Genomic DNA, 108,090 nt, shown 5'->3' on the forward strand with positions numbered 1-108,090 from the left:
CTGCTGATCGCCGGCATCGTGTTCGGCTTCCTCGCGGCCAAGGTGCTGGTGCTGTGGGCGATGGCGCGCTTCATGGACATCCCGCTGGCCGAGCGCCCGATCTTCATCGTGCTGCTGGCGCAGGGCGGCGAGGTCGGCTTCGTCGTGCTGCAGACGGCGACCGGCGCCCGCGTCATCGATGGCGGCACGTCGTCCGTGCTGGTGGCCGCCATCACCCTGTCGATGCTGCTGACGCCGCTGATGCTGCTGGCCGCGGACCGCTGGGCCGCGCGGATGTCCGCCGGTTCGGCGCGCAAGCTCGACGAATTGAGCGAGCCGCAGCACGCGCCCGTCATCATCGCGGGCTTCGGCCGCTACGGCCAGATCGTCGGCCGCCTGCTCGACGCCGAGGGCATCCCGTCCACGGTGCTCGACCACGATGCCGACATGGTGGAGGCGGCGCGCGGCTTCGGCTACAAGGTGCACTACGGCGACGCCTCGCGGCTGGACCTGCTGCGCACCGCCGGCGCGGGCGCGGCCCGGGTGCTGGTGATCGCGGTGGACGACAAGGAACAGTCGCTCAAGATCGTCGACCTCGCCAGGGAACACTTCCCGCACCTCACGCTGGTGGCCCGCGCACGCGACGTGCCGCACTGGAACGCGCTGCGCGACCGCGGCGTGATGAACGTCGAACGGGAGCTCTTCGAATCCAGCCTGCGCAGCGGGCGCACCGTGCTCGAAGTGCTGGGCCAGCAGCCGCACGAGGCGCGCCGCCAGGCGATGCGCTTCCGCCGCCACAACCTCGCCCTCTTCGAGAAGATGCACCCGCTGTACAAGGACCGGGCACGGATGGTCGCCGTGGTCAAGGAAGGCCGCCAGCAGCTGGAGGAACAGATGGCGCGGGAACGCGCGGAGCGCGAGGAGCGCAGGAAGCGCGGGGAGGACCGCGCCGCCGGCTGGGAGCCCGCGCGCGGGGATTGAGCGCGGTATAAAGCGGCCTCGACACGGGCGAAACGCCGGAGGCACATGGCAGCGAAGATCCTGATGGCGGCCAGCGGCGGCATCGTGCTGCTGTTCGGCGTGATCCACCTCGCGTACACCTTCTGGGGCTCCGCCCTGCTGCCGCGCGATCCGGCGGTGATGGCGGCGATGAACGAGGTGCACATGGGCATCACGAAGGAGACGACGGTGGGCCGCGCCTGGATCGGCTTCAACGCCAGCCACAGCATCGCGCTCATCCTCTTCGGCCTGGTCTACGCCTTCCTCGCGCTCGCACACGGGAAGCTTCTCTTCGACTCCAACTTCCTGCTCACGGTGGGCTTCGCCGTGCTGGCCGCCGTGGTCGTGCTGGCGAAGCTCTACTGGTTCAGCGTCCCGCTGGCGGGCGGCACGCTGGCCCTGGCCTGCTATGTCGCCGCCGTCGTCGCAGCACGTCTCTGAGGACCCGCCCATGCAGATCGCCGCCAAGGTCGTCAATGCCCCGGGAACCCACTCCGCCGTCGTGCGTACCGGCGACAAGGCGCAGGAGCTTCCCGTCGCCGCCCGTCCGTCGGGCGGCTCCTCGGTCAACGGAGGCGAGTTCCTGATGCTCGCGCTCGCCACCTGCTACTGCAACGACCTGTACCGGGAGGCCGTGCGGCTGGGCATCGAGCTGCGGCAGGTGGAAGTGGAAGCGACGGCCACCTTCGCCGGCGTCGGCCTGGCCGCCTCCGACGTGCGCTACCGCGCGCGGGTCGACTCGCCCGCGCCGGCCGCGGCGATCGAGCGGCTCCTGCGGGAGACGGATGCCGTGGCCGAGGTGCACAACACCCTGCGTGCCGTCGTGCCGGTCCGCCTGGAGACGCCATGACCGGGCGATCCGCCCCGTGCGGGAGGGATGTCGATTCCGGGGTTGCAGCTTCGTCGTGAGGATGTGACACCCCTCGTACCGATCGAAAGGAGCCTCCCATGGCCACTGGCACCGTCCGCCTCCACCGCGTCCTGCGCGCCCCGCCGGAGCGCATCTACCGCGCCTTCCTCGAAGCCGACGCCGTCGCGCGCTGGCTGCCGCCCTTCGGCTTCACGTGCACCGTGCACCACCTGGACGCACGGGTCGGCGGCACGCACAAGATGTCGTTCCGCAACTTCTCGTCCGGCCACTCGCACTCCTTCGGCGGCGAGTACCTGGAACTGGTGCCCGGGCAGAAGATCCGCTACTCGGACCGGTTCGACGACGCGAACCTGCCCGGCAACATGACCACGACGGTCACGCTGAAGGCCGTGTCCTGCGGCACGGAGCTGTCGGTGGTGCAGGAAGGCATCCCGGACGTCATCCCCACCGAGATGTGCTACCTGGGCTGGCAGGAATCGCTGGTGATGCTGGCCAGGCTGGTCGAGCCGGACATCCCGGGCTGACGGTGTGGCCCCGGTCATCCGGCGTCTTGGCAGGGGACGGCGGCGCATCCACAATGCCGCCATCTTTCCACGGAGCCCCGTGCCTTGAAGACCCTGATGTTCTACGAACTGGCCGCCGATGGTCTGGCGAAGGTGCCCGAGCACTATCCCGCGCACGTGGCGCGCCTGCAGGAGTTCCACCGGCGCGGTGTCCTGCTGATGGCGGGCCCCTACGGCAACCCGCCGGTGGGCGCCCTGTCGGTGTTCACCACGCGCGAGGCCGCGGAGGAGTTCGCGCAGGGCGACCCTTTCGTGGTGCACCGGATCGTCGCCCACCGCACGGTCCAGGACTGGAACGAAGGGCTGGCGGGTTGAGCCTGGCCGGCCTGCCGAACCTGGGGCCGAAATCGCGCGACATGCTCGAGCGCGCGGGCATCGTGTCGGTGCCGCAGCTGCGCCGCCTCGGTGCCGTCGCCGCCTACGCGCAGGTGCAGCGTTCCGGCCAGCCGGCCAGCCTCAACCTGTTGTGGGCCCTGGAAGGTGCGCTGACCGGCACACCCTGGCAGCAGGTGGCGCGCGAGCACCGCACCAGCCTGCTGCTGGCGCTGGACGGGCACCAGTCCCGGGACCGCGCGTGAACCGCCGCGTCATGGCTCTGGCCCTGCTGCTGGCCTCCACGCCGGGCTTCCCGGCCGGCGCACAGGCCCCGGCGGCGCACGCCTGGGCGAGCAGCGTGCTGCACATCCTGCGCGCGAACATCCGGCATGCCGAGCCCCGGCCGCAAGGCGCCGAGGCGGAACTCGCCCTGCAGGTGGACGCCACGGGCAAGGTGACCCGGCACTTCCTGCACACCCGCAGCCATTCGGCGAGCTGGGACCAGGCCGTGCTCGATGCGGCGGCCCGGACCCGCCGGCTGCCGCCACCGCCCGCCGACGCGCAGAAACCGTTCCGCCTGTTGCTGGTGGTGCGCGCCGACTGAAGCACACCGTCGAAGCCTCCCCGGGCAGCGGGTGCCGCTTCTTCCCGCCTTCACCGTGCTTCCCTCCCGGCTTCACATCCCTGCGGCATGCTGGCGCCCGTCCCTCGGAAAACCATCCGCATGCCGCATCTCACTCCGCGATCCGCTTACCGGCTGGGCCTGTGCGTCGCCATCGTCACCGCGCTGGCGCTCGCCTGGCTGAGCCTGGGTGTCGGCCTCATCGGCCGGGACGGCGACCCGGCCAACATCATGTATCTCGGCGTGATCGCGATCGGCGTGGTCGCCGCCATCGCGCTCGTCGCCCGGCTCGGGCTGCCGTACAGCCCGCCGGCCGAGATCGTGCTGCTCAATGCCTTCTTCGTCGCCATGTTCTGCGCGGCCGCGTGGCTGTTCCGGCGCGCGGCGACGTGACGCGGTTCACCCGAGGAAACCGTCCCACACCAGCTTCACGCCCGTGAGCAGCATGCCGATGTGGATCAGGCGGTAGAACAGCTGCGGCCGCATCCGGCGCGCCATGCGCACGCCCACCAGCACGCCGACCGGGGCCAGCGGCAGCAACGCCAGCGAGGTCGACATGTTGCGCAGATCCAGCAGGCCGAGCCAGGCGTATGGGATCCACTTGCTCAGGTTGATGACGAAGAAGAAAACGCTCATCGTCGCCGCGAAGGTGACGGGCGCCAGCCGCAGCGGCAGCACGTAGGCGTTGATCGGCGGCCCGCCCGCGTGCGCCACGAAGCTGGTGAAGCCGGAGGTCGCGGTGAGGATGCCCCCCAGCCAGCGTGGCGGGGGTGGGCTGTCGGCCCGCGGTGGGAACAGCACGCGTTGCGCCAGGAACAGCAGCGTGAAGACGCCCACCAGCCCCGCGACCCAGCGCGGGTCCAGCAGCTTGAACGACAGCGTGCCGATGACGGTGCCGACGAGGCCGGCGGGAACGAGGAAGCGCAGCAGCTTGCCGTCGAAGTCCTTGCGGTAGGCGGCGATGCCGATCAGGTCCATGACCAGCAGGATCGGCATCAGGATGGCCGCGGCCTGGGGCACCGTGACGCTCAGCGCCATGATCGGCACGGCGAGCGAGCCGAAGCCGGAGCCGAAGCCGCTCTTGCTCAGGCCGAGCAGCAGGACGGCGGGGACGGAGACGGCGTAGAACCGCCAGTCGGTGATGAGGGGGAGGTCCAAGCCCCCGATTGTCACCCGACGCGCTGCTTCAGCGCCTGCAGCGACACCAGCAGGTCGCCGATGAACCTGGCCGTGGTTTCGTCGGTGAGCTCGCCCTGCGCGTTGAATTTCGCCTGTGCATTGCCGATGAACACCTCCGGCTTGTTGACCGTGAAGGTGTTCATGTAGACCAGGATCTTGCGCAGGTCGTACTGGCCCCGCGCGGTGCCCAGCGGCCCGCCGCTCGCGCCCATGATGGCGACGACCTTGCCGTCGAAAGGCGGCTCGGGCGGGCGCGACATCCAGTCCAGCGTGTTCTTCAGGACGCCGGGCACGGAGAAGTTGTACTCGGGCGAGACGAGCAGCAGCGCATCGGCGGCGCGCACCTGCGCCTTGAGCTCCACCACCGCGGCGGGCTCGCCCCCGGTGCGGACGTCGTCGTTGTACAGCGGGATCCTGGAGATGTCCGCGATGGTGACGGTCATGCCCGCGGGCGCGAGCTTCTGCGCGGCGCGCAGCGCCATCGTGTTGAAGGAAGCCTGGCGCAGGCTGCCGGAGATGCCGAGGACGTTCATGGTTTCTCTGCTGTGGAGGGAAAGCTTGGTTCGGACATCAGCGTTCCAGCGCGCCGCCGGCGAGCCACTGCGCGCCGCGGCGGTACAGGTCCTGCACCTGCGGACCCTTGAGCATGGGCATGTCCATCTTGACCTGGTAGCCGATGCGCGTCTGGATGTACGCGAGGTGGCGGTAGCCTTCGGGCATCTTTGCCAGGAGGTCCGTATCCAGCTTGAGTTGCGCGGTCGGGTCCACGGGGTCGATGCGGTCCTTCTCGTAGATCGGCTGGCGGTGCAGCACCTTCCAGGCGCCCTCGTGCCTGGTGACGAAGTCGTGGAAGCGGCCGGTGCACACCACGTCGCACAGCACCGGGCCTTCGGCGCCTTCCACCATGCCGCGCTGCGAGATCGTCATCTTGGTCTGCGCGATGGCGCGGTCGCCCTGCACCTCGATCGCGGAACCGCCCAGGAAGTGCAGGATGCTCACGCCCTTGTCCCAGCCTTCCCGCGTGACGCGGATGAAGTCGCGGAACGGCCCCTGGAACCAGGTGGCCATCATCACGCCGTCGGGATGCCACACGGTGGCGAAGCGCTCCCAGTCGCCGGCATCGCGCCACACCGCCCAGCGCTCGACCAGCTCGCGGATCAGGAGCTTGTCGGTCATCGCGTCGTCCATGGGGTCTCCTTCAGTGGGCCTCGAGGCCCAGGTACGCCCGCTGGATCTCCGGCCGGTCCATCAGCTCGCCGGCCAGACCCTCGGCCACGATGCGGCCTTCCTCGAGCACGTAGGCGCGCCGCGCGATCTGCATCGCCATCGCGACGTTCTGCTCCACCAGCAGGACGGAGGTGCCGCCCTCGTTGATGCCGCGGATGGCGGTGAACATGTGCTGCACCACCAGCGGCGCCAGGCCCAGCGAGGGCTCGTCCAGCAGCAGCAGCTGCGGGCGGCTCATCATCGCACGGCCGATCGCCACCATCTGCTGCTGGCCGCCGGACAACGAACCGGCGGGGTCGTGCAGCTTCTGCTGCAACGCCGGGAACAAGGTCAGGACATGCTCCAGCGTCTGCGACCGATGCGCCTTCGCCGCCGGCAGGTAGCTGCCGATCTCCAGGTTCTCCAGCACGGTCATGCCGGTGAAGAGGCGCCGGCCCTCGGGCACGATGGCGATGCCGGCGCCGCAGAAGCGGTGCGGGGCGAGCTGCGTGATCTCCTGGCCGTTGAACGCGAGGCGTCCGCCGCGCGCCCGGTGCAGCCCGGCGATGACGTTGATCAGCGTGCTCTTGCCGGCGCCGTTGGGCCCGACCACGCACACCAGTTCGCCCGGCTCCACCTTCAGCGACACGTCCCAGATCGCGGGGGCGGCGCCGTAGTTCACCTGCAGGTCGCTGACTTCAAGCATAGGCCGGCTTCCCCAGGTAGGCGTTCACCACTTCGGCGTCCTGCATCACATCGGTGGCGGCGCCCTGCGCGATCAGCTTGCCGTGGTTCAGCACCACGATGCGGTCGGTCAGCGCCATCACCGCGCGCATCACGTGCTCCACGAACACGATGGTCGACCCCTGGTCCCGGATGCGGCGGATCAGCTCGATGGCCTCGTTGATCTCGCTGGGCGTCAGGCCGGACAGCACTTCGTCCAGCAGCACCAGGCGCGGCCGCGCGGCGAGCGCGCGGGCCAGCTCCAGGAACTTGCGCTGGTGCAGGTTGATGTCGTCGGGCAGCGCATGGGCGCGGTCTTGCAGGCCGGTGAACTCCAGCCACTTCCAGGCCTCGCGCGTGGCCTCCTCGCGCCCCAGCGAGGCGCCGCCGAACATCGCCACCATCGACACGTTCTGCAGCACCGTCATGTGCTTGAAGGGCCGGGGGATCTGGTAGGTGCGGGCGATGCCGGCACGCGCGATGCGGTGGGCCGGCAGGCCGGTGAGCGCCTGCCCGTCGAACAGCACTTCGCCGCCGGAGAGCGGATAGTGGCCGCTGACCACGTTGATGAAGGTGGACTTGCCCGAGCCGTTGGGCCCCAGCAGGCCGAGGATCTCGCCCTGGCGCACCTGCAGCGTGACCTGGTCCAGCGCCTGCACGCCCTTGAACGCCTTCGACAGGCCGCGGACTTCGAGCAGCGGCTTGCCGGCCACGACGGCGGGCGCCTGGCGTCCGGGCGCCTGGGCCGGCGGCGGCTCCGCGGCCGGTGCGGCATGCGCCGCCTGCCGCGCGCCCTCCGCGGCCACCGGCCTCTTCTTCCACCGCTTCAGGATCGCCCCCAGGATGCCGTCGGGCATGAAAAGGATCACCACCACGAGAATCGCGCCCACCGCCGCCTTGCCCGCGACCGCGTGGTCGCCGGCGGTGAAGGTGTAGAGCAGCCCGGTGATCGCCGCGGCGCCGACGATCGGCCCCGCCCAGTGGCGCGTGCCGCCCAGCACGCTCATGAGCACCACGGTCAGCGGCACCGTGATGTTGAAGGTCTCGCCCGCCGTCACGTACTGCACGAACAGCGCGTGGATGCCGCCGGCCAGCCCGGCCAGCGCGCACGAGATCGCGAACGCCACGAGCTTGTAGCGGAAGGTCGGCACGCCCATCACCTCGGCGACGTCCTCGTCGTCGTGGATGGCGAAGAGGCCGATGCCCAGCTTGGACGCGTACACGCGATAGGCGATCAGCGCGGTCGCCACCGCCGCCATCAGGATCATCAGGTACAGCGACGACGCGGGCGACGGTCCGAGCTTCGGCGTCTCCACCGCGTTCAGGTAGACCCCCGGCCCGCCGTCGACCGGCGAGTTCAGGATCACCGTCGCCACGACGAAGGTGACGGCCAGCGTGAGCAGCGCGAACAGTTCGCCGCGCACCGACTTCACGCGGAACACGACGAAGCCGAGCCCCACGCCCAGCAGCGCCGGCAGCAGCGCGGCGAAGGGCAGCGTGGCGAGGAACGGCCAGTCCAGCTTGCCGGCCAGCGCCGCCGTCGTGTACATGCCGATGCCGAAGAAGGCGCCGTGGCCGAACGAGAAGTAGCCCGAATAGCCGGACAGGATGTTCCACGACAGCGCGAGCACCGCCCAGTGGCACACCAGGTAGAGGATGGATTCGTAGAACTGCGGCAGGCCCAGCCAGGGCAGCGCCGCCAGCACCACGCCCACGCCGAGGATCGCCGCGATGGTCCTGTTCATGCGCCGGCCCTCGCGGGTCGGAAGAGGAGCATCACGATCAGCAGCGAGAAGGACACGATCGGCGCCCACGAGGGCGAAGCGACGGCCATGGTGATGGCCTCGCTGACGCCGATGATCACGCCGGCCACCAGCGGCCCGAGGGCGCTGCCCAGGCCCCCCAGCATCACCGCCGCGAACACCACGCCGACCCAGGCGAAGATCTGCGAAGGCGCCAGGGTGAACATCAGCGCGAGGCAGACGCCGGCCACGCCCGCCAGCGCCGCGCACGCGCCGGCCAGGTACAGCGACAGCGAGCGCGCGTTCACGCCGAAGGCGGCTGCGATCGGGCCGTCCTCCGCCATGGCCCGCAGCGCCTTGCCCAGGTCCGTGTAGCGCATCGCGGCCCAGACGCCGAATGCGATGGCCAGCGACAGCACCAGCGTCACCAGCTCCGGCACCGGGACGTACAGCGTGCCGATGGTGAACTTCATCTGGTTGTAGCCGGACTCCAGCCGGCGGTAGTCCGCCGTCCAGATGCCCTGGATGCCGCTTTCGATCACCACGGTGATGCCGAAGGTGACCAGCAGCGAACTGAAGGGCGAGATCGCGAAACGCGAAAGCACCCACTGCATTCCGACGCCGACCAGGAAGAACAGCGGCGGCACGATCAGGAGCGCGAACAGCGGGTCCATGTGCCACACGGTGGCCATCTGGTAGCTCAGGTAGCCGCCCAGGAAGACCAGCCCGAAGTGCGACAGGTTGATCTGGCGCAGCAATCCCCACGTGAGGCCGAGCCCCAGGCCGATCAGCCCGTAGAGGCTGCCGATGAAGATGCCCGAGAGGATGGACTGCGCCAGCAGGTTGAAGCTGGGAAGCGTCATTGCGCCCCTTCGCCGGTCAGCGCATCTGGAAGCGCGCGCCCGGGGCCGCGGCGGCCTCCGGCCACACCACCTTCCACGCGCCGCCCTGCACCTGCTTGATCTTCATCAGGTCGTCGCCGTAGTTGCCGGGGCCGTCGAAGCGCAGCCGCCCCTGGATGGTGTCCACGCGGCTCTTCTTCAGCCACTCGGCGATCTTCTTGTCGTCGAGGCTGTTCGCGCCGCGCACGCCGGCTTCGAGGATCTGCCAGGCGGAGAACGAGGCCGCGGCCTGCACTTCCACCGTGGTGTCCGGGAGGCCTGCCGCCTTGGCGCGCTCGTTGAAAATGGCGACGAACTCGGCGGCCGTGCCCTGGTTGGTGAAGGGCGGGTGCTCCTCGAAGATCGTCAGCGCCAGCGCCTTGTCGCCGTCGGGCGACTTGGTCATGGGGCCGGGCGCCGGGTACAGGTGGAAGTGGATCGGCGGCACGTAGTCGATCTTCTTCATCGCATCCAGCAGCATGTTGCCTTCCAGCGCGATGTCGCCGATCCACACCATGTCCGGCTTCGCATCCTTCACCCGCGCGGCGATCGGGCCGAAGTCGCGGTTGCCGAAGTCCCACTCGAGGAACAGCACCTCCTGCAGGCCGCGCTTCTTGGCGACCTCGCGGCCGCCCAGCGACATGAAGTGGATCGACGGGAACTTGCTGGTGACGATCGCGATGGTCTTGGGCGGCTTGCGCGAGGCGGCAAGCATGTCGAACAGCGTGTTCGACACGGTGGTCTGCGGCGTCGGGCCCAGAGACCAGGCCGGGAACTGCATGTCGTACTTGGCCAGCGACGGGATGCCGAAGGTGTGGTGCACCAGCACCTTGTTGTAGCGCTGCGCCACGCCCATGGCCGACAGGATGGCGCCGGTGGCGTACGGGCCCATCAGCAGGTCGACCTTGTCGCTGGTGACCAGCTGCTCGTACAGCGTGCGCGCCAGGTCCGGCTTGGACTGGTCGTCCTTCACGATCCACTGCACCTGGCGGCCCAGCAGGCCACCGCGCTTGTTCAGGTGCTCCACGTAGATCTCGCCCACCAGCTTGTGGGTGAGTGCCGTGGCCGACAGCGGGCCGGTCAGGGCCAGCGTGCTGCCGATGCGGATCGGCTGGCCGGCGGCGGGCTGCGCCAGCACGGGCAGCGCGAGGGCGGCCCCGGCGGCGCCGGAAGCCTGGAGGATGCGGCGGCGGTTGAAAGTCATGGCTTGTCTCCTGGTCGTTGGTCTGCGGTCGAACTCAATCCACTTGCGCGCCCGAGCGCCTGACCAGCTCGGACCATTTCGCGATCTCGCTGCGGCCGAAGGCCGTGAGCTCCTCGCCGCGCAGCACGGGCACTTCCAGGCCCTGCGCGGCCAGCTTGGCCTTGACCTCGGGGTGGGCGACCGCCTGCGCGACGGCATCGCGCAGCTTCGCGAGCACCGGGGCCGGCGTGGCCGCGGGCGCGTACAACATGAACCAGGCGACGAGGTCGAAGTCGCCGCCGCCCTGTTCGGCGATCGTGGGCACCTCGGGCGCGGCGGCGCTGCGCTTCGCGCTCGACACGCCCAGCGCGCGCAGCTTGCCGGCCTTGACCTGCGGCATCACCGCGGCCGGGTGGTAGAACATGAAATGCGCCTGGCCGGACATCACGTCGGACATCGCCAGGCCGCCTTCCTTGTAGGGCACGTGCACCATCTCGCCGCCCAGGCGCGCCTTCAGCAGTTCGCCGGCGAGATGGCCGGACGTGCCGTTGCCCGCCGATGCGAAGCTCACGCCGGGTGCCTTCGCGGCGGCCGCCTTCAGGTCGGCCAGCGACTTGAAGGGCGAGTTCGCGCCGACCACCAGCAGCGTGGGCGTGTAGCCGGCGAAGCCGATGGGGGCGAAGTCCTTCTGCGCGTCGTAGGGCATGCGGCGGTACAGGCCGGGGTTGATCGCATGCGTGCCGACGGTCCCCATGACGAGCGTGTAGCCGTCGGGTGCCGCCTTCGCCACCAGGTCGGTGCCGATGTTGCCGCCGGCGCCCGACTTGTTCTCCACCACGATCGCCTGGCCCAGCGGCCGGGCCAGCGCCTCCGCATAGACGCGCGCGATGATGTCGGTGGTGGTGCCGGGACCGAAGGGCACCACCAGCCGGATCGGGCGGTTGGGGTAGTCCTGCGCGGCCGCGGCGAACGGTGCGGCGACGGCAAGGGCGGCCAGCGAGGCCAGGAGGTTGCGGCGGGTGCTCACTGGCTCGTCTCCTTCTTCGCGGCACCGGCGCGCGGCTTCCAGCCGTGCGCCAGTTCGTCGTTGTGTTCGCCCAGCACGGGCGGGGCGGTCACTTCCAGCGGTCGCTGGCCGTCGTACGAGACCGGCGAGCGCACGGTGCGGAAGGTGCCGACGACGGGATGCTCGGTTTCCACGAACAGCTGCAGGTGCTGCGCCTGCGGATCGTCCGGCACCTCCGCCGTGGTGTACATGGGGGAATACGGCACGTCCTGCGCCTCGAGCCGGCGGCACCACTCCGCCCGGTCGTGCGCGCGGAAGATCGGCTGGAGCACCTGGATCAGGTCTTCCTGGTGGTCGATGCGGCCCTGGCGGCTGGCGAAGCGCGGGTCCTGGAACAGGTCCGGCTTCTCCATGGCGTCGGCGAGCCCCTGCCAGAACTTCTCGGGCGAGGACATGTGCAGCGCGATCCACTTGCCGTCCCTGCACTCCAGCACGTACGACTGGGACACGCTGGGCCGGCTGAACGGGCCCATCACCTCGTTGGCCGAGAACAGGTGCTGGAAGGCGTCGAGGTTGAAGTGCGTCATGGCCTCGAACATCGACAGGTCCACCTTGCGGGCGGTGCCGCGCTTCTCGCGGTCGTACAGCGCGCCCAGGATGCCGTAGGCCGCGTAGAAGCCGGTCACCAGGTCGGCGATCGCCGGGCCGACCACGCGGGGGTTGGCGGGGTTGACCAGCAGGCGCAGGTAACCGCTGGCCGCCTGCGCGACGCTGTCGTAGGTCGGGCGGTGCGCGGCGGGGCCGGTCGCACCGAAGCCGCTGATGGCGCAGTAGATCAGCTTGTCGTTCAGGCCGGAGAGCCGCTCGAAGCCGGTGCCGATCTGCTCGGCGAAGCCGGGACGGAAGTTCTGGATGTAGACGTCCGCCTCCTTCACCAGGACATCGAACTTCTCCAGGTCGGCGGGCTGCTTGGTGTTGAGCGTGATGCTGCGCTTGTTGCGGTTGACGGTCTGGTAGTGCGGCGAGTAGAGCCCGCCCTTGAAGGCGCGGAAGGGGTCGCCCGTGCCGGGCAGTTCCACCTTGACGACGTCGGCGCCCAGGTCGGCCAGCAGCATGGAGGCCGCAGGCCCGGTGATGAAGGTGCCGTGCTCCAGCACGCGCACGCCGTCCAGGACCTTGATCACCGGCCACCCTCCGCCGGCTGGCCGCCGGTGTACTCGTACTCGCGCGTCGCCTGGTACGACAGCGCGAAGCCGATGGGGTCGGTGAGTTCCTCGTTCAGGTGCGCGATCAGGCTCGCCGTGCGCGCCAGCATCGGCACGCCGCGCAGCGCGGCGACCGGGTAGCCGACGCCGAGCAGCACCGCGGGGATCGCCCCGGAGACGTTCAGCTTGAGGTCCTTGCCGACCACTTCGGGAATGACCTCCTCGACCACCTTCGCGATCTCGACGAAGCGCTGGCCGCCGCCGGCCTGCTGCGAGACCTGGAACAGCGCGTCCACGCGCGGATCCCGCCGCTTGTGTTCCGGGTGGCCGTAGCCGGCGATCGCCTGCTTGCGTTCGCGCCTGCCCGCCACGATGGCCTTGGCCGCGGCGCGCAGGTCGCCGTTGCGCCGGCCGGCTTCCTCGTCGATCTCCACGTACAGCCGCCCCGCCGTCTCGGACGCGCCCAGGATCACCGAGCCGGACCCGAGCAGTCCCGCCGCGACCGCGCCCTGCATCGCATCCGGCGCGGCCGCCAGCGTCATGCGCGCGGCCTGGACGCTGGGCACCAGGCCATGCTCGGCGATCGCCACCAGCGTCGCGTTGAGCACCTGGCTCGCCGCCGCATCGGGCTTGCGCCCGGTGAGCAGCAGGAAGAAGTAGTCGCCGAAGTTCACCTGCCCGATCAGGTCGCGCGCGAGGTCGTTGCCGCGCACGACGATGGTGTCCTCGTCCGAGGTGCAGATGCCCGAGCGCGGCACCGTGGCCTTGCCGATTTTCAAGTGGGTCTCCCTGGGGAATTGCGGTGGCGCTCAGCGCGCCGAGGGCACCAGGCGGAAGTCGTACTTCGCGGTGTAGAAGGGCTTGTCCATGGTCCGGCCGTCCGGTGCCTGGCCCGGCGGGTGCTTCGGGAAGTCGACGACCAGGCTGTTGCGCACGCCGAAGACGGCGTCCGAGTCGAGGTAGGGGCTGTCCTTGACGAAGATGTGCGTCACCAGCCGCTCGTGCCCGGGCGCCTGCAGCATCATGTGCATGTGGCCGGGCCGGTTCAGGTGCCTTCCCATCTTCGCCAGCATGGTGCCGACGGGGCCGTCGCCCGGCACGGGATAGAACGTCGGCTTGATCGACCAGAAGCGGTAGTTGCCGTCCCGGTCGGTGCGGAACTGGGCGCGCAGGCTCATGCTGTCGCCCTTCTGCATGTCGTAGAAGCCGTCGTGGTCGCCCGACCAGACGTCCAGTTCGCAGTCCGCGATGGGCTTGCCGGCGGTGTCGGTCACGCGCCCGTGGTACAGCGTCGGTTCGCCGTGGCCTTCGCCGATGTCGTCGCCGAGCTCCCGCTTCGGCGCGCCGGGCCAGAAGAACGGGCCCTGCACCGTGGCCTCGGTCGGCTTGTCCCCCGGCCGGTCCGCCAGCGCCTTCGCGCCGCGCGCCTGGTCGAGCGCCACGACCAGCATCGACAGGCCCAGCGTGTCCGACAGCAGGATGAACTCCTGCCGCTTCTCGTCGCACTTCTGGCCGGTGGCGGTGAGGAACTGGAGGCCGGCCATCCACTCGTCCGGCGTCAGGTCGACCTCGCGGGCGAAGGCGTGCACGTGCTTCACCAGCGCCGTCATCACCTGCTTGAACCGCGCGTCCTTGCAGTCGCCCATGCGTGCGATCACCGCCTCGGCGAAGTCGCTCACTTCCAGTTGCGCCATGCTTGTCTCCTTGCGTCTCCGGCCGGAGTCTAGGCAGCGGCCACCAGTCCGCAAAGTGATGAATTTCAACCGTTATGATCGATGCCATCGATCGCAATACGGGGGAACCCGGGCATGGAACTGCGGCACCTGCGCTACTTCGACGCGGTGGCGGAAACGCTGAACTTCACACGCGCCGCCGAGCGGCTGCACGTGACGCAATCCACCCTGTCGCACCAGGTGCGGCAGCTGGAGGAGGAACTGGGCACCGCCCTGTTCGACCGTTCCGGCAAGCAGGTGCGCCTGACCGAAGCCGGCGAGGTGCTGCGCAGCCACATGACGCCGGCCATGCAGCAGATCGACCTGGGCCTGCAGGCGTTGCGCAGCCCGGGCGAGGCGATCACCGGCAGCATCCGGCTGGGCACCACGCCGAGCTTCAACACGCAGATGGTGCCGACCTGCGTGGCGACGCTGCTCAAGTCCTACCCCGGCCTGCAGGTGACGGTGGAGGAACTGGCGGCGGGGCAGATCCTCAAGCGCCTGCGCTCGGGACACCTGGACATGGCGGTGTCCTATCCGCCCGGCGAAGGCAGCGACCTCTGGTTCGAGCCGCTCTACAACGAGGAGCTGCGCCTGGTCGTCGCGCGCGAGCATCCGCTGGCGCGCCGGCGCAAGGTGCGGATGGTGGAGCTGCACAACCTGCGCATGGTGCTGCTGCCCGCGCAGTTCCTCACGCGCAAGCTGCTGGACGACTGCTTCGCCGCTTCGGGCGCGCGGCCGGTGGTCGTCGCGCAGCTCAATTCCGTGTCGCCGATGATCGAGCTGATCCGGCAGACCGACCTGGCCGGGATCATCCCGGAGAGCGCCGTCGGCCAGCGCGAAGGCCTGCGCGTGATCCCGCTGGAGGATCCGACGCCGATCCGCACGCCGGGCATGCTGTGGCCGAAAGGCGCGTCGCGTTCGCCGGTGCTGAAGCACTTCGCCGAGATCATCCGGCGCGCGGCCGGCGAGGCGGCGTAGCGCCGCACCGAAAGCGTGCGCCGGGCCCGGCATGGAACCTGCTGAGGCCTGCGCATGCAAAAACGCCACTTCACCCTGGGCTTCGCCCTCGCCGCCCTGTTCGCCGCCGCCGGCGCGCAGGCCCAGTCCGCCCTGGACGACGTCCTGAAGTCCAAAACGATCCGCATCGCGGTGCCCACCGACTTCCCCCCTTATGGCTTCGTCGGCACGGACCTGAAGCCGCAAGGCCTGGACATCGAGATGGCGCAGTACATCGCGGCCAAGCTGGGCGTGAAGGCCGAACTGGTGCCGGTGACCACCGGCAACCGCATCCCCTACCTGCAGACGCGCAAGGCCGACCTGGTGATCTCCACGCTGGGCAAGAACCCGGACCGCGAGAAGGTCATCGACTTCACCGTCGCCTACTCGCCGTTCTTCATCGCGGTGTTCGCCGCGAAGACGCTGCCGGTGAAGGCGCCGGCCGACCTGGCCGGCAAGTCGATCTCGGTCACGCGCGGCTCGGTCGACGACATGGAGCTGACCAAGGTCGCGCCCGCCGCCGCCGAACTGCGCCGCTTCGAGGACAACAACGCCACCGTCTCGGCCTACGTCGCTGGCCAGGTGCAACTGCTCGCCACGAGCGCGCAGGTCGCCGCCGCCATGTCGCAGAAGAACCCGCAGCTGGGCACCGAGCTGAAGTTCGTGCTGAAGAACTCGCCCAACTACATCGGCGTCGGCAAGGGCGAAGACAAGCTGCGCACGCGCGTCAACGAGATCCTGATGGAAGCGCGCCGCAGCGGCGAGATCGACCGGATGTCGGTGAAGTGGCTGGGCAGCCCCGCCGGGGAGCTGCCGAACTGAGATGCGTGTCACCCTCGACTTCGCGGCGGTCCTGTCGCAGTGGCCGCTGCTGGTCAAGGGCGCGGTCTGGACCCTGGCCCTCACCGCCATCAGCGCGGTGCTCGGCGTCGCCATCGGCGTGGCCTGCGCCTGGGCCCGCACGCACGGCGCGCCGTGGCTGCGCGCCATCGTGGCCGCGTACGTGGAACTGGTGCGCAACACGCCCTTCATCGTGCAGCTGTTCTTCGTCTTCTTCGGGCTGCCGGCCCTGGGCCTGAAGCTGTCGCCCGAAGCGGCGTCGGTGATCGCGATGGTGGTGAACCTCGGGGCCTATGCCACCGAGATCGTCCGCGCCGGCGTGGCCGCGACGCCGCGCGGGCAGCTGGAAGCGGCGGCGAGCCTGGCGTTGGCGCCGCGGCAGATCTTCCTGCGCGTGGTGCTGCCGCCGGCGCTGCGCAAGGTGTGGCCCGCCCTCGTCAGCCAGGTCGTGATCGTGATGCTCGGCTCCGCGGTCTGCGGCCAGATCTCCACCGAGGAACTGAGCTACGCCGCCAACCTGATCCAGAGCCGCAACTTCCGGTCCTTCGAAGCCTTCATCGTCGCCACCGCGCTGTACCTGGCGCTGGCCGTGCTCACGCGCCAGCTGCTGCAGTGGCTCGGCCCGCGTTTCCTGTTCGGGCGCTGAGATGGTCGACTTCTCGCTCTGGGACGTGGTGCGCAACCTGCTGCTGGCGGCGCGCTGGACCGTCGCGCTGTCGCTGATCGCCTTCGTCGGCGGCGGCGTGGTCGGCCTGCTGCTGCTGGTCGCGCGCCTGTCGCCCTCGCGCCCCGCGCGGCTGGCCGTCGCCGGCTACGTGCAACTGTTCCAGGGCACGCCGCTGCTGATGCAGCTGTTCCTGGCCTACTTCGGTTTCGCGCTGTTCGGCTTCGACACCTCCGCCTGGACCGCCGCCGCGGTGGCGCTCACGCTTTACACCAGCGCCTTCCTGGCCGAGATCTGGCGCGGCTGCGTCGAATCGGTGCCGCGCGGACAGTGGGAGGCGGCGCGCAGCCTCGCGATGAACTTCGGCGAGCAGCTGCGCCACGTGGTCCTGCCGCAGGCGCTGCGCATCGCGGTGCCCCCTACCGTCGGCTTCCTGGTGCAGGTGGTCAAGGGCACGGCGCTCGCCAGCGTGATCGGCTTCGTGGAGTTGACCAAGGCCGGCACCATGATCACCAACGCCACCTTCAAGCCCTTCCTCGTCTACGGCTGCGTCGCGCTGCTGTACTTCGCCCTGTGCTTCCCGGTCAGCCTGTATGCCCGCCGCCTCGAGAGACAACTCCATGCCGCCCATCGTTGACATCCGCGCGCTGCGCAAGTCCTTCGGCGCCAACGAGGTCCTGAAGGGCATCGACCTGGCGGTGCAGCCGGGCGAGGTGCTCGCCATCATCGGCAGGAGCGGCTCGGGCAAGAGCACGCTCCTGCGCTGCGTCAACGGGCTGGAGACCTTCCAGGAGGGCGCGCTGTCGGTGGCGGGCCAGCCGCTGCGGCATGGCGACGCCGGCGCGATGCGCGCGCTGCGGCAGCAGGTCGGCATGATCTTCCAGGGCTTCAACCTGTTCCCGCACCTGAGCGTGGGGCGCAACGTGATGCTGGCGCCCACGCTGGTGAAGAAGAAGGCCAAGGCGGCCGCCGCGGAGCAGGCGCGCGCGCTGCTGGAGCGCGTCGGCCTCGCCGAGAAGTTCGACGCCATGCCCGACCAGCTCTCCGGCGGGCAGCAGCAGCGCGTGGCGATCGCCCGCGCGCTGGCCATGGAGCCGGCGGTGCTCCTGTGCGACGAGATCACCAGCGCGCTCGATCCCGAGTTGGTGGGCGAAGTGCTGCAGGTCGTCGAGTCCCTCGCCGCCGACGGCATGACGCTGCTGATGGTGACGCACGAGATGGGTTTCGCGCGCAAGGTCAGCGACCGCATCGTCTTCATGCACCAGGGCCGGGTGCACGAAACCGGCGCGCCGCAGGATCTGTTCGGCAGCCCGGCGACGCCGGAGCTCAGGACCTTCCTGGCGTCGCTGCACTGAGCGCGGGGCGCTTCGCGCGCTCCAGCACCGCGCGCGTGTCGCGCATCGGCGGCGCGCCGAACATGCGCGCATAGTCGCGCGTGAACTGCGGCACGCTCTGGTAGCCCACCTCGAAGGCCGCCGTGCTGGCGGCCAGCCCCTGGTCCCGCATCAGCCGCCGCGCCTCGACCAGCCGCAGCTGCTTCTGGAACTGCAGCGGCGTGAGCGAGGTGAGCGCCTTGAAGTGGCGGTGGAAGGCAGTCAGGCTCATGCGCGCCGCCGCCGCCAGCTGCTCCACCGGCAGGTCGGTCCGGTACTCCGAGCGCAGCAGCCGCAAGGCCTCGCCGAGGCGGCGGGCGTGACCGCCGGGTGCGGCCATGCCGCGCAGCACTTCGCCATGACGGCCCGCCAGCAGCCAGTAGTGCAGCTCGCGCGAGATGCCGGGATGCAGCAGGTGCGCGGCTTCGGGGCGGTCCAGCAGCTGCACGAGGCGTGCCGCGCAATCGAGCACCGCGGCATCCGCGAGCTCCACGTGCACCTGGCTGCCGCCGCGCGGCGCGGGGGGGGCCGGCAACTCCGCGCACAGCTCGGCGAGCAGCCCCTGGTCGAACTCCACCGCCACCGCGCAGTAGGGCTCGGCGGCGCTGGCGCGGACGATGCGGCCGGTGACGGGCACGTCGGCGGTGACGACCACCGATTCGCCGGCTTGGACCTGCCGCACTTCGCCGCCCACGGTCAGCTGCTTGGCGCCTTGCAGGATCAGGCAAACGAGCGGCCGGTACACCGAATGCAGCGGTCCGGACGGCGCATGCACGCACATCATCCGCAGGCCCGGGAGCGGCGTCGCCGCCAGCCCGTCGCTTGTCGCATGCGACGCGGTGTAGGCCAGCACGGCGGAACGGAGGGTCTGCATGGCGGGCAGCTTAGCAAGGCACCGGGCCTTGCGCACCGGCCGCGGCAGGATCAGGCAAGTTTCCGGCGCTCGCGGGCAAGCCACGGCCGCGGCCCCTCCCTATCGTCCATGGACCCATCCACAGACAGGAGAGTCCCATGAACGAACGCATCCCCATGTCCCGCCGCGCCGTCCTGGCCGCCACCGCCGCCGCGGCCGGCGCCGCAGCCCTCCCCACCGCCGCGCAACCGGCACCCACGACCCGCCATCGCGTCGCGATCGTCACCGGCTCGTCGCGCGGCATCGGCGCCGCCACCGCGAAGCGGCTGGCGCGCGACGGCCATGCCGTCACCGTCAACTGCGTGGCCAACCGCGAACTCGCCGCGGGCGTGGTGCGCGACATCGAGCGGGCCGGCGGCCGCGCGATCTGGGTCCAGGCGGACGTGAGCGACCCGCGCGCGGTGCAGCGCCTGTTCGACGAGAACGAGCGCGCCTTCGGCGGAGTCGACGTCGTGGTGAGCAACGCCGGCGTGATGCGCCTGGCGCCCTTCCGGGACATGAGCGACGAGGACTTCGCGCGCATGATGGACGTCAACCAGAAGGGCAGCTTCCAGGTGCTGCGCGAGGCGGCGCGGCGCGTGCGCGACGGCGGCCGCATCGTCACGCTGTCGTCCAGCATCACGCAGCTGCGCACCGGCACCTACGGGCCGTACGCGGCGACGAAGGCCGCGCAGGAGATCTACGCCGCCATCCTCGCCAAGGAGCTGGAAGGTCGGATGGTCTCCGTCAACGCGCTCGCGCCGGGCGTGGTGAACACGACGCTGTTCACCGACGGCAAGACGCCGCAGCAGATCGCCGGCTTCGCGCAGCGCACGCCGCACAAGCGGCTGGGCGAGCCGGGCGACATCGCGGACGTGATCGCCGGCCTGTGCAGCCGCGACGGCGCCTGGATCAACGGCCAGACGGTCTTCGCCAACGGCGGCATCGTCTGACGCGTCGGCCTCGCCGTCAGGCCGGCGCGGACTGCGCCTGCAGCGTCGCGGCGAGCTGGCGCGCGGCCTTGGCGCTGGCGTTCCGGCCGGCGATGGCCAGCGCGGGCTTGCGCGCCAGCATGCCTTCGAACACCGCCCGCACCTCGTCGGCCCGCAGGCTCTCGATCAGCGACAGCGTCTCCTGCGGCGGTGCCACGGCGCCGTCGACGAACAACTCCTCCACCGCCCGCTCCAGCGTCGCGTAGCTGCGCTCCAGGCCGCGCACGCGCGACACCATCAGCTGGTTCTTCGCGCGCTCCAGGTGGACGGGCGCGATGGCCTGCGCGTGCTCGCGCAGCAGCGTGCCGGTCGCGGCCAGCACCTGCTCCAGCTTGTCGGGCGCCGTGGTGGCGTGCAGCAGGAAGTCGTTCCAGGCCGCGCCGTGCTCCATCGACGACCCGACGCTGTAAGCCAGGCCCAGCCGCTCGCGCACGGTGTCGGTCAGCGGCGCGGACATGCCGCCGCCGAACAGCATGGCGGCCGCCGACGCGGCGATGCGCCAGCGCGGGTCGCGCAGTTCGCCGGGCTGCGCCGGCCCCAGCGGCCAGGCGACGTTCAGGAACACCTGCGAGACCTGGCCGAAGCGCCGGCCGAGCGCACCCGACACCGGCCGCGGAGGCAGCGGCGCGTCCTCGCCGTCCGCGGCGGGCTGCGTGCGCATGCCCGCGAACAAGGCCTCCGCACGGGCGAAGAACGCCTCGGGGTCGATGTCGCCCGCGGCCGCCACGATCGTCTTGCCGGCCACATAATGGCTGCGCACGTGCGCCACCAGGTCGTCGCGGGTGAAGCGCGCGATGTTCTCCACCGTGCCGATCACCGGCATGCCCAGGGGGGCGTCGCCCCACAGCGCGCGGTCCAGCAGCGTGCTGGCGCTCTCTTCCGGGTCCTCGTCGTACTCGATGGCCTCCTGGCGGATCACCTCCAGCTCGCGCGCGAGCTCGTCCTCGGGGAACACGCTGTTCAGGACGATGTCCGCCACCATCTCCAGGAAGGCGTCCGCATGCCGGCCCAGGCCGCTCATGAAGTAGCCGGTGGTGTCCTTGCTGGTGAACGCGTTGACGTCGGCACCCAGCCGCTCCGCATCCAGGTTGATGGCCTGGACGTCCCGCGTGGCCGTGCCCTTGAAGGCCATGTGCTCCAGCACGTGGCTGATGCCGTTGCTTTCCGGGCTCTCGTCGCGCGAACCCACGCGCAGGAACACGCCCACGCTGGCACTGCGCAGGTGCGGCAGGCGCACGGCCAGCAGGCGGACGCCATTGGGCAGGGTTCGGACGAGAGGGGCGGGCGGGGTCGGCGGGTGCATGGTGGGCGCTCAGGATACCGCGCGGCCGCGCCGGACCGGGGCACCCGTAACACCTGTGCCGCTCCCGTTCAAGACCGCGACCCGCGCCACTGTCCCAATCCGGGGATGACTTCCTCCGACATCGCCTCCACCTCCGCCGGCCTGGCCTTCGGGCACAGCCGGGTGGCACGCTGGGCCGCCGCCGGCCTCCGCGCTGCCCACGGCCTGGCCCCCGACCTCGCCGCGCGCCTGGCCGTCCACCTCTTCTTCACGCCCTTCCCGACCAAGCTCTCCACCCGGCGCCGGGTGCCGCCGGCGTGGCGGGCCGAACGGCTCTCCACGGGACAGGAAGGCTTCGTACTGCTGCGCCACCGGCCCACCGAACAGGCGGACCTGCGGCGGCCGCGCGTGCTGCTCGTGCACGGCTGGGCCGGCGACGCGCTGCAGATGCGGCCGCTGGGCGAGGCCGTGGCCGCCGCCGGCTTCGAGCCCGTGCTGATGGACCTGCCGGCGCACGGGCGCAGCACCGGCTGGCGCTGCACCATGCCGCAGATCGTGCGCGGGCTGTTCGAGGCGCAGGCCCGCTGCGGCCCCTTCGACGCCATCGTCGCGCACTCCATGGGCGCGGTGGCGGGCCTGCATGCGATGGCGCACGGCCTGGCCGCCGGCCGCATGGTGGCGCTGGCGGCGTCGTCGCCGCCGGCCGCGGTGCTGCAATGGTTCGGCGATGCCTTCGGACTCGCGCCGGGCCTGCTGGCCCGCATGCGGCAGCGCATCGAAGAGCGCGAGCGGATGGCGCTGGAGCAGTTCGGGCCCGACTTGCTGGGCGCGCGCGTGCAGGTCCCGGTGCTGCTGGTGCACGACCGCGGCGACCGCATGGCGCCGGTGACGAACTCCACTGCGCTGGCGAACGCCCTGCCCGCGGCCACCCTGCGCATCACCGAGGGCCTGTCGCACCGGCGCATCCTGGCCGATGCGCAGGTGGTCGAATGGACGCTGTCCCACCTGGCCGGCCGCGAGGGAAGCGATGGCCGCGCCGATTGAAACCTACCGCGGCTTCGTCTACCCTTGGTGCATCGACCACATGGGGCACCTCAACGTGCAGTCGTACGTCGCGCGTTTCGACGAGGCCTCCTGGCACTTCCTGGCGGCGCTGGGCCTCACGCCCGCCTTCCTCGCGGCGCAGGACCGCGGCCTGGTGGCGCTGGACCAGCGCATCCAGTACCGGCGCGAGGTGCACGCGGGGTCGCTCCTGGCGGTCTCCACCGGGCTGCGGGAAGCCGGCGCCAAGACCCTGCGCTACCAGCATCGCATGCGCAACTGCGAAGCCGAAGGCGAGGTCGCCACGATGGACCTGCTGGTCGGCTACCTCGACAAGTCGTCGCGACGCCTCGTGCCGCTGCCCGAGGCCGTGCTGGCGACGGCGCGCGACTGGCTCGCCGACCCGCCCGGGCCCGCGCCATGACAGCCGCAACGCCGCCGCTGGTGGCCGCGCTCGGCTGGCTGCCGACGGCCGGTCCGCGCGGGCAACCGCAACTGGCCCTGCCCACCGACCTGTACATGGTGACGCTGCATTGCGGCGAAGACGCGCGGGGCGGCGCGGCACCCGGCATGGAGCTGGCCGTGACCCTGCTGCGCACCCGGCCGGAGCGCTTCCGCTCCCGCAGCGCCGGCACGCTGGCTTTCGCGCTGCTCACGCCGGCGGGCCTGCTGGCTTTCCTGCGCGCGCCGCTGGAGGGACTGGCCGACCGGCGCCTGCCCCTGGCGGCGTTCTGCAGCGCGGACGAGTTGCGGCGGCTGCGCGACGCGCTGCTGGCCTCTCCGGACCCTGCCTTGCGCATGCAGCTGTTCGCCGGCTGGATCGAGCGACGTGTCGCGCAGCGCCATCGCTACGGTGTCGCGCAGCAACGGCTGGCCGAAGCCGCCGCGCTGATCCAGGACCTGCAGGGACCGCTCGACCTGGCGGGGGTGCGGCGCGAGCTGCGGGTCTCGCCGCGGCAACTCGAACGCGACTTCCGCGCCTGGCTCGGGGTGTCGCCCGCCACCTATGCGCGCACCGTCCGCTTCCAGCGCGCCGCGTGGCTGCTCGCCGGCGGCGGCGCGCTCGCCGACACCGCCGCGGCGCTGGCCTTCGCCGACCAGCCGCACCTCACGCGCACCATCCGCCAATTGAGCTCGCTCACCCCTCGTGCGTTCGCGCGCGCCGCGGCCTCGTGCCGCACGCCCGGATCGCGCCTCCTCGCGGGGCGCGTCATCGTCGTGGACGCCGACTGAACGCGTTGCGTGCCGGCGGCACGCGGACCGTGGCTCAGGCGCGCGTCCTACGCCATGACCGGCCTGCCGGAGGACCCCGGACGCCTTGCCGCCCCGAACAATGCGTTCACTTTGGCAACAGGGCGGCGCCGACGCGCAGTCCGCACACACGGGGGTCCACCATGGCCGACGAAGCAGACATCGCATTCGATTCCGAGCAGCGTCACCTGTCGCACGCCCTGGCCGCGCAGCGCCGCCGCGGCACCGTGCTCCAGCCGATCGGCAGCTGCCACCACTGCGGCAACGCGGACGCCATCGGCCAGCGCCTGTTCTGCGACAGCGACTGCGCCGCCGACTGGGAATACGAGGACGGATTGCGGCGCCGCCTCGGGTTGGCGCCGACGCGTCACTAGCCGCGCGTCCAGCCTCCGCCGCGCACCAGTTCCAGCACCGCGTCGGCGAAGACGCGCGGCGCCTCCTGCGGCATGTTGTGCCCCACGCCCGGCACGATGCGATGCGAGCGCGGCCCCTTGAAACGATGGGCATGCGCGGCCGCCGGTGCCGGCCCCCGCACGCCGTCGTCCTCGCCGTCGAACGTGATCGCCGGCACCGCGATCGCCGGCTGCAGCGCCAGCCGCGCCTCGATCGCCGCGTATGCCGGGTCGCCCGGCACCAGCCCGAAGCGATGCCGATAGGACTGGATCACCACCTCCACGAAATCCGGGTTGTCGAACGCCTCGGCCGAGCGCGCGAACGTCGCCTCGTCGAAGTTCCACGTCGGTGACCACAGGCGCCACAACAGGCGCGTGAAGGCGCGGCGGTCCTTCGCCAGCCCCGCGCGCCCCCGTTCGGAGTGGAAGTAGTACTGGTACCAGAGGCGGTGCTCGTTCTCCGGCGTGTCCGGCTCCATGCCGCGCGCGATGTCCTGGATGTTGTAGTTGTTGTACGAGACCAGGCCCGCGCAACGGTCCGGCCACAGGGCCGCCACCACGCAGGCGGCGCGCCCGCCCCAGTCATAGCCGGCCAGCACGGCCCGTTCGACCTGCAGCGCGTCCATCAGCGCCAGCAGGTCGGCGCCCAGCGCCGCCTGCTCACCGGAGCGCGGCGTGTCGGCGCGCAGGAAGCGGGTCGGGCCGAAGCCGCGCAGGAAGGGAACGATCACGCGGCAGCCCGCATCGGCCAGCAGCGGCGCGACGTCCGCGTACGCATGGATGTCGTAGGGGAAGCCGTGCAGCAGGAACACGGGCGGGCCGTGCTCCGGCCCGCAGCCGTGCCAGGCCACGTCGAGGATGCCCGCGGGAGTGTGGCGCAGGGGATGCAGCGTTCGCATGGCGGCAGCTTGCCACAGCGCGTCGCCTGTTGTGGGCCTGCATCAATGTCAAACGCGGTTACCGGAATGACCGCTCCGCCCCGACCAGCGGCGTTTCCGGGGCCTGCGCGGTGTTGCGCGATCCGCATTCTCCTTAGTTCTCCCACGGATGAGCATGGTTCACTCGCGGCACGGGAACACGGCAGCAAGCCGGCGAAGGAGGGAGCGATGGGAGCGATGCGACACACCGTGCGCACTGGAAGGAAGCTGGCCCTGGCGGCCGCGCTGGTCACCGCCTGCGGGGCGGCCAGCGCGCAGTCGGGCGAAGAGAAGGCCAGGAACGCCGCCATCGCGGACGGCCTGTCCACGCTCATGGGACTGGCCGCCGGTGGCGTCGAGGCGAACCCGATCGGGCCGGTGCTGGCCATCGGGATGAAGGCGGTGGCGTTGCGCTATGCGGAGACGCTGCCCGACACCGAACGCCCCGCGGTGTACGCGGCGGCCACGGCCATGTGGGGCGGCGCGGCGGCCAACAACGTGTGCGTGACCGCCGCCCTGCTCACCGGCGGCTCGTTCGCGCCGGCCTGCCTGGCGCTCGGCGCGGTGTGGGCCATGAAGACCTGGAAGGACACGGAGCACGAGCGCCTGTTCTGGGAAGGCTGCGCGATGCTGCGGCAATACGCCGGCGAGCCCGCGCTGCAGTGCATCTACACGCCGCCGGGGACCGTGATGGTCTACGAGATCCCGGCCGAGCCGCCGGCGCAGCCGGTCGCCCGGCTCGAGATCGACCCGGAAGACGACTGAACCCGTTCAGACCAGGCGCTGGACCGGCCTCCTGCGCCAGACGCCGAAGTAGTAGGCGCACTGCAGGAGGGCGCCGCAGCCGTAGGTGACGAGGTAGGTCACCCACAGCCAGCGGACGCCCAGGGTGCGGTCGACGAGCCAGCCGACCGGGAACTGCAGCAGCGCGATGCAGCCCAGCGAGATGAACATGGGCACGCGCACCGTGCCGGCGGCGCGCATCACGCCGCTGAAGACGCTGCCGACGCCGAGGATCAGGCTGCCCCACACGGCGATGCGCAGCAGCTGCGTGCCGAGTTCGACGACGGCCGGATCGCGGGTGAACAGGCGCACCGCGGACGGCGCGGCCACCGCCAGCACCACGGCGATCGAGCCCGTGAGCACCACGTTCAGCGCCAGCCCGACGCGCGCCACCTGGTGCACCTGCCCGGCGCGGCCGGCGCCGATGGCCTGGGCCGCGAACACCGAAGCCGCGATCGCGATGGAGAAGGCCGGGAACTGGACGTAGGCGACCACCTGCCCCACCGCACCCCAGGCCGCCACCGCCGATGCACCGTGGGCGTTGACCAGGGAGAGCAGGCCCAGGTCGGCCAGCGAGCCCGTGACGAAGAACAGTCCGGTCGGGATCCCCAGCCGCGCCACGTTGCGCAGCAGGTCCGGCCGCCAGCGCAGCAGCCCGCGCAGGCCGGCCGGCGCGAGCAGGTGCGCGCGGCGGGTGAGCCGCCAGCCGAGCCAACCCAGGGACAGGGCGGTGGCGGCCAGCGTCGCCCAGGCCGCGCTCGCCACGCCGAGCCCGGCGGAAATGAGCGCCGGCGTCAGCACGAAGGACGCCGCGCAGGTGACCACCAGCACGCCGAGCGGCGTGAGCGTGTCGCCCAGCCCGCGCAGCAGCGCTGCCGACAGCATGGAGACGAACAGCACGGGCAGCGCGAGGAACATGACGCGCCCATAGGTCACCGCCTCGGCGACGATCTCGCGCGGCGTGCCCATGCCCTCCAGGATCCAGGGCACCGCGACCACGCCCAGCGCGCCGACCGCCGCGCCCAGCGCGGCGCCGCCCAGCAGCACCGTCCCCGCGATCTCGCGCACGCGCTCCGGCTGCTTGCCGCCCCAGGCCTGGCCCACCAGCACCGACGCGCCGGTGCCCAGGCCGATCACGAAGGCGAAGAAGAACATGAGCAGCGGGAAGAAGGCGACCGCGGCGGCGAGCGCCCGCGGCCCGAGCATCTGCCCGAGGAACACGCTGTTGAAGGTGCCGGAAAGCGCCTGCAGCACGTTGGTGAGCACCAGCGGGCCGAGGAACAGGACGAAGGGGCGCCACAGCGGCGCCGGGCCGTCCGGCAGGACGACGGCTTGCGAGGTCATGGCGCGATGGTAGTCGCGCGGCTTTCAGTGGGCGAGGCCCATCGCCCGCGTGATCTTCTCGCCCGAGGCGCGCAGCTTGCGCAGGTCGGCGGAGAGATCGCCGGCCAGCAGCTGCCCCGAACGCTTCTTCCAGCGGCCTGCCACCATCACGCTGTCGATGTTGGCCAGCGACGCCTGGAACACGACGCTGCTCACCGGGTCGTGCACCGGCTGCATGTTCAGGTCGCTCGCCCGCACCAGCACCAGGTCGGCCTGCTTGCCGGGCGCCAGCGATCCGATGCGGTCCTGCATCTGCAGCATGCGGGCGCCTTCCACGGTCACCCACGAAAGCGCCTCGCGCGCCGTGATCGTGGACGTGGGCGGAATGGTGCCGTGCTGCTCGCGGTGCGCCACGTTGTCCAGGCTGCGCTGGATGCCCAGCGCGATGCGCGCCTGCGTGAGCATGTCGCCGGAGAGCACGCTTTCCAGGTCGACGCCGAGCGAGGGCGCGCGGCCGAACTGGCGGAGGCGGCCCGTCAGCGGATGGCCGTGGCCCTGCGACATCTCGCTTTCGGCCGCCGCCGAAAAGCTCATGCCCAGCGCGCAGAAGCGCTCCAGCTGCGCGTCGGTGAGCGCATGGCCGTGCACGATGTTGATGTTCGGGCCGAGCAGGCCGGCCGCCTCCAGCTTCGCCCAGCCATCGGGCGTGCGGGCCGGGCCGCCGCCCTGGTGCAGCGACGCGATCAGGCCCAGCTCGCGCGCCATGCGGAAGTCGTGCAGGGCGACGTCGAGCGTGGCGTAGTGCGGCCCGAGGACGGCCGCCTGGATCGACAGGAGCGGCTGGCCCTGGTGCGCCCGCAGCAGGCGCTCCACTTCCCGGCGCGGATGCGGCACCTCCCAGAACGGCACCTGCCCCGGCTTCGGGTCGGGCTTGGGCGTGCCGTGGAAGAAGGCCGCGCGGATGCCGGTGGAGAGCAGGCCCTCGATCGCCGCGTCGTTGTGTTCCGGCGTGGGGTTGTTGTGGCACCAGTCCGCCAGCGTGGTGGTGCCGCAGTTCAGCTGGTTGAGCGCGCCCATGCGCGTGGCGATGAAGAGATCGTCGGCGGCGAACGCCGTGGCCAGGCCCGCGTGCATCTTCTGGAAGTACTCGAGCAAGGTCCAGTTCGCCGCCACGCCGCGCAGCGCGGTCTGCCAGGTGTGCATGTGGGCGTTGACCAGGCCGGGGAGCGCGATGCAGCCGGTCGCATCCACGACCTCCGCGTCGTCGGCGGAGAGCGCCGGCGCGATCGCGGCGATGCGATCCCCCTCCACCAGCAGGTCGCCTTGCGGCAGTTCGCCTTGCGGCTCCATGGTGACGATGGCGGCGTTCCGGATCAGCGTGCGGGCCATGTTCAGTCCTCCACCGTGTAGTCGACCTGGTGCCGCGCGATGCGCAGGTCGCCCAGTTCCTGCTTCACCCGCAGGTGCTCCGGATGCGTGCCGTAGGCGTCCAGCGCCGCCTGCGACGCGAACTCGCTGAACAGCACGACGTCGCACGCGTAGTCGGCGCGGCTGGTGTCCACGCCGATCTCCAGCCGCAGCAGCCCGGGGATGCGGCCGCGCAGGGATTCGAAGCTGTGGCGCAGGCGCGCGATGCTGGCGTCCTTCTCCGCACGCGTGGCGCCGCGCACGTCCCACATCACCAGGTGGCGGATCAAGGCGCGTCCTTCGCCGGGTTCAGCACGAAGTCGTACTCCACCAGGTAGTGGCCTTCCGGCTGCTTCTTCCACGCGGCCACCAGCGACTGGCGCACGCCGAACACGGCATCGGAATCGAGCCAGGGGTCGCCGTCGCGGAACACGTGCGTGGTCAGCGTCTCGTAGCCCGGGGCCCGGATCATGAAGTGCAGGTGCGCCGGCCGCCAGGGATGGCGCTTCGTGGCGCGCAGCATCTCGCCCACCGGGCCGTCGTCAGGGATCGGGTAGGCCTCGGCCAGGATGGAGCGGAAGTGGTACGCCCCGCGGCTGTCGGCGTGCAGCACGCCGCGCGCCTGGTGCGCCGCCAGCCCCTCGCGCTGCACGTCGTACTTGCCTTCGGCGTCGGCCTGCCACACGTGCAGCTCCGCGCCCGGCACCGGCTCGCCGTCGCGCCCGCGCACCGTCCCGCGCACCACGCACGGCACGCCCGCGGCGCCCTGCGCAACGTCCTCGCCGAGGTCGAAATGCGGCGCCCCTTCGACGTAGAACGGACCGAACACCGTGGCCTCGGTGCAGCCGGCCGGCTTGTCGTTGTTCATCGCGACGGTCAGCATCGACAGCCCCAGCGTGTCCGACAGCAGGATGAACTCCTGCCGCTGCGCGTCGGTGATGTGGCCGATGCGGGTGAGGAATTCGATGCCGCGGAACCATTCGCCTTCGGTCAGCTTCACCTCGCGCGCGAAGCTGTGGAGGTGCTGCACCAGGCTGGTCATGATCTCCTTCAGGCGCGCATCCGGCGTGTCGGCGAAGCGCGCCAGCACGGCCTGGGTGATGTTGTCCTGGGTCAGGTTGCGCATGCGGTCTCCTGGGGCCACTCTAGGGGGCGTCCATAATTTGCCGCAAGGGCGCGGCGACAAATGAGTTTTCCGCCGTGTGCAAGAAAAGCTGCAGGAGACTCGCAGGGTGGATCGCTGGACCGAAATGGCGTTGTTCGTGCAGGTGGCCGAAACCGGCAGCCTGAGCCGCGCCGCGGAGGAGCTGGGCGTGTCGAACGCGGCGGCCAGCCGCCACCTGTCGGCGCTGGAGGAGCGGCTGGGGGCGCGCCTGGTCGAACGCAACACGCGCCGCCTCTACCTGACAGAGACCGGCCAGGAGTTCCTGCGCCGCAGCAAGGCACTGCTGGCGGAGCTGCACGACGCCGAATCGGCGGTGAACGCCTCCACGCAGAACCCCACCGGCACGCTGCGGGTGAGCGCGTCGCTGTCCTTCGCCATGCACCACATCGCGCCGCTGCTGCCGGAGTACACGCGGCGCTACCCCCAGGTGACGGTGCATGTGGAGACGGCCAACCGCTACCTCGACCTGATCGACAACAACATCGACGTGGCGATCCGCACGCGCGAGGCGGAGCCGGACTCCAACATCACCGTGCGACGGCTGGCCGAGACGCGGCGCATCCTCGCGGCCTCGCCCGGCTACCTGGGCCGCGCCGGCACGCCGAAATCGCTGGAAGACCTGGCGCAGCACGCGCTGCTGGTCTACACCTACGCCAACAACCCGCACGAGCTGCGCTTCACGCGCGACGGGCAGGCGACGACCGTCGCGATCAAGGGCGTGCTGGAATCGAACGACGGCCAGGTGCTGCGCGCCGCCGCGCTGGAAGGCCTGGGCATCCTGGTGCAGCCCACCTACATCCTCTACGACGACATCGTGGCCGGCCGGCTGGTGCCGGTGCTCGACGCCTGGGACCTGCCGCGCCTGACCGTCAACCTGGCCTATCCCAGCCGCAAGCACCTGACGGCCAAGGTGCGCACCTTCATCGACTTCCTCGCCGAACACTTCGACCGCATGGAATACGAGCGCAAATGGACGGCGCGCTTCAGCTTCTGACCCGCCATGAACCCTCTTGATTGCGACGTGCTGGTGGCCGGCGGCGGCCCGTGCGGCCTGGTGCTGGCCAACGAGCTGGGCCGGCGCGGCATCCGCACGCTGCTCGTCGATCCCAAGCCCTCCACCGCCTTCAACCCGCAGGCCAATGCGACGCAGGCCCGCACCATGGAGCACTTCCGCAGGCTGGGCTTCGCCGATGAAGTGAGGGCGCTCGGGTTGCCGCCCGACCACCCGACCGACATCGCCTACTTCACCCGCTACACCGGCCACGAGCTCGCACGGCTGTCGCTGCCCACCGCCGCGGAAGCCGTGCGCCAGGTGCGCGCCATGGGCGGCTCGTGGAGTGCCGCGGAACTGCCGCACCGCGTCTCGCAGAAGTTCGTCGAGGCCGTGCTGCGCCGGCATGCCGAGGCGCATCCAGGCAACGACGTGCGCTACGGCTGGAAGCTGGTCGATTTCCACGACGCCGGCACGCACGTGGACGCCACCGTGCAGCCCGTCGACGGCGGCGCGCCGCAAGCCGTGCAGGCGCGGTACCTGGTCGGCGCCGACGGCCCGCGCAGCCTCGTGCGCGGCAAGCTGGGCATCGTCTGGGGCGGTGCCAGCGGCGTGCGGCGCGACTTCATGGGCGGCCAGATGTTCGCGGTGTACCTGCGCGCGCCGGGCTTCTACGAAGTGCTCCCGCACGCGCGCGCCTGGATGTACGTGTCGGTGAATGCGCAGCGGCGCGCCTTCATGGCTTCGGTCGACGGCCGCAGCGAGTTCGCCTTCCACGCCGCCGTGCACGAAGGCGAGGACGCGGAGGCGTGGACGGAGGCCGACGCGCGCCGCGTGTTCGCCGAAGCCCTCGGCCGCGAACTGCCGGTCGAGGTGCTGTCCTGCGGCACCTGGACCGCCGGCCATTCGCTGGTCGCGCAGTCCATGCAGCGCGGCCGCGTGTTCATCGGCGGCGACGCGGCGCACCTCTTCACGCCGACCGGCGGGCTGGGCTACAACACCGCGGTGGAAGATGCGGTGAACCTCGGATGGAAACTGGCCGCCGCCGTGCGCGGCACCGCCGGGCCCGGCCTGCTGCCATCCTACGAGCGCGAGCGCCGGCCGCTCGCGCTGCGCAACACCGCGTATGCGCGGCACTTCGCCGATTCGGTCGGACTGTTCCAGGCCCGCGCGGAACTGGAGGAAGACAGCGCCGCGGGAGCGGCCGCGCGCGCCGACGCGGCACGCCACCTGGAGGCGCACGTGCGGATGGAGTTCAACATCCCGGGCGTCACCTTCGGCGGCCGCTACGACGGCTCGCCGCTGATCGTGCCGGACGGCAGCACGCCGCCGCCGGACACGGCCAACGCCTACGTGCCGACGGCCTGTCCCGGCGGCCGTCCGCCGCACGCGTGGCTGGAGGACGGTCGTTCGCTGTTCGACACCTTCCACGCCGAGTGGACGCTGCTGGCGCTGGGGCCGCAGCCGCCGGCGACCGCATCCTTCGAGGCGGCGGCCGGCGAGCTGGGGCTCGACCTGCGCGTGGTGCGCCACGCCGACCCCGCGCTGCGCGCACTCTACGAGGCGCCGCTCGCGCTGGTGCGGCCGGACCAGATCGTTGCCTGGCGCGGCGCCGAGGCATCCCTGGCCGCCGCCGTGCTGCGCCAGGCGAGCGGGCACGCATGACGCCGCGAAACGCAGCGCACGTGGCGATCGTCGGCGGCGGCCCGGCGGGCCTGATGGCCGCCGAAGTGCTGTCCGAAGCCGGCGTCGCGGTCGACCTCTACGACAGCATGCCTTCGGTGGGACGCAAGTTCCTGCTGGCCGGGCGCGGCGGGCTGAACCTGACGCACTCCGAGGAAGGCGAGGACTTCCTGCGGCGCTATGGCGACCGCAGCGAGGCACTGCGCACCGCCATCGCCGGCTTCGACAGCGTGGCCGTGCGGCAGTGGGCGGAAGGCCTGGGCATCCCGACTTTCGTCGGCACCTCGGGCCGCGTCTTCCCGCAGGACATGAAGGCCGCGCCGCTGCTGCGCGCCTGGCTGCACCGCCTGCGCGCACGCGGAGTGCGCATCCATGTGCGGCACCGCTTCACCGGCTGGACGCCGGAGGGCGCGTTGCGCTTCCAGGCGCCCACGGGTGAAACGAACGTCACCGCGGACGCCACCGTGCTCGCCCTGGGCGGCGGCAGCTGGCCGCGCCTCGGCTCCGACGGCGCCTGGCTGCCATGGCTTGCCGGGAAGGGCGTCGCGGTGGCGCCGCTGCAGCCTTCGAACTGCGGCTTCGACGTGGCGCCCACCGCACCCGGCCGCACCGGCTGGAGCGAACACCTGCGGCAGCGCTTCGCCGGCCAGCCCGTGAAGCCGGTCGCGGCCCGCTTCACCGACGCCGCCGGGCGCGAGCACCGGCAGCAGGGCGAGTTCGTGCTGACCGACACCGGCATCGAAGGCAGCCTGGTGTACGCGTTCAGCGCGCATTTGCGCGACCGCATCGCCGGCCAGGGGTCCGCGACCTGGCAGGTCGACCTGCTGCCGCAGCACACCCCGGCGCAGGTGCTGGCCGAGGTGGCGCGGCCACGCGGGCCGCGCAGCCTGTCGACCCACCTGAAAAGCCGGCTGGGCCTGCAGGGGCTGAAGATGGCCTTGTTGCACGAGGTGCTCACCCCGCAGCAACTGGAAGACCCCGTTCAGCTGGCCGCCGCGATCCAGGCCCTGCCGATCGTCCTGGCGCGCCCGCGTCCGATGGCGGAGGCCATCAGCACCGCCGGCGGGGTCCGTTTCGACGCCCTGGACCGGGGCCAGATGCTGACCGCCCTGCCCGGCACCTTCTGCGCCGGCGAGATGCTGGACTGGGAGGCGCCCACCGGCGGTTACCTGCTGACCGCCTGCATGGCGACCGGCCGCACGGCTGCCGCGGGGGTCTTGTCCTGGCTGGCCGGGCGGGAACCGGGCCACAGTGGATAATCACGGGTTCTCCCACCCACCGAGTACCACCAGCCATGGGCAACAAGATCGTCACCGAAGCGGACCGCAAGGCCACCCCGCGCGCCAAAGCCCCCAAGGGCGTCACCCTGACCGCCGGCCACGGCCAGAAGGTCAGCCTGGAGCGCGGCTCGCACACCCGCAGCAAGAAGAACCCGGGCAAGCGCCCGCACAAGGGCGGCTGATCCGCCGGAGACCCGCCGACCGCCGCCTCCGGGCGGCGTTTCGCTTTCAGGACCTGTCCGCACCGTGCTGAGACTCACCGAACTGCGCCTGCCGCTGGACCACGCGGAGGACGCCCTGCGTCCCGCCGTGCTGCGCAAGCTCGGCATCGCGGACGCGGACCTGCTGTCCTTCACCGTCTTCCGCCGCGCCTACGACGCGCGCAAGAAGACCGCCATCCTGCTGATCTACACGGTGGATTGCGAGGTGCGCGACGAGGCCGCGGTGCTGGCCGCGAAGCAGGGCGACCCGCACGTGCGGCCGGCGCCCGACATGACGTACCGGTTCGCGGGCCACGCGCCGGCCGATTTCTTTGCCGGCGAGCGCCCGCGCCCGGTGGTCGTCGGGTTCGGTCCCTGCGGCATCTTCGCCGCGCTGGTGCTGGCGCAGATGGGCCTGCGCCCCATCGTGCTGGAGCGCGGCAAGGAAGTGCGGCAGCGCACGCAGGACACCTGGGGCCTGTGGCGGCGCGGCGTGCTGGACCCGACCTCGAACGTGCAGTTCGGCGAAGGCGGTGCCGGCACCTTCAGCGACGGCAAGCTGTGGAGCCAGATCAGCGACCCGCGCCACCTCACGCGCAAGGTGCTCACCGAATTCGTGAAGGCGGGCGCGCCGGAGGAGATCCTCTTCGTCAGCAAGCCCCACATCGGCACCTTCCGCCTGGTGAGCATGGTGGAGAAGATCCGCGCCGACATCGTGGCGCTGGGCGGCGAGATCCGCTTCGGCCAGCAGGTGGCGGACGTGCTGATCGAGGGCACGGGGGAAGACAAGCAGATCCGCGGCGTGACGCTGGCCTCCGGCGAGCAGCTGCGCGCCGACCATGTGGTGGTGGCGCTGGGCCACAGCGCGCGCGACACCTTCCAGATGCTGCACGCGCGCGGCGTCTACATGGAGGCCAAGCCGTTCTCGGTCGGGTTCCGCATCGAACATCCGCAGGGCGTGATCGACCGCGCGCGCTTCGGCCCGAACGCGGGCAACCCAGTCCTCGGTGCGGCCGACTACAAGCTGGTGCACCACGCGAAGAACGGCCGCGGCGTCTACAGTTTCTGCATGTGCCCCGGCGGCACGGTGGTGGCGGCGACGTCGGAACCCGAGCGCGTGGTCACCAATGGCATGAGCCAGTACTCGCGCAACGAACGCAACGCGAACGCCGGCATCGTCGTCGGCATCGACCCGCAGGACTACCGGCAGGACGGCCGCGGGGACGGGCCGGTCAGCCCGCTCGACGGCATGCAGTTCCAGCGGTTCTGGGAATCGCGCGCGTACGAACTCGGCGAAGGCGGCTACGTGGCGCCCGGCCAGCTCGTGGGCGACTTCCTGAAGAAGCAGCGCAGCACCGCGCTGGGCGGCGTGCTGCCGTCGTACAAGCCGGGCGTGAAGATGACGGACTTCCAGCAGCGGGGCCGCGAGGTGCTGCCGCCCTACGTGCTGGAGGCCATCCGCGAGGCCCTGCCCGCGTTCGAGCGGCAGATCCAGGGCTTCGCCATGCCCGACGCGGTGCTCACCGGCGTGGAGACGCGCACCTCGTCGCCGCTGCGCATCACGCGCAACCGCCAGCACCAGAGCCTGAACGTGCGTGGCTTGTATCCCGCAGGCGAAGGCGCGGGCTACGCCGGCGGGATCATGTCGGCGGGCGTCGACGGGATCGAGGTGGCCGAATCGGTCGGCCGGGCGATGCTGGGTGCCTAGGCCGCAGCGGGCCGCACACCGTCGAACGCATCCTGCAGCAGCTGCCGGATCGCCGCCTTTTCCAGCGGCCGCGGGTTCGGATACTGGTTCTGCAGCGCGATCTCGCAGGCCCGGTCCAGGTCGCCTTCCTTCATGCCGATGTCGCGCAGGGCGACCGGTGCGCCGTTGTCCTTCGCCAGGTCGTACACGGCCTGCGCCGCGTCCTTGCCCTTGAGCGCGCGCTGGATGCGGTTCATGGCACGCGGCGCGGCTGCCGCGTTGTACGCCAACGCATGCGGCAGGACGACGGTGTGCGTCTCCGCGTGCGGCAGGTTGAAGCTGCCGCCCAGCGTGTGGCACAGCTTGTGGTGCAGCGCCATGCCGACGTTGCCCAGCACGATGCCGCACAGCCAGGCGCCATACAAGGCGTCGCCACGCGCTTCGACGTCCGCCGGGTTGGCGCGGATCCGCGGCAGCGCACGGCCGAGGGCGCCGATGCCCTCCTCCGCCATCAGGTCCATCACCGGGTTCGCCTCCACCGAGTACAGGCCCTCGGCCGCATGCGCGATGGCATTGAGACCGCTGGTGACGCTGAGGCCGACGGGCAGCGTCAGGGTGAGTTCCGGGTCGTAGATCACCGTGCGCGGCAACACCTTCGCATCGCGGCCGGTCTTCTTCATCCCGGCCTCGGTGATGCCGTAGATGGGCGTCATCTCGCTGCCGGCATAAGTGGTGGGGATGGCGAGGATCGGCAGGCCCGAGTCGAGCGCGATCGCCTTGCCCAGCCCCGTGGTGGAGCCGCCGCCGACGGCGACCGCGCAGTCCGCGCCGAGCGTGCGGGCGACCTCACGCGCTTCGCGAGCGGTCTCGATGGGCACGTGCATCACCGCACGGTCGAAGATGCCGGCGGCGCGGTCGCCGAGCAGGTCCGCGACGTGTTCGGCCGACGCGCGCTGCTCCGGCGTGGACAGGACGAGGGCGCGGCGCGCGCCCAGCGCCTGGATCTCGCGGCCCAGTTGCGACAGCGTGCCCGGGCCGAAGACGACGCGGCCCGGCTGTCCGCTATAGACGAAAGCTCTCACGGTGCCCCCTCCTGCATGCGCTCGCCCGTACTTTAGGCGCTGGCACGCCGGAGGTCAGCCCGGCAGGGAGAATTCTGTTTTGCGGGGGGCGGAAGTCGGAGGCGATCGCGGGTCCAGGGCGAGGTTGGGGGCCGGGGGCCCGCCCTCCGGTCCAGGCTCGCGCAATTCGCGGCCATGGAGAGCGAGAGCCTCCAATGCGGACGAGCGGTCAGGTGCACCAGGTATCAGGTAGCGCGAATCGTCCCTGCGGTCGGACCCCCAACCCCCAACCTCATCACGCCGTCGTTCGGGGCGGAGCGGAAATGTCGAGGGTTCGAGCGCCGTTGGCCTGGACCGGAGAGCGGGTGCCCGGACCCCCGTCCCGCCCTGTCACTCGCAGCGACCGCGAAGCGGCCCTAGCCCTCGCCCCTCACTCCCAGTAGCCGACCGCCACGTAGGCGTCCTGTCCCGGCACGCGGCGCGCCATGAGGCGGCCGTTGTCGATCTTCTTGGTGCTGGGATTCGCCCAGCGGTATTCGACGAGCGACTCGCCGGAAGCCTTCACGTTGGCGATCGTCTCCTGCACGAACGGCTTGCCGGAGGCATCGCGCGCCTCGATCATCGCCTTGCCGGCGAGGCGCGGGTTGTCGGCGTGCGCAAGCAGCGTGCCGCCTTCGAAGTTGACCAGCACCACATAGGCGTTGCCACGTTTCCACTTGCCACCGGCATTGAATTCGGTGGCTGCGGCGGCGAGGCCCTTGCTCACGACGGTGGCGTGGGCGTCGGCCAGCATGGCTTTCGCTTCGGCCGTGTCGGCTGCGGCGACGGCGGCGGATGCGGACAGGACGACCGCGGCTGCGGCCCGGATCAGGTGCTTCATGGTTCCCTCCAACGACTTTTCGTGCGGCCGGCGGTGACGGCCGCGGCTCTCGGAAGGAATGTATCTCGATGTAAACAAACGCCGCGTGAACAAAGTGGCACCGGCGACGGTTCCGTGCCGCCTTTACCGTGCGGCCGTCACTGCGGCTTGAGGTTCGCTGCCTTCGCGATCTGCGCCGCCGAGTCGATCTCGGCGCGGATGTACGCGTTGAAGGCCGCCGGCTCCATCAGGAAGGGGTCGGCCCCCAGCTTCACCAGCCGTTCCTTCACTTCGGGCGACGCGAGCGCCTTGGCCGCTTCTTCGTGCAGGCGCTTCACCATCGCGGGCGGCGTTGCCGCGGGCACGATCATGCCGACCCAGAAGGTGTAGTCGGACCCCGGCACGCCCGCTTCGACGGTCGTCGGCACGTCGGGCAGGGCGGGCGAGCGCTGCGCCGTGCTGACGGCCAGCGCCTGCAGCTTGCCGTCCTTGATCAGCGGCAAGGCCGACGACAGCGGCGCGAAGAAGAAGTCGTTGCGGCCGCCGATGACGTCGGTGATCGCTTCCGGCGTGCCCTTGAAGGGGACATGCTGCGCGTCCACGCCGGCGCGCAGCCGGAACTTCTCGGCGTTCATGTGCGTCGCGCTGCCGAGGCCGGCCGACGCGAAGTTCAGCTGGCCGGGGCGTGCCTTCGCGGCCGCGACGAGGTCGGCGACGCTCTTCCAGCCGCGCGCGGGCGACACCACCAGCACGTTGGGCAGCGCGGCGAGCGGCGTGACGCCCGTGAGGTCCTTGAGCGTGTCGTAGGGCAGGTTCGGGTAGATCGCCGGGTTGAGCGCGTGCCCGGACGAGTGGATCAGGATCGTGTGGCCGTCCGCCTCGCCGCGCGCCACCTGTGCCGCGCCGATGGTGCCACCGGCGCCCGGCCGGTTCTCCACCACCACCGGCTGGCCCAGGCCGCGGGCCATGGCTTCGCCGACCGTGCGCGCGATGATGTCCGTGCCGCTGCCGGCGGTGAAGGGCACCACCAGCTTGACCGGCTTGTTGGGGAAGGCCGCCTGGGCCAGGGCGCCGCCGGCCAGCAGGGCCGCCGCGAGGGTGGCGAGGATCCGTTTCATGCCTTGTCTCCTTGGGGTGGGAAAGGATGCGGACGGTGTCGCGGCTCAGGACTGCAGGCCGTCGTCCACCTTCACGTTCTCGGGCTTCAGCTCGAGCCCCGCGTCCTTCGCGGTCTCGGCCAGCAGCACGGCGAAGTCGATGTCCTCGTAGCCCCGGCCCACCATGCGCGCGACGGACTCGCGCGTGGCGGCGGCGGCCGGCATGGCGACGCCGTGCGCCTTGGCCGCACCCATGCCGAGGTCCATGTCCTTGAGCAGCAGCCTGGGCGTGAAGGTGACCTGCTCGAAGGTGAGGTTGGTCAGCACCGGCGTCTTGTAGCGGGTGTACATGGAGCCCAGCACCGAGTCGTTGATGCTCTCCAGGAACACGTGGCGCGGGATGCCGGCTTTCTCCGCCAGCACCGTGATCTCGCACAGGTTCTGGATCACCACGCCGAACATCGTGTTGTGGGCGATCTTCCAGATGCGGGCCAGTTCGCCCTCGCCCACCCACATGGCCTTGCGGCCCATGGCCGCGAGGTAGGGTTGTGCCCGCTCGTACAGGGCCTTCGGGCCGGACGCGACGATCAGCAGCTTGCCGGCTTTCGCGACCTTCGCGTTGCCGGACACGGGGGCGCACAGGTAGGCAACACCGAGGCCCTCGAGCCGCGCGCGGATCTCCGCCGAACCTTCCTGCGAGATCGAGGAGCTGTCGACCACCACGCGCGGCTGCGTGGAGCCGGTGACCAGGCCGGCTTCACCGAACAGCACCTCCTTGAGGTCGTCGGTGGTGGACACCATGGTGAAGACCACCTCGCAGGCGGCGAGCTCGGTCTTCGCGCCGGCGATCGTCGCACCGTACTCCACCAGCGGCTCCGCCTTGCTGCGCGTGCGGTTCCAGACCGTCACCCCATGCCCGGCCTGCAGCAGCCGCTTGACCATCGCCTCGCCCATGCGGCCGAGGCCGATCCATCCGATCCGGTTCGCCATTCCTTGTCCTCCGATGACAGGCCTGGCGCAGTGTCCGGCGGCCGGCGCAAGGCGGCAAGCCGGCCGGCTGGAATTCACTTTTCCGGCGCTTGCAACGGGAGCGCCCCCCGCCCCGGCCCTCCCCCGGAGGGGGAGGGAGAAATGCAGGTCAGACGCGTTCGAGGATCACGGCGATGCCCTGGCCGACGCCGATGCACATGGTGCACAGCGCATAGCGGCCGCCGCCGGCGTGCAGCTGGTTGACGGCGGTGGTGGCCAGGCGCGCGCCCGAGGCGCCGAGCGGGTGGCCCAGGGCGATGGCGCCGCCGTTCGGGTTGACGCGGGCGTCGTCGTCCTTCAGCCCCAGCAGGCGCAGCACGGCCAGGCCCTGCGCCGCGAACGCCTCGTTCAGTTCGATGACGTCGATCTGCTCCAGCTTCAGCCCGGTCAGGGCCAGCACCTTCTGCGTGGCCGGCGCCGGGCCGATGCCCATCACGCGCGGCGCGACGCCGGCGGTGGCCATGCCGACCACGCGCGCACGCGGCGTGAGCCCGTTCTTCGCGGCGGTGGCCTCGTCGGCCAGCAGCAGCGCGCAGGCGCCGTCGTTCACGCCGCTGGCGTTGCCGGCCGTGACCGTGCCGTCGGGTTTCACGACGCCCTTGAGCTTGGCCAGCGCCTCCAGCGAGGTCTCGCGCGGATGTTCGTCCTGCTTCACCACGAGGGCCTCACCCTTGCGCTGGGGAATCGTCACCGGCGTGATCTCGGCGTCGAAGAAGCCGCGCTTCTGCGCCGCCACGGCCTTGAGCTGCGAGGCCAGCGCCATGCGGTCCTGCGCCTCGCGCTCGATCTTGTAGTCGACCGCCACGTTCTCCGCCGTTTCCGGCATGGCATCGACGCCGTACATCTCCTTCATCAGCTTGTTGACGAAGCGCCAGCCGATGGTGGTGTCGTACACGGCGTTGGTGCGGCTGAAGGCGGACTCGGCCTTGGGCATGACGAAGGGCGCGCGGCTCATGCTTTCCACGCCGCCCGCGATCATCAGCGTCGCTTCGCCGGACTTGATCGCCCGCGCCGCGCTGCCGACGGCGTCGAGGCCCGAGCCGCACAGGCGGTTGATGGTGGCGCCCGGCACGTCGATCGGCAGCCCGGCCAGCAGCGACGCCATGTGCGCGACGTTGCGGTTGTCCTCGCCGGCCTGGTTCGCGCAGCCGTAGAAGACGTCCGTCACGGCCTGCCAGTCGACCTTGGGGTTGCGCGCCATCAGCGCCTTGAGCGGGATCGCGCCGAGGTCGTCGGTGCGCACCGAGGAAAGGGCGCCGCCGTAGCGGCCGAAGGGCGTGCGGATGGCATCGCAGATGAAGGCTTGGCGGGTCATGTGGGGGCTCCGGTGGGGTTCAGGCCGCGAGCGGCAGGCCGATGAGTTGTTCGAGTTCCGCGCGGGAAAGGCCGTCGACGGCGTCGACGAGCTTCAGCCCTTGCGGCGTGCATTCCAGCGTACACAAGTCGGTGTAGATGCGCTTCACGCAGGCGACACCGGTGAGCGGATACGTGCAGCGTTCCACCACCTTGCTTTCGCCCTGCCGGGTGAGCAGGTCCATCATCACCCAGGTCTGCTTGGCGCCGATGGCGAGATCCATGGCGCCCCCGACGGCGGGGATGGCGCCCGGTTCGCCGGTGCTCCAGTTGGCGAGATCGCCGGTGGCGGACACCTGGAAGGCGCCCAGCACGCAGATGTCGAGGTGGCCGCCGCGCATCATCGCGAAGGAGTCGGCGTGGTGGAAGTAGGCGCCGCCCGGCAGCAGCGTCACGGGCTGCTTGCCTGCGTTGATCAGGTCGTAGTCTTCCCGGCCTTCGGCGGGGGCGGGCCCCATGCCGAGGATGCCGTTCTCGCTTTGCAGGATCACTTCGCGGCCGGCGGGGATGTGGTTGGCAACCGTCGTCGGCATGCCGATGCCGAGGTTGACGTAGGCGCCGTCGTGGATGTCCTGCGCCACGCGCGCGGCGAGCTGGTCCTTGGTGCGTCGGGTGTACGGCATCACGCGGCCTTCCGGAACCCGCCGGCTTGCGTGGCGACGCGTGGGATCTTCACGATCCTGCTGACGTAGATGCCGGGCGTGACCACCGCTTCGGGGTCGAGCTCGCCCAGTTCCTTGATGTCGTACACGGTGGCGACCGTGTGCTTCGCCGCCGTGGCCATCACCGGCCCGAAGTTGCGCGCGGCCTTGCGGTAGACCAGGTTGCCCCAGCGGTCGCCGGCTTCGGCCTTGATCAGCGCGACGTCACCGTGGATCGGGTACTCCAGCACGTAGGGCTTGCCGTCGATCACGCGGGTCTCCTTTCCCTTGGCGAGTTCGGTGCCGTGGGCGGTGGGGCAGAAGAAGGCGCCGATGCCCGCACCGGCCGCGCGCATGCGCTCGGCGAGGTTGCCCTGCGGCACGAGCTCCAGCTCCAGCTTGCCGCTGCGGTAGAGCGCGTCGAACACATGGCTGTCCACCTGGCGAGGGAAGCTGCAGATGATCTTGCGCACGCGGCCGGCCTGCAACAGCGCGGCGAGGCCGTGGTCGGCGTTGCCCGCGTTGTTGTTCACGACGGTCAGGTCCTTCGCCCCCTGTTCGATCAACCCATCAATGAGCTCGCCCGGGATGCCCGAGGTGCCGAAGCCGCCGATCAGGACGGTGCTGCCGTCCCGGACTCCGGCCAGCGCCTCCGCGATGGAGGCGGCGATCTTGTTGACCATGCGCGATCCTTCTGTTCGTATGTCGAACAAGTGTTCGTATAATGAATTCTACATGCCCACCTCCCACCCCACCGACCTGCGCCCCGGCGACGCCTACGTGCAGTCGTTCGCGCGCGGCCTGGAGGTGATCCGATCCTTCAGCGCGGCGGCCCCGCGCCAGACGCTCACCGAGGTCGCCACGCGCACGGGGCTCACGCGCGCCGGCGCGCGGCGCATCCTGCTGACCCTGCAGTCGCTCGGCTACGTGCAGAGCGACGGCAAGCTGTTCGCGCTGACGCCGCGCATCCTGGACCTGGGTTTCGCCTACCTCTCCTCGATGCCGATGTGGAACGTGGCCGAGCCGCTGATGGAAGCCCTGGTGGAGGAGGTGAAGGAATCGTGTTCCGCCGCGGTGCTGGAGGGCGGCGACATCGTCTACGTGCTGCGCGTGTCCACGCGCAAGATCATGCGCAACACGCTGGGCATCGGCTCGCGCCTGCCGGCCTGGTGCACGTCGATGGGCCGCATGCTGCTGGCGGGCCTGCCGGACGACGAGGTGCGCGCCTTGCTGCACGCAACGCCGCTAGAGGCGCGCACGCGGCACACCCTGACCGACGTCGACGCGGTGCTGGCGAAGGTGCAGCAGGCCCGGCGCCAGGGCTGGTGCCTGGTGAACCAGGAGCTGGAGGAAGGCCTGGTGTCCATGGCGGCGCCGGTCACGGACCGTGCGGGCCGCACCATCGCGGCGATCAACATCAGTGGGCAGGTGAACCGGACGTCGGCGCGGGTGATGCAGGACACGATGCTCGCGCCGCTGCGCGAGGCCGCGCGGGCGATCTCGCAGCGGGTGGTGGGGGCATAAGCCCTGAACGCCCTGGATCCCCGCCCGCGCGGGGATGACGAGATTCAACCCAGGTCGCGCAGCCTCTTGTCCTGCCGCTGCACGAGGAAGCGGATGTCGTCGAGGTCCTGCGCCGACAGCTTGGGCCCCGGCTTGCGGACCATGGCCGAAGCGATGACGCCGCGCTCCTTGAACAGGTGCTTGCGCACGGCCAGGCCCACGCCGGCCTGCTGCTCGTAGCGCGCCAGCGGCAGGTAGGCGTCGAACAGGTCGTGCGCGCGGTCGCGCTCGCCGCGCGCATGCGCCGCCACCACGTCGACCATCATCTCCGGATACGCGAAGCCCGTCATCGCGCCGTCGGCGCCGCGCGTCAGCTCCTCCGGCAGGAACAGGCCGCCGCCATTGCCGGTGAGGATGGAGACGCGCTGCAGCTCGCCCTTGTCGCTGGCCGCGCGGATCGCCGACAGCTTGGCGAGCCCCGGCCAGTCCTCGTGCTTGAGCATCACGCAGGTCGGCGCGTTCTTCAGGATGCGCAGGATGACGCCCGGCGACATCTGCACGCCGGTGGACACCGGATGGTCCTGCAGCACCCACGGCACCTGCGGCCCCACGGTCTCGCTCACCATGTCGAAGTACGCGACGATCTGGTCGTCGGTGCGCACGGTCGGCGGCGGCGCCACCATCACGCCGGCGGCGCCGAGGTCCATCACCGCGCGCGTGAGCTCGCCCATCGGCGCGAAGCCGGGGGCCGAGGCACCGACGACCACCGGCACGCGGCCGTTGACGCGTGCCAGAACCTGCCGCACGAAGGTCCGCGATTCCTCGGCCGTGAGCTTGGTCGCCTCGCCCATGATGCCGAGCACGGTGAGGCCGGTGACGCCTTTCTCCAGGCAGAAATCCACCATGCGGTCGGTGCTGGCGAGGTCCAGCGCGCCGCTGTCGGTGAACGGGGTGACGGTGATGAGGTAGACGCCCTTGGCGTTTCGGTCGAGTGTGTTCATGGGGAGCTCCGGAGTGCGTCGTCCCCGTGGCGGCGGGGACCCAGGGCGCCCTGGATTCCCGCCTGCGCGGGAATGACGGGATGGTCTACGCGGTTTGCGGCTGGGGGCGCATGTACTGTACGGCGAGGACGGCGACGACGACGGCGATGCCGGCGACGTCGGCGATCCAGCTCGGATAGGCCAGCGCGAAGCCGGCCGCGATGAGGAGCCAGCGCTCCGCCACGTTCGTCCTGCGCAGGGCCCAGCCCTGGAAGCCGGCGGCCAGCGCCGCGATGCCGATGGCGGCCGTGACGGACACCTCCGCGATGGACCACCAGTTCGCCGTCGCCAGGGCCTTGGTCGACCCCATCAGCAGCAGGCCCTGCCCGCTGGATTCCAGCACGAACATGAAGGGCAGCAGGAAGGCCGGCATCACGTACTTCCAGCATTGCAGCGTGGTCTTGTACGGATCGCCGCCGGTGATGGCCGCCGCCGCGAAGGGCGAAAGCGCCGTCGGCGGCGACACCTCGGACAGCACCGCGTAGTAGAAGATGAACATGTGCGCGGCGTACTCGGGCACGCCCAGCTTGATCAGCGCCGGCGCGGCGATCACCGCGCAGATGATGTAGGAGGCCGTCACCGGCACGGCCAGCCCGACGATCCACACCACCAGCGCAGTGAAGACGGCGGTGAGCAGCAGCGAGCCGCCGGCGTAGTCGATCACGATCGAGCTGAACTTCAGGCCCAGGCCCGTCAGCGTGACCACGCCGACGATGATGCCGGCGCCGGCGCAGGTCGCCGCGACGTTCAGCACGCCGATCGACCCGCCTTCGAGCGCCTTCACCAGCGGCCACTGGCCGATGCGGCGCAGCGCCTCGCCGCGGAAGAAGTCGTAGGGGACCAGCGCCGTGTCGCGGCGCAGCAGGCTGGTGGCGAGCGATGCCACCGTCGCCCAGAACACCGACATCACGGGCGAGAAGCCCACCAGCATGAAGACGACGATGGAGATGAGCGAGAGGAAGTGGAACCAGTACCTGCGCGTGAGGTTCCACACCGAATCGACCTTCTCGAACACCGCCTCGTGCATGCCGTACTTGCGCGCGTCGATCTCCACCATGAGGAACAGCGCGAAGTAGAAGAGGACGGTCGGGATCACCGCCATCAGCAGCACGTCGAGGTACGAGATCTTCAGGAACTCGGCGATCAGGAAGGCGGCGGCGCCCAGCACCGGCGGCGAGATGATCGCGCCCAGGCCGCCGGCCGAGAGCAGCCCGCCCGCGGCGTTGCGCTCGTAGCCCACCTTCTGCAGCATGGGATAGGCGACGGAGCCGAGCGTGACCGTCGTCGCGACGCCGGAGCCCGACGGCCCGCCCAGCAGGAAGGAGGCGAGCACCACCGTGCGGCCCGCGCCCGTCGGCTTGCCTCCCATCGCGGAGAACGAGAAGTCCAGGTAGAACTTGCCGGCGCCCGAGTACTGCAGGAACGCGCCGAAGATGGTGAACAGGATGATGAGCGTGGAAGACACGTCCAGCGCCACGCCGAAGATGCCTTCGAGCGTCATGTACATCACGCCGACCAGGCGGCCCACCTCGTAGCCCTTGTGCGTCCAGGGCGCGGGCAGCCAGGGGCCGGCGAGCGCGTAGGCGATGAACAGGCTGCACACGAACGGCATGATCCAGCCCGAGGTGCGGCGCATCGCCTCCAGCACCAGGCCGACCAGCACGATGCCGAAGAAGATGTCCCAGGGCAGCGGCGTGGTGTTGCGGTCGGTGAGGTCGTCGCCGCCCTGGATCAGGTAGGACGTGACGGCGACGGCCAGCGCCACCATCGCCCAGTCCCACCACATCACGCGGTGGCGGAAGCGCCGCGCCACCGGGAACACCAGGAAGCACAGCGCGAGCACGAAGGCCAGGTGCGTGGAGCGCAGCGTCTGCGCCGGCACGATCCCGTAGGCGGAGTAGAGATGCCAGCCGGACATCACGACCGCCAGCGCCGTCACCAGCGCCGCCAGCCAGCCCTTCAGCCTGTTGGCGGCGCCCTCCTCCTGCTCGATGTACTCCTCGGCCTTCTGCAGCGCCGCCGCGTCGATGTCGGCGCTCAGCTGCGCGCGCTCCGCCTGGTGGTCAGACATGCGGCCGTCAATTCAGCTTGATGCCCTTTTCCGCGAAGTACTTGACGGCACCCGGGTGCCACGGGATCGGCGAGGCGTCCTTCTTCTGGTTCTCGTACCTGAAGTTCTCGGCTTCCTTGTGCACCGCGACCATGTCCGGCTTCTTGTCGAAGATCGTCTTGACGATGTTGTAGGCCGTCTTCTCGTCCATGTTCTGGTGCGCGACCAGGATGTTCATGACGGTGGCCTGCTTGTTGTCGCCGTCCATGCCCTTGTAGATGTCCTTGCCGATCGTGTCCTGCACGTACAGGTTGCCGTACTTCTTGTTCATGGCGGGCACCAGCTCGGCATGGTCGATCATCTTGATCTTGGTGCCGGGCGTGTTCGCCAGGTCGGACACCGCCGCCGTCGGCAGGCCGCCCACCCAGAAGAAGGCGTCGATCTTGCCGTCCTTCAGCGCATTCACGGACTCCGCGACGCTCAGGCGCTCGCGCTTCATGTCCTTGTCCTTGTCCAGGCCGGCCGCCTCGATCAGGCGGAACGCCATGACTTCGGTGGCGCTGCCGGGCGAGCCGGTGGAGACGCGCTTGCCCTTCAGGTCGGCGAACTTCGCGACGCCCTTGCCCTCGATGCTCACCAGGTGCATGCGGTTCGGGTACAGGACCATCAGCGTGCGCACCGGGACCTTGTTGCCCTTGAACTTGTCCTCGCCCTCGTACGCGTCCAGCGCGGCGTCGCTCATGCTGAAGCCCACGTAGGGCTTGCCGGTTCCGATCAGCTTGAGGTTGTCGACCGAGCCGCCCGTGACCTCCGCCGTGGCCGACATGCCGGGCACGTGCTTGGACAGCACGGCCGCGAGGCCGCCGCCCATGGGGTAGTACACGCCCCCGGTGCCGCCGGTGGCGATGGAGATGTTCTGCGCCTGCGCGGCGGCGGCGAGGCCGAGGCCGGCCGCGAGGGCGAGCAGGACGGTGCGGATGGATTTCATGCGTGTCTCCGAAGTAGAAAGCACTCACCCGGCACGATGGGCCGGGGCCGGGTCATTCTGGCAGTGGGTCCGGTCCCCGCCGCTAGGGCTTTCCAGCACTCCGGGAAAAGGTGGCGTGCTAACCTGAACGGCATGTTCAACCCGTCCCAGGAAGACGTGCGCCGCTTCTTCTGCAGCGTGCACGCCAAGGCCCGCGCCGGGCAGGTGCTCGATGCGCTGGAGACGCTGGCCAGCGGCTGGCTGCGGGAGCACCCGGAGTACGACCCCGAACTGGCGGACGCCGAAGCCGCCGTGGCCCGCGTCTACGACGGCTCGGACGGCAGCAGCAACCCGTTCCTGCATCTCTCCATGCACCTGTCGATCAGCGAGCAGTGTTCCATCGACCAGCCGCGCGGCATCCGCCAGGCCGTGGAACTGCTGGCCGCGCGCCGCAACTCGCTGCACGACGCGCACCACGAGGCGATGGAGTGCCTGGGCCAGATGCTGTGGGAAAGCCAGCGCGCCGGCCGGCCGCCCGACGGGCAGGCGTACGTGGAGTGCGTGCAGCGGCGGGCGACGAAGTAGCGCAGTCTCGTCATCCCCGCGAAGGCGGGGATCCAGGGCGCCCCCAAGAAAAAAGCGGCCCGCGGGCCGCTTTCCTGGAAGCTCTGGGTTCCCGCCTTCGCGGGAATGACGGCCCTTTACCGGAACCGCGGCTCCGGCTTGATCGTCAGCTCGCTGTCGAGGCCGGCCATGTAGTTGGCCAGCGCCTTCAGTTCGGCGTTGGAGTACTGCTTGGCGATCGCGCCCATCACGCCGTTGTTGCGGCCGACGGCGGGGTTGTTCTCGGTCTTGTACGCCTTCAGCGCGACGAACAGGTAGTCGGCGTGCTGGCCGGCGATCTTCGGGTAGCTGGGGTCGATCGGCTTGGCGAAGTTGGCGCCGTGGCAGGAAGCGCAGGCGGCCTTCTGCAGCAGCGCGGTGACCTGCGCATTCGGCTCCTTCGAGGGCTTGTCGGCGACCTGCTTGCCGGCGCCGTGCGACTCGTACCAGGCGGCGATGTCGGTGATGTCCTGGTCGGTCAGCGATTCGGCGATGCCACGCATCGTGGGGTGCTTGCGGTCGCCCGTCTTGTACGCGTTCAGCGCCGCGGCGATGTACTTGGCGCTCTGGCCGGAGATCTTGGGGACCTTGTAGACCTCGGGGAAGCTCGCCTGGTAGCCGACGATGCCGTGGCAGCCGATGCACATGGCGGCCTTGGCTTCGATCGACTTGGCGCCGGCGGGCGCCGGGCGCTTGGCGGAAGCGGCGGCGGCTTCAGGCGTGCCGGCGGCCGGCGCGGCAGCGGCGGGCGCCTGGGCCGCGGGGGCCGAGGCGGCGGGGGTTTGCGCCTGGGCCAGACCGGTCGCACAAGCGACAGAGAGGGCGAAAAGCGTCGACAGCAACTTGTTCATTTTGCGCGCACAATCTGACGAGGTCAGTTTCTTTCGATCAACCGGCGATTATAGGGGGCCCGCCCCCGCGCCCCATCCCACCCCCTCCTCCCATGAAGTTCCAAGGCTCCCAGAACTACGTCGCCACGCAGGACCTGATGCTGGCGGTCAACGCCGCCATCACGCTCAAGCGCCCGCTGCTGGTCAAGGGAGAGCCCGGCACCGGCAAGACGATGCTGGCCGAGGAGGTGGCGGAGGCGCTGCACATGCCGCTGCTGCAGTGGCACATCAAGTCGACCACGAAGGCCCAGCAGGGCCTGTACGAGTACGACGCGGTCAGCCGGCTGCGCGACTCGCAGCTGGGCGACGAGAAGGTCAAGGACATCCACAACTACATCGTCAAGGGCGTGCTGTGGCAAGCCTTCACGGCGGACCAGCCGGTGGCGCTGCTGATCGACGAGATCGACAAGGCCGACATCGAATTCCCCAACGACCTGCTGCGCGAGCTGGACCGGATGGAGTTCTACGTCTACGAGACGCGCGAGCTGGTCCGCGCGAAGCACCGGCCGCTGGTGTTCATCACCTCGAACAACGAGAAGGAGCTGCCCGACGCCTTCCTGCGCCGCTGCTTCTTCCACTACATCAAGTTCCCGGACGCCGACACGATGAAGCAGATCGTGGACGTGCACTTCCCCGGCCTCAAGAAGGAACTGCTGGGCGCCGCCCTCAAGACCTTCTATGACGTGCGCAACCTGCCCGGCCTGAAGAAGAAGCCCAGCACCTCCGAACTGCTCGACTGGCTGAAGCTGCTGGTGGCCGAGGACATCCCGATCGACGCGCTGCAAAGCAAGGACGACAAGGTCGCCGTGCCGCCGCTGGTGGGCGCCCTGCTGAAGAACGAACAGGACGTGACCCTGTTCGAGAAGCTCGTGTTCATGCAGCGGCACAACCGCTGACGCGGCCGTGGACAAGATGCTGGCCGAAGGACTCACCGACGCGGCGGGCTTCGTCGCCGGCGGCCTGCTGGGTTTCGCGCTCGGTCGCGTGCTCGGCTGGGACATCTTCGCCACGGGCGGCGCCGCCATCGCCGGGATCGTCTTGTGCGGGCTGGGCGGCGGCGCCGGCGTGCACCTCGCGCGCCGCTGGCGCGCCCGCCGCCAGGGAGCCAAGTGATGCGCAAGCCCGAACCCATCGTCCTGCAATCCGCCGCCGTGCGCCTGGAGCCCATCACCTCCGACCACGCGGCTGCGCTGGAAGGCGCGGCCCGCGACGGCGAGCTGTGGAACCTGCGCATCACGTCGGTGCCGGCGCCGGGCGAAACCGTGGCGTACATCGAGACCGCGCTGCGCGGCCAGGCGGACGGCCACATGCTGCCCTTCGTGGCGGTCGATACCGCATCCGGCCGCGTGATCGGCACCACCCGGTACCACGACATCGTGCCGGCCGTGGAGCGCCTGGAGATCGGCTACACCTGGTACGGCAGGAGCTGGCAGCGCACGCACGTCAACACCACCTGCAAGCTGATGCTGATGACGCACGCCTTCGAGGTGCTGGGCGCGAAGCTGGTGGGCTGGCGCACCGACAACTACAACTTCGCCTCGCAGCGCGCGATCGAGCGCCTCGGCGCCCGCAAGGATGGCGTGCTGCGGCACCACGCTCTGCGCCGCGACGGCACGGTGCGTGACACCGTGATGTACAGCCTGGCGGCGGGCGAATGGCCGGAGGTCAAGGCGCATTTGCAGGACCAGCTCGCCAAGCCGCGCGCGTAGGGGAGATCGCCGTGCTGATCGATTTCTTCTACACCCTGCGCAGCGCCAAGCTGCCGGTCTCGGTCAAGGAATACCTCGTCCTGCTCGAAGCGCTGAAGGAAGGCGTCGTCGGCCCGGAGAGCGACGGCGCGTACAGCCTGGACGACTTCTATTACCTCGCCCGCACGGCGCTGGTGAAGGACGAGAAGCACTACGACAAGTTCGACCGCGCCTTCGCGGCGTACTTCAAGGGCGTGGAGCTGCTGGCCGACTTCACCAAGGACGTCCCGCTGGAGTGGCTGCGCAAGAACCTGGAACTCGAGCTCTCGCCGGAGGAGAAGGCGAAGATCGAGAAGATGGGCTGGGACGAGCTGATGGAGACGCTGAAGAAGCGCTTCGAGGAGCAGAAGGAACGCCACGAGGGCGGCAGCAAGATGATCGGCACCGGCGGCACCTCGCCCTTCGGCGCCTACGGCTTCAATCCCCAGGGCATCCGCATCGGCCAGGACAAGTCGCGCAACAAGAGCGCGGTGAAGGTGTGGGACCAGCGCGCCTACAAGGACTACGACGACAGCCAGGAACTCGGCACGCGCAACATCAAGATCGCGCTGCGCCGGCTGCGCAAGTTCGCGCGCGAGGGCGCGGAAGAGGAACTGGACCTCGACGACACCATCAAGTCGACGGCCGCCAACGCCGGCTGGCTGGACATCAAGATGGTGCCGGAACGGCACAACAACGTGAAGGTGCTGCTGCTGATGGACGTGGGCGGCACGATGGACGAGCACATCCACCGCGTCGAGGAAATGTTCTCCGCGGCCAAGGCGGAGTTCAAGCACCTGGAGTTCTACTACTTCCACAACTGCGTCTACGACTTCATGTGGAAGAACAACCGGCGGCGCTTCAGCGAGAAGTTCCCAACCTGGGACATCATCCGCAAGTACAACAAGGACTACAAGCTGATCTTCGTGGGCGACGCGACGATGAGCCCGTACGAGATCCTGCAGCCGGGCGGCAGCGTCGAATACAACAACGAGGAAGCCGGCGCCGAGTGGATCCAGCGCCTGACCAACGCCTTCCCGAAGTTCGTCTGGATCAACCCCGAGCCCCAGGGCGTCTGGCAGTACCGCCAGAGCATCTCGGTGATCCAGCAGCTGATGAACCAGCGGATGTACCCGCTGACGATCAAGGGCCTCGAAGAGGCGATGCGGCTGTTGGTGAAGTAGTCAGCGGCGCAGCGTGTCCACCGCCTCGCGCAGGTCGTGCGCCCAGCGCCTGCGGTCGCGGCCTTCCGCATGCTGCGGCGTCCCGAAACGCACGTGCGCCACGAACGGCCGCCCCGCCAGGGTGCGCCACAACGATCCCACCAGCGTGTCGTCGCCCAGGTACAGCGGCCCTTCGCTGTCGCGCCCCGTGCGGCGGTCCGCATAGCGGATCCCGACGGGTTGCGCCGGCGCATCGGCCGAGATGGCCGCCTGGATCAGGTTGCCGTGGAAGGGCAGCAGCTCGCGCCCGTCCGCGGTCGTCCCCTCGGGGAACACGGCGACGATCTCGCCCTCGGCGAGGCTCTGCGCCATGTGGTGCACGACGCGCATCGCGTCGCGGCGCTTCTCCCGCTCGATGTAGAGCGTGCCGCCGCCGGTCGCCAGCGTGCCGATCAGGGGCCAGTGACGCACGTCCGCCTTCGACACGAAGCGGCAATGGCGCGCCGCGTGCATCACCAGGATGTCCAGCCACGACAGGTGGTTGGCGACCAGCAGCATCGGGCCGTGCGCCGGGGCGTGGCCCTGCACGTGCAGCGGGATGCCGAGGATGCGCAGCATGCGCTGCGACCAGGCCTGCACCGTCGCTTCGCGCCGCTGCGGGCTCCAGCGCGGGAACAGCAGCCGGATGGTGAGCCACCCTGCGAGGACGTGCACCAGCGTGCGCAGCAGTCGCCAGGCGGCGCGCAGGTGCCTCACACCGCGCCGGCCCGGGCCCAGTTCTCGTAGGCGACCGTGCCGCCGACGATGGTGCAACGCACGCGCCCGGGGAGTTCGTGCCCCGCGAAGGGCGTGTTGCGGCCCTGGCTGCGCAGCCCTTCGGGCGTGACCGTCCAGGACTCCCGCAGGTCGAAGATGCAGACGTCGGCGACGCCGCCGTCCACCAGCTGGCCCGCGCTCGCCTGCAGCGTGCCCAGCGACGCACCCAGCACGCGGGCGGGCTCGTGCGTCAGCACGGAAAGCGCGCGCACCAGGCCCACGCCCTCTTCCTGCCCCCACTTCAGCGCCAGCCCCAGCAGCAGTTCCAGCCCGGTGGCGCCGGGTTCCGCTTCGGCGAAAGGCAGTGTCTTGGCGTCCTCGTCCACCGGCGTGTGGTCGGAGACGAGCGCGTCGATGGTGCCGTCGGCCAGCGCCTCGCGCAGGGCATCGCGATCGCGCTGCTGGCGCAGCGGCGGCGACAGGCGCATGCGGCTGTCGAAGTAGCCGATGTCCACGTCCGTGAGGTGCAGCGAGTTGATGCTGACGTCGCAGGTGACCGGCAGGCCTTCGGCCTTGGCGGCACGCACCAGCGCCACGCCGGCCGCGCTGCTGATGCGGCACAGGTGCACCCGCGCGCCGGTCACGCGCACCAGCTCCAGGATCACCTGCAGGGCGATCGTCTCGGCGGCCACGGGAATGCCGGAGAGGCCCAGGCGCGTCGCCAGCGGGCCGCTCGCGGCGACGCCCTTGCCCAGGTGGTATTCCTGCGGGCGCAGCCACACGGTGTAGCCGTAGGTGCTGGCGTATTGCAGCGCACGCTGCAGCACCTGCGTGTTCTGCAGCGGCACCTCGGCCTGGCTGAAGCCCACGCAGCCCGACTCGGTGAGTTCGGCCATCTCCGTCAGCACTTCACCGGCCAGCCCGCGCGTGAGCGCGCCCAGCGGGAAGACGCGCGCCTGGTGCAGCTTCTCGGCGCGGAACTTCAGCATGTCCACCAGGCCGGGCTCGTCGAGCACCGGGTCGGTGTCGGGCGGGCAGACCACGCTGGTCACGCCGCCGGCCACCGCGGCGGCCATCTCGGACTCCAGCATGCCTTCGTGTTCGTGGCCCGGCTCGCGCAGGCGCACGGCCAGGTCGACCAGGCCCGGCGCGACGATGCAGCCGCCCGCGTCGAGGGTACGGTTGGGGGCGAAGCCGGCCGGGACCGTGCCGACGCCGATCACGCGGCCGGCTGCGATGGCGACGTCGGCGATCTCGTCGAAGTTGCGCGCGGGGTCGACCACGCGGCCGTTGCGGACCAGGATCTTCATGCGCCCACCCCCGTGTGGCCGGCGACGATGCCCATCACCGCCATCCGCACCGCGATGCCGAAGGTCACCTGCGGCAGGATCACGCTCTGCTTGCCGTCGACCACCGCGGAGTCGATCTCCACGCCGCGGTTGATCGGCCCCGGGTGCATCACGATGCAGTCCGGCTTGGCCAGCGTCAGGCGCTCCGGCGTGAGGCCGTAGCGCTTGAAGAACTCCTGCGACGAGGGCAGCAGCGCGCCGCTCATGCGCTCGTTCTGCAGCCGCAGCATGATGATGACGTCGCAGCCCCGGATGCCCTCTTCCAGCGAGTGGAAGACGCGCACGCCCATGTCCTTCATGTCGCCCGGCACCAGCGTCTTGGGCCCGACCACGCGGACCTCGGCGCAGCCCAGCGTGGTGAGCGCATGGATGTCCGAGCGGGCCACGCGCGAGTGCAGCACGTCGCCCACGATCGCCACCGTGAGGTTGCTGAAGTCCTTCTTGTAGTGGCGGATGGTGTACATGTCCAGCAACCCCTGGGTGGGGTGGGCATGGCGGCCGTCGCCGGCGTTCACCACGTGCACGTGCGGCGCGACGTGCTTGGCGATCAGGTAGGGTGCACCCGATTCGCTGTGCCGCACCACGAAGATGTCGGCGGCCATCGCGGACAGGTTGGCGATGGTGTCCAGCAGCGACTCGCCCTTGCTCGCCGACGAGCGCGCGATGTCGAGGTTGATCACGTCGGCCGACAGCCGCGTGGCGGCGATCTCGAAGGTGGTGCGGGTGCGCGTGCTGTTCTCGAAGAACAGGTTGAACACGCTCTTGCCGCGCAGCAGCGGCACCTTCTTCACCTCGCGGTCGCTGACGCTCACGAAGTTGGACGCGGTGTCGAGGATGTGCGTCAGGATGTCCTTCGGCAGGCCCTCGATGGAGAGCAGGTGGACCAGCTCGCCGTTCTTGTTCAGTTGCGGGTTGCGTTTGTAGAGCATGTTCGGGTCAGTGGCGCTCCACCTTGAAACTGAAGCGGCCTGCGGGGTCGCGCGCGAGTTCCAGCGACTGGTCGTCCGGCAGCGACACGCGCGCGGCGGCGTAATCCGCCTGCACCGGCAGTTCGCGGCCGCCGCGGTCCACCAGCACCGCCAGTTGCACCGCCGCCGGCCGGCCGTAGTCAAAGAGTTCGTTGAGCACGGCGCGGATGGTGCGCCCGGTGTACAGCACGTCGTCCAGGATCAGGATGTGCGCGCCGTTCACGTCGAAGTCCAGCTTCGTCTGCGCGCTGGCGGCCAGGCCGCGGCTGGCGTAGTCGTCGCGGTGCATCGCCGAGGAGATCACGCCCGGTTCGCCCTGCAGCCCCAGGTCCTGGTGCAGGCGCTCGGCCAGCCAGGCGCCGCCGGAGGTCACGCCCACCAGCCGGGTGCCGGGGCGCTGCAACTGCTGCACGCCCCGCGCAAGCTCGCGGTACAGGGCCTCGGCGTCGAGGGTCAGCGCTCCGGGGGCGGATGTCAAGGAAGGCTCCTTAAGAACTGTTCGAGGATGACGCAGGCCGCGCCGGCGTCGGCGTCGCGCGCGCCGGAGGCCAGCGCCTCGGTGGTGCTGTAGCGCTCGTCCACCTCGTACACCGGCTTGCCGCAGCGGGCACGCAGCTGCCGCGCGAACTTGCGCGCGCGGGCCGTATTGTCGTGGCTGGCGCCGTCGGGGTGGAAGGGGACGCCGACGACCAGCGCGTCGGGCTGCCATTCGCGCACCCGCTTTTCCGCTTCGGCCAGCCGGGCGTCGCTCGCCTCGGCCCGGATGGTCGACTGCCCCATGGCGCTGCGCAGCATCCGGTTGCCCACCGCCACGCCGGTGCGCTTGGCGCCGAAATCGAATGCGAGGAAGGTCTGGAACTGCGGGGGGACGTCGGGCGGCGCGGCGCTCACGCGTGCCCCGCGCCCGGCGACAGCATCCAGGACTGCAGGCCCAGCAGGCCGAGGGCCTTCTCGTAGCGTTCCTCGATCGGGGTGTCGAAGATGACCTTCGGGTCGGCGTCGACCGTGAGCCAGCTGTTTTCGGCCAGCTCGGACTCCAGCTGACCCTCGCCCCAGGCCGAATAACCCAGGGTGACCAGCACCTTGCGCGGGCCGGCGCCGGTGGCGATGGCCTCCAGGACGTCCTTGGACGTGGTCATCTCCAGCCCGCCGGGAATGGTCATCGTCGAGGCATAGACGGATTCGCTGGCGTCGCCGCCTTCGGCGTGGACCGCCTCGTGCAGGACGAAGCCGCGTTCGGTCTGCACCGGGCCGCCCTGCAGCACCGGGGTGCGGGCCAGTTCCTCGCGCCCGAGCGGCAGGTCGACCTTCTCCATCAGGTTGCGCAGGTTGATGTCGGTCGGCTTGTTGATCACCAGGCCCAGCGCGCCGCGCGGGCTGTGTTCGCACAGGTACACCACGGAGCGCGCGAACGACGCGTCCTGCAGCCCGGGCATGGCGATCAGGAAGTGGTGCGTCAGGTTCATCGAGTCGGGCTGGTCCGCCATGGGTTAGATTTTAAGTGGATGGAGAACACCTATGCATCGGCACTGATGTGGTTCCGCCGCGACCTGCGGGTGCAGGACAACGCGGCGCTCTACCACGCCCTGAAATCCGCGGGGCGGGTGCACTGCGCCTTCGTCTTCGACACGGCCATCCTCCAGGGGCTGCCGCGCCAGGACCGGCGGGTGGAGTTCATCCGGGATTCGGTGGCCGAACTCGACGCGGCGCTGCGGGCGCTCGGCGGCGGCTGCATCGCCGTCCATGGGGATGCGGCCGACGAGCTGCCCCGGCTGGCGGCGCGGCTGGGCGTCCAGGCGGTGTTCGCCAACCACGACCATGAGCCCGCTGCCTTGCAGCGGGATGCGCTGGTGCGCGAGCGGCTGGCGGCGGCGGGCATCGCGCTGCACACCTCCAAGGACCAGGTCATCTTCGAGCGCGACGAGGTCCTGACGCAGGCCGGCAAGGCTTATTCGGTGTTCACGCCCTACAGCCGCGCGTGGCTGGCGAAACTGGACGGCTTCTACCTGAAGCCCTACCCGGTGGAGCGCTACGCCGGGCACCTGGCGCCGGCGACCGGCGCGGTGCCGGACCTGGAGGCCCTCGGCTTCACCCGCACCAACCTGCGGGACATCGGCATCGTGCCGGGCGCGCGGGCGGCGGAAGCCCTGCTGCAGGACTTCCGCGGCCGCATGGCGCGCTATGGCGAGCTGCGCGACCTGCCGGCGGCAAAGGGGCCGAGCTACCTGAGCGTGCACCTGCGCTTCGGCACGGTCTCGATCCGCCGGCTCGCCGCGCTGGCCCATGCCGACGCGAGCGACGGCGCGGCCACCTGGCTGAAGGAACTCGCCTGGCGCGACTTCTACTTCCAGGTCCTCGCGAACTTCCCGCGGGTGGGCCGCGGCGAAAGCTTCAAGCCCGAGTACGACCGGATCGCCTGGGAGGAAGGGCCGGAAGCGGACGCGCAGTTCGCCGCGTGGTGCGACGGCCGCACCGGCTACCCGCTGGTGGATGCGGCCATGCTGCAATTGAACCGCACCGGCTACATGCACAACCGCCTGCGGATGGTGACGGCCAGCTTCCTGTGCAAGGACCTGGGGATCGACTGGCGGCGCGGCGAGCGCTACTTCGCCCGTCAGTTGAACGACTACGAGCTGGCCTCCAACAATGGCGGCTGGCAATGGGCGAGTTCTTCCGGCTGCGACGCCCAGCCCTACTTCCGCATCTTCAACCCGGTGAGCCAGGGCGAGCGCTTCGACCCGGAAGGGCGCTTCGTCGCGCGCTACCTGCCGCAACTGGCCAAGCTGCCGCGCGCGGTGCTGCACGCTCCCTGGACCGCGAAACCCGCCGACCTGGCGGCCGCGGGCCTGGTGCTGGGACGCGACTACCCGCTGCCGATCGTGGACCACGCGCAGGCGCGCGAGGCGACGCTGCGGCGCTATGCCGTGGTGAAGGGCGCGCCATAATGGCGCCCTCGCCGCCGTAGTTCAATGGATAGAACGAGCGCCTCCTAAGCGCTAGATGCAGGTTCGATTCCTGCCGGGGGCGCCAGCCGGCGCGCAGCGGGCCGGCCCCCCGCTTCATCCGCGGCCCCCAGTGCGGCATGGAGCGCCGACCGCCAGGCCTCCCAGGCCGCAGGATCGTGCAGCGCGTCACCCGGAATGTGCCCTTGGAGCGCAAGCCATGCTGCCGCTTCCAGCGCATAGGCGGAGGCGAGGGAGGGGATGGAGGGCGCAGGCACGGTCGGACATTAGCGGCCGGCGCGAAGCTCGTCCGTGCGGCAACGCACATGGGAGGCGGGCTTTCGCCTCATGACCGTGGGGACAACTCCGTGGGCTGGCGTACCGACGCGAAGTCGCGGGGCGGGCATCCTGCCGGATTGGACCGTTCCCACAACCAACTGATCGCCGGCCTCGGCGCGAGGGCCGGCAAGCGCCTGGTCGCCGCCGGGGAAAGCACGCCGCTCGGCCTGGCGGCCGTCCTGGCCGAGGCGGGTGCACCGGTGCGCCACGTCTACTTTCCCATGCAGGGGTTCATCTCGCTGGTGGCGGTCGCCAGTGAGGGCCCGGCCGTCGAAGTGGGGATGATCGGTGCCGAAGGCATGTTCGGCGCTTCGCTTGCCCTGGGCGTTCCCACGCACCCGGTGCGGGCGATCGTGCAGGGATCGGGCCACGCATGGCGCATCCCGGCGCCCGCGTTCCGGCGGGAGATGGCGTGCAATCCGGGCTTGCACCGGGCCGTCTGCCGCTACCTCTACGTGCTGCTGGTCCAGCAGGCGCGTTCCGCCGTCTGCCTGCGCTTCCACCCGATCGCACAACGGTTGGCAAGGTGGCTGCTCATGACCGGCGACAGGGCCGGTTCCGCGCGATTCCACCTCACGCAGGAGTTCCTGGCGTACATGATCGGCGTGCGCCGCGAAGGCATCACGCTGGCGGCCGGAGCCCTGCAAAGGCAGGGGCTGATCGCCTACCGCCGCGGCGAGGTGCACATCCTCGACCGCGCCGGCCTGGAGGCCGCCGCGTGCAGCTGCTATGCCGCCGACCGGGCGACCCACGCCGATGTCCTCGGTTGACCGGCGCGCAAGCGCGCGCAAGGCCGCTCAGGTGGCCAGCGTCACCGGCAGCAGGCGGTCATATTCCTTTTTCACCACGGCGTAGCACTCGCAAGTCCGACGCTCGAGACCGGGTCGGTCCAGCACGGCGATGTTGCCTCGCGCATAGCGGATCAGGCCGGCGGCCTGCAGCTTGAGCGCAGCCTCCGTCACGCCTTCCCTCCGGACGCCCAGCATGTTCGCGATCAATTCCTGCGTCATGCGCAGCTCGCTGCCCGGCAGGCGGTCGAGGCTGAGGAGCAGCCAGCGGCAAAGCTGCTGGTCGAGCGAATGGTGGCGGTTGCACACGGCCGTCTGCGCCATCTGCGTGATGAGGGCCTGCGTGTAGCGCAGCAGGAGATGGAGCACCGGGCCGGCCCGGTTGAATTCGGCCTTCATCGCCTGCGCCTCGAGACGGAAGCCCCGCCCCGCGCTCTGGACCACTGCCCGGCTCGGCGTTGTCTCGCCACCCATGAACAGCGAGACGCCCACCAGGCCCTCGTTGCCCACCACGGCGATCTCGGCCGAGGCGCCGTTCTCCATCACGTACAGGAGGGAGACGATGGCATCGACCGGGAAGTAAACGTGGGCGAGCGGGACGCCGGATTCGTACAGCACGCGGCCGAGCGGCAGGTCGACCTCCTCGAGCAGCGGGGACCAGCGCTCCCATTCCGCCGACGGCAGCGAGGCCAGCAGGCGGTTCCGCCGCGGATCGAGCAAGGCGGCCATGTTGTCCCGAAGTGAGCTGCCCCAGTATAGGCGGCGCACGCTGCCTCTGTGTGCCATCGCACAGAGCGCCGCCCGGCGGGAGGAGCGGTCGGAACGTCCGCGTTGCATGCCCTCGGTGCGCTACCGCACGGACTGCAGGCGTCGGTTCGCGCATGCTCGTAGCCCTCATGCACCAGTTCCTGATCCACAACCGGAACGAACTGATCGCGCGCTGCAAGCACAAGGTGGCGCAACGTCCGCGGCGTTCCGCCACGGCCGAACAACTGGAGCACGGCATCCCCCTTTTCCTGGACCAGCTGACCCGGACGCTGGGCGCGGAGGAGGAAGGGCTCGCGGCCGAAAGCACCCGGATCTCCGGTGCCTCGGGCGGCGACCCGCGCGCTCTCGGAGATCGGCGTCAGTGCAGCGGCCCACGGCAAGGAGCTGCTGGAGCTGGGCTTCACCGTGGACCAGGTCGTCCATGACTACGGCGACCTGTGCCAGGCGATCACCGATCTCGCCTTCGAACGCGACGCGGTCTTTCCGACCGCGGAGTTCCGCACGCTCAACCGGTGCCTGGACAACGCCATTGCCGACGCGGTCACCGAATTCAGCCGGCTGCGCGAGCTCGGCGTCATCATGGACCAGCACGCGGCGGCCAACGAACGCCTGGGGTTCCTCGTCCACGAGCTGCGCAACGCGCTCGGCACCGCCACCCTCGCCGTCGGCGCGCTGGAGCTGAGCGGCATGCCCATCACCGGCGCAACCGGCGCGTTGCTCAAGCGCAGCTTGCTCTCGCTGCAGGGGCTCATCGAGCGTTCCCTGGAGGATGTCCGCAGGAGCGCGGTCGTGGAACAACCCGTCTTCGATGTCGCCGGCTTCATCGAGGACGCCCGCGGCGAAGCGCAGCTTGCGGCCGGCGTGCACTGCCAGCTGGACGTCCCGGCGGTCGATCCCTCCCTCGGCATCCGCGGCGACCGGGAACTCCTCCTCGCCGCCCTCGGCAACCTGATGCAGAACGCCTTGAAGTTCACGCAGGCAGGGACAACGGTCAGGCTGCATGCCTACGCATCACCCCGGCACATCCAAATCGACGTTGCCGACCACTGCGGCGGACTGGCGCGCGGGAGCGCGGAAGAGATGTTCATGCCCTTCAGGCAGCGCAGCAGCGAAAATCAGGACTCGGCCTGGGCCTGACGATCGCGCGGCAGAGCGTCGAAGCGGCTTCCGGCACATTGAGCGTGCGGAATGTGCCCGGTGTCGGCTGCGTGTTCTCGATGCGCTTGCCACGTCACGTCCTCCCGCCACCGGAGAACATCCCGTGCTAGGGCCCCGGCGGCCCTGCGGCGCCAGCCCGCTCAGATTCCCAATTCGAGGGCCCGCACGGCCACGAAGGTGCACACGGACGCAAGGAAAAGCAGCCACGGCCCGGGTGTCGCATCCAGGCGCGGGAAGAACAGCAGGACGGTGATCCGCCGCGACAGCTCGCTGTCGCGGCCCTCGCGGGGAGTGTCCATCCGGCCGCCGGTGTAGGCGGTTTGGCGGGGCGCGAAGAGTCGCTGCATGGCTGAGGCTGGATGCTGGAGGTTGTCTCCAAGGTACGCAAGGGCCGGCCCGGTGGATGTAGGCTGCCGGCGACAGGCTGCGTCTCCAGGCGGACAGACGGTCGTAGTCGTGGAACCGGTCAACGAAAGTGTGCGAGAAAGTGCGCCAGGTCGGCCAGCTCGGCATCTTTCATCCCGAGCAGCACGGCGGACATCATCGTGTCGCGGCCGGGCTCCGGCCGGTCGCGGAATTGCTTCAGCGACTGCATCAGGAAAGGCTCCGGCTGGCCGGCCAGGCGCGGGATCTGCTGCCGCCCGGCGTAGTCGGCGTTGTGGCAACTGGCGCAGAGCGCCTTCGCGGCGAGCGCCTGTCCGCGCTGGAAGGCGTCCTGCCGCGCCTGGCCCTTCTCGGCCGGCTGCGCCTTCTGCGCCGAGAAGTAGCCGGCCATCTGCACGATCTCCTCGTCCTTCACGCCGTCGAGCACGCCCTTCATCTCCGGCACGACGCGCATGCCGTCGCGGATCAGCACCAGCTGGTTCTCCAGGAAGATGCGCGGCTGCCCGGCCAGCGACGGCGTGGTCGGCACCTGCGAATTGCCCTGCGGTCCATGGCAGGCCATGCACAGCTGGATGCGCGGGCTCGGCGCTTCCGGGGCGGCTTGCGGGTGGGCGAGACCCGCGCAGAGGGAAAGGATGGCCGCGCCCGCGGCAGCCCGCCAGGGCCGCCGTCCTGCATCACCCGCCATACGAGATCCGGTAGATCGCACCCATCTGCTCGTCCGACAGCAGCAGCGAACCGTCCGGCATCTGCAGCATGTAGACCGGCCGGCCCCAGAAGCTGTCGGTGGCGGTGTCGAGGAAGCCCGTGACGAAGGGCGTGACCTGCGGATTGCGGCCATTGGCGTCGGTGCGCACGGCGACCACGTCGTAGCCGAACTTCTTGGTGCGGTTCCACGAACCCTTGCGGGCCACCAGCAGCACGTTGCGGTACTCGGCCGGGAACATGGTGCCGGTGTAGAAGTGCACGCCCATCGCCGCCGCATGCGGGCCCATGGTCGCCACCGGCAGCGTCACGCCGCCGCACGGGCGGTCGCGCCGGATGTCGCGGTCGGCGACGCCGTTGGCATGGCAGTACGGGAAGCCGAAGTCCTCGCCGGCCCGCGTCATGCGATTGAGCTCGTCTTCCGGCGAATCGTCGCCCATCCAGTCGCGGCCATGGTCGGTGAACCACATCTCGCGCGTGACGGGGTGCCACGTGAAGCCCTGGGTGTTGCGCACGCCGCGCGCCACGACTTCCATGCCGGTGCCGTCGGCGTTGTAGCGGCGGATCTGCGCATACGCGTCGCCGGGCAGGCAGATGTTGCACGGTGCGCCGAACGGCACGTACAGCTTGCCGTCCGGCCCGAAGGCGATGTATTTCCAGTTGTGGTGCTGCTCCGGCGGCAGCGCGAAACGGGCCGTCAGGTCGGTCGGCTGCACGTTCGGGTTGGCGTCGATGCCCTCGTAGCGCAGCACCTTGTCGATGGAAGCGACGTAGAGCGAGCCATTGTGGTAGGTGACGGCGGGCTGCGTGAGGCGGTCCACCAGCACGCGGCTGGTGCGTTCGCGCCCGTTGTCGGTGATCTCGTAGACGCGGCCGATGCCGCGCGTGCCGGCATAGATGCGGCCATTGCCGGCGCGGGACATCGCGCGCACGCCGGGCATGCCGCTCGCCCACAGCTCGACGCGGAAACCGGGGGGCACGCGCAGGTTGCGCACGGGGATTTCGGTGGCAGGCACCGCGATGTTGCGCGCCGCATGCGGGGCCAGCGGCGACGCCGCCTGGTCGGGCGTGCGGCCCTGCTGCCAGGCGGGAACGTTGGCCGGCACGGGCATCGCGGCCGCGGAGACGGTGGGCTGCGGCGGCGTCTGCGCGCAACCGGCGACGACGAGGGCGAGCGCCGCGGAAGCAAGGCGGATCTTCATGTCTCTTCTCCTGTTCTGGGGGGACCGGCGCCGATGCTAAGTCGCTCAGGCACCGCGCGACAAAGGGGTTTCCCTGCGCAGGCGAAGGGCGCAAGCAACTTGCTGACGCGCCTCTCGGATTTCTCCTACAGACAGTGGTCCGGCTTGCGCGAAGCTGCTGCGACGCACCATTGCACCGCGTTACACGCGTGACCCGCACCTTGCAATGCGCGTCACGGCGATGTCATGGCACGGTCCTAGCATGGAGAACACCAGGCACCCGAAAGACGTCTGCAGCAACCCCCAAGGAAAGGCTCCCCATGACATCCGCCGACTTCCGGATCGAAAGCAGCCAACCCATGGCCGGTCGCTTCTGGCCGGGTGCGGGCGAACGCGCCTTTTCCGTCAGGGACCGCGCGCTTGCCGTGAGCCTGGCGGCGAAGAGCTTCCGCAGCGGCGGCGAAATCCGCGTGGTGCACGTGCCCACGGGCGAGGTCGTCTTCCGCAAGCCGCCCGAGCGCAGCCACGCCGGCGACGATCTCTGATCAGCCTGCCTGCGCCATCGGCGCCACGGGCGGCACCTGCGCGGGCTGCACCGCGGGAGCGCGCAACGTGCGACTGAGCAGGATCACCGGGACCAGCCCGACGAGCACCAGCGCGAGCGAGGGCAGCGCGGCTTCGCCCAGGCGCTCGTCGCGGGCGAGCTGGTAGGCCACCACGGCCAGCGTGTCGCTGTTGAAAGGCCGCAGCACCAGCGTGGCGGGCAGCTCCTTCATCACGTCGACGAAAACGAGCAGGCCGGCGGCGGCCGCGGAGCGCTTGAGCAGGGGCCAGTGCACGCGCGCCAGCAGCGCGGCGCCGCCGGTGCCCAGCATGCGCGCGGAGTCGTCGAGGCTGGCCGGGATGCGCGCATAGCCGCTCTGCACCGATTGGAGCGCCACGGAGACGAAGCGCACCAGGTAGGCCCACACGATCCCCAGGATGGTGGCCGTCATCCAGTAGCCGACGCCGCTGGCCGGCCAGGCCGCCTGCAGCCAGCCGACCGGCAGCAGCAGCCCGACCACGAGCACGGCGCCCGGCACGGCATAGCCGAGTCCCGCGAGCTGCACCACGCCGCGCGTGAGGCCGCCCGGCGCGCGGCGCAAGCGGTAGGCGAGCAGCACGGCGATGGCGACGGCGAGCGCGGCGCTGATGAACCCGAGCCGCAGGCTGTTGAAGCTCCATTCGACGAAACGGTCCCAGGGCAGCACCGACCAGTCCGCCGCCAGCGGACGCAGCATGAAGACCAGCGGCAGCACGAATCCCAGCAGCACGGGCGCCAGGCACACCCCCCAGGCCGCGGCACACGCGCCGCCGCGCAAGCGCGCCGGTTGCGCTTCGGTGCCGCCGCGCGCCCGTCCGCCGGCGAAACGCAGACGCTTCTGCGCCCGCGTTTCCAGCGCCAGCAGCACCGCGACGACGAACAGCAGCAGCGTGGCGAGCTGCGCCGCCGCGATGCGGTTGTCCATGGCCAGCCAGGCCTTGTAGATGCCGGTGCTGAAGGTCTGGATGCCGAAATAGCTGGCCACGCCGAAGTCCGCCAGCGTTTCCATCAGCGCCAGGGCGACGCCCGCCGTGATCGCGGGTCGGGCGAGCGGCAGCGCGACACGGCGGATGCGGCCCGCCAGGGGCGCGCCGAGCAGGCGGGCGGCTTCCATCAGCTGCGCCGCACGTTCGGCCAGCGCGGTCCGCACCAGCAGATAGACATAAGGGTAGAGGGAGACCACGAACACGAGCACGGCGCCGGGCAGGCTGCGGATCTCGGGGAAGACGCGGCCTTCCAGCCCCAAGGTGGCGCGGATCCAGGACTGGAAAGGGCCGCTGAACTGCAGGAAGTCCGTGTACGCATACGCGACGACATACGCCGGCATCGCCAGCGGCAGGAGCAAGGCCCATTCGAAAGTGCGGCGGCCCGGGAAGTCGAACAGGGTCACGGCGGCGGCCGCCGCCGTGCCGACCAGCGCGGCACCGATGCCCACCGAGATGCACAGCAGCAGGCTGGTGAGGGCGTAGTCCGGCAGCACGGTGGACGCCATTTCCCGCAGGATCTGGCCGCTGGCGGCGTTCCACGAGAACCACGAGCCCAGGATGGCGAGCACCGGCAGCACCAGCAGGCCGGCCACGAGCAGCAGGGGCAGGTCCTTCAGCCGGCGCAGCGGCATGGAAGGGGCGGGGTCGGGCTGGTCATGACATGGATCACGTGAATGAGAATTGTATGCATCTAGAATCCACCTCATGCACCTCGAGCTGCGCCAGCTCTCCGTCCACTACCCCGGCCGCCCCCGCGCCGCGGTGGACGACGTGTCGCTGGGCTTGGCCGCCGGCGAGATCGGCGTGCTGATCGGCCCGTCGGGCTGCGGCAAGACGACCTTGCTGCGCGCCGTGGCCGGGCTGGAGCCGGCGAGTGCCGGCGAGATCCTGGTGTCCGGGCAGGCGGTGGAAGGCCGCGGCGTGCACGTGCCGCCCGAGCGCCGCCAGATCGGCATGGTGTTCCAGGATTACGCCCTGTTCCCGCATCTGGACGTCGCCCGCAACGTGGCCTTCGGGCTGGAGCGCAGGCTGCCGGGCGCCGATCGCACCCGCCGCGTGGCGGAAGTGCTGGAGCTCGTGGGTCTGGCCGGCACCGAGAAGCGCATGCCGCACGAGCTGTCCGGCGGCCAGCAGCAGCGCGTGGCGCTGGCCCGCGCGCTGGCGCCGCGGCCGCAGCTGCTGCTGCTGGACGAGCCCTTCTCCAACCTCGACGTCGACCTGCGCGAGCGGCTCGCGCACGAGATCCGCGGCATCCTCAAGGCGGCGCAGGCCACGGCCCTGTTCGTCACGCACGACCAGCTGGAAGCGTTCGCGATCGGCGACGTGATCGGCGTGATGCACGAGGGCCACCTGCACCAGTGGGACGACGCATACACGCTGTACCACCGGCCGGCCACGCGCTTCGTCGCCGACTTCATCGGCCATGGGGTGTTCGCCCCGGCCACGCTGCGCCGCATCGGCAACAACGTCGTGGTGCACACCGCGCTGGGGGCGCTCACCGACGGCTCCGAATGCCCGCTGCCCAGCGCGTTCAGCTCGGCGCAGTGCGAAGTGCTGCTGCGCGCCGACGACATCATCCACGACGACGATGCGCCGGTGAAGGCGGAGATCCTGCGCAAGGCCTTCCGCGGCTCGGAGTTCCTCTACACGCTGCGCCTGAAGACCGGCGAAACGCTGCTGGCGCACGTGCCCAGCCACCACGACCACCGCATCGGCGAATGGATCGGCATCCGCGCGCAGGTCGACCACGTGGTCACCTTCCAGCGCGAAGGCGGCGCCGCGGCGGCGCCGATGGCGTCCTTCCCGGTCTGATCTCCCCACGCCGGGGAGGGTCGCGCTCGACGGTCGCCGCGTTCGCGGGATGTACTCCGGAAGGAGCCCGCCATGGACCAGACCGCCGCCTCGCCTGCCACCGCCCCCGCCGCCTTCAACCGCCTGCTGGCCGAAGGCCTCGCCGCCAGCCAGGCCGGCCGGCGCGAAGCCGCGCTCGACCTGTTCGCGCGGGCCGGCGCCGCCGATCCTTCGTCGGGCGTGCCGCACTTCCTGATCGCCTCGGAACATGCCGGTGCCGGCGACCTCCCGGCCGCCGAGCAGGCCTACGCGCAGGCCGTGCTGCTGGCCCCGCAGTTCAGCCTGGCGCGCTACCAGCTCGGGCTGCTGCAGTTCAGCACGCAGCGCGTGCCGTCGGCCCTGCGGACCTGGGAGCCCTTGCTGGCGCTCCCCGACGACGACGCCCTGCCGCATTTCGTTCGCGGCTTCGCCGCACTGGCGCAGGATGCCCTCGACGACGCGCTGCGGCACTTCCGCGCCGGGCTGTCGCTCGGAACGGACAGCGCGACGTTGCGCGGTGACGTGCTGCAGATGGTGGCGGCGGTGGAACGCTTGCAGGAACCGGGGCGCGAGGGCGCGCGCTAGGCGTCGGCGTCCCAGTCCGCCGGCTTGCCGGCCGGCGTCAGCGGCAGCGCCGGCCCCATGCGAATGGCCTTCGGGCGCTCCGGCGCGGCAAGCTCCCGCGCGACCCACTCGTGCAGCGACGGCAGGAGGCCGGCGTCCGCCCCGGGCTTCGGGACGACGAAGGCCTTCAGGCGCGTCCCTTCGTCGGGACGCATCAGGCGCACCGCCGCATCCTGCACCCGCGGATGGCGCAGCAGCACCTCGCGCACGCGCGAGGGGAAGACGTTGATCCCGCCGACCTGCACCGCGGCGTCGTGCCGTGCGCCGACCAGGAAGGCCCGGTCGCCGACCGGCACGATCGCGTCCTGCAGCGGGTGGCGCGCTTCGCTGCCGTCCGGCAAGGTGCGCACGGCTTCCCCGCCGTCGAAGCGCCAGTGGGGAAGCGGCACGTACGGCCGGCGCGCGGCGGACCGCGTGGCCAGGCCGCCGGTTTCCGTGGATCCGTAGACCTGGACGAGCCGCTGCAGCCCGTGCGCCACCAGCAGGTCGGCGAGGTCGTCCGGGCAAGGCGCGGTGGACGTGACCCCGACCACCCCGGGCGGCAGGCGCGGGACGGTCTGCGCCACGGCACGCCACCAGCCGGGATGCGCCACGACCAGGTCGCCGTCCTGCGCGCCGCGCGCGAGCCAGGCCGGCGAGCTGGCGCGCAGGTCGAACACGTCTTCGGCGCACAGGCCCAGGTCGTGCGGCAGCAGCACGGTGAACAGGAAGCCGTAGATGTGGTGGGAGGGCACGGCGCACAGCACGCGCCGCCGGCCGGGCAGCAGGGTGGCCAGGTGCGCGGTTTCCTGGAGCAGGGTCGCCAGCGCGTGCGGACACGCCTTCGGCGCGCCCGTGCTGCCGCTGGTGCGGAAGGACAGCCGCTCGCTGAAGCGCGCGAGGCCTTCCCCGGCGATCGCCACCCAGTCGTCGACCGTGCGGCGCGCCAGCAGGTAGTCCTCGATGCCCGACTCGTGCAGGTGCAGCGCCTCGGCCAGCGCGACCGCCATGTCCATCAGCTCCAGCGAATCGGCGCCGAGGTCGGCGTCCAGCCGGGCGTCGTCGTGCCACTGCGACGGCGGCGGCACCGGCGTGCCACGCCGCTGGCGCGCCATCTCGGCGGCGAGCAGGTCGACGACAAAGCGGCGCAGCACGCCGCGGGGCAGCCACCAGGCGCGCATCAGAGGCGCTTGACGAAGATCCAGTAGCTGTCGTCCGCGATCGCCTTCTTCATGTGGATCTTCACCTTGGTCGGCGCCATGTTGTGGTCGAAGGTGTACTCGAACATGGTGTTCAGGTTGCCCTCGCGCACGCCCTTGTCGAACACGCCCTTGAACGCCGGGGTGCTGGTGCAGGGCGCGACGTCGCGGAAGAAGTTGCGTCCGATCACGTCCTTGGCGACGCGGCCCGTGATGCCGGCTTCGGCGGCGTTGTACTGGAGGATCGTGCCGCGGCCGTCGAGCTGCACGGCGCCGAAAGCCAGCTGGTCCACCTCGCGGGCGGAAAGCTTCGCCAGCACGTTGTCGATGTCGTCCTTGCCGAAGCCGACGATGTTGAGGCCTGCCATGCTCGTCTCCGTGTGGTAGTACAAGCTGTGCAGTTTATACAAATCGCAACAATTTGTCAGGAGCGGGCTCTGAGCCCCGGCGTCAGAACCGCTCTTCCGGCCCCAGGTAGCGCCATTGGCCCAGGGGCAGGTTGCCCAACGTGACGCGCCCGATCCGCACGCGCTTGAGCCCCACCACCTTCAGCCCGACGAGTTCGCACATGCGGCGGATCTGGCGCTTCTTGCCCTCCGTCAGCACGAAGCGCAGCTGCTCGGGGTTCTGCCAGTCCACGCGCGCGGGCTTCAACGGCTGGCCGTCGAGCGCCAGGCCGTGGCGCAGGCGCGGGAGTTGCGCTGTCGGGAAGGCGGCCTGCACATTCGCCGTCACGGTTCCGAAGGCGACGCGCACCAGGTACTCCTTCTCCACGCCCGAGTCCTCCCCGATCAACTGGCGCGCGACGCGCCCGTCCTGCGTGAGGACCAGCAGCCCGGTGGAGTCGATGTCCAGCCGGCCCGCCGGCGCCAGCCCCTTCAGCTGCGCCGGCGCGAAGCGGTGCGGCGACCGGTCCTCCTTCCAGCGGTTGCGGCCCTGCACCAGCACCACCGCCGGCTCGTGGCCGTCTTCGGCCTGGCCGCTCACATAGCCGATCGGCTTGTGCAGGAGGATGGTGACCTGCTCGCGCTGCTGGCCGCGCGCCCTCGGGTCGATCTCGATGCGCGCGCCGGGCCCGACCTGCAGGCCCATGACCGCGACCGTTCCGTCCACGCGCACCCAGCCGCGCGCGATCCAGTCGTCGGCCTCGCGGCGGGAACACAGGCCGAGTTCGGCCATGCGCTTGTTCAGTCGGGTGGTGCCGGTGCCGGCGCTGGGTTCAGGCATGGGTGCGGTCGCGGAAGGAGGTGGAGCGCAGCGCCTGCAGGTCGAGCACCCGCACGCCGCCGTATTCGATGTGGATCATGCCCTGCTCCTGCAGGGACGCGAGCGCCTCGTTGACGCGCTGGCGCGAGAGGCCCACCAGGTAGGCCAGCTCCTGCTGCGTGATGCGCAGGACCTCGCCGACGCCGGGGAACAGCACCGGGTTGAACAGCGCCGCGAGGTTGCGCGCCACGCGCAGGTCCGGGTTGTTCATGCGGTCGATCTCGCGCGCGGCGATGAACTGCGCGAGCCGCTCGTTCAGCTGGTTCATCACGAAACGGTTGAAGCCGATCGAGTGGTCCAGCAGCCAGTGGAAGGTGTCGGCGGGCAGCCCGGCGACGACGCTGCGGCGCAGCGCCTGGATGTCGTAGCGGTAGGTCTCGCGCTTGAGCACGGTGCCCTCGCCGAACCAGCCGCCCGGCGGCAAGCCGCTGAAGGTGATGGTGCGGCCCTGCGCGTTGTCGGTGCTCATCTTGAGCAGGCCTTCGACGACGCCGAACCAGTAGGTGACGGGGCGGCCCACGCGGCAAAGGTAGTCGCCCGGCAAGGCGTCGCCGACCTTGATGCTCTCCACCGCCTTCGCGCGCTCGTGCGGCTGCAGCACGGCCAGCCACGGGATGCCGGCAAGCTCCGCCGGCGTCGCTTCGCGGCGGCGCTGGTGCAGGGTGGGTTCGTTCGGCATGGCAAGGAGTGATCGCGACAACGAAGGACCGCAGGGCAGCCCCTATGAGGATTATCCCTAGGAATGTCGTCGCAAAGACAGATTGGCGTCAAACGCGAGCCTACATTGCGCCAGACCAAGGAAGGACGCCATGGAGACCACGTTCCCCCGGCTGCTCTTGCAGCACGCGGCGCAACGGCCGCAAGCGCCGGCGATGCGCGAGAAGGAATACGGCATCTGGCAGCCGCTCACGTGGGCGGAACTCGCCACGATGGTGGAGCACCTCGCCTGCGGACTGCACCAGGCGGGACTCGCGCGCGGCGAGCACATGGTGGTGGTGGGCGCCAACCGCCCGCGCCTGTACGCGATGATGCTGGCGGCCCAATCGCTCGGCGCGATCCCGGTGCCGCTGTACCAGGACGCGGTGGCCGCCGAGTGCGTCTTCCCGATCAACAACGCCGAAGTGCGCTTCGCGCTGGCCGAAGACCAGGAGCAGGTCGACAAGCTGCTGGAAGTGCGCGCGCAGTGCCCGCAGGTCGGCACCATCTACTACGACGATCCGCGCGGGCTGCGCAACTATGCCGAGGCCGGGCTGCATTCGGTCGACGCGCTGCTGCACGCCGGTGCGCAGCTCGCGCAGGCGCAGCCGGGGCTGTTCCGCGCGCAGGTCGACGCCGGCCGGCCCGACGACGTCGCGTCGATGTTCTTCACCTCCGGCACCACCGGCCAGGCCAAGGGCGTGGTGCACACGCACCGCACGCTGCTGGACCGCGCGCAGGCCGGCGCCGAGTTCGACAAGCTCACCGAACACGAGGAAGTGCTGGCCTACATGCCACCGGCGTGGGTGGGGCAGAACATCTTCAGCTACGCGCAGTGGCTGGCCTGCGGCTACGTGGTGAACTGCCCCGAGTCGGCCGGCACGGTGATGATCGACCTGAAGGAGATCGGGCCGACCTACTACTTCGCGCCGCCGCGGATCTTCGAAGGCCTGCTCACCAGCGTGATGATCCGCATGGAGGACGCCGGCGCGATCAAGCGCAGGATGTTCCATGCGTTCATGGACGTGGCCCGCCGCGTCGGTCCGGCGCTGCGCGACGGCCAGGCGGTCGGCGCGCTCGACCGCCTGCTGTACGCGCTGGGCAACGTGCTGGTCTACGGGCCGCTGCGCAACAACCTGGGCATGTCGCGCGTGCGCGTGGCGTACACGGCGGGCGAGGCGATCGGTCCCGACCTGTTCACGTTCTACCGCTCCATCGGCGTCAATCTGAAGCAGCTGTATGGCAGCACCGAGACGGCCGTGTTCGTCTGCATGCAGCCGGACAACCAGGTGCACGCGGACACCGTCGGCATCCCGTGCCGCGGCGTCGAGATCCGGCTGGAGGCGTCCGGCGAGATCCTGGTGCGCTCGCCCGGCCTGCTGAAGGAGTACTACAAGAACCCGCAGGCGACGGCCGAGGTGAAGGATGCCGAGGGCTGGTACCACACGGGCGACGCCGGCTTCCTCGACGCGCGCGGCCACCTGAAGATCATCGACCGCGCCAAGGACGTCGGGCGCCTGGACGACGGCTCGATGTTCGCGCCGAAGTACATCGAGAACAAGCTGAAGTTCTTCCCGCACATCAAGGAGGCGGTCGCCGTGGGTGACGGCCGCCGGATGGTGTGCGTGATGGTCAACATCGACTTCGACGCGGTCGGCAACTGGGCCGAGCGCCGCAACCTGCCGTATGCCGGCTACACCGACCTGGCGCAGAAAGCCGAGGTCTACGCGCTGGTGCAGGACTGCATCGAGAAGGTGAACGCGGACCTGGCGGCGGACGAGAAGCTCGCGGGCAGCCAGATCCACCGCTTCCTGGTGCTGCACAAGGAACTGGACGCCGACGACGGCGAACTCACGCGCACCAACAAGGTCCGCCGCGGCTTCATCGCCGAGAAGTACCAGGTGCTCGTGGACGCGCTGTACGGCGGGAAGACGGAGCAGTACATCGAGACGCAGGTGAAGTTCGAAGACGGCCGCACCGGCAGCGTGAGCGCCACGCTGAAGATCGCCGACGCGCGCACCTTCCCTCCCCTGAGAGCGGCGGCATGAAGATCATGAGAGAACCCGACGGCTTCGGCGCCGGCCCCTCCCCTTCGACGCCCGGCACCGGGCGGCGGTTCGGCGACGTCATCCTGGACGTGAAGAACATCTCGCTGGCCTTCGGCGGCGTGAAGGCGCTGACCGACATCTCCTTCGACGTGCGCGAGCACGAGGTGCGGGCCATCATCGGCCCCAACGGCGCCGGCAAGAGCTCCATGCTCAACTGCATCAACGGCGTCTACCAGCCGCAGCACGGCAGCATCACCTTCCGCGGCAGGACCTTCGACCACATGAGGAGCCGGCAGGTGGCGGAGATGGGCATCGCCCGCACCTTCCAGAACCTCGCGCTGTTCAAGGGCATGAGCGTGCTCGACAACATCATGACGGGCCGCAACCTGCGCATCCGGAGCAACCTGTTCCTGCAGGCGCTGCGCATCGGCCCGGCGGAGCGCGAGGAGATCCGGCACCGCGAGGCGGTGGAGCGGATCATCGACTTCCTGGAGATCCAGGCCTTCCGCAAGACGCCGGTGGGCCAGCTGCCCTACGGCCTGCAGAAGCGCGTGGACCTGGCCCGGGCACTGGCGATGGAGCCGCAGGTGCTGCTGCTCGACGAGCCGATGGCGGGCATGAACGTGGAGGAAAAGCAGGACATGTGCCGCTTCATCCTGGACGTGAACGACGAATTCGGCACCACGGTCGTCCTGATCGAGCACGACATGGGCGTCGTGATGGACATCTCCGACCGCGTCGTGGTGCTGGACTACGGCAAGAAGATCGGCGACGGCGTGCCGGAAGAGGTGCGCGCCAACCCCGAAGTCATCAAAGCCTATCTCGGAACGAGCCACTGACATGGGATTCTTCCTCGAAACCCTCCTGGGCGGCCTCATGGCCGGCATGCTGTATTCGCTGGTGGCGCTCGGCTTCGTGTTGATCTTCAAGGCCTCCGGCGTCTTCAACTTCGCGCAGGGCGCGATGGTGCTGTTCGCCGCCTTGGCGATGGCGCGCTTTTCCGAATGGATCCCGGCCTGGACCGGCATCGCGAACCCGGTGTTCGCCAACGTCGTCGCCTTCCTGATCGCCGGCGTGCTGATGTTCGTGGTCGCGTGGGTCGTGGAGTTCCTGGTGCTGCGCCACCTGGTGAACCAGGAGGGCGCCACGCTGCTGATGGCGACCCTCGGCATCACCTACTTCCTCGAAGGCCTGGGCCAGACGCTCTTCGGCAGCAGCATCTACAAGATCGACATCGGCATGCCGAAGGACCCGGTGATCGCCTTCGAATCGGTGTTCGAAGGCGGCGTGCTGGTGAACCGCGAGGACCTGATCGCGGCGCTGATCGCCGCGGCGCTCGTGGCCCTGCTGAGCGTCTTCTTCCAGAAGACCGCCACCGGCCGCGCCCTGCGCGCGGTCGCCGACGACCACCAGGCCGCGCAGTCCATCGGCATCCCGCTGAACCGCATCTGGGTGATCGTGTGGTCCGTCGCCGGCGTCGTGGCGCTGGTGGCGGGAATGATCTGGGGCAGCAAGCTGGGCGTGCAGTTCTCCCTGGCCACCGTCGCCTTGCGCGCGCTGCCGGTGGTGATCCTCGGCGGCCTGACCTCGGTGCCCGGCGCCATCATCGGCGGGCTGATCATCGGCGTCGGCGAGAAGCTGTCCGAGGTCTACCTCGGGCCGATGGTCGGCGGCGGCATCGAGATCTGGTTCGCCTACGTGCTGGCACTCGCCTTCCTGCTGTTCCGGCCGCAAGGGCTGTTCGGCGAGAAGATCATCGATCGCGTGTAAGGAACCACACCATGCTTTACCGCGAGAACGGCCAGTTCAAGACCAGCTACCGCGCCGACCAGCAGATCTTCCCGATCGTGCAGGACCGCTGGGCCATCGCCCTGCTGGTGGCCGCCGCCTTCGTGCTCGTGCCCCTGGTCGCCAGCGACTACATGTTCCGGGCCATCCTGATCCCGTTCCTGATCATGGCGCTCGCCGCGCTGGGCGTGAACATCCTGGTCGGCTACTGCGGGCAGATCTCGCTGGGCTCCGGCGCCTTCATGGCCGTGGGTGCCTACGGCGCCTACAACTTCTTCGTGCGCGTCCCGGACATGCCGCTGGTGCCGGCCATCCTGCTGGGCGGCCTGTGCGCCACCGCGTTCGGCATCCTGTTCGGGCTGCCGAGCCTGCGGGTGCGCGGCCTGTACCTCGCCGTGGCCACGCTGGCGGCGCAGTTCTTCTCCGACTGGATGTTCCTGCGCATCAAGTGGCTGACCAACAACTCCGAATCCGGCTCCGTGTCGGTCTCGGGGCTGCAGGTGTTCGGCGCGCCGATCGCCAGCCCGGAAAGCGTCTACTGGTTCTGCCTCGCCTTCCTGGTCGTGATCGCCCTGCTGGCCAAGAACCTGGTGCGCAGCGCGATCGGCCGGGAATGGATGGCGATCCGTGACATGGACGTCGCCGCGGCCGTGATCGGCATCCGGCCGATGTACGCCAAGCTGACCGCCTTCGCGGTGAGTTCCTTCATCGTCGGCGTGGCAGGTGCGCTCTGGGCCTTCGTCTACCTCGGGACGTGGGAACCCGCCGCCTTCTCGGTGGAAGTCTCGTTCCGGCTGCTGTTCATGGTGATCATCGGCGGCCTCGGCTCCATCTCGGGTGCGTTCTTCGGCGCCGGCTTCATCGTGGTGCTGCCGATCTTCCTGAACCAGTTCCTGCCCGCCTTCGCCTCGCTGTTCGGAATCACCATCTCCACGGCGACCGTCTCGCACACCGAGCTGATGATCTTCGGCGCGCTGATCGTGTGGTTCCTGATCGTGGAACCGCACGGGCTCGCCCGCCTCTGGGCCACCGGCAAGCAGAAGCTGCGGCTGTGGCCGTTCCCGCATTGATTCCCGTGAGCACTTTCAACGAAGGAGACAAGCCATGAAGTTTCGATCCGCCATCCTGGCCGCGCTGATGAGCGTGGCCGCCGCCGGCGCCTTCGCGCAGGCCAGGGAGCAGTTCTTCCCGCTGCTGTCCTACCGCACGGGCCCGTACGCGCCGAACGGCACGCCGTGGGCCAACGGCAAGCAGGACTACATCAAGATGATCAACGCGCGCGACGGGGGCGTCAACGGCGTGAAGCTCACGTTCGAGGAGTGCGAGACGGGCTACGCCACCGACCGCGGCGTGGAGTGCTACGAGCGCCTGAAGAGCCGTCCCGGCGTGACGCTGTTCGACCCGCAGGCCACCGGCATCACCTTCGCGCTGACCGAGAAGGTCGCCAACGACAAGATCCCGCTGATCACCCTGGGCTATGGCCTGTCGGTGGCGCAGGACGGCATGGCCTTCAAGTGGAACTTCCCGCTGATGGGAAGCTACTGGACGGGCGCCGACATCATCCTGCAGCACCTGGCGAAGAAGGAAGGCGGCTGGGACAAGCTCAAGGGCAAGAAGATCGCGCTGGTCTACCACGACTCCCCGTTCGGCAAGGAGCCGATCCCGCTGCTGGAGGAGCGCGCGCGCATGCACGGCTTCCAGCTGAACCTGGTGCCCGTGACGGCGCCCGGCGTGGAGCAGAAGGCCGCCTGGCTGCAGGTGCGCCAGACCCGTCCCGACTACGTGATGCTGTGGGGCTGGGGCGTGATGAACTCCACCGCGCTGAAGGAAGCCCAGGCCACGGGCTACCCGCGGGACAAGATGTACGGCGTGTGGTGGTCGGGCGCGGAACCGGACGTGAAGGACGTGGGTGAAGGCGCCAAGGGCTACAACGCGCTGGCGCTGAACACCTCCGGCCAGGAGCCCAAGGTGATCCAGGACATCCTGAAGCACGTGCACGGCAAGGGCCAGGGCACCGGTCCGAAGGACGAAGTGGGCTCCGTGCTCTACACGCGCGGCCTGATCATCCAGATGCTGGGCGTGGAAGCGGTGCGCCGCGCGCAGGAGCGCTTCGGCAAGGGCAAGGTCATGACCAGCGAGCAGGTGCGCTGGGGCCTGGAGAACCTGGCCCTGGACCAGAAGCGCCTGGACGCGCTGGGCTTCGCCGGCGTGCTGCGCCCGATCAGCACCTCCTGCCAGGACCACATGGGTTCCACCTGGGCGCGCATCCACACCTGGGACGGCAAGAAGTGGAACTTCAGCAGCGACTGGTACCAGGCCGACGAGCAGATCATCAAGCCGATGGTGAAGGCCGGCGCGGACAAGTACCTGGCCGACAAGAAGATGCAGCGGCGCGCGGTCGCGGACTGCCAGTCCTGATCGGGCTTTCTCCCTCCCCCTCTGGGGGAGGGCTGGGGTGGGGGCGCTCGGCGCGCACCTTGACCGGAGAGCGCCCCCATCCCAGCCTTCCCCCGGAGGGGGAAGGGGCCAAACCGAAGACATTCCATGGAACCACGCAACATCGTCTTGAACGTCAACGGCATCGAGGTCATCTACAACCACGTGATCCTGGTGCTCAAGGGCGTGTCGCTGCAGGTGCCCGAAGGCGGCATCGTGGCGCTGCTCGGCGGCAACGGCGCGGGCAAGACGACCACCTTGCGCGCGGTCTCGAACCTGCTGCGCGGCGAGCGCGGCGCCGTCACCAAGGGCTCCATCGAGCTGCGCGGCGAACGCATCGAGAACCTCACGCCGGCGGACCTGGTGCAGCGCGGCGTGGTGCAGGTGATGGAAGGCCGGCACTGCTTCGCCCACCTCACGATCGAGGAGAACCTGCTGACGGGTTCCTACACGCGCAAGAGCAAGGCCGAGATCGCCGCGAACCTGGAGAAGGTCTACGCCTACTTCCCGCGCCTGAAGCAGCGCCGCACCTCGCAGGCGGCCTACACCTCCGGCGGCGAGCAGCAGATGTGCGCGATCGGCCGCGCGCTGATGGCCAACCCCTCCATGGTCCTGCTGGACGAGCCCTCGATGGGCCTCGCGCCGCAGATCGTGGAGGAGGTGTTCGAGATCGTGAAGGACCTCAACGCCAAGGAGAAGGTCACCTTCCTGCTGGCGGAGCAGAACACGAACATGGCCCTGAAGTACGCGGACTACGGCTACATCCTCGAGAGCGGGCGCATCGTGATGGACGGCCCGGCCGGCGAGCTCGCGAACAACGAGGACGTCAAGGAGTTCTACCTGGGCGTCGGCGGCGGCGAGCGCAAGAGCTTCCGCGACGTCAAGAGCTACAAGCGCCGCAAGCGCTGGCTGGCGTGAGATTGGCTCCCCCCCGAAGCGCCTGCGGCGCCTCCCCCTCGAGGGGGCGCCGCCAGCGGCCCGGCAAAGCCGGTTCCGCGGCGGTACTGGAAGGAACCCACCGGGAACAACAAGCATGAGTGAGCATTACGACAGCCTCGAAACCCGCAACCCCGCCGATCGCGAGGCGCAGCTGATGGCGGCGCTGCCGGCGCAGGTGGCGCACGCGCAGCAGGCCACGCGCGCCTTCGCCGAACTGCTGCAGGGCGTGGATGCGGGCCGGGTGCGCTCGCGGGAAGCGCTGGCGAAGCTGCCCGTGATCCGCAAGCACGAACTGCTGGAGCGGCAGAAGGCGCAGCGCGCGGGCGACCCCTTCGGCGGCTTTTCCGCGCTGGTGCGCGGGCCGGCCATGCCGCGCATCTTCGCGTCGCCCGGCCCGATCTACGAACCGGACGGCAGCACGCGCGACTACTGGCGCATCGGCCGCGCGATGTTCGCGGCCGGCTTCCGCAGCGGCGACCTGGTGCACAACGCCTTCAGCTACCACATGACGCCAGGCGCCTTCCTGATGGAGTCGGGCGCGCACGCGGTGGGCTGCACGGTGTTTCCCGCGGGTGTCGGCCAGACCGAGCAGCAGCTGCAGGCCATCGCCGAACTGCGGCCCGAGGCCTACGCCGGCACCCCCAGCTTCCTGCGCATCCTGGTGGAGAAGGCGCAGGAGACGGGCAGCGACATCTCCAGCCTGAAGAAGGGGCTGGTCGGGGGCGAGGCCTTCCCGCCGAGCCTGCGCGACTGGTTCGCGGAACGCGGCCTGGAGGTCTACCAGAGCTATGCGACGGCCGACCTCGGCCTCATCGCCTACGAGACCTCCTCCCGCGAAGGCATGGTGGTCGACGAGGGCGTCGTCGTCGAGATCGTGCGTCCCGGCACCGGCGACCCCGTGGCGCCCGGCGAAGTCGGCGAGGTGGTCGTCACCACGCTCACGCCCGGGTACCCGCTGGTGCGCTTCGGGACCGGCGACCTGTCGGCCGTGCTGCCCGGCGCCGACCCCACGGGGCGGACCAACATGCGCATCAAGGGCTGGCTCGGGCGCGCCGACCAGACGACCAAGATCCGCGGGATGTTCGTGCATCCCGGCCAGGTCGCCGACATCGCCCGCCGTTTCCCCGAGATCGTCAAGGCGCGCCTGGTGGTCACCGGCGAGATGGCCAACGACGTCATGACGCTGAAGGTGGAAGCCGCCTCGCCGCCGCAGGGGCTGGAATCACGCATCGGCGAGGCCGTGCGCGACGTCACGAAGCTGCGCGCCGACGTGCAGCTGGTGCAGCCCGGCTCGCTGCCCAATGACGGCAAGGTGATCGAGGACGCCCGCAGCTACAAGTGAAGCGCCGGTAAAGCCCGGCGGTGGCTGACGGCCCGGCCTGCGAAAAACGTCCTCATTCCTGACGCACGTCAGTCCTAAGTACTTGCCGCGATGCGGCGGGACAGGCCTTGTGCCTATGATCCCGCCGTCATTCACCGGGAGCCCCCAATGAAGAAGCTGTTCCAGTCCCTGTTGCCCGTCGCCCTCGCCGCCGCCGCCTTCTCGGCCGGCGCGCAGGACTTTCCCGGCAGCAAGCCCATCACCCTGATCGTGCCCTTCTCCGCCGGCGGCCCGACCGACCGCGTCGCGCGCGACCTGGCGGAAGCCCTGCGCAAGCCCCTGGGCAACGTCACCATCGTGGTGGACAACGCCGCCGGCGCCGGCGGTTCGATCGGCGCCAACAAGGTCGCCAAGGCGTCCAACGACGGCCACACCCTGCTGGTCCACCACATCGGCATGGCCACCATGCCCACGCTGGTGCGCAACATCCCGTTCAACGTCGAGAACGACTTCGAGTACGTCGGCATGATCAACGACGTGCCGATGACGGTGATCGGCAAGCCCACGCTGCCCGCCAACAACTACAAGGAGATGGTCGCCTGGGTGAACCAGAACAAGGGCAAGATCAACCTGGGCAACGCCGGCATCGGCTCGGCCTCGCACCTGTGCGGCATGCTGTTCCAGCAGGCGCTGGGCGTGGAGATGACCGCCGTGCCGTACAAGGGCACGGGCCCGGCCATGACCGACCTGATGGGCGGCCAGATCGACCTGATGTGCGACCAGACCACCAACACCACCTCGCAGATCGAAGGCAAGAAGGTCAAGGCGTTCGCCGTCACCTCGCCGCAGCGCCTGACGACCGCCGCCCTGAAGGACCTGCCGACGATGCAGGAGATGGGCGCGAAGGGCTTCAACGTCAGCATCTTCCACGGCCTCTACGCGCCCAAGGGCACGCCCGCGCCGGTGCTCAAGAAGCTGAACGACGCCCTCAAGGTGGCCCTGAAGGACCCCGACTTCGTGAAGAAGCAGGAAGGCCTGGGCGCGGTGGTCGTCACCGACAACCGCGTGAACCCCGCCGAGCACAAGAAGTTCGTGCAGGCCGAGATCGCCAAGTGGAGCCCCGCCATCAAGGCCGCGGGCGTCTACGTGGACTGACGCGGCTTTCGCCTGCGTGACAGGAGCCGCCCGCCCGGGCGGCTTTTTTCTGCGCGGGGTGGCATCATCCCCGCGCACCGAGAACACAAGGAGACCTCCCGTGAGCCGTACCGCTTCCGCATCCCGCCGCCGCCTGCTCGGCGCCGCCGCCCTCGCCTCCGTGCTGCCCGCCGGCGCCTTCGCGCAGGGCGCCTGGCCGGCCAAGCCGGTGCGCATCGTCGTGCCTTTCGCCGCCGGCGGCACCACCGACATCCTTGCCCGTGCCGTGGCGCAGGAACTGACCCGGACCCTGGGGCAGTCCTTCGTGGTGGACAACCGCGCCGGCGCCGGCGGCAACATCGGCGCCGACCTGGTGGCGAAGGCCGCGCCCGATGGCTACACGCTGCTGATGGGAACCGTCGGCACGCAGTCGATCAACAAGTGGCTGTACGCGCGCATGCCCTTCGACCCCCAGAAGGACTTCCAGCCGATCACCCTGGTGGCCGGCGTGCCCAACGTGATGGTGGTGAACACCGAGAAGGCGGCGGCACGCAACATCAACACCGTCGCGGACTTCATCCGGCATGCCAAGGCGAACCCCGGCAAGCTGAACATGGCTTCCAGCGGCAACGGCACGTCGATCCACCTGGCCGGCGAGCTGTTCAAGTCGATGACGGGCGTCTACATGACCCACTTCCCGTTCGGCGGTTCCAACCCCGCGCTGCTCAGCCTGCTGGCCGGCGACATGGACGTGATGTTCGACAACCTCCCGTCCGCGATGCCGCACATCAAGTCGGGACGGTTGAAGGCCCTGGCGGTGACCAGCGCGCAGCGCTCGGCCGCGCTGCCGGACGTGCCGACGGTGGAGGAAGCCGGCGGCCCTTCGCTCAAGGGCTTCGAGGCGAGTTCCTGGTTCGGCCTGCTCGCACCGGCCGGCACGCCGATGGACATCGTCAATCGCGTGCAGCAGGAAACCGCGAAGGCGCTGGCCACCCCGGCGATGAAGGAGCGGCTGCAGGCGCAGGGCGCCATCCCCAGCGGCAACACGCCGGCGCAGTTCGCGCAGCAGATCGACCGGGAGCTGAAGAAGTGGCAGCCGGTCGTGAAAGCGTCGGGCGCGAAGGTGGATTGAAGGCCGGGGCTACACGCCCCAGACGATCTCTTTTCCTGCCGCGCTGCACCGCTTGAGCATGTCCATGAACGGCACGGCGCGCTGCCGCAGCGATACGGCGTCAAACTTCGGCGGCACCTGGCCCTTGGCCCTGGCTTCGTCGATCGCCGCCTGGTGCTCGGCCTCCTCGCGCGCGATCGCGCCTTCCAGCGCCTGCAGCGCCGCCGGCATCTCCTCGGCGAGGATGATCCCCTTCGGGCCCGCGTCCTTGCCGATGATTTCCAGCACCCGCCGGCCGTTCGGCTCCAGCATGATCAGGTCGCCGGCCGCCTTGGATTTGAACTTGTAGAGCATGGACCCCAGTATCAGCGATAGATGTAATCGCGGGTGAACGGGTACGCCGACTGGCCGCCGCGCAGCGTGCCGGTGTTCATGTGGCCGTCCGGCCGGGTCGCCAGGATCTGGTGCAGCGCGATCCAGCCCCGCTCGAAGGTCATCGCGCAGCCCGCCAGGTAGAGGCGATAGGCGCGCAACACGGTGCCGGCGCCGTCCTCGCCGTGCGTCTTCACCAGCACCTCGCGCGCCTCGTCCAGCCGCTCCTCCAGTGCATCGGACCAGGCCCAGAGCGTGCGCGCGTAATGGGGGCGCAGGTTCTCGACGTCAACCATCTCCAGCCCGCCCACGGCCATGTCGCGCAGGACCAGGCTGGTGTGCAGCAGCTCGCCGCCGGGGAAGATGTACTTGCCGATGAAGTCGCCCATGCCGGCGCCCAGCTGGCCCGGCTCGACGCTGCCGGCCGTGATGCCATGGTTCATCACCAGCCCGCCCGGCTTCAGCAGGCGGTGGATCTTGCCGAAGTAGGCGGGCATGTTGGCGAGGCCGACGTGTTCGAACATGCCGACCGACGCGATCTTGTCGAAGGGCTGGTCCTCCGGCAGGTCGCGGTAGTCGACCAGCAGCATCTTGACGCGGTCCTGCAGGCCCTTGTCCTGGATCAGCCGGTTGACGTGTGCGTGCTGGTTGCGCGACAGGGTGATGCCGGTGCCGTGCACGCCGTAGTGTTCCGCCGCCCACAGGAGCAGCCCGCCCCAGCCCGCGCCGATGTCCAGGAAGCGCTCGCCCTCGCGCAGCATCAGCTTGCGGCAGATGTGGTCCAGCTTGGCCTCCTGCGCCTGCGCCAGCGACATGCCGGCGTCGCGGTAGTAGGCGCAGGAATAGACGCGGCGCGGGTCCAGCCACAGCGCATAGAAGTCGTCGGAGACGTCGTAGTGGAAGCGGATCTGCTCGGCGTCCTTCTGCGGCGTGTGCGACGCGATCGACTTGGCGCGCCGCAGCACTTGCGTCCACCAGCTCGTGTCGCTGGCCACCGGGCTGCCGGGCAGCAGCGCCGCGGCCGCGGCCATCACGTCGCGCATGCGGCCCTCGATCTCCACCCGCTTCTCGACGTAGTCCTCGGCGATCCGGCCGATCTGGCCGGCCGCGAAGGTGGCGAGGCCGGACCAGTCCTGGAACGCCAGCCGCACCGGCGCGTCGGCCGGGCCGAGGCGGCGCCCCCGCGGCAGTCCGATCGCCACCGGCACGGGCAGCGCGGCAAGTTGCGTCTCGAGCTTCTGGAGGAGGGGTTCCATGCCGCAAATTCTGAGCACGGGGGAACGCCCCCGTCAACAGCAGGGCTTGTAGGACGCTGGCTCATCCTTTTCGCCCCGCCAGGGTGCCTGCCATTGCCGGCGCATTTGTTCAGGCCTAAACTATTTAGACTGCACAGAAAGGACCCCCATGGACATGGAAGCGCGCGCGCACAGCGAGCACCCGGAGGCGCTGCGCCTCTGGCTGCGGCTGCTGACGTGCACCCAGCTGGTGGAAAAGCAGGTGCGGACGCTGCTGCGGGAGCGGTTCGACACGACGCTGCCCCGCTTCGACCTGATGGCGCAGCTGGAGCGCGCGCCCGACGGCCTCAAGATGAACGAGCTGTCGCGCCGCATGATGGTGACCGGGGGCAACGTCACCGGCATCACCGACCAGCTGGTGGCCGAAGGCCTGGTGGAACGGATCGACGTCGAAGGGGACCGCCGCGCCTACCGCGTGCGGCTCACGGCCAAGGGCCGCAAGCAGTTCAACGAGATGGCACGCCAGCACGAGGACTGGATCGTCGAGGCCTTCTCCGGCCTGACCGACCGGGACATGGCCTCCCTGCACAAGCTGCTGGGCAAGGTGAAGGACCGCGCCACCGGACGCGAGGAGGCTTCCGCATGACATCCGCACAGACCGACCGCTTCGTGCACGACCGCCTGCCGCCGCGCGCGCAATGGCCGCAACTGCGCTACGACCTGCCGGAGCTGCAGCTGCCCGACCGATGCAACCTGGTCGAGGAACTGCTGGACCGCGCGCCGCAGAAGGGCTGGGGCGACCGCCCGCTGCTGCGCTCGCCGAAGATCACCCTGAGTTACGCCGACGTGCGCGACCGCGTCGACCGCATCTGCCGCGTGCTGGTCGAAGACCTGGGCCTGGTCCCCGGCAACCGCGTGCTGCTGCGCGGCGGCAACTCCATCGGCATGGCGCTCGCCTGGCTGGCCGTGGTCAAGGCCGGCGGCGTGGCGGTGGCGACCATGCCGCTGCTGCGCGCCCGCGAGCTCGGCGACATCATCGACAAGGCGCAGCCCACGCTGGCCTTGTGCGACATCAAGCTGCTGGAGGAGCTGGAGCTCGCCCGCCAGCAGCGGCCGGTGCTGGCAACGGTGGTGCCGTTCAATGCGCCGAACGAGCCGGGTTCGCTGGCCGTGCGGGCCGCCGCGAAGGACGGCGGGTTCGCCGCCTGCCCCACCGCGGCCGACGACATCTCGATGCTGGCATTCACCTCCGGCACCACCGGCAAGCCGAAGGCGGCGATCCACACGCACCGCGACGTGCTGGCGGCCTGCGAGGCCTGGCCGCGGCACGTGCTGCGCGCCACCCCCGACGACATCGTGGTGGGCAGCCCGCCGCTCGCCTTCACCTTCGGCCTCGGCGGCCTGCTGGTGTTCCCGATGTGGGCCGGCGCGTCCGTGTACTTCCCGGACGGCCCCTACACGCCCGAGTCGCTGGTGCGCACGATCAACGAGGTCGGCGCGACCATCTGCTACACCGCGCCGACCTTCTACCGCCAGGCCGCGCCGTTCGCGCGCGAACTCGGCGTCGGCAGCCTGCGCATCTCGGTCAGCGCGGGCGAAGGCCTGCCGGACGCGACCCGGCAGCTGTGGAAACAGGCGAGCGGCCTCGAGATGCTGGACGGCATCGGCGCCACCGAGATGTTCCACATCTTCATCTCATCCGGCGGCGACGACGTGCGCCGCGGCGCGATCGGCAAGGTCGTGCCCGGCTACACCGCGAAGGTGGTGGACGAAGACGGCCGCGAGGTGCCGCGCGGGACCATCGGCAAGCTGGCCGTGGTCGGCCCCACCGGCTGCAAGTACCTGGAGGACCCGCGGCAGGCGAACTACGTGAAGGACGGCTGGAACCACCCGGGCGACGCCTTCCTGCAGGACGCCGACGGCTACTTCTTCTACCAGGCGCGCGCCGACGACATGATCATCTCCGCCGGCTACAACATCGGCGGGCCGGAGGTGGAGGATGCGCTCCTGAAGCATCCGGCGGTGGCGGAGTGCGGCGTGATCGGCAAGGCCGACGAGGAGCGCGGCATGATCGTCAAGGCGTTCTGCGTGCTCAAGCCCGGCCACGCCGGCGACGCGCAGATGGTTCGCACCTTGCAGGACCACGTGAAGTCGACGATCGCGCCCTACAAGTACCCGCGCGAGATCGAGTTCGTGCCGGCGCTGCCGCGCACCGAGACGGGCAAGCTGCAGCGCTTCAAGCTGCGGCAGCCGTAGGCGGGCGCGCCGCTCAGCCGCCGAGTTCGCGGACGCGGTCCGAGTTCGTCGTGCTGCGGGCGCCCTTCAGGTGCATCTCGACGTCGGCGGCCTTGTCGCCCACGGCCTCGATGGCCTCGCGCAGCTGTCCCGGCGTGGCGTCGAGCTTCTTCGCCCAGCGCTCCAGCGCCTGTTCGTCCTGCTCGATGCGGTCCGGCTGCACGCCCGGCTGAGTCTGCTGCATGGGGTCTCCTTCGCTGCGGTGATGCTGCGAACCTAACTTGCCCGCGCCCGGGCGGCTGTAGGCCTGCGCCGCAGCCGCGCCGCACGGCCGGGCACCCGTATGATCCGGCCCATGCCGGCTTATGCATTCGAGGCGCTGGACGCCGAAGGCGCGACGCAGAAGGGCGTGATCGAGGCCGACACGGCCAAGGCCGCGCGCGGCCTGCTGCGCGGCCGTTCCCTGGTGCCGCTGGAGGTGCGGGCCGTGTCTTCCGGCGAATCGCCCGGCAGCGCCGCGAACCCCGTCCTGTTCCGCCGCGCGGTCTTCAACGCCACCAACCTGGCGATCTGGACGCGCCAGCTGGCGGGCCTGGTCGGCTCCGGCCTGACGCTGGAACGTGCCCTGACCGCCCTGGCCGAGGAGGCCGACAACGAGCAGCAGAACCACCTGATCGCCGCGCTGCGCGCCGAGGTCAATGCGGGCTCCTCGTTCGGCAAGGCGCTCTCCCGGTTCCCGCGCGAGTTCTCCGACATCTACGTCGCCGTGGTGAGCGCCGGCGAGCAGAGCGGCCACCTCGGGGCCGTGCTCGAGCGGCTGGCCGACGACCTGGAAGAACGCCAGGCGCTGAACGCGAAGCTGCTGGCGGCCACGCTGTACCCGGCGATCGTCACCGTCGCCGCCATCGTGATCGTGCTGCTGCTCATGACCTACGTCGTGCCGCAGGTGGCGAACGTCTTCGCCGGCACCAAGCGCGCGCTGCCGATGCTGACCGTGGTCATGCTGGGCCTCAGCAACTTCCTGCGCAGCTGGGGCATTCCCCTGCTGGTCGCGCTCGGGCTGGCCTTCGCGGCCCTGCGCTTCTCGCTGCGCAATCCGGCCTTCCGCGAGCGCTTCGATGCGCGCTGGCTCACCCTGCCCCTCATCGGCCGGCTCTCGCGCGGCTACAACGCGGCGCGCTTCGCCGGCACGCTGGCCATGCTGGCCGGCGCCGGCGTGCCGATCCTGAAGGCGCTGCAAGCGGCGGCCGAGACCCTGGGCAACCGCGCCATGCGGGCCGACGCCCTGGACATGCTGGTGCTGGTGCGCGAAGGTGCCCCGCTCGCGTCCGCCCTGGCGCAAAAGAAGCGCTTTCCGGGCCTGCTCGGCATGTTCGCGCGGCTGGGCGAACAGACCGGCCAGCTGGCGGCCATGCTGCAGCGGGCGGCGAACCAGCTCTCCGCCGAAGTGCAGCGCCGCGCCCTGCAGTTCGCGACCCTGCTGGAGCCGCTGCTGATCGTCGGCATGGGGCTGGTGGTGATGCTGATCGTGCTGGCGGTGCTACTGCCCATCATCCAGCTCAACCAGTGGGTACGATAGGCGCATGAGCGTCTCCCTCGAAGACAAGCTGGTCGTCGCGATCTCCTCGCGGGCGCTGTTCGACTTCGAGGAAGAGAACCGCGTGTTCGAGGCCGGCGACCCGGCCGCCTACATGCAGCTGCAGCTGCAGCGCCTGGACCAGCCGGCCCGGCCCGGCATCGCCTTCTCGCTGATCCGCAAGCTGCTGGCGTTCAACGACACCTCGTCGCAGCGCGTCGAGGTCGTGGTGCTGTCACGCAACGACCCCGTGTCGGGCATGCGCGTGTTCCGCTCGGCCAAGGCCAACGCGATCCACCTGCAGCGCGGCGTGTTCACGCAGGGGCGCTCGCCCTTCGGGTACCTGCGGCCGCTGCGCGCGCACCTGTTCCTGTCGACGAACGCGGAGGATGTCCGTGGCGCCCTGGCCGCCGGCTTTCCCGCGGCGCGCGTGCTGACCGAGTCGGTGCTGGCCAGCGTCAACTACCCGAACGAGGTGCGCATCGCCTTCGACGGCGATGCCGTGCTGTTCTCCGACGAGGCCGAGCGCGTGTTCCAGGACCAGGGGCTCGAGGCCTTCCAGCAACATGAGCTGTCGAAGGCGGCGCAGCCGCTGCCCGGCGGCCCCTTCAAGCCGCTGCTGTCCGCCTTGCACCGGCTGCAGCGGGCGGGCAATTCGCAGATGCGCATCCGCACGGCCCTGGTCACCGCCCGCAGCGCACCGGCCCATGAACGCGCGATCCGCACGCTGATGGACTGGAACATCCACGTCGACGAAGCCATGTTCCTCGGCGGCCTGCCCAAGGGCGAGTTCCTGCGCGAGTTCGAACCCGACTTCTTCTTCGACGACCAGACCCGCCACGTCGCGCATGCGGCGCTGCACGTGCCGGCCGGCCACGTCGCCGCGGGCGTCGCCAACTCCGTCGCCTGACGGCGCCGGTTTCGCACGCGCACAGTGCGCGGAAGCTGACAAGCCCCGGCCACCCCGGCCGGCCAAGATGGCTCCATGGCGCAAGCACAAACCCGGAGCCAGACGCAAGGCGAAGAACTCGCCAATGCCCTGAGCCATGGCTTCGGGGCCGTCCTCGCCGCGGTGTTCAGCCCGCAGATGATCACCCGCGCCCTCGAGGCCGGGACGGTGCATGCGGCGGCGGCCGCGGTGTTCTGCGTCTCGATGATCCTGCTGTTCTCGGTCTCCGCCGCCTACCACTGGGCACCCACCGGACCGCTGAAGGACATGCTGCGGCGCTTCGACCACGCGGCCATCTTCCTGTTCATCGCGGGCTCGTACACGCCGTTCATGCTCGGCACCGTGGCGCAGCACGGCGGCCGCTGGGTCCTCGCGATCGTCTGGGTGGTCGCGGCGTTCGGCATGGTGGCGAAGTGCGTCAACCGCCTCACGCACCCGATCCTGTCGACATCGCTCTACCTGGCGCTCGGCTGGATCTCGGTGGTCATCCTGAAGCCCCTGATCGTCCACACCCCGCCGACCGGCGTCATCCTGCTGGTCGCGGGCGGCGTGCTGTACACGCTGGGGGCGATTGTCTTCCACCTCGACGACCGCTACCGCTATGCGCACTTCGTCTGGCACCTGCTGGTGCTGAGCGCCAGCGCCTGCCACTTCGTCGCGGTGCTGAACTACGCGGTGATCTGACGCTCCCCGCGTTCGATCGGATCGCTTCCGAGCTTATCCCGATAAGTTACTGAGAACTCTGTCGTTCCCTTGCCGGCGGTGCGCTTCCAGAATCGCGCCACCACCACACAGGGGCCACGATGTCCATCCTGCTTCTCGCCGGCAGCCCGTCGGAGCGTTCGCGCTCCGCCGCCCTGCTCGACGCCGTGCACCAGCGGCTGCGCCACCGCGCGCCGGACGTCGAGCGCCTGCACGTGCGCGAGTTGTCGCCGCAAGCGCTGCTGCTCGGCGACGGCGCGCACCGCAGCATCGCCGCGGCCACCGACCAGGTCGATCGCGCGCGCGCCGTCGTCATCGCCACGCCGGTCTACAAGGCGGCCTACAGCGGCGTGCTCAAGGTGTTCCTCGACCTGCTGCCGCAGACCGCGCTGCGCGGCAAGGTCATCCTGCCGCTGGCCACCGGCGGCAGCGCGCACCACATGCTCGCGCTCGACTACGCGCTGCGACCCGTGCTGCAATCGCTGTCCGCCCGGCACATCCTGCCCGGGGTCTACGCGACCGATGCGCAGGTGACGCTCACGCCGGAAGGCGCGCACCACCTCACGACCGACATCGCGGACCGTCTCGACGACGCCGTCACGACGCTGCTGGCGGAGACGCAACGGCACGCGCCCACGCCCGCGTTCGAAGCCATCGCCTTCGCGGACGTGCGATGTAGCGTCTGAACGCTTTCCTCCCTTCGCTCTCTCCCCGTTCCACCACCACCGCCCCGGCGGCAGGGCGCAGCCTTGCCTGCGCGGCTTCGAGAAAGACAAAGACATGAGTGCATCCTGGTCCATCCGCCGCCGCGCCCTGCTCGCCGGCGCGGCGCTCGCCTCCATCGTCCCGGCGCACGCGCAGGTTCCGCGCGGCGAACTGCGCATCGGCTTCCAGAAGGGCGCCAGCCTGCTGCTGCTGCAGAAGGCGCAGGGCAGCATCGAGAAGAAGCTCGCGCCCCTGGGCTTCGGCGTGAAGTGGGTCGAGTTCCCGGCCGGCCCGCAATTGCTGGAAGGCCTGAACGTCGGTGCCGTCGACATCGGCTTCGTCGGCGAGGCGCCGCCGATCTTCGCGCAGGCGGCCGGCGCCCTCTTCTATTACATCGGCCACGACCCGGCGGCTCCGCAGGCGGAGGCCGTGCTGGTCCCACGCGACTCTCCGATCCGCAGCGTCGCCGACCTCAAGGGCCGCAAGGTCGCATTGAACAAGGGCAGCAACGTGCACTACCTGCTCGTCAAGCTGGTGGAGAAGCACGGTCTGCGCTGGAGCGACATCTCGCCCGTCTACCTGCCGCCGGCGGACGCACGCGCCGCCTTCGAGAGCCGCAACGTGGATGCCTGGGTGATCTGGGATCCGTTCCTGGCCGCCGCGGAGAAGCAGACCGGGGCGCGAGTGCTGGCGGACGCGACCGGCGTCGCCAGCAACCACCAGTTCTATCTCGGTGCCCGCGGATTCGTGGAGAAGAACGGCCCGGTCATCCGCGCCGTGTTCGACGACGCCGGGGAAAAGGGGCGCTGGCTGAAGAACAACCTGCGCGCGGCCGCCGAGCAGATCGCGCCGCTGCAGGGACTGCCCGTGGACGTGGTGGAGAGCAGCCTGCGCCGCTACCAGTTCGACGTGCGGCCGCTGTCCGACGCGGTGCTGGCGGAGCAGCAGCGCATCGCCGACACCTTTCACCAGCTCGGGCTGATCCCGCGGCGCGTGGTGGTGAAGGAAGCCACGTGGAAGGCGGTGTGAGCATGGCTGCACGAACTTCCTCCGAACGCCGCGCCGTGCTGAAGCTGCTGGCCGGTGCCACCGCCGCCTGGGGACTCCCCGCGGCCGCCCGCGGGGCACCCGCCCAGCTGCGCATCGGCTACCAGAAGTCGGCCGTGAACCTGGTGATCCTGAAGCAGCAGGGCGCGCTGGAGAAGCGCTTCGCCGACACCCGCGTGCAGTGGATCGAGTTCCCCGCCGGCCCGCAGTTGCTCGAGGCGCTGGCCGCGGGCAGCCTGGAGTTCGGCCTGACCGGCGATTCGCCGCCGGTGTTCGCGCAGGCGGCGGGCAAGGACCTCCTGTATGTCGGTGCCGAGCCGCCGAAACCCGACAGCTCCGCCATCCTCGTGCTGCCGGATTCCCCGCTGCGCACGCTGGCCGACCTGAAGGGCCGCCGCATCGCGCTGCAGAAGGGCTCCTCGGCGCACTACCTGCTCGTGCGTGCGGTCGACAAGGCCGGCCTGCAGTGGTCCGACATCCAGCCGATCTACCTCGCGCCGGCCGATGCGCGCGCCGCCTTCGAACGGCGCAGCGTGGATGCATGGGCGATCTGGGACCCGTTCTATGCGGCGGTGCAGCTGGCGTTGAAGCCGCGCGCGCTGTCGACGGGGCGCGAGCTGTCCAGCAACAACACCTTCTACCTTGCATCGCGGCCGTTCGCCACGCAGCACCCCGACGCGCTTGCCGTGCTGTTCGAGGAACTCACCCGCGCCGACCGCTTCGCCCAGGACCAGCGTCCGGCCGCGATCAAGCTGGTGGCGGGTTTCAGCGGCCTCGACGCCGGCGTGGTGAGCCTGTTCATCCAGCGCCGGCCGGTGTCCCCCGTGGGTCCGCTGACCCCGGCGATCGCGGCCGACCAGCAGCGCGTGGCCGACGCGTTCCACCGCCTCGGCCTCATCCCGAAACCCGTGCGCGTCGCCGACATCGTGTGGCGCCCCGACACCGCGAAATGACAAGGAACCCCGCATGCAGATCTTCTGGTTCATCCCCACGCACGGCGACAGCCGCTACCTCGGAACGAGCGAGGGCGCGCGCCACCTGGACCACGCGTACCTGAAGCAGGTCGCGCAGGCCGCCGACAACCTCGGTTACGAAGGCGTGCTGATCCCCACCGGCCGCTCCTGCGAGGACCCCTGGGTGGTCGCCGCGAGCCTGATCCCGGTCACGCAGCGCCTGAAGTTCCTGGTGGCGGTGCGACCGGGACTGCACCAGCCCAGCCTGGCCGCACGGATGGCCGCGACCTTCGACCGCCTCTCCGGCGGGCGGCTGCTGATCAACCTGGTCACCGGCGGCGACCAGGCCGAACTCGAAGGCGACGGCGTCTTCCTCGACCATGCCGCGCGCTACGAGCAGTCCGCGGAGTTCATCCGCATCTGGCGCGAAGTGCTGGCGCGCAGCCACACGGGCGGGTCCTTCGATTTCGAGGGACAGCACCTGGCCGTGCGCGGGGCGAAGCTGCTGTTCCCGCCGTTGCAGCAGCCGCACCCGCCGGTGTACTTCGGCGGCTCCTCGGAAGCGGCACATGAACTCGCGGCCGAACAGGTCGAGACCTACCTCACCTGGGGCGAGCCCCCGGCCGACGTGGCGCGCAAGGTCGCCGACGTGCGGGCGCGCGCCGCCAAGCGCGGGCGCACCGTGCGCTTCGGCATCCGCCTGCACGTCATCGTGCGCGAGACGGAGGACGCTGCTTGGCAGGCCGCAGAGGACCTGATCAGCCGGCTCGACGACGCCACCGTCGTCCGCGCCCAGGCCGCGTTCGCCCGCATGGACTCGGAAGGGCAGCGCCGCATGGCGGCGCTGCACGCCGGCGGGCGCAAACGTTCGCGCGCCGACCTGGAGATCAGCCCGAACCTGTGGGCGGGCGTCGGCCTGGTGCGCGGTGGCGCGGGAACGGCGCTGGTCGGCGACCCCAAGACGGTGGCCACGCGCATCGAGGAGTACGCGGCCCTGGGCCTGGACACCTTCGTGTTCTCCGGCTATCCGCACCTCGAAGAGGCATACCGCTTCGCCGAGCTCGTCTTCCCGCTGCTGCCGCGCGAAGTGCGCGAACGGCTGCCGGGCCACGCGGTGGGCGGCCCGTCCGGCGAGACGGTCGCCAACAGCTACGTGCCGCGCGCGTCGCAGAGCTGAGGAGGCCGCATGCAAGTCCCTGAAATCCAGACCACCGCGGTCGCCGCAGGCGGCGGCTGGGCGGCACTGGACGCGCCGTCCGCTTCGGCAGCGCCCACCGGGCCGTCGCGCCTGCGGGCGGTCGGGCACGCCTTGCTGCAACGGCTGCTGCCGTGGATCGTCCCGGTGGCGCTGCTCGTGGCGTGGCAGCTGGCATCGAGCTTCGGCTGGCTGTCCACGCGGGTGCTGCCGGCGCCTTCCGAGGTGCTGCGCGCCGGGCTGGCGCTGGCCCAGTCGGGCGAACTCTGGACGCACGTGCGGGTGAGCGCGGGCCGCGCCTTCCTCGGGCTGGCGAGCGGCGGCGGACTGGGCCTGCTGCTCGGGCTGCTCACGGGTTCGCTGCGGCTGGCCGAGACGCTGCTGGACTCCAGCTTCCAGATGCTGCGCAACATCCCGGCGCTGGCGCTGATCCCGCTGGTGATCCTCTGGTTCGGCATCGACGAGACGGCCAAGCTGTTCCTGATCTCGGTGTCGGTGTTCTTCCCGATCTACCTGAACACCTTCCATGGCATCCGCAACGTGGACCCGGGACTGATCGAGATGGGCCGCACCTACGGCCTGTCGCGCCGGCAGTTGTACCTGCAGGTGATCCTGCCGGGCGCGCTGTCGTCCATCCTGGTCGGCCTGCGCTTCTCGCTCGGGCTGATGTGGGTGATCCTGATCGTGGCCGAGACCATTTCGGCTCAGGCCGGCATCGGCTACCTGACCATGAACGCGCGCGAGTTCCTGCAGACCGACGTGGTGCTCGTGGGCATCCTGCTCTACGCGGTGCTCGGCAAGCTCGCGGACCTCCTCGCGCGCGGCCTGGAGCAATGGTGGCTGCGCTGGCATCCCGGCTACCAGAAGGGCTGACCCGATGACCGCCTCTGCTTCCCCTACCGGCGTCCGGCTCGAAGCCCGCCGCCTGTCGAAGAGTTTCGGCCCGCGCCCCGTCCTGCGCGACACCGAACTGGTGATCGAACCCGGCGAGTTCGTGGCCATCGTCGGCCGCAGCGGCTGCGGCAAGAGCACGCTGCTGCGGCTCGTCGCCGGGTTGGAGTCCCCGACCACGGGCGAACTGCGGGCCGACGGGCTGACGGTGGCCGGCTTGCGCAACGACACCCGCATCATGTTCCAGGACGCCCGGCTGCTGCCCTGGCGGCGCGTGATCGACAACGTGGCCCTGGGCCTGCCCCAGGCGCAACGCGACGGGGCGCGCGAGGTGCTGGCGCAGGTGGGGCTGGCGGACCGCGCCGGCGACTGGCCGGCCCGCCTGTCCGGCGGCCAACGGCAGCGCGTGTCGCTCGCCCGCGCGCTGGTGCACCACCCGCGCCTGCTGCTGCTGGACGAGCCCCTTGGCGCGCTCGATGCCCTGACGCGCATCGAGATGCACCGGCTGATCGAATCGCTTTGGCTGCGCCATGGCTTCACGGCGCTGCTGGTGACGCACGACGTCCAGGAGGCGGTGGCGCTGGCCGACCGCGTGGTGCTGATCGAGGACGGCCGCATCGCACTGGACGAGCGGGTCGACCTGCCGCGCCCGCGCGTGCACGACGCCGCCTTCGCCGCCCTGGAGCGCCGCATCCTCGACCGGGTGCTGCGCAACCCGGGCAGCGAGCCGCCACCTTCTTCCGTCTGGAACGACCCGTCGGCGCACGCGCTGCGCTGGGCCGTCTGATCCCTTCGCCGTATTCTTCCACCACAGGAGCTTCCATGCCGATCCAGGCCATCAACGTCCGCAACCAGTTCAAGGGCCACATCAAGGAGATCCTGCGCGGCGACGTGCTGTCCGAAGTGGACGTGCAGACCCCGTGGGGCATCGTGACCTCGGTCATCACCACCCGGTCCGTCGACGAACTGCAGCTCAAGCCCGGTTCCGAGGTCGTCGCGCTCGTGAAATCCACGGAGGTTTCGCTGGCCAAGCTCTGACGCGACGGGCGCCGACCTGTCCGGCGCCACCGCCGGACGGCGGCCGACGCCGGTCACGCCGCGCTCCTACGGCCGAGCCGCCTGGGAAGGCTCATGCTTGCGGCACACCATGAGACTCCGCGCCCGCAACCGCATCGCCCTCGACTGTGAAGAGGCTTGTCCCGTCGTCGCCATGCTGCGCCCGCGCAGCGGCTCGCAGCAATGGGTGGTGGCCGAGCGCTACGCCATCGAGCCGTGGCTGGCGCCCACCGAATACGTGGACGCCTTCGGCAACCTGTGCCAGCGCTTCACGCTGCCGCGCGGCAAGAGCGTGATCACCGCCGAGCACGAGGTCGAGGTGGCCGAGCAGATCGACGTGGACACGCGGGCCGCGCTGGTGCCGGCCGGCCAGCTGCCGGACGAGACGCTGCAGTACATGCTGCAAAGCCGCTACTGCCCGAGCGACATGATGTGCGAGCGGGCCGAGCGCATCGTCAAGGGCTGCGCGCCCGGCTATGCGCAGGCCCAGCGCATCGCCGAATGGATCCGCGAGAACATCGAATACAAGTACGGCGTCAGCGAGTCCAGCACCGGCGCGCTGGAGACGCTGAAGCACAAGGCGGGCGTCTGCCGCGACTTCTCGCACGTGGGCATCGCGCTGTGCCGCAGCCTGCTGATGCCGGCGCGCTTCGTCGTGGGTTACCTCCACCAGCTGGACCCCATGGACATGCACGCCTGGTACGAGGTCTTCCTCGGCGGCCGCTGGTTCGCCTTCGACGCCACGCAGGCGGAGCCGCGCGGCGGGCGCATCGTGGTGGCTTACGGGCGCGATGCGGCCGACGTGGCCTTCCTCTCCAACTACGGCCCGCTGGAGATCACCGACATGGACGTGTCGGTGCAGCAGGTCTAGCGCCGCCGCTTCAGAAAGCGTGGGCCTCGGCCACGCGCGCCACCTCCTCCAAGGCCGGTCGCAACGCGTCGAGCGCGACGGAACCGAGCGCCAGGCGCAGCGCGTGCGGTGCGCGGCGCGCCGCCGAGAAGGGCTCCGCCGTGGACACCGAGATGCCTTGGCGCAGCAATACCGCGGCGACCGCATCCGCGCGGGCTTCGTCCGGCAAGGGCAGCCAGGTGAAGTAGGAGGCCGGGTGGGCGATGCGTTCGAATCTCGCGAGGACGTCGGCTGCGACGGCCTGCCGCGCGGTGGCGTCGCGGCGCTTGGCGGCTTCGAGGCGGGCGACGGTTCCGTCGGCGATCCAGCCGCAGGCGATGGCCGTCATCAGCGCCGGCGTGTTCCAGGTGGTGGCGCGGATCGCCCGCTCGATCCCGGGCACCCACTCCGCCGGCGCGGCCAGGAAGCCGACCCGCAAGCCGGTCGCCACGCTCTTGGAGAACCCCGAGACGTAGACCGTGCATTCCGGCGCCAGGCTGGCGAGCGGCGGCGGTGCATCCGCCGCCAGGAAGGCGTAGGCCGCATCCTCGACGACGACGAGCCCGTGGCGGCGCGCGACGGCAACCAGCGCCTTGCGGCAGCGGGTGCCCATCACCCAGCCGAGCGGGTTGTGCAATGTCGGCATGGTGTACAGCGCCCGCACGCGGCGGCGCTTGCACAGGGCCGTCAAGGCATCGGGGTCCGGTCCCTCGCCCGCGGCCGGCAGCGCGACGAGCTCCAGCCGCTGCGCTCCGGCCAGCACCTTGAAGCCGGGATAGGTCAGCGCATCGCAGGCGACGACGTCGCCCGGCTGGAGCAAGGCCATGGCCGTGACGGCCAGCCCGTGCTGCGCGCCGTCCACCAGCAGCACCTGCTCGGCGGGGATGGCCAGGCCGCGGCGCGCCACGTGGCGGGCGACGATGGCGCGTTCGTGCGCGCGCCCCCCGTGCGGCTGGTAGCGCAGCAGCGGCTCGAGGTCACCGGAGGCCGCCAGGGTGCGCAGTGCCGCCCGCAGCATGTCGGCCTGGCCGGGGACGGCGGGATAGTTGAAGTTCAGGTCGACGACACCGGCGGGAACCGCCGGCTGGTCGATCCCGTGCCCGTGCGGCAGCGAGGTGTCGCGCACGTAGGTGCCGCGGCCCGTTTCGCCGCTCGCCAGCCCCATGGCGCACAGTTCCGCATAGATCCGGGTGGCGGTCACGAGGGCCACGCCTTCGCGCGCCGCCAGCGCACGGTGCGTGGGCAGGCGCGTGCCGGGCGGCAGGCGGCCGCCGCGGATCTCCGCGGCGAGGCGATCGACGACCTGCTTGTAGCGTGGTTCGGGCATGCCGCAGTGTATCCATGACAATCATTTGATCGTATTGGATGCGGCACCTACGATGGCGGACCATTCACCGGGACGACCCATGCACATCGCCATCCTCACCTTCGAAGGCTTCAACGAACTCGATTCGCTGATCGCCCTGGGCATCCTCCACCGCGTGAAGAAGCCGGGCTGGCGCGTCTCCATCGCCTCGCCGACCGCCAGGGTGAGGTCCATGAACGGCGTCGCGCTGGAGGCGCAGGCCACGCTGCAGGACGCCAGCGCGGCGGACGCCGTGATCGTGGGCAGCGGCATGCAGACGCGCGAGGTGGTCGCCGACCCGGCCCTGATGGCGCAGCTGCGGCTGGACCCTGCGCGGCAGTTGCTCGGCGCGCAATGCTCGGGCACGCTGGTGCTGGCCAGGCTCGGCCTGCTGCAGGACGTGCCGGCCTGCACCGACCTGACGACGAAGCCGTGGGTCGAGGCGGCCGGTGTCGAGATCCTCAACCAGCCCTTCTTTGCCCGCGGCAACGTCGCCACGGCCGGTGGTTGCCTGGCCTCGCAATACCTGGCGGCCTGGGTGATCGCGCGGCTGGAAGGCGTGGCCGCGGCCGAGGCGGCGATGCACTACGTCGCGCCGGTCGGCGAAAAGGAAGAGTACGTCGCGCGCATGCTGGCCAACGTGGCGCCCTTCGTGGAAGGCGTGTTCGCGCCGGCGTGACACCCGCTCACCGGCCGGATGCCTGATACTTTCGCGCTCACCCGCAAGGGGCCCACTTCCAAGGAGCAGAGCATGGAAACGCAGGAGTTGCATCGCGGCCGCCTGATCGACCACGTCCAGCTGGTCGTGCGCGACGTCGCCGCCTCGCAGAAGTTCTATGAAGCGGTGTTCGCCGTCCTCGATGTGCCCATGGGCGGCACGGGCGAGGGCTATTTCTGGGCCGACGAACTGTTCGTCTCGTCGAAGGAAAGCCCCGCCGCGCAGGGCGTGCTGACCGGCCGCCACCACCTGGCCTTCCAGGCGAAGGACCGGGCCGCGGTCGAGGCGTTCCACAAGGCGGCCCTCGGTGCGGGCGGCAAGGACAACGGCGCGCCGGGCGAACGGCCCTACCACCCGGGGTACTACGCCGCCTTCGTGCTGGACCCGGACGGCAACAACATCGAGGCCGTGTTCCACGGCGAGGCGAAGCGCAGCGCGCCCTCCGTGAAGATCACGTTCTGATCTTCAGCGGGGCCCGCGGGCCTCGCGCCGCGCGATCCAGATCGTGGCCGCGCAGATCACGACGCCGCCCACCAGGGTGGAGTTGCTGGGCATGTCGCCAAACGCGAGCCAGCCGATCAGCGTCGCCCATACCAGGTCGAGGAACTTCACCGACTGCGTCGCCGAGATGTCGGCGGCGGCATAGCTGCGCGTGAGGCAGTAGTGCCCGGCGCTGCCCAGGATGCCGCACAGCAGGAACAGCACCCACTGGCCGGGGCCCGGCATCTGCCAGTGCAGCAGCGCCAGCGGCAGGCTGAAGAGCGTGACGGTGATCGACTGCCACACCACGATCACCGCGGCGCGCTCGTAGCGCGTGAGCGCCTTGGTGATCAGGAAGGAAGCGGCGAACACCGGCGCGCTCGCCAGCATCACCAGGTTGTAGACGCCGCCGCCGCCCGAGAGCTTGGGGCCGACCACGATCAGCACGCCGCCGAAGCCGATGGCCGCGGCCAGCCAGCGTTCCCAGCGCATCGGCTCCTTGAACACCAGCACGGCGCCGAGCATGATGAAGATCGGGCCCGTGAAGCCGATGGCGGTGGTGTCCGCCAGCGTGATGTGCGGCACCGCGATGAACCAGAGGCACAGGCCGGCCGTATGCACGGCGCCGCGGGTGAACTGGCCGCCGATGTTGCGCGGGCGGTAGGCGGCCAGGCCGCTGCGCAGCACCAGCGGCAGCATCACGCCCAGGCCGAGCAGGTAGCGCAGGAACTGGGTCTGGAACGGGTCCAGCACCATCGACAGCCCGCGCATGATGGAGTTCAGCACCACGAACAGCAGGCCGGCCGACATGGACCACAGCAAGGCCTGCGTGGCCGTGTCGAGGCGCGACATGCGCCACTGCGCCACCTGCGCGCGGCGCGCGAGGAAGTGGCGCTTGCGCGGGCTGGCGGGCGGGCTCATGGACATCGACCCATCCACTATAGGCGCAGCCCGCGCCCTCGCCGCGCGTGCTTGCTGACGCCTGTGTGACCTGTGCGACGTGCAAGGGCATTTCTCACGGCTTACGATGCGGGGGTCTTCAGGGCGGGGTGGAATTCCCCACCGGCGGTAGGCGGCGCAAGCCGCGAGCCCGCGAGCGCCGGCGGTTCCGCAAGGAATCGCCGGGTCAGCAGACCGAGTCGAATGCTCGGGCCGACGGTCACAGTCCGGATGAAAGAAGATCCGCGTCCACTCCCGGGTGGAGGCGGTGTGTCCGTGCGTGCCGCGAGGCCCGCGCGGGCGTTCTTGCCTTGGAGCGTTTTTGTTCAACCAACAGGAGCGTTCTATGTCCCTTGCCATCCTTCCCGAAGCCGGCGCGCTCGCGCTGAGCCCCATCGACGAAGTCCTCGCCGCGGTTGCCGCCGGCCGGCCCGTCCTCGTGCTGGACGACGCCGACCGCGAGAACGAGGCCGACCTCATCGTCGCGGCCGACCGCGTCACCACGGCGACGATGGCCATGCTGATCCGCGAAGGCAGCGGCATCGTCTGCCTGTGCATCCGCCCCGACCGCGCCAGCGCGCTCAAGCTGCGCCCCATGGTGGAAGTGAACCGTTCGCGTTACGCCACCGCGTTCACGCAGTCGATCGAGGCGGCGCACGGCATCAGCACCGGCGTGTCGGCGGCCGACCGCGTGCAGACCATCCGCTGCGCGCTGCGCTCGACGCTGGAACGCAGCGAGATCGTGAGCCCGGGACACGTGTTCCCGCTGGTGGCCCGCGCAGGCGGCGTGCTGGAGCGGCAAGGGCACACCGAGGCCGCGGTGGACCTGGCCGAACTCGCAGGGTGCGATCCGTCCGGCGTGCTGTGCGAACTGATGACGCCCGACGGCGAGATGGCGCGCGGGGCGCAGGTCGCGGCATTCGCGGCACGGCATGGCTTGCCGGTCACGACCGTCGACGCCGTCCGGAGCCACCGGGCGGCCGCGAAGGCGGTCAAGGGAACTGGAGAAGGTACGCGGTACTGAATCCGGTGGGAGGCGGCGCCGGCCCGAAGCGGGCGCCGTGGAGCCGCGCGATCTTCTCCACCACCTGGTGCCCGAGCCCGAGGCCGAGCGCGACGCCGCCCGGCGCGTTACCGCCCCGCCCGCCGGTGTCGCACACGAGCACCGATCGCGCCTCGGGATCGACGCGGACCTCGATGAGGGCGCCGGGCGGCGTATGCGCCAGGGCGTTCTCCACCAGGTTGCGCAGGGCCAGTTGCAGCAGCACCGCGTAGCCCCGCTGGTACAGCGGGCCGCTCGCGACGAGCCCGAGCTCGTGCCCGGTGCGTCCGGCGGCCGTCGCATGCTGGGCCAGCACTTCCTGCGCCAGCGCCACCAGCTCCACCTGCTGCGCGGGCTCGCTCACGACCGTGCGGTCCGCGCGCGCCAGGGCGAGCAGGTGGTTCAGCACCTCGCCGGCGCGCAGCGCATCGGCTTCCAGCCGCGCCAGCGCCCCTTCCCGCTGCGGTCCCTCCGGCGCTTCGCGGGCGGCGCGGGCCTGCAGCTGCAGCGATGCCAGCGGTGTGCGCAGTTCGTGGGCCAGCTCCCCCGCCAGGGTGCGTTCGCGCGCCAGCGCCGCCTGGAAGCGCTCGGCCAGCGTGTCGATGGCCGCGGCGATGGCCGCGAACTCCTCATGGCGGCGCGCCGGCGGCAGCGGCCGCGGCTGCTGCACGTCCAGCGCGTGGACCTCCCGCGTGAGCAGGTACAGCGGCCGCAGGCCGCGGCGGATCGCCAGCGCCAGCACCAGCGCGATCACCGGCAGCACCCACAGCCCGGGTTCGATGATCTGCCCGGCGATGTCGTCGGCGAGCTCGTCGCGCTCCTGCACCGACAGCAGCACCATGACCTTGTGCGCACGCGCGGCGTCCCAGCGGGAGAAGGTGCGCCATTCGCGCGCCGGCGTGCCGAGCCGCAGCGTCTGGAAGCCTTCGGCGCCCGTGAACGGGGGCACGGGCGCATCGCCCGTGCGGGTGACGAGCCCGCCCTGGCGGTCCCAGATGGCCACGCTGAGCGACTGCTGGTAGTCGTGGGCCTTCAGGGGCAGCGTGCCGGGCGGCGCGCCACCCGCGCCGGCCGCGCCGAAGCGGCCCGTGGTGCCGTAGGCCACCAGCAGCGCCGCAGTGCTCGCCAGATGCCCGTCGGTCAGCTCGTCGGCCTCGTGCTGGCCGGTCTTCCAGCCGACCGCGATGAAGCTGGCCCAGACCAGGACCAGCGCGCCCAGGGTCCAGGCGGTCAGGTCGCGCGTGAGCGAGCGCGTCATGCGGCGCCCGGGACCGGCACGAAGTAGCCCACGCCCCGCATGGTGCGGATCACGCCCTCCCCCAGCTTGCGGCGCAGGTGGTGCACATGGACCTCGATCGCGTTGCTGTCCAGGGTGGTCTCGAAGTTGTACAGCCTCGCCTCGATCTGCGGGCGCGTCAGCACGCGCGGGCTCGCTTCCAGCAGGGCGAGCAGGACCGCGAATTCGCGGGAGGACAGTTCCACCGGCCGGCCCCCGCGCAGCACGGTGCGCGCCGAGGGATCGACTTCCAGTTCTCCCCACGCGAGCACCGGGTGCGCCCGCCCGGCCGCCCGGCGGCGCAGCGCCCGCATCCGGGCCCCGAGTTCGTCCAGGTCGAAGGGCTTGGTGACATAGTCGTCGGCGCCGAGGTCCAGGCCCTGCACCCGCGAAGCGACCTCGTCGCGCGCGGTCATGATCAACGCGGGCGTGCGCGCGTCGGGCAGGGAACCGGCCGGTGAACGCCGCAGCCGCCGCAGCAGCTCGGTGCCGTCCCCATCGGGCAGGCCGAGGTCCAGCAGGACGAGGTCGAAGGGTTCTGCGCGCAGCGCGGCCCAGGCCGGCTCCAGGCGGGACACCCAGTCCACCGCCCAGCCCTGCTGCTCGAGGTGGGCCCGCAGCCCCGACGCAATCCCCTCGTCGTCTTCCACCAGAAGGACCCGCATGCGGGGGATTGTCACCTCGCCGCTTAAGAAAACCTTAAGCCGGCCGACGGAACCTCGCCGCCCATGCCTCGTTCCTTCGCCAGCCCCGACGGGCGCCCGCTGCTGCTGGCCACGGCCCTCCTGCTCGCCACGGCCATCGCCTGGGATGCGGCCGGCCTGGACGTCGCGCTGGCGCACCTGGCCGGCGACCGGCAAGGCTTCGCATTGCGGCGTGCATGGTTGCTCTCCGACGTGCTGCACGACGGGGCGCGCCGCCTGGCCTGGCTCGGCGTCCTCGTCCTCTGCACGGCCGTCGGCTGGCCGTGGGGGCCGCTGCGCAGGATCCCGCGCGGGCGCCGGCTGCAGTGGGCGCTCAGCGCCCTGGCCGGCGCGGGGCTCGTGACGCTGCTGAAGTGGGCCAGCGCCACCAGCTGCCCCTGGGACCTGCAGGACTTCGGCGGCATCGCCCGCCACGTGTCGCACTGGAGCACCGCGGCCGACGGCGGCCCCGGGCGCTGCTTTCCCGGCGGCCACGCCAGCAGCGGCTTCGCCTTCGTTGGCGGCTACTTCGCGCTCGTGCGCACCCACCCGGCCGCGGCGAGGTGGGTGCTGGCCGCTTCGACGGCTGCAGGACTCGTGCTGGGACTGTCGCAGCAATGGCGCGGGGCGCACTTCATGAGCCACACCTTGTGGACGGCATGGATCTGCTGGGCCACCGCCCTCGTCCTCGACGTCGCGGTTCCGTGGGAGCGCCTGCCATGACGCGCCGGCAGGTTCCCGAGGGGTGGATCATCCTCGGCGTGAGCAGCTGGCTGGCAGCCGCGGGCAACTGGCCGCTGTGGCGGGAGCTGCACGTGCTCGGCCTGCTGGAGAAACCGGCCGGATGGGCCCTGGGGGCGGTCGCGGGAGGAATGGTCCTGCTGCTGCTCACTGCGCTGCTGGGCATGCTCGCCTGGCCCCGCGTGCTCCGGCCCGCCGCGGCGCTGCTCCTGGTGGCAGCGGCTGCAGGTGCGCACTTCATGGGCAGCTATGGAGTGGTCATCGACAAGGGCATGTTGCTCAACGTGTTGCAGACCGACCGGCACGAGGCCGCCGACCTCGTCGGTCCTGCGTTCGCGCTGTCCGCGGGGTTGCTGGCCGGCGTGCCGCTGCTGCTGCTGGCGCGATGCCGCAGCCGCCCGGTGGGCTGGCGTGCCGCGGCCCGTCGCAACCTGGGGATCGTGGCTGGATCGCTCGCGCTGGTGGTGCTGCTGGCGCTGGCCGGCTTCCAGCCGCTCGCGTCCGCGATGCGCAACCACAAGCACCTGCGCTACATGGTGAACCCGCTGAACACCGTGTATGCGCTGGGGGCGCTGGCGGCCCGGCCATTGCGGCAGGTGCCCCAGCCGCTGCTCGCGACCGGGCTGGACGCCCACGTGCCGCCCCGCGGCGACCGGCCGCCCCTGTTGCTGCTGGTGGTCGGCGAGACGGGGCGCAGCGACCACTTCGCGCTCAATGGCTACGGCCGTGACACCACGCCGGAACTGCGGCGCGAGGGCGTCGCCAGCTTCCGGGACGCCTGGTCCTGCGGCACGAGCACCGCTGCGTCGCTGCCCTGCATGTTCTCGCCCCTGGGGCGCGCCACCTTCGAGGCGCGCACGCGCGACACGGAAGGCCTGCTGGACGTGCTGCAGCACGCGGGCATGGCCGTGCTCTGGATCGACAACCAGTCGGGTTGCAAGGGGGTGTGCGACCGCGTGCCTTCCGTCCATCTCGCCCGTGCGCAAGACCCCGCGCTGTGCGCCGGCGGCCAGTGCCTGGACGGCATCCTGCTGCAGGGCCTGGACCGGCGGCTGGCGGAGATGCCGGCGCAGCAGCGCGCCAGGGGCGTGGTGCTGGTGCTCCACCAGATCGGCAGCCACGGGCCGGCTTACCACGCGCGTTCGCCGGCAGCCTTCAAGCGCTTCCAGCCGGAATGCACGGCAGCCAACCTGCAGGAGTGCAGCCGGCAGGAGGTCGTGAACGCCTACGACAACTCCATCGCCTACACCGACCATGTCCTGGCTTCGGCCATCCGCTGGCTGCGCGCGGTGGAGCCGCAATGGGACACCGGCCTCCTCTACGTCTCGGACCACGGCGAATCGCTCGGCGAGAACAATCTCTATCTCCATGGCCTGCCGTACGGCATCGCGCCGGACGTGCAGAAGCACGTGCCCTGGATCACCTGGCTGTCCACGGGACTGCAGGCACGGACGGGCGTGGAGCTCGAATGCCTGCGCCAGGGCGAGGTCCGGCTCACGCATGACCACCTGTTCCACTCCGTGCTGGGACTGATGCAGGTGGAGACCAGCGCCTACCGGGTCTCGCAGGATGCGTATGCCCGCTGCGCGGGCCGCAATGCGCCGGTCCTCCCCTGACCGGGGCGTGCACGCGCCGTCATGCGTCGGGGAACGCGTCGAGGAATGCGGAAGCGAACGCGGGCGAACCGCCGAGGGTGAGGGCCAGCGCCACGCGCGCCGTCACGGGACCTGGCAACCGGACCCCGCCGAGGGCAGCGTCATAGGCGATCACCAGCGGCTCTCCATCGGCGCCGGTGAGCTGGAGTGCATAGTCCCACTCGCCTCCATCGGCATCCGGCAGCCCGAAGGCGCGATGCGCCCAGCGCAGCACGGCCTCGACCTCCGCGACCAGCGCGGGCAGCCGCTCCGGCAGCACGGAGGCCAGCGCGTCGAAGCTGCAGTGTCCCGAGTCTTCGTCGCTGCTGTCGAAGAGCAGGTAGTCCAGGCGCATGGCCCGAGGATGCACCATCCGCGCTCGATAATCCGCTTTTCCCTTCCTCCGGATTCCGACATGACCCCGATCCCGCGCCGCGCCTTCCTCGCCGCCGGTGCCGCCGCCGCGCTGCCGGCCTTCGCGCAGCAGCCCTATCCTTCCAAGCCGGTGCGCATCGTCGTGCCCTACCCGCCGGGAGGCGTCAGCGACGCCGTGGCGCGCGCCCTCGGCGAGAAGCTGGCCGCGCAGATGGGCCAGCCCTTCGTGATCGACAACAAGGCCGGCGCCAGCGGCACCATCGGCGTCGACGCCGTGGCCAAGTCCGCGCCCGACGGCCACACACTGGCCTTCACCGCCATCAGCCCGCTGGTGCTCAGCCCGCACCTGGGCAAGGTGCCCTATGACCCGGCGACGCAGGTCACGCCGGTGGTGAGCGTGATGTACTCGCCCGTGCTGCTGCTCGCCACGCCGGCGCTGGCCGCGCGCGATTTCCGCGAACTCCTCGAGATGGCGAAGGCCAAGCCGCGCGCGGTGCGCTGGGCCACCTCCGGGTCCGCCTCGCTCGGCCACCTGATGCTGGAGCAGCTGCAGGAGCAGGCCCGTGTCGAGATGGTGCACTTCCCGTACAAGGGCGGCGGCCAGCAGATGACCGACGCGCTGAGCGGGCAGTTCGAGGTCCTCTCGACCAACGCAGGGCCCGCCGTCAGCGAGCACATCAAGGCCGGCAAGCTGCGGCCCCTGGCGGTCGGCGCGCCGAAGCGGCTGGAGTCGCTGCCGAACGTGCCGACGCTGGCGGAGCTGGGCTACGCGGGCGCGAACCTCTCTTCGCAGTTCGGCATCGTCGCACCCGGCGGCCTGCCCCGGCCGACCCTCGAAAAGATCAACGCGCAGGTGAATGCCGTGCTGCAGATGCCCGACATCCGCAGCCGCCTGGTGGCCACGGACAACGTGCCCACCGGCGGCAGCGCCGAAGCATTCGCGAAGCAGATCGCGGCGGAGTCGGCGGCGAACCTGCGGATCATCCGCGCCGTCGGCATCAAGGTGGATTGAAGGGTCGGGCTGCGGTCACCATGCGCCTCGCCTACGTCCCCGTCGAGGAAGCCATCGCCCGCCCCGGCCTGCGCATGGTCGTCGTGGGGGACATTCCCAGCCCATGGTCCGAGGCGGCGAAGGGCATCCTCCACGTCAAGGGCATCCCGTGGACGCCGGTGCGGCTCGCGTACGACAGCAAGGCGCTGAAAGAATGGACCGGCCAGCGCAGCGGCCCCGTCGCGATGTACGAGGACGAGCCGCCGCGCGCCGGCTGGGCCGAGATCCTGCTGCTGGCGGAGCGGCTCGCGCCTGCGATCCCGCTGCTGCCCGCTGACGCGGCCGACCGCGCGCTCGTCTTCGGGCTGGCGCACGAGATGCTGGGGGAGCAGGGGCTGGGCTGGACGCGCCGGCTGCAGCTGGTGGAAGCGGGCCTGCGCGGCGCCGGCGGCTTCCCGCCGGAGGTGGCGGCGTACATCGGCCGCAAGTACGGATGGCGCGCGCAGCCGGCGGACGCGCTCACCCGGCGCATCGTCGAAGTGCTGCAGATGCTGGCGGCGCGCCTGAAGGCGCAGCACGCAGCGGGCAGCCCGTACTACGTCGGCGACGCGCTCACCGCGGCGGACATCTACGGCGCGACCGTGCTGGCGCTGCTGCGTCCGCTGCCCGAGGAAAGCTGCCGCATGGACCCGGCCACGCGCGCGGTGTTCGAATACGTGGAACCCGACACCGATGCGGCGCTGGACGACGTCCTGCTGCGGCACCGCGACATGATGTACCAGCGGCACCTGGCCTTCCCCCTTTCGCTCTGACACGCGGCGCGGCGCTGCGGCTACAGTGGCCGCATGCCCGCGATCGAGATCCGCCCTGCCCGCGCCGGCGATGCCGCGCTGATCCTGCGCTTCATCCGCGAGCTCGCCGCCTACGAACGCGCGGAGCACGAGGTGGTCGCCACCGAGTCCGACATCCGCGCGGCGCTGTCCGGCGACGGCCCCGCGCGGGGGCTGGTCTGCAGCGTGGACGGCGAGGAGGCGGGCTTTGCGCTGTACTTCTTCAACTACTCCACCTGGCAAGGCCGCAAGGGCCTCTACCTGGAGGACCTGTACCTCACCCCCGCGCACCGCAAGGTGGGCGCCGGCAAGGCGCTGCTGCAGCACCTGGCGCGCATCGCGGTGGCCGAGGGCTGCGGACGCTTCGAATGGAGCGTGCTCGACTGGAACGAGCCGGCGCTGCAGTTCTACCGCTCCATCGGCGCCTGGCCCATGGATGAGTGGGTGCGCTACCGCCTGGCCGGCCCGGCGCTCGCCGCGTTCGCGGGCAGTGGGGATACCTAGCCGCGCGCCACCACGCTCGCCCTGCCCTTGCATACACTGGCCGCGCACTGCCGGAGACGCACATGAAAGCCAACACCATCCTCGACACCGTGGGGCGCACCCCGCACATCCGCATCCAGCGCCTGTTCGGCGACGCGCACCAGGTCTGGGTCAAGTCCGAGCGCGCGAACCCCGGCGGCTCGATCAAGGACCGCATCGCGGTCGCCATGGTCGAGGACGCGGAGCGCAGCGGGCGTCTGAAGCCCGGCGGCACCATCATCGAGCCGACCTCGGGCAATACCGGCATCGGGCTGGCGATGGTCGCCGCCGTCAAGGGCTACAAGCTCGTGCTCGTGATGCCCGACAGCATGTCGGTGGAGCGGCGCCGGCTGATGCTGGCGTACGGCGCCACCTTCGACCTCACACCGCGCGAGAAGGGCATGAAGGGCTCGATCGCGCGGGCGCAGGAGCTCGCCGCCCAGATCCCCGGCGCCTGGATCCCGCAGCAGTTCGAGAACGGCGCGAACGTGGCAGTGCACGAACGCACGACGGCGCGCGAGATCCTGGAGGACTTCCCGGAAGGCCTCGACTACCTGATCACGGGCGTGGGCACCGGCGGGCACATCACGGCGTGCGCGAAGGTGCTCAAGCCGAAGTGGCCGCAGCTGAAGGTCTTTGCCGTGGAGCCGGTCGCATCGCCGGTGCTCTCCGGCGGCCAGCCCTCGCCGCACCCGATCCAGGGCATAGGCGCGGGCTTCATCCCGAAGATCATGGACACCTCGCTGCTCGACGGCGTGATCCAGGTGGACGCCGAGCCGGCGCGCGAGATGGCACGGCGTGCCGCGCGCGAGGAAGGCCTGCTGGTCGGGATCTCGTCGGGCGCGACGCTCGCGGCCATCGCGCAGAAGCTCAAGGAGCTGCCCGCGGGGGCGCGGGTGCTCGGCTTCAACTACGACACCGGCGAGCGTTACCTGTCGGTCGAGGGCCTGTTCCCGAACGCTTGAGGGTCAGGTGGTCTTGACCACGTAACGGCCCCGCACCTGTCCGGCCATCAGCTTCTGCGCGGCTTCCACGGCCTGCGACAACGGGATCTCGGTGGTCATCGCCTCCAGCAGCTGCGGGTCGAGGTCGCGTGCCAGGCGCGACCACGCCTGCTCGCGCAGCGCCATGGGCGCCATCACGCTGTCGACGCCCAGCAGCGCGATGCCGCGCAGGATGAAGGGCGCGACGGTCGCCGGGAAATCCAGGCCCTGCGCGAGGCCGCAGGCCGCGATCGCACCGCCGTAGCGCGTCTGCGCGCAGGCGTTGGCCAGCGTGTGGCTGCCCACCGCGTCGACCACCGCGCTCCAGCGCTCCTTCTGCAGTGGCTTGCCGGGCGCGGCGAGTTCGGCGCGGTCGATCACGTTCGCGGCGCCGAGTTGCTTCAGGTAGTCCGCTTCGGCCGTCTTGCCGGTGGCGGCCACCACGCGGTGCCCCAGCTTCGCCAGCAATGCCACCGCCACGGAGCCGACGCCGCCGGTGGCTCCAGTCACCAGGACCTCGCCATCGCCGGACCGCACGCCGTGGCGTTCGAGCGCCAGCACGCACAGCATCGCCGTGTAGCCGGCGGTCCCGATCGCCATCGCCTGCCGCGCGCTGAAGGCCTGCGGCCGCCGCAGCAGCCACTCACCCTTCAGTCGCGCCTTTCCGGCGAGGCATCCCTTGTGTGTCTCGCCCACGCCGAAGCCATTGAGCACGACCGCATCGCCCGTCTTCCAGAGCGGTGAGCTGCTTTCCAGCACGGTGCCGGAGCCGTCGATGCCCGCCACCATCGGCCAGCTGCGCACCACGGGCGACTTGTTGGTGATGGCCAGGCCATCCTTGTAGTTGAGGGTGGAGTACTCCACCGCCACCGTGACGTCGCCTTCGGGAAGGAAGGCCTCGTCCACATCGCGCACCGCCGCCGTGAAGGCGGGCTCCTTCTCGAGCACCAGGGCCTGGAACATCGCGTGTCTCCTTCGTCTTGCTATGCGGCCTGCCGCCGCAGCACCTTCACCAGCTGGCTGCTGGTGTTGCGCAGGCGTTGCGCCAGCAGCTGCGTGAGCTTCACCAGCAGCTTGGCGCCCACTTCGGGCCGCACCTGCACCAGCCGCGCCACCG

General features: G+C 70.4%; 120 protein-coding genes, 1 tRNA gene, 1 pseudogene and 1 riboswitch (2 of these 123 running past the window's edge). Of the genes and pseudogenes, 68 read left to right on the top strand and 54 right to left on the bottom strand.

The window, feature by feature from the left end; genetic code table 11:
• The 8 genes from kefC to IM787_RS03395 all read left to right on the top strand — a co-directional run.
• Positions 1 to 960, top strand: partial view of a glutathione-regulated potassium-efflux system protein KefC gene (gene kefC, locus IM787_RS03360; RefSeq protein ID WP_193675209.1) — the 3' portion only. Its footprint begins 885 nt before the window's first position; only the last 960 of its 1,845 coding nucleotides appear in the window; its start codon lies beyond the left edge, outside the window; its stop codon occupies positions 958 to 960.
• 45 nt (positions 961 to 1,005) lie between these two features.
• Entirely contained in the window at positions 1,006 to 1,419 is a 414-nt protein-coding gene (locus IM787_RS03365) for an LIC_13387 family protein (protein ID WP_193675210.1), read from the top strand.
• Positions 1,420 to 1,429: 10 nt separating this feature from the next.
• A complete protein-coding gene (locus IM787_RS03370; protein WP_193675211.1) occupies positions 1,430 to 1,828 on the top strand; it encodes an OsmC family protein in 399 nt (132 codons plus the stop codon).
• A gap of 98 nt (positions 1,829 to 1,926) precedes the next feature.
• A complete protein-coding gene (locus IM787_RS03375; RefSeq protein ID WP_193675212.1) occupies positions 1,927 to 2,373 on the top strand; it encodes an SRPBCC family protein in 447 nt (148 codons plus the stop codon).
• Positions 2,374 to 2,457: 84 nt separating this feature from the next.
• Positions 2,458 to 2,727 (top strand): YciI family protein, encoded by a 270-nt coding sequence (locus tag IM787_RS03380; protein WP_193675213.1) that lies wholly within the window; start codon positions 2,458 to 2,460, stop codon positions 2,725 to 2,727.
• Positions 2,724 to 2,990, top strand: coding sequence for a TfoX/Sxy family protein (locus IM787_RS03385; RefSeq protein WP_193675214.1), 267 nt, complete (start codon positions 2,724 to 2,726; stop codon positions 2,988 to 2,990). Before IM787_RS03380 ends, IM787_RS03385 begins: the two co-directional genes overlap by 4 nt.
• The gene (locus IM787_RS03390; RefSeq protein ID WP_193675215.1) at positions 2,987 to 3,331 is read left to right on the top strand and encodes a TonB family protein; all 345 of its coding nucleotides are present in this window, start codon (positions 2,987 to 2,989) and stop codon (positions 3,329 to 3,331) included. Before IM787_RS03385 ends, IM787_RS03390 begins: the two co-directional genes overlap by 4 nt.
• 120 nt (positions 3,332 to 3,451) lie before the next feature.
• On the top strand, positions 3,452 to 3,742 hold the full coding sequence (locus IM787_RS03395) for a hypothetical protein (RefSeq protein ID WP_193675216.1): 291 nt from the start codon (positions 3,452 to 3,454) through the stop codon (positions 3,740 to 3,742).
• A 6-nt stretch (positions 3,743 to 3,748) separates the two neighbouring features.
• Here IM787_RS03395 and IM787_RS03400 read toward each other — a convergent pair whose 3' ends face one another.
• Genes IM787_RS03400 through IM787_RS03450 form a run of 11 tightly spaced genes read right to left on the bottom strand, consistent with a single transcriptional unit; the run spans position 3,749 to position 14,168 of the window.
• A complete protein-coding gene (locus tag IM787_RS03400) occupies positions 3,749 to 4,507 on the bottom strand; it encodes a sulfite exporter TauE/SafE family protein (RefSeq protein WP_193675217.1) in 759 nt (252 codons plus the stop codon).
• Positions 4,508 to 4,518: 11 nt separating this feature from the next.
• Positions 4,519 to 5,061: an NADPH-dependent FMN reductase gene (locus IM787_RS03405; protein WP_193675218.1), complete on the bottom strand. Its 543-nt coding sequence runs from the start codon at positions 5,059 to 5,061 to the stop codon at positions 4,519 to 4,521.
• Positions 5,062 to 5,098: 37 nt separating this feature from the next.
• Positions 5,099 to 5,716, bottom strand: coding sequence for a nuclear transport factor 2 family protein (locus IM787_RS03410; RefSeq protein WP_193675219.1), 618 nt, complete (start codon positions 5,714 to 5,716; stop codon positions 5,099 to 5,101).
• 10 nt (positions 5,717 to 5,726) lie between these two features.
• Entirely contained in the window at positions 5,727 to 6,440 is a 714-nt protein-coding gene (locus IM787_RS03415; RefSeq protein ID WP_193675220.1) for an ABC transporter ATP-binding protein, read from the bottom strand.
• Positions 6,433 to 8,202 (bottom strand): branched-chain amino acid ABC transporter ATP-binding protein/permease, encoded by a 1,770-nt coding sequence (locus tag IM787_RS03420; protein ID WP_193675221.1) that lies wholly within the window; start codon positions 8,200 to 8,202, stop codon positions 6,433 to 6,435. The genes IM787_RS03415 and IM787_RS03420 overlap by 8 nt, the downstream gene beginning before the upstream one ends.
• Entirely contained in the window at positions 8,199 to 9,062 is an 864-nt protein-coding gene (locus IM787_RS03425) for a branched-chain amino acid ABC transporter permease (protein WP_193675222.1), read from the bottom strand. The genes IM787_RS03420 and IM787_RS03425 overlap by 4 nt, the downstream gene beginning before the upstream one ends.
• A 16-nt stretch (positions 9,063 to 9,078) precedes the next feature.
• Complete coding sequence (locus IM787_RS03430; RefSeq protein WP_193675223.1) at positions 9,079 to 10,284, bottom strand: amino acid ABC transporter substrate-binding protein; 1,206 nt, start codon at positions 10,282 to 10,284, stop codon at positions 9,079 to 9,081.
• Positions 10,285 to 10,318: 34 nt separating this feature from the next.
• Entirely contained in the window at positions 10,319 to 11,290 is a 972-nt protein-coding gene (locus IM787_RS03435) for a Bug family tripartite tricarboxylate transporter substrate binding protein (protein WP_193675224.1), read from the bottom strand.
• A complete protein-coding gene (locus IM787_RS03440) occupies positions 11,287 to 12,453 on the bottom strand; it encodes a CaiB/BaiF CoA transferase family protein (RefSeq protein ID WP_193675225.1) in 1,167 nt (388 codons plus the stop codon). Before IM787_RS03440 ends, IM787_RS03435 begins: the two co-directional genes overlap by 4 nt.
• Entirely contained in the window at positions 12,450 to 13,253 is an 804-nt protein-coding gene (locus tag IM787_RS03445; RefSeq protein WP_193675226.1) for a citryl-CoA lyase, read from the bottom strand. Before IM787_RS03445 ends, IM787_RS03440 begins: the two co-directional genes overlap by 4 nt.
• A 30-nt stretch (positions 13,254 to 13,283) precedes the next feature.
• Positions 13,284 to 14,168, bottom strand: a complete 885-nt coding sequence (locus IM787_RS03450; RefSeq protein WP_193675227.1) for a dioxygenase family protein — start codon at positions 14,166 to 14,168, stop codon at positions 13,284 to 13,286.
• A 114-nt stretch (positions 14,169 to 14,282) separates the two neighbouring features.
• On the opposite strand from IM787_RS03450, the gene IM787_RS03455 reads away from it, so the two are divergent.
• The 5 genes from IM787_RS03455 to IM787_RS03475 are packed head-to-tail and all read left to right on the top strand — an operon-like array spanning position 14,283 to position 18,044.
• A complete protein-coding gene (locus IM787_RS03455; protein ID WP_193675228.1) occupies positions 14,283 to 15,167 on the top strand; it encodes a LysR substrate-binding domain-containing protein in 885 nt (294 codons plus the stop codon).
• 54 nt (positions 15,168 to 15,221) lie between these two features.
• Entirely contained in the window at positions 15,222 to 16,007 is a 786-nt protein-coding gene (locus IM787_RS03460) for a transporter substrate-binding domain-containing protein (protein ID WP_193675229.1), read from the top strand.
• Position 16,008: 1 nt separating this feature from the next.
• Complete coding sequence (locus IM787_RS03465) at positions 16,009 to 16,671, top strand: amino acid ABC transporter permease (RefSeq protein ID WP_193675230.1); 663 nt, start codon at positions 16,009 to 16,011, stop codon at positions 16,669 to 16,671.
• A gap of 1 nt (position 16,672) precedes the next feature.
• The gene (locus IM787_RS03470) at positions 16,673 to 17,326 is read left to right on the top strand and encodes an amino acid ABC transporter permease (protein ID WP_193675231.1); all 654 of its coding nucleotides are present in this window, start codon (positions 16,673 to 16,675) and stop codon (positions 17,324 to 17,326) included.
• Positions 17,310 to 18,044, top strand: a complete 735-nt coding sequence (locus IM787_RS03475; RefSeq protein ID WP_193675232.1) for an amino acid ABC transporter ATP-binding protein — start codon at positions 17,310 to 17,312, stop codon at positions 18,042 to 18,044. The genes IM787_RS03470 and IM787_RS03475 overlap by 17 nt, the downstream gene beginning before the upstream one ends.
• Here the strand turns inward: IM787_RS03475 and IM787_RS03480 are convergent.
• Complete coding sequence (locus IM787_RS03480; RefSeq protein ID WP_193675233.1) at positions 18,016 to 18,936, bottom strand: AraC family transcriptional regulator; 921 nt, start codon at positions 18,934 to 18,936, stop codon at positions 18,016 to 18,018. The two genes, IM787_RS03475 and IM787_RS03480, sit on opposite strands and share 29 nt — an antisense overlap.
• 137 nt (positions 18,937 to 19,073) lie before the next feature.
• Here IM787_RS03480 and IM787_RS03485 point away from each other — a divergent pair, with 137 nt between their 5' ends.
• A complete protein-coding gene (locus IM787_RS03485; RefSeq protein ID WP_227494048.1) occupies positions 19,074 to 19,907 on the top strand; it encodes an SDR family oxidoreductase in 834 nt (277 codons plus the stop codon).
• A gap of 16 nt (positions 19,908 to 19,923) precedes the next feature.
• Here IM787_RS03485 and IM787_RS03490 read toward each other — a convergent pair whose 3' ends face one another.
• Positions 19,924 to 21,249 carry a M16 family metallopeptidase gene (locus IM787_RS03490; RefSeq protein ID WP_193675234.1) on the bottom strand — a complete coding sequence of 442 codons (1,326 nt, stop codon included), beginning with the start codon at positions 21,247 to 21,249 and terminating at the stop codon, positions 19,924 to 19,926.
• Between the two features lie 105 nt (positions 21,250 to 21,354).
• Between IM787_RS03490 and IM787_RS03495 the strand changes: the two genes are divergently transcribed.
• The 4 genes from IM787_RS03495 to IM787_RS03510 all read left to right on the top strand — a co-directional run bounded on the left by IM787_RS03495 (position 21,355) and on the right by IM787_RS03510 (position 23,894).
• Positions 21,355 to 22,272 carry an alpha/beta hydrolase gene (locus tag IM787_RS03495; RefSeq protein ID WP_193675235.1) on the top strand — a complete coding sequence of 306 codons (918 nt, stop codon included), beginning with the start codon at positions 21,355 to 21,357 and terminating at the stop codon, positions 22,270 to 22,272.
• On the top strand, positions 22,256 to 22,693 hold the full coding sequence (locus IM787_RS03500) for an acyl-CoA thioesterase (RefSeq protein ID WP_193675236.1): 438 nt from the start codon (positions 22,256 to 22,258) through the stop codon (positions 22,691 to 22,693). The genes IM787_RS03495 and IM787_RS03500 overlap by 17 nt, the downstream gene beginning before the upstream one ends.
• On the top strand, positions 22,690 to 23,502 hold the full coding sequence (locus IM787_RS03505; protein ID WP_193675237.1) for a helix-turn-helix domain-containing protein: 813 nt from the start codon (positions 22,690 to 22,692) through the stop codon (positions 23,500 to 23,502). The genes IM787_RS03500 and IM787_RS03505 overlap by 4 nt, the downstream gene beginning before the upstream one ends.
• Before the next feature lie 161 nt (positions 23,503 to 23,663).
• Positions 23,664 to 23,894 (top strand): hypothetical protein, encoded by a 231-nt coding sequence (locus tag IM787_RS03510; RefSeq protein WP_193675238.1) that lies wholly within the window; start codon positions 23,664 to 23,666, stop codon positions 23,892 to 23,894.
• Here IM787_RS03510 and IM787_RS03515 read toward each other — a convergent pair.
• Positions 23,891 to 24,811 carry an alpha/beta fold hydrolase gene (locus tag IM787_RS03515; RefSeq protein ID WP_193675239.1) on the bottom strand — a complete coding sequence of 307 codons (921 nt, stop codon included), beginning with the start codon at positions 24,809 to 24,811 and terminating at the stop codon, positions 23,891 to 23,893. The genes IM787_RS03510 and IM787_RS03515 overlap by 4 nt on opposite strands.
• 207 nt (positions 24,812 to 25,018) lie before the next feature.
• Here IM787_RS03515 and IM787_RS03520 point away from each other — a divergent pair, with 207 nt between their 5' ends.
• Complete coding sequence (locus IM787_RS03520; protein ID WP_193675240.1) at positions 25,019 to 25,594, top strand: hypothetical protein; 576 nt, start codon at positions 25,019 to 25,021, stop codon at positions 25,592 to 25,594.
• Positions 25,595 to 25,600: 6 nt separating this feature from the next.
• Here IM787_RS03520 and IM787_RS03525 read toward each other — a convergent pair whose 3' ends face one another.
• From IM787_RS03525 to IM787_RS03540, 4 genes are read right to left on the bottom strand one after another with little or no spacing between them, the layout of a single operon-like run.
• Positions 25,601 to 26,956: an MATE family efflux transporter gene (locus tag IM787_RS03525; RefSeq protein ID WP_193675241.1), complete on the bottom strand. Its 1,356-nt coding sequence runs from the start codon at positions 26,954 to 26,956 to the stop codon at positions 25,601 to 25,603.
• Between the two features lie 24 nt (positions 26,957 to 26,980).
• Complete coding sequence (locus tag IM787_RS03530) at positions 26,981 to 28,324, bottom strand: amidohydrolase family protein (RefSeq protein WP_193675242.1); 1,344 nt, start codon at positions 28,322 to 28,324, stop codon at positions 26,981 to 26,983.
• 2 nt (positions 28,325 to 28,326) lie between these two features.
• The gene (locus tag IM787_RS03535; RefSeq protein WP_227494049.1) at positions 28,327 to 28,632 is read right to left on the bottom strand and encodes a Dabb family protein; all 306 of its coding nucleotides are present in this window, start codon (positions 28,630 to 28,632) and stop codon (positions 28,327 to 28,329) included.
• Complete coding sequence (locus IM787_RS03540; RefSeq protein WP_193675243.1) at positions 28,629 to 29,468, bottom strand: intradiol ring-cleavage dioxygenase; 840 nt, start codon at positions 29,466 to 29,468, stop codon at positions 28,629 to 28,631. The genes IM787_RS03535 and IM787_RS03540 overlap by 4 nt, the downstream gene beginning before the upstream one ends.
• Before the next feature lie 106 nt (positions 29,469 to 29,574).
• On the opposite strand from IM787_RS03540, the gene IM787_RS03545 reads away from it, so the two are divergent.
• The 5 genes from IM787_RS03545 to IM787_RS03565 all read left to right on the top strand — a co-directional run bounded on the left by IM787_RS03545 (position 29,575) and on the right by IM787_RS03565 (position 35,369).
• Positions 29,575 to 30,501: a LysR family transcriptional regulator gene (locus IM787_RS03545; protein ID WP_193675244.1), complete on the top strand. Its 927-nt coding sequence runs from the start codon at positions 29,575 to 29,577 to the stop codon at positions 30,499 to 30,501.
• Between the two features lie 6 nt (positions 30,502 to 30,507).
• Positions 30,508 to 32,163 carry an FAD-dependent oxidoreductase gene (locus IM787_RS03550; RefSeq protein ID WP_193675245.1) on the top strand — a complete coding sequence of 552 codons (1,656 nt, stop codon included), beginning with the start codon at positions 30,508 to 30,510 and terminating at the stop codon, positions 32,161 to 32,163.
• A complete protein-coding gene (locus IM787_RS03555) occupies positions 32,160 to 33,440 on the top strand; it encodes a TIGR03862 family flavoprotein (RefSeq protein WP_193675246.1) in 1,281 nt (426 codons plus the stop codon). Before IM787_RS03550 ends, IM787_RS03555 begins: the two co-directional genes overlap by 4 nt.
• A 35-nt stretch (positions 33,441 to 33,475) precedes the next feature.
• Positions 33,476 to 33,643 carry a hypothetical protein gene (locus IM787_RS03560; RefSeq protein WP_193675247.1) on the top strand — a complete coding sequence of 56 codons (168 nt, stop codon included), beginning with the start codon at positions 33,476 to 33,478 and terminating at the stop codon, positions 33,641 to 33,643.
• Positions 33,644 to 33,707: 64 nt separating this feature from the next.
• Positions 33,708 to 35,369, top strand: coding sequence for an NAD(P)/FAD-dependent oxidoreductase (locus IM787_RS03565; protein ID WP_193675248.1), 1,662 nt, complete (start codon positions 33,708 to 33,710; stop codon positions 35,367 to 35,369).
• Here IM787_RS03565 and IM787_RS03570 read toward each other — a convergent pair.
• From IM787_RS03570 to IM787_RS03600, 7 genes are all read right to left on the bottom strand, one after another.
• The gene (locus tag IM787_RS03570; RefSeq protein WP_193675249.1) at positions 35,366 to 36,430 is read right to left on the bottom strand and encodes a maleylacetate reductase; all 1,065 of its coding nucleotides are present in this window, start codon (positions 36,428 to 36,430) and stop codon (positions 35,366 to 35,368) included. The genes IM787_RS03565 and IM787_RS03570 overlap by 4 nt on opposite strands.
• A gap of 409 nt (positions 36,431 to 36,839) precedes the next feature.
• Positions 36,840 to 37,289, bottom strand: a complete 450-nt coding sequence (locus tag IM787_RS03575; RefSeq protein WP_193675250.1) for a cache domain-containing protein — start codon at positions 37,287 to 37,289, stop codon at positions 36,840 to 36,842.
• Positions 37,290 to 37,426: 137 nt separating this feature from the next.
• Positions 37,427 to 38,386, bottom strand: coding sequence for a tripartite tricarboxylate transporter substrate binding protein (locus IM787_RS03580; protein WP_193675251.1), 960 nt, complete (start codon positions 38,384 to 38,386; stop codon positions 37,427 to 37,429).
• Between the two features lie 45 nt (positions 38,387 to 38,431).
• Positions 38,432 to 39,355 carry an NAD(P)-dependent oxidoreductase gene (locus IM787_RS03585; RefSeq protein ID WP_193675252.1) on the bottom strand — a complete coding sequence of 308 codons (924 nt, stop codon included), beginning with the start codon at positions 39,353 to 39,355 and terminating at the stop codon, positions 38,432 to 38,434.
• Between the two features lie 148 nt (positions 39,356 to 39,503).
• Positions 39,504 to 40,709: a 3-oxoadipyl-CoA thiolase gene (gene pcaF, locus IM787_RS03590; protein WP_193675253.1), complete on the bottom strand. Its 1,206-nt coding sequence runs from the start codon at positions 40,707 to 40,709 to the stop codon at positions 39,504 to 39,506.
• 19 nt (positions 40,710 to 40,728) lie between these two features.
• A complete protein-coding gene (locus IM787_RS03595) occupies positions 40,729 to 41,370 on the bottom strand; it encodes a 3-oxoacid CoA-transferase subunit B (protein WP_193675254.1) in 642 nt (213 codons plus the stop codon).
• Positions 41,370 to 42,071, bottom strand: a complete 702-nt coding sequence (locus tag IM787_RS03600) for a 3-oxoacid CoA-transferase subunit A (protein WP_193675255.1) — start codon at positions 42,069 to 42,071, stop codon at positions 41,370 to 41,372. The genes IM787_RS03595 and IM787_RS03600 overlap by 1 nt, the downstream gene beginning before the upstream one ends.
• 52 nt (positions 42,072 to 42,123) lie before the next feature.
• On the opposite strand from IM787_RS03600, the gene IM787_RS03605 reads away from it, so the two are divergent.
• Entirely contained in the window at positions 42,124 to 42,912 is a 789-nt protein-coding gene (locus IM787_RS03605; protein WP_193675256.1) for an IclR family transcriptional regulator domain-containing protein, read from the top strand.
• A 44-nt stretch (positions 42,913 to 42,956) separates the two neighbouring features.
• Here IM787_RS03605 and IM787_RS03610 read toward each other — a convergent pair whose 3' ends face one another.
• The 3 genes from IM787_RS03610 to IM787_RS03620 form a co-directional block, all read right to left on the bottom strand.
• On the bottom strand, positions 42,957 to 43,892 hold the full coding sequence (locus IM787_RS03610; RefSeq protein ID WP_193675257.1) for a dihydrodipicolinate synthase family protein: 936 nt from the start codon (positions 43,890 to 43,892) through the stop codon (positions 42,957 to 42,959).
• A gap of 85 nt (positions 43,893 to 43,977) precedes the next feature.
• On the bottom strand, positions 43,978 to 46,002 hold the full coding sequence (locus IM787_RS03615; protein WP_193675258.1) for a TRAP transporter permease: 2,025 nt from the start codon (positions 46,000 to 46,002) through the stop codon (positions 43,978 to 43,980).
• 7 nt (positions 46,003 to 46,009) lie between these two features.
• Entirely contained in the window at positions 46,010 to 46,969 is a 960-nt protein-coding gene (locus IM787_RS03620; RefSeq protein ID WP_193675259.1) for a TAXI family TRAP transporter solute-binding subunit, read from the bottom strand.
• A gap of 132 nt (positions 46,970 to 47,101) precedes the next feature.
• Between IM787_RS03620 and IM787_RS03625 the strand changes: the two genes are divergently transcribed.
• Positions 47,102 to 47,533: a DUF1841 family protein gene (locus IM787_RS03625; protein WP_193675260.1), complete on the top strand. Its 432-nt coding sequence runs from the start codon at positions 47,102 to 47,104 to the stop codon at positions 47,531 to 47,533.
• Between the two features lie 116 nt (positions 47,534 to 47,649).
• On the opposite strand, the gene IM787_RS03630 is transcribed toward IM787_RS03625, so the two are convergent.
• Positions 47,650 to 48,402 (bottom strand): c-type cytochrome, encoded by a 753-nt coding sequence (locus IM787_RS03630; protein ID WP_193675261.1) that lies wholly within the window; start codon positions 48,400 to 48,402, stop codon positions 47,650 to 47,652.
• 92 nt (positions 48,403 to 48,494) lie between these two features.
• Between IM787_RS03630 and IM787_RS03635 the strand changes: the two genes are divergently transcribed.
• From IM787_RS03635 to IM787_RS03650, 4 genes are read left to right on the top strand one after another with little or no spacing between them, the layout of a single operon-like run.
• Positions 48,495 to 49,337 (top strand): AAA family ATPase, encoded by an 843-nt coding sequence (locus tag IM787_RS03635; protein WP_193675262.1) that lies wholly within the window; start codon positions 48,495 to 48,497, stop codon positions 49,335 to 49,337.
• Between the two features lie 16 nt (positions 49,338 to 49,353).
• On the top strand, positions 49,354 to 49,554 hold the full coding sequence (locus IM787_RS03640; protein WP_193675509.1) for a hypothetical protein: 201 nt from the start codon (positions 49,354 to 49,356) through the stop codon (positions 49,552 to 49,554).
• A complete protein-coding gene (locus IM787_RS03645; protein WP_193675263.1) occupies positions 49,554 to 50,150 on the top strand; it encodes a GNAT family N-acetyltransferase in 597 nt (198 codons plus the stop codon). The genes IM787_RS03640 and IM787_RS03645 overlap by 1 nt, the downstream gene beginning before the upstream one ends.
• A gap of 11 nt (positions 50,151 to 50,161) precedes the next feature.
• On the top strand, positions 50,162 to 51,352 hold the full coding sequence (locus tag IM787_RS03650; protein WP_193675264.1) for a vWA domain-containing protein: 1,191 nt from the start codon (positions 50,162 to 50,164) through the stop codon (positions 51,350 to 51,352).
• On the opposite strand, the gene IM787_RS03655 is transcribed toward IM787_RS03650, so the two are convergent.
• Genes IM787_RS03655 through IM787_RS03680 form a run of 6 tightly spaced genes read right to left on the bottom strand, consistent with a single transcriptional unit; the run spans position 51,353 to position 55,891 of the window.
• Entirely contained in the window at positions 51,353 to 52,087 is a 735-nt protein-coding gene (locus tag IM787_RS03655) for a lysophospholipid acyltransferase family protein (RefSeq protein ID WP_193675265.1), read from the bottom strand.
• The gene (locus IM787_RS03660) at positions 52,084 to 53,397 is read right to left on the bottom strand and encodes a dihydroorotase (protein ID WP_193675266.1); all 1,314 of its coding nucleotides are present in this window, start codon (positions 53,395 to 53,397) and stop codon (positions 52,084 to 52,086) included. The genes IM787_RS03655 and IM787_RS03660 overlap by 4 nt, the downstream gene beginning before the upstream one ends.
• Positions 53,394 to 54,365 (bottom strand): aspartate carbamoyltransferase catalytic subunit, encoded by a 972-nt coding sequence (locus IM787_RS03665; RefSeq protein ID WP_193675267.1) that lies wholly within the window; start codon positions 54,363 to 54,365, stop codon positions 53,394 to 53,396. The genes IM787_RS03660 and IM787_RS03665 overlap by 4 nt, the downstream gene beginning before the upstream one ends.
• A 7-nt stretch (positions 54,366 to 54,372) precedes the next feature.
• Entirely contained in the window at positions 54,373 to 54,882 is a 510-nt protein-coding gene (gene pyrR, locus IM787_RS03670; protein WP_227494050.1) for a bifunctional pyr operon transcriptional regulator/uracil phosphoribosyltransferase PyrR, read from the bottom strand.
• On the bottom strand, positions 54,879 to 55,325 hold the full coding sequence (gene ruvX / locus IM787_RS03675) for a Holliday junction resolvase RuvX (RefSeq protein WP_227494111.1): 447 nt from the start codon (positions 55,323 to 55,325) through the stop codon (positions 54,879 to 54,881). Before ruvX ends, pyrR begins: the two co-directional genes overlap by 4 nt.
• Positions 55,292 to 55,891 carry a YqgE/AlgH family protein gene (locus tag IM787_RS03680; protein WP_193675269.1) on the bottom strand — a complete coding sequence of 200 codons (600 nt, stop codon included), beginning with the start codon at positions 55,889 to 55,891 and terminating at the stop codon, positions 55,292 to 55,294. Before IM787_RS03680 ends, ruvX begins: the two co-directional genes overlap by 34 nt.
• Before the next feature lie 18 nt (positions 55,892 to 55,909).
• On the opposite strand from IM787_RS03680, the gene IM787_RS03685 reads away from it, so the two are divergent.
• The 3 genes from IM787_RS03685 (at position 55,910) to IM787_RS03695 (ending at position 58,455) form a co-directional block, all read left to right on the top strand.
• Positions 55,910 to 57,349 (top strand): cryptochrome/photolyase family protein, encoded by a 1,440-nt coding sequence (locus IM787_RS03685; protein WP_193675270.1) that lies wholly within the window; start codon positions 55,910 to 55,912, stop codon positions 57,347 to 57,349.
• Between the two features lie 10 nt (positions 57,350 to 57,359).
• Positions 57,360 to 57,434 (top strand) — tRNA-Arg (locus IM787_RS03690).
• A 328-nt stretch (positions 57,435 to 57,762) separates the two neighbouring features.
• Positions 57,763 to 58,455 carry a Crp/Fnr family transcriptional regulator gene (locus IM787_RS03695; RefSeq protein ID WP_227494051.1) on the top strand — a complete coding sequence of 231 codons (693 nt, stop codon included), beginning with the start codon at positions 57,763 to 57,765 and terminating at the stop codon, positions 58,453 to 58,455.
• A gap of 27 nt (positions 58,456 to 58,482) precedes the next feature.
• Here IM787_RS03695 and IM787_RS03700 read toward each other — a convergent pair whose 3' ends face one another.
• The gene (locus tag IM787_RS03700; protein ID WP_193675272.1) at positions 58,483 to 59,202 is read right to left on the bottom strand and encodes a Crp/Fnr family transcriptional regulator; all 720 of its coding nucleotides are present in this window, start codon (positions 59,200 to 59,202) and stop codon (positions 58,483 to 58,485) included.
• Positions 59,203 to 60,192: 990 nt separating this feature from the next.
• Here IM787_RS03700 and IM787_RS21740 point away from each other — a divergent pair.
• Positions 60,193 to 60,509: pseudogene (locus IM787_RS21740) on the top strand (sensor histidine kinase).
• Between the two features lie 30 nt (positions 60,510 to 60,539).
• Here IM787_RS21740 and IM787_RS03710 read toward each other — a convergent pair.
• The 3 genes from IM787_RS03710 to IM787_RS03720 form a co-directional block, all read right to left on the bottom strand.
• Entirely contained in the window at positions 60,540 to 60,746 is a 207-nt protein-coding gene (locus IM787_RS03710) for a hypothetical protein (RefSeq protein ID WP_193675273.1), read from the bottom strand.
• Positions 60,747 to 60,865: 119 nt separating this feature from the next.
• The gene (locus IM787_RS03715; RefSeq protein WP_193675274.1) at positions 60,866 to 61,345 is read right to left on the bottom strand and encodes a c-type cytochrome; all 480 of its coding nucleotides are present in this window, start codon (positions 61,343 to 61,345) and stop codon (positions 60,866 to 60,868) included.
• Positions 61,346 to 61,460: 115 nt separating this feature from the next.
• Entirely contained in the window at positions 61,461 to 62,690 is a 1,230-nt protein-coding gene (locus IM787_RS03720) for a PQQ-dependent sugar dehydrogenase (RefSeq protein WP_193675275.1), read from the bottom strand.
• Between the two features lie 299 nt (positions 62,691 to 62,989).
• Here IM787_RS03720 and IM787_RS03725 point away from each other — a divergent pair, with 299 nt between their 5' ends.
• Positions 62,990 to 63,214 carry a hypothetical protein gene (locus IM787_RS03725; RefSeq protein WP_193675276.1) on the top strand — a complete coding sequence of 75 codons (225 nt, stop codon included), beginning with the start codon at positions 62,990 to 62,992 and terminating at the stop codon, positions 63,212 to 63,214.
• Here IM787_RS03725 and IM787_RS03730 read toward each other — a convergent pair whose 3' ends face one another.
• Positions 63,215 to 64,870 (bottom strand): ABC transporter permease, encoded by a 1,656-nt coding sequence (locus tag IM787_RS03730; RefSeq protein WP_193675277.1) that lies wholly within the window; start codon positions 64,868 to 64,870, stop codon positions 63,215 to 63,217.
• A 73-nt stretch (positions 64,871 to 64,943) separates the two neighbouring features.
• Here IM787_RS03730 and IM787_RS03735 point away from each other — a divergent pair, with 73 nt between their 5' ends.
• Positions 64,944 to 66,050, top strand: a complete 1,107-nt coding sequence (locus IM787_RS03735) for an ABC transporter ATP-binding protein (protein WP_193675278.1) — start codon at positions 64,944 to 64,946, stop codon at positions 66,048 to 66,050.
• Between the two features lie 72 nt (positions 66,051 to 66,122).
• Positions 66,123 to 66,653 carry a tetratricopeptide repeat protein gene (locus IM787_RS03740; protein WP_193675279.1) on the top strand — a complete coding sequence of 177 codons (531 nt, stop codon included), beginning with the start codon at positions 66,123 to 66,125 and terminating at the stop codon, positions 66,651 to 66,653.
• Here IM787_RS03740 and IM787_RS03745 read toward each other — a convergent pair.
• The 4 genes from IM787_RS03745 to IM787_RS03760 form a co-directional block, all read right to left on the bottom strand.
• On the bottom strand, positions 66,650 to 67,852 hold the full coding sequence (locus IM787_RS03745) for an AMP-binding enzyme (RefSeq protein ID WP_193675280.1): 1,203 nt from the start codon (positions 67,850 to 67,852) through the stop codon (positions 66,650 to 66,652). The genes IM787_RS03740 and IM787_RS03745 overlap by 4 nt on opposite strands.
• Positions 67,852 to 68,238: a photoactive yellow protein gene (gene pyp, locus IM787_RS03750; RefSeq protein WP_193675281.1), complete on the bottom strand. Its 387-nt coding sequence runs from the start codon at positions 68,236 to 68,238 to the stop codon at positions 67,852 to 67,854. The genes IM787_RS03745 and pyp overlap by 1 nt, the downstream gene beginning before the upstream one ends.
• 82 nt (positions 68,239 to 68,320) lie before the next feature.
• Positions 68,321 to 69,097 (bottom strand): pseudouridine synthase, encoded by a 777-nt coding sequence (locus IM787_RS03755; protein WP_193675282.1) that lies wholly within the window; start codon positions 69,095 to 69,097, stop codon positions 68,321 to 68,323.
• A complete protein-coding gene (locus IM787_RS03760; protein ID WP_193675283.1) occupies positions 69,090 to 69,815 on the bottom strand; it encodes a Crp/Fnr family transcriptional regulator in 726 nt (241 codons plus the stop codon). The genes IM787_RS03755 and IM787_RS03760 overlap by 8 nt, the downstream gene beginning before the upstream one ends.
• 130 nt (positions 69,816 to 69,945) lie before the next feature.
• Here IM787_RS03760 and IM787_RS03765 point away from each other — a divergent pair, with 130 nt between their 5' ends.
• From IM787_RS03765 to IM787_RS03805, 9 genes are all read left to right on the top strand, one after another.
• Positions 69,946 to 71,880 (top strand): AMP-dependent synthetase/ligase, encoded by a 1,935-nt coding sequence (locus IM787_RS03765; protein WP_193675284.1) that lies wholly within the window; start codon positions 69,946 to 69,948, stop codon positions 71,878 to 71,880.
• Between the two features lie 5 nt (positions 71,881 to 71,885).
• Positions 71,886 to 72,719 (top strand): ABC transporter ATP-binding protein, encoded by an 834-nt coding sequence (locus IM787_RS03770; protein ID WP_193675511.1) that lies wholly within the window; start codon positions 71,886 to 71,888, stop codon positions 72,717 to 72,719.
• A 1-nt stretch (position 72,720) separates the two neighbouring features.
• Positions 72,721 to 73,650 (top strand): branched-chain amino acid ABC transporter permease, encoded by a 930-nt coding sequence (locus IM787_RS03775; protein ID WP_193675285.1) that lies wholly within the window; start codon positions 72,721 to 72,723, stop codon positions 73,648 to 73,650.
• An 11-nt stretch (positions 73,651 to 73,661) separates the two neighbouring features.
• On the top strand, positions 73,662 to 74,738 hold the full coding sequence (locus tag IM787_RS03780; protein ID WP_193675286.1) for a branched-chain amino acid ABC transporter permease: 1,077 nt from the start codon (positions 73,662 to 73,664) through the stop codon (positions 74,736 to 74,738).
• 34 nt (positions 74,739 to 74,772) lie between these two features.
• Positions 74,773 to 76,086, top strand: coding sequence for an ABC transporter substrate-binding protein (locus IM787_RS03785; protein ID WP_193675287.1), 1,314 nt, complete (start codon positions 74,773 to 74,775; stop codon positions 76,084 to 76,086).
• Between the two features lie 126 nt (positions 76,087 to 76,212).
• The gene (locus IM787_RS03790) at positions 76,213 to 77,022 is read left to right on the top strand and encodes an ABC transporter ATP-binding protein (protein WP_193675288.1); all 810 of its coding nucleotides are present in this window, start codon (positions 76,213 to 76,215) and stop codon (positions 77,020 to 77,022) included.
• Between the two features lie 115 nt (positions 77,023 to 77,137).
• Positions 77,138 to 78,385, top strand: coding sequence for a phenylacetate--CoA ligase family protein (locus IM787_RS03795; protein WP_193675289.1), 1,248 nt, complete (start codon positions 77,138 to 77,140; stop codon positions 78,383 to 78,385).
• Positions 78,386 to 78,532: 147 nt separating this feature from the next.
• Positions 78,533 to 79,519: a tripartite tricarboxylate transporter substrate-binding protein gene (locus tag IM787_RS03800; protein WP_193675290.1), complete on the top strand. Its 987-nt coding sequence runs from the start codon at positions 78,533 to 78,535 to the stop codon at positions 79,517 to 79,519.
• Between the two features lie 100 nt (positions 79,520 to 79,619).
• Entirely contained in the window at positions 79,620 to 80,630 is a 1,011-nt protein-coding gene (locus IM787_RS03805) for a Bug family tripartite tricarboxylate transporter substrate binding protein (protein ID WP_193675291.1), read from the top strand.
• Positions 80,631 to 80,639: 9 nt separating this feature from the next.
• Here the strand turns inward: IM787_RS03805 and IM787_RS03810 are convergent, their stop codons facing one another.
• Both IM787_RS03810 and IM787_RS03815 read right to left on the bottom strand, forming a co-directional pair.
• Positions 80,640 to 80,963: a DUF1840 domain-containing protein gene (locus tag IM787_RS03810; protein WP_193675292.1), complete on the bottom strand. Its 324-nt coding sequence runs from the start codon at positions 80,961 to 80,963 to the stop codon at positions 80,640 to 80,642.
• A gap of 11 nt (positions 80,964 to 80,974) precedes the next feature.
• Positions 80,975 to 82,237: a class I SAM-dependent methyltransferase gene (locus tag IM787_RS03815; RefSeq protein ID WP_193675293.1), complete on the bottom strand. Its 1,263-nt coding sequence runs from the start codon at positions 82,235 to 82,237 to the stop codon at positions 80,975 to 80,977.
• Between the two features lie 148 nt (positions 82,238 to 82,385).
• Between IM787_RS03815 and IM787_RS03820 the strand changes: the two genes are divergently transcribed.
• Together IM787_RS03820 and IM787_RS03825 are read left to right on the top strand one after the other, a co-directional pair.
• Positions 82,386 to 82,862, top strand: a complete 477-nt coding sequence (locus IM787_RS03820) for a MarR family winged helix-turn-helix transcriptional regulator (protein ID WP_193675294.1) — start codon at positions 82,386 to 82,388, stop codon at positions 82,860 to 82,862.
• Entirely contained in the window at positions 82,859 to 84,472 is a 1,614-nt protein-coding gene (locus IM787_RS03825; RefSeq protein ID WP_193675295.1) for an AMP-binding protein, read from the top strand. The genes IM787_RS03820 and IM787_RS03825 overlap by 4 nt, the downstream gene beginning before the upstream one ends.
• A gap of 13 nt (positions 84,473 to 84,485) precedes the next feature.
• On the opposite strand, the gene IM787_RS03830 is transcribed toward IM787_RS03825, so the two are convergent.
• Positions 84,486 to 84,695, bottom strand: a complete 210-nt coding sequence (locus IM787_RS03830) for a DUF3606 domain-containing protein (RefSeq protein WP_193675296.1) — start codon at positions 84,693 to 84,695, stop codon at positions 84,486 to 84,488.
• 111 nt (positions 84,696 to 84,806) lie between these two features.
• Here IM787_RS03830 and gspF point away from each other — a divergent pair, with 111 nt between their 5' ends.
• From gspF to IM787_RS03885, 11 genes are all read left to right on the top strand, one after another.
• A complete protein-coding gene (gene gspF / locus IM787_RS03835; RefSeq protein ID WP_193675297.1) occupies positions 84,807 to 86,030 on the top strand; it encodes a type II secretion system inner membrane protein GspF in 1,224 nt (407 codons plus the stop codon).
• A gap of 4 nt (positions 86,031 to 86,034) precedes the next feature.
• Positions 86,035 to 86,937 carry a 5'-nucleotidase gene (locus IM787_RS03840; protein WP_193675298.1) on the top strand — a complete coding sequence of 301 codons (903 nt, stop codon included), beginning with the start codon at positions 86,035 to 86,037 and terminating at the stop codon, positions 86,935 to 86,937.
• A 75-nt stretch (positions 86,938 to 87,012) separates the two neighbouring features.
• On the top strand, positions 87,013 to 87,660 hold the full coding sequence (gene trhA, locus IM787_RS03845) for a PAQR family membrane homeostasis protein TrhA (RefSeq protein ID WP_193675299.1): 648 nt from the start codon (positions 87,013 to 87,015) through the stop codon (positions 87,658 to 87,660).
• Positions 87,661 to 87,779: 119 nt separating this feature from the next.
• A complete protein-coding gene (ssuE, locus tag IM787_RS03850) occupies positions 87,780 to 88,364 on the top strand; it encodes an NADPH-dependent FMN reductase (RefSeq protein ID WP_193675300.1) in 585 nt (194 codons plus the stop codon).
• A 94-nt stretch (positions 88,365 to 88,458) separates the two neighbouring features.
• Positions 88,459 to 89,412 (top strand): sulfonate ABC transporter substrate-binding protein, encoded by a 954-nt coding sequence (locus IM787_RS03855; protein ID WP_193675301.1) that lies wholly within the window; start codon positions 88,459 to 88,461, stop codon positions 89,410 to 89,412.
• 2 nt (positions 89,413 to 89,414) lie between these two features.
• Entirely contained in the window at positions 89,415 to 90,383 is a 969-nt protein-coding gene (locus IM787_RS03860) for a sulfonate ABC transporter substrate-binding protein (protein ID WP_193675302.1), read from the top strand.
• Between the two features lie 13 nt (positions 90,384 to 90,396).
• Positions 90,397 to 91,560 carry an FMNH2-dependent alkanesulfonate monooxygenase gene (gene ssuD, locus IM787_RS03865; protein WP_193675303.1) on the top strand — a complete coding sequence of 388 codons (1,164 nt, stop codon included), beginning with the start codon at positions 90,397 to 90,399 and terminating at the stop codon, positions 91,558 to 91,560.
• 9 nt (positions 91,561 to 91,569) lie between these two features.
• Entirely contained in the window at positions 91,570 to 92,451 is an 882-nt protein-coding gene (ssuC, locus tag IM787_RS03870) for an aliphatic sulfonate ABC transporter permease SsuC (protein WP_193675304.1), read from the top strand.
• Between the two features lie 4 nt (positions 92,452 to 92,455).
• Positions 92,456 to 93,256 (top strand): ATP-binding cassette domain-containing protein, encoded by an 801-nt coding sequence (locus IM787_RS03875; protein WP_193675305.1) that lies wholly within the window; start codon positions 92,456 to 92,458, stop codon positions 93,254 to 93,256.
• A gap of 35 nt (positions 93,257 to 93,291) precedes the next feature.
• Positions 93,292 to 93,507 carry a TOBE domain-containing protein gene (locus IM787_RS03880; protein WP_193675306.1) on the top strand — a complete coding sequence of 72 codons (216 nt, stop codon included), beginning with the start codon at positions 93,292 to 93,294 and terminating at the stop codon, positions 93,505 to 93,507.
• 109 nt (positions 93,508 to 93,616) lie between these two features.
• Positions 93,617 to 94,396: a transglutaminase family protein gene (locus IM787_RS03885; RefSeq protein ID WP_193675307.1), complete on the top strand. Its 780-nt coding sequence runs from the start codon at positions 93,617 to 93,619 to the stop codon at positions 94,394 to 94,396.
• 10 nt (positions 94,397 to 94,406) lie between these two features.
• Here the strand turns inward: IM787_RS03885 and IM787_RS03890 are convergent, their stop codons facing one another.
• Positions 94,407 to 95,741 carry an aminotransferase-like domain-containing protein gene (locus IM787_RS03890; protein WP_193675308.1) on the bottom strand — a complete coding sequence of 445 codons (1,335 nt, stop codon included), beginning with the start codon at positions 95,739 to 95,741 and terminating at the stop codon, positions 94,407 to 94,409.
• Between the two features lie 79 nt (positions 95,742 to 95,820).
• On the opposite strand from IM787_RS03890, the gene IM787_RS03895 reads away from it, so the two are divergent.
• Together IM787_RS03895 and IM787_RS03900 are read left to right on the top strand one after the other, a co-directional pair.
• Positions 95,821 to 96,438, top strand: a complete 618-nt coding sequence (locus IM787_RS03895) for a DJ-1/PfpI family protein (protein ID WP_193675309.1) — start codon at positions 95,821 to 95,823, stop codon at positions 96,436 to 96,438.
• A gap of 72 nt (positions 96,439 to 96,510) precedes the next feature.
• Positions 96,511 to 96,939 carry a VOC family protein gene (locus IM787_RS03900; RefSeq protein WP_193675310.1) on the top strand — a complete coding sequence of 143 codons (429 nt, stop codon included), beginning with the start codon at positions 96,511 to 96,513 and terminating at the stop codon, positions 96,937 to 96,939.
• Between the two features lie 3 nt (positions 96,940 to 96,942).
• On the opposite strand, the gene IM787_RS03905 is transcribed toward IM787_RS03900, so the two are convergent.
• Complete coding sequence (locus tag IM787_RS03905; RefSeq protein ID WP_227494052.1) at positions 96,943 to 97,884, bottom strand: DMT family transporter; 942 nt, start codon at positions 97,882 to 97,884, stop codon at positions 96,943 to 96,945.
• Positions 97,885 to 97,988: 104 nt separating this feature from the next.
• Positions 97,989 to 98,143: riboswitch (FMN riboswitch) on the top strand.
• 99 nt (positions 98,144 to 98,242) lie between these two features.
• Here IM787_RS03905 and ribB point away from each other — a divergent pair.
• On the top strand, positions 98,243 to 98,920 hold the full coding sequence (gene ribB / locus IM787_RS03910) for a 3,4-dihydroxy-2-butanone-4-phosphate synthase (protein ID WP_193675311.1): 678 nt from the start codon (positions 98,243 to 98,245) through the stop codon (positions 98,918 to 98,920).
• Here the strand turns inward: ribB and IM787_RS03915 are convergent.
• Positions 98,889 to 100,196 (bottom strand): histidine kinase dimerization/phospho-acceptor domain-containing protein, encoded by a 1,308-nt coding sequence (locus tag IM787_RS03915; protein ID WP_193675312.1) that lies wholly within the window; start codon positions 100,194 to 100,196, stop codon positions 98,889 to 98,891. The two genes, ribB and IM787_RS03915, sit on opposite strands and share 32 nt — an antisense overlap.
• Entirely contained in the window at positions 100,193 to 100,879 is a 687-nt protein-coding gene (locus IM787_RS03920) for a response regulator transcription factor (protein ID WP_193675313.1), read from the bottom strand. Before IM787_RS03920 ends, IM787_RS03915 begins: the two co-directional genes overlap by 4 nt.
• Before the next feature lie 63 nt (positions 100,880 to 100,942).
• Here IM787_RS03920 and IM787_RS03925 point away from each other — a divergent pair, with 63 nt between their 5' ends.
• Positions 100,943 to 101,620: a phosphatase PAP2 family protein gene (locus tag IM787_RS03925; RefSeq protein ID WP_193675314.1), complete on the top strand. Its 678-nt coding sequence runs from the start codon at positions 100,943 to 100,945 to the stop codon at positions 101,618 to 101,620.
• Positions 101,617 to 103,254: a phosphoethanolamine transferase gene (locus IM787_RS03930; RefSeq protein WP_193675315.1), complete on the top strand. Its 1,638-nt coding sequence runs from the start codon at positions 101,617 to 101,619 to the stop codon at positions 103,252 to 103,254. The genes IM787_RS03925 and IM787_RS03930 overlap by 4 nt, the downstream gene beginning before the upstream one ends.
• Positions 103,255 to 103,273: 19 nt before the next feature.
• Here IM787_RS03930 and IM787_RS03935 read toward each other — a convergent pair whose 3' ends face one another.
• Positions 103,274 to 103,627 (bottom strand): hypothetical protein, encoded by a 354-nt coding sequence (locus IM787_RS03935; RefSeq protein WP_193675316.1) that lies wholly within the window; start codon positions 103,625 to 103,627, stop codon positions 103,274 to 103,276.
• Positions 103,628 to 103,687: 60 nt separating this feature from the next.
• On the opposite strand from IM787_RS03935, the gene IM787_RS03940 reads away from it, so the two are divergent.
• The 4 genes from IM787_RS03940 to cysK all read left to right on the top strand — a co-directional run bounded on the left by IM787_RS03940 (position 103,688) and on the right by cysK (position 106,955).
• Positions 103,688 to 104,659: a Bug family tripartite tricarboxylate transporter substrate binding protein gene (locus IM787_RS03940; RefSeq protein ID WP_193675317.1), complete on the top strand. Its 972-nt coding sequence runs from the start codon at positions 103,688 to 103,690 to the stop codon at positions 104,657 to 104,659.
• A complete protein-coding gene (locus tag IM787_RS03945) occupies positions 104,656 to 105,450 on the top strand; it encodes a glutathione binding-like protein (protein WP_227494053.1) in 795 nt (264 codons plus the stop codon). Before IM787_RS03940 ends, IM787_RS03945 begins: the two co-directional genes overlap by 4 nt.
• A gap of 33 nt (positions 105,451 to 105,483) precedes the next feature.
• A complete protein-coding gene (locus tag IM787_RS03950; RefSeq protein WP_193675318.1) occupies positions 105,484 to 105,972 on the top strand; it encodes a GNAT family N-acetyltransferase in 489 nt (162 codons plus the stop codon).
• Positions 105,973 to 106,034: 62 nt separating this feature from the next.
• Positions 106,035 to 106,955, top strand: coding sequence for a cysteine synthase A (cysK, locus tag IM787_RS03955; RefSeq protein ID WP_193675319.1), 921 nt, complete (start codon positions 106,035 to 106,037; stop codon positions 106,953 to 106,955).
• Between the two features lie 3 nt (positions 106,956 to 106,958).
• Here the strand turns inward: cysK and acuI are convergent, their stop codons facing one another.
• Together acuI and IM787_RS03965 are read right to left on the bottom strand one after the other, a co-directional pair.
• On the bottom strand, positions 106,959 to 107,936 hold the full coding sequence (acuI, locus tag IM787_RS03960) for an acrylyl-CoA reductase (NADPH) (RefSeq protein WP_193675320.1): 978 nt from the start codon (positions 107,934 to 107,936) through the stop codon (positions 106,959 to 106,961).
• 20 nt (positions 107,937 to 107,956) lie between these two features.
• Positions 107,957 to 108,090: the 3' portion of a cyclic nucleotide-binding domain-containing protein gene (locus IM787_RS03965; protein ID WP_193675321.1), read on the bottom strand. 421 nt of this gene lie beyond the right edge of the window; only the last 134 of its 555 coding nucleotides appear in the window; its start codon lies beyond the right edge, outside the window; the stop codon is at positions 107,957 to 107,959.

The sequence above is a fragment of the Ramlibacter pallidus genome, assembly GCF_015070875.1.
Classification (GTDB): Bacteria; Pseudomonadota; Gammaproteobacteria; order Burkholderiales; family Burkholderiaceae_C; genus Ramlibacter; species Ramlibacter pallidus.

Coding starts and splice junctions, on each gene's coding strand:
- IM787_RS03365 (WP_193675210.1), top strand. CDS start 1,006: ATGGCAGCGAAGATCCTGATGGCGGCCAGCGGCGGCATCGTGCTGCTG.
- IM787_RS03370 (WP_193675211.1), top strand. CDS start 1,430: ATGCAGATCGCCGCCAAGGTCGTCAATGCCCCGGGAACCCACTCCGCC.
- IM787_RS03375 (WP_193675212.1), top strand. CDS start 1,927: ATGGCCACTGGCACCGTCCGCCTCCACCGCGTCCTGCGCGCCCCGCCG.
- IM787_RS03395 (WP_193675216.1), top strand. CDS start 3,452: ATGCCGCATCTCACTCCGCGATCCGCTTACCGGCTGGGCCTGTGCGTC.
- IM787_RS03405 (WP_193675218.1), bottom strand. CDS start 5,061: ATGAACGTCCTCGGCATCTCCGGCAGCCTGCGCCAGGCTTCCTTCAAC.
- IM787_RS03410 (WP_193675219.1), bottom strand. CDS start 5,716: ATGGACGACGCGATGACCGACAAGCTCCTGATCCGCGAGCTGGTCGAG.
- IM787_RS03415 (WP_193675220.1), bottom strand. CDS start 6,440: ATGCTTGAAGTCAGCGACCTGCAGGTGAACTACGGCGCCGCCCCCGCG.
- IM787_RS03420 (WP_193675221.1), bottom strand. CDS start 8,202: ATGAACAGGACCATCGCGGCGATCCTCGGCGTGGGCGTGGTGCTGGCG.
- IM787_RS03425 (WP_193675222.1), bottom strand. CDS start 9,062: ATGACGCTTCCCAGCTTCAACCTGCTGGCGCAGTCCATCCTCTCGGGC.
- IM787_RS03430 (WP_193675223.1), bottom strand. CDS start 10,284: ATGACTTTCAACCGCCGCCGCATCCTCCAGGCTTCCGGCGCCGCCGGG.
- IM787_RS03450 (WP_193675227.1), bottom strand. CDS start 14,168: ATGGCGCAACTGGAAGTGAGCGACTTCGCCGAGGCGGTGATCGCACGC.
- IM787_RS03455 (WP_193675228.1), top strand. CDS start 14,283: ATGGAACTGCGGCACCTGCGCTACTTCGACGCGGTGGCGGAAACGCTG.
- IM787_RS03460 (WP_193675229.1), top strand. CDS start 15,222: ATGCAAAAACGCCACTTCACCCTGGGCTTCGCCCTCGCCGCCCTGTTC.
- IM787_RS03465 (WP_193675230.1), top strand. CDS start 16,009: ATGCGTGTCACCCTCGACTTCGCGGCGGTCCTGTCGCAGTGGCCGCTG.
- IM787_RS03470 (WP_193675231.1), top strand. CDS start 16,673: ATGGTCGACTTCTCGCTCTGGGACGTGGTGCGCAACCTGCTGCTGGCG.
- IM787_RS03475 (WP_193675232.1), top strand. CDS start 17,310: ATGCCGCCCATCGTTGACATCCGCGCGCTGCGCAAGTCCTTCGGCGCC.
- IM787_RS03480 (WP_193675233.1), bottom strand. CDS start 18,936: ATGCAGACCCTCCGTTCCGCCGTGCTGGCCTACACCGCGTCGCATGCG.
- IM787_RS03485 (WP_227494048.1), top strand. CDS start 19,074: ATGAACGAACGCATCCCCATGTCCCGCCGCGCCGTCCTGGCCGCCACC.
- IM787_RS03490 (WP_193675234.1), bottom strand. CDS start 21,249: ATGCACCCGCCGACCCCGCCCGCCCCTCTCGTCCGAACCCTGCCCAAT.
- IM787_RS03495 (WP_193675235.1), top strand. CDS start 21,355: ATGACTTCCTCCGACATCGCCTCCACCTCCGCCGGCCTGGCCTTCGGG.
- IM787_RS03500 (WP_193675236.1), top strand. CDS start 22,256: ATGGCCGCGCCGATTGAAACCTACCGCGGCTTCGTCTACCCTTGGTGC.
- IM787_RS03505 (WP_193675237.1), top strand. CDS start 22,690: ATGACAGCCGCAACGCCGCCGCTGGTGGCCGCGCTCGGCTGGCTGCCG.
- IM787_RS03510 (WP_193675238.1), top strand. CDS start 23,664: ATGGCCGACGAAGCAGACATCGCATTCGATTCCGAGCAGCGTCACCTG.
- IM787_RS03515 (WP_193675239.1), bottom strand. CDS start 24,811: ATGCGAACGCTGCATCCCCTGCGCCACACTCCCGCGGGCATCCTCGAC.
- IM787_RS03520 (WP_193675240.1), top strand. CDS start 25,019: ATGGGAGCGATGCGACACACCGTGCGCACTGGAAGGAAGCTGGCCCTG.
- IM787_RS03525 (WP_193675241.1), bottom strand. CDS start 26,956: ATGACCTCGCAAGCCGTCGTCCTGCCGGACGGCCCGGCGCCGCTGTGG.
- IM787_RS03530 (WP_193675242.1), bottom strand. CDS start 28,324: ATGGCCCGCACGCTGATCCGGAACGCCGCCATCGTCACCATGGAGCCG.
- IM787_RS03540 (WP_193675243.1), bottom strand. CDS start 29,468: ATGCGCAACCTGACCCAGGACAACATCACCCAGGCCGTGCTGGCGCGC.
- IM787_RS03550 (WP_193675245.1), top strand. CDS start 30,508: ATGAACCCTCTTGATTGCGACGTGCTGGTGGCCGGCGGCGGCCCGTGC.
- IM787_RS03555 (WP_193675246.1), top strand. CDS start 32,160: ATGACGCCGCGAAACGCAGCGCACGTGGCGATCGTCGGCGGCGGCCCG.
- IM787_RS03560 (WP_193675247.1), top strand. CDS start 33,476: ATGGGCAACAAGATCGTCACCGAAGCGGACCGCAAGGCCACCCCGCGC.
- IM787_RS03575 (WP_193675250.1), bottom strand. CDS start 37,289: ATGAAGCACCTGATCCGGGCCGCAGCCGCGGTCGTCCTGTCCGCATCC.
- IM787_RS03580 (WP_193675251.1), bottom strand. CDS start 38,386: ATGAAACGGATCCTCGCCACCCTCGCGGCGGCCCTGCTGGCCGGCGGC.
- IM787_RS03585 (WP_193675252.1), bottom strand. CDS start 39,355: ATGGCGAACCGGATCGGATGGATCGGCCTCGGCCGCATGGGCGAGGCG.
- pcaF (WP_193675253.1), bottom strand. CDS start 40,709: ATGACCCGCCAAGCCTTCATCTGCGATGCCATCCGCACGCCCTTCGGC.
- IM787_RS03595 (WP_193675254.1), bottom strand. CDS start 41,370: ATGCCGTACACCCGACGCACCAAGGACCAGCTCGCCGCGCGCGTGGCG.
- IM787_RS03600 (WP_193675255.1), bottom strand. CDS start 42,071: ATGGTCAACAAGATCGCCGCCTCCATCGCGGAGGCGCTGGCCGGAGTC.
- IM787_RS03605 (WP_193675256.1), top strand. CDS start 42,124: ATGCCCACCTCCCACCCCACCGACCTGCGCCCCGGCGACGCCTACGTG.
- IM787_RS03610 (WP_193675257.1), bottom strand. CDS start 43,892: ATGAACACACTCGACCGAAACGCCAAGGGCGTCTACCTCATCACCGTC.
- IM787_RS03615 (WP_193675258.1), bottom strand. CDS start 46,002: ATGTCTGACCACCAGGCGGAGCGCGCGCAGCTGAGCGCCGACATCGAC.
- IM787_RS03620 (WP_193675259.1), bottom strand. CDS start 46,969: ATGAAATCCATCCGCACCGTCCTGCTCGCCCTCGCGGCCGGCCTCGGC.
- IM787_RS03625 (WP_193675260.1), top strand. CDS start 47,102: ATGTTCAACCCGTCCCAGGAAGACGTGCGCCGCTTCTTCTGCAGCGTG.
- IM787_RS03630 (WP_193675261.1), bottom strand. CDS start 48,402: ATGAACAAGTTGCTGTCGACGCTTTTCGCCCTCTCTGTCGCTTGTGCG.
- IM787_RS03635 (WP_193675262.1), top strand. CDS start 48,495: ATGAAGTTCCAAGGCTCCCAGAACTACGTCGCCACGCAGGACCTGATG.
- IM787_RS03640 (WP_193675509.1), top strand. CDS start 49,354: ATGCTGGCCGAAGGACTCACCGACGCGGCGGGCTTCGTCGCCGGCGGC.
- IM787_RS03645 (WP_193675263.1), top strand. CDS start 49,554: ATGCGCAAGCCCGAACCCATCGTCCTGCAATCCGCCGCCGTGCGCCTG.
- IM787_RS03660 (WP_193675266.1), bottom strand. CDS start 53,397: ATGAAGATCCTGGTCCGCAACGGCCGCGTGGTCGACCCCGCGCGCAAC.
- IM787_RS03665 (WP_193675267.1), bottom strand. CDS start 54,365: ATGCTCTACAAACGCAACCCGCAACTGAACAAGAACGGCGAGCTGGTC.
- IM787_RS03680 (WP_193675269.1), bottom strand. CDS start 55,891: ATGGCGGACCAGCCCGACTCGATGAACCTGACGCACCACTTCCTGATC.
- IM787_RS03685 (WP_193675270.1), top strand. CDS start 55,910: ATGGAGAACACCTATGCATCGGCACTGATGTGGTTCCGCCGCGACCTG.
- IM787_RS03700 (WP_193675272.1), bottom strand. CDS start 59,202: ATGGCCGCCTTGCTCGATCCGCGGCGGAACCGCCTGCTGGCCTCGCTG.
- IM787_RS03710 (WP_193675273.1), bottom strand. CDS start 60,746: ATGCAGCGACTCTTCGCGCCCCGCCAAACCGCCTACACCGGCGGCCGG.
- IM787_RS03715 (WP_193675274.1), bottom strand. CDS start 61,345: ATGGCCTGCCATGGACCGCAGGGCAATTCGCAGGTGCCGACCACGCCG.
- IM787_RS03720 (WP_193675275.1), bottom strand. CDS start 62,690: ATGAAGATCCGCCTTGCTTCCGCGGCGCTCGCCCTCGTCGTCGCCGGT.
- IM787_RS03725 (WP_193675276.1), top strand. CDS start 62,990: ATGACATCCGCCGACTTCCGGATCGAAAGCAGCCAACCCATGGCCGGT.
- IM787_RS03730 (WP_193675277.1), bottom strand. CDS start 64,870: ATGCCGCTGCGCCGGCTGAAGGACCTGCCCCTGCTGCTCGTGGCCGGC.
- IM787_RS03735 (WP_193675278.1), top strand. CDS start 64,944: ATGCACCTCGAGCTGCGCCAGCTCTCCGTCCACTACCCCGGCCGCCCC.
- IM787_RS03740 (WP_193675279.1), top strand. CDS start 66,123: ATGGACCAGACCGCCGCCTCGCCTGCCACCGCCCCCGCCGCCTTCAAC.
- IM787_RS03745 (WP_193675280.1), bottom strand. CDS start 67,852: ATGCGCGCCTGGTGGCTGCCCCGCGGCGTGCTGCGCCGCTTTGTCGTC.
- pyp (WP_193675281.1), bottom strand. CDS start 68,238: ATGGCAGGCCTCAACATCGTCGGCTTCGGCAAGGACGACATCGACAAC.
- IM787_RS03755 (WP_193675282.1), bottom strand. CDS start 69,097: ATGCCTGAACCCAGCGCCGGCACCGGCACCACCCGACTGAACAAGCGC.
- IM787_RS03760 (WP_193675283.1), bottom strand. CDS start 69,815: ATGCCGAACGAACCCACCCTGCACCAGCGCCGCCGCGAAGCGACGCCG.
- IM787_RS03765 (WP_193675284.1), top strand. CDS start 69,946: ATGGAGACCACGTTCCCCCGGCTGCTCTTGCAGCACGCGGCGCAACGG.
- IM787_RS03770 (WP_193675511.1), top strand. CDS start 71,886: ATGAGAGAACCCGACGGCTTCGGCGCCGGCCCCTCCCCTTCGACGCCC.
- IM787_RS03775 (WP_193675285.1), top strand. CDS start 72,721: ATGGGATTCTTCCTCGAAACCCTCCTGGGCGGCCTCATGGCCGGCATG.
- IM787_RS03780 (WP_193675286.1), top strand. CDS start 73,662: ATGCTTTACCGCGAGAACGGCCAGTTCAAGACCAGCTACCGCGCCGAC.
- IM787_RS03785 (WP_193675287.1), top strand. CDS start 74,773: ATGAAGTTTCGATCCGCCATCCTGGCCGCGCTGATGAGCGTGGCCGCC.
- IM787_RS03790 (WP_193675288.1), top strand. CDS start 76,213: ATGGAACCACGCAACATCGTCTTGAACGTCAACGGCATCGAGGTCATC.
- IM787_RS03795 (WP_193675289.1), top strand. CDS start 77,138: ATGAGTGAGCATTACGACAGCCTCGAAACCCGCAACCCCGCCGATCGC.
- IM787_RS03800 (WP_193675290.1), top strand. CDS start 78,533: ATGAAGAAGCTGTTCCAGTCCCTGTTGCCCGTCGCCCTCGCCGCCGCC.
- IM787_RS03810 (WP_193675292.1), bottom strand. CDS start 80,963: ATGCTCTACAAGTTCAAATCCAAGGCGGCCGGCGACCTGATCATGCTG.
- IM787_RS03815 (WP_193675293.1), bottom strand. CDS start 82,237: ATGGAACCCCTCCTCCAGAAGCTCGAGACGCAACTTGCCGCGCTGCCC.
- IM787_RS03820 (WP_193675294.1), top strand. CDS start 82,386: ATGGACATGGAAGCGCGCGCGCACAGCGAGCACCCGGAGGCGCTGCGC.
- IM787_RS03825 (WP_193675295.1), top strand. CDS start 82,859: ATGACATCCGCACAGACCGACCGCTTCGTGCACGACCGCCTGCCGCCG.
- IM787_RS03830 (WP_193675296.1), bottom strand. CDS start 84,695: ATGCAGCAGACTCAGCCGGGCGTGCAGCCGGACCGCATCGAGCAGGAC.
- gspF (WP_193675297.1), top strand. CDS start 84,807: ATGCCGGCTTATGCATTCGAGGCGCTGGACGCCGAAGGCGCGACGCAG.
- IM787_RS03840 (WP_193675298.1), top strand. CDS start 86,035: ATGAGCGTCTCCCTCGAAGACAAGCTGGTCGTCGCGATCTCCTCGCGG.
- trhA (WP_193675299.1), top strand. CDS start 87,013: ATGGCGCAAGCACAAACCCGGAGCCAGACGCAAGGCGAAGAACTCGCC.
- ssuE (WP_193675300.1), top strand. CDS start 87,780: ATGTCCATCCTGCTTCTCGCCGGCAGCCCGTCGGAGCGTTCGCGCTCC.
- IM787_RS03855 (WP_193675301.1), top strand. CDS start 88,459: ATGAGTGCATCCTGGTCCATCCGCCGCCGCGCCCTGCTCGCCGGCGCG.
- IM787_RS03860 (WP_193675302.1), top strand. CDS start 89,415: ATGGCTGCACGAACTTCCTCCGAACGCCGCGCCGTGCTGAAGCTGCTG.
- ssuD (WP_193675303.1), top strand. CDS start 90,397: ATGCAGATCTTCTGGTTCATCCCCACGCACGGCGACAGCCGCTACCTC.
- ssuC (WP_193675304.1), top strand. CDS start 91,570: ATGCAAGTCCCTGAAATCCAGACCACCGCGGTCGCCGCAGGCGGCGGC.
- IM787_RS03875 (WP_193675305.1), top strand. CDS start 92,456: ATGACCGCCTCTGCTTCCCCTACCGGCGTCCGGCTCGAAGCCCGCCGC.
- IM787_RS03880 (WP_193675306.1), top strand. CDS start 93,292: ATGCCGATCCAGGCCATCAACGTCCGCAACCAGTTCAAGGGCCACATC.
- IM787_RS03885 (WP_193675307.1), top strand. CDS start 93,617: ATGAGACTCCGCGCCCGCAACCGCATCGCCCTCGACTGTGAAGAGGCT.
- IM787_RS03890 (WP_193675308.1), bottom strand. CDS start 95,741: ATGCCCGAACCACGCTACAAGCAGGTCGTCGATCGCCTCGCCGCGGAG.
- IM787_RS03895 (WP_193675309.1), top strand. CDS start 95,821: ATGCACATCGCCATCCTCACCTTCGAAGGCTTCAACGAACTCGATTCG.
- IM787_RS03900 (WP_193675310.1), top strand. CDS start 96,511: ATGGAAACGCAGGAGTTGCATCGCGGCCGCCTGATCGACCACGTCCAG.
- IM787_RS03905 (WP_227494052.1), bottom strand. CDS start 97,884: ATGTCCATGAGCCCGCCCGCCAGCCCGCGCAAGCGCCACTTCCTCGCG.
- ribB (WP_193675311.1), top strand. CDS start 98,243: ATGTCCCTTGCCATCCTTCCCGAAGCCGGCGCGCTCGCGCTGAGCCCC.
- IM787_RS03915 (WP_193675312.1), bottom strand. CDS start 100,196: ATGACGCGCTCGCTCACGCGCGACCTGACCGCCTGGACCCTGGGCGCG.
- IM787_RS03920 (WP_193675313.1), bottom strand. CDS start 100,879: ATGCGGGTCCTTCTGGTGGAAGACGACGAGGGGATTGCGTCGGGGCTG.
- IM787_RS03925 (WP_193675314.1), top strand. CDS start 100,943: ATGCCTCGTTCCTTCGCCAGCCCCGACGGGCGCCCGCTGCTGCTGGCC.
- IM787_RS03930 (WP_193675315.1), top strand. CDS start 101,617: ATGACGCGCCGGCAGGTTCCCGAGGGGTGGATCATCCTCGGCGTGAGC.
- IM787_RS03935 (WP_193675316.1), bottom strand. CDS start 103,627: ATGCGCCTGGACTACCTGCTCTTCGACAGCAGCGACGAAGACTCGGGA.
- IM787_RS03940 (WP_193675317.1), top strand. CDS start 103,688: ATGACCCCGATCCCGCGCCGCGCCTTCCTCGCCGCCGGTGCCGCCGCC.
- IM787_RS03950 (WP_193675318.1), top strand. CDS start 105,484: ATGCCCGCGATCGAGATCCGCCCTGCCCGCGCCGGCGATGCCGCGCTG.
- cysK (WP_193675319.1), top strand. CDS start 106,035: ATGAAAGCCAACACCATCCTCGACACCGTGGGGCGCACCCCGCACATC.
- acuI (WP_193675320.1), bottom strand. CDS start 107,936: ATGTTCCAGGCCCTGGTGCTCGAGAAGGAGCCCGCCTTCACGGCGGCG.